The sequence below is a fragment of the Aquirufa sp. TARAVU-A1A genome (genome assembly GCF_054558675.1).
In genome coordinates this window covers 1-115,343 of sequence record NZ_JBPXKP010000006.1, presented here as the reverse complement: position 1 = coordinate 115,343, position 115,343 = coordinate 1, and the positions used below count along the sequence as shown (strand labels likewise).

Annotated in this window: 95 protein-coding genes and 1 riboswitch (1 of these 96 running past the window's edge); of the genes, 36 read left to right on the top strand and 59 right to left on the bottom strand. The window is 42.0% G+C overall.

What is annotated here, in order from left to right; all coding sequences use genetic code 11:
- On the top strand, positions 1-107 hold the 3' end of the coding sequence (locus V7S75_RS09490) for an APC family permease (protein WP_459513411.1). It extends 1,213 nt beyond the left edge of the window; only the last 107 of its 1,320 coding nucleotides appear in the window; its start codon lies off the left edge, out of view; its stop codon occupies positions 105-107.
- Here the strand turns inward: V7S75_RS09490 and V7S75_RS09485 are convergent.
- The gene (locus V7S75_RS09485; RefSeq protein ID WP_459513409.1) at positions 90-1,337 is read right to left on the bottom strand and encodes a D-alanyl-D-alanine carboxypeptidase; all 1,248 of its coding nucleotides are present in this window, start codon (positions 1,335-1,337) and stop codon (positions 90-92) included. The two genes, V7S75_RS09490 and V7S75_RS09485, sit on opposite strands and share 18 nt — an antisense overlap.
- A gap of 47 nt (positions 1,338-1,384) precedes the next feature.
- On the opposite strand from V7S75_RS09485, the gene V7S75_RS09480 reads away from it, so the two are divergent.
- Positions 1,385-2,773 (top strand): high affinity choline transporter 1, encoded by a 1,389-nt coding sequence (locus tag V7S75_RS09480; protein WP_459513407.1) that lies wholly within the window; start codon positions 1,385-1,387, stop codon positions 2,771-2,773.
- On the opposite strand, the gene V7S75_RS09475 is transcribed toward V7S75_RS09480, so the two are convergent.
- Positions 2,748-3,188 carry an NUDIX domain-containing protein gene (locus V7S75_RS09475; RefSeq protein ID WP_459513405.1) on the bottom strand — a complete coding sequence of 147 codons (441 nt, stop codon included), beginning with the start codon at positions 3,186-3,188 and terminating at the stop codon, positions 2,748-2,750. The two genes, V7S75_RS09480 and V7S75_RS09475, sit on opposite strands and share 26 nt — an antisense overlap.
- 75 nt (positions 3,189-3,263) lie before the next feature.
- On the opposite strand from V7S75_RS09475, the gene V7S75_RS09470 reads away from it, so the two are divergent.
- Both V7S75_RS09470 and V7S75_RS09465 read left to right on the top strand, forming a co-directional pair.
- Positions 3,264-4,358, top strand: a complete 1,095-nt coding sequence (locus V7S75_RS09470; RefSeq protein ID WP_459513403.1) for a Nif3-like dinuclear metal center hexameric protein — start codon at positions 3,264-3,266, stop codon at positions 4,356-4,358.
- Between the two features lie 38 nt (positions 4,359-4,396).
- A complete protein-coding gene (locus tag V7S75_RS09465) occupies positions 4,397-5,218 on the top strand; it encodes a zinc ribbon domain-containing protein (protein ID WP_459513402.1) in 822 nt (273 codons plus the stop codon).
- 118 nt (positions 5,219-5,336) lie between these two features.
- Here the strand turns inward: V7S75_RS09465 and accD are convergent, their stop codons facing one another.
- From accD to V7S75_RS09430, 7 genes are all read right to left on the bottom strand, one after another.
- Positions 5,337-6,182: an acetyl-CoA carboxylase, carboxyltransferase subunit beta gene (accD, locus tag V7S75_RS09460; protein WP_377976850.1), complete on the bottom strand. Its 846-nt coding sequence runs from the start codon at positions 6,180-6,182 to the stop codon at positions 5,337-5,339.
- Positions 6,183-6,231: 49 nt separating this feature from the next.
- Positions 6,232-8,838, bottom strand: coding sequence for a T9SS type A sorting domain-containing protein (locus V7S75_RS09455; protein ID WP_459513400.1), 2,607 nt, complete (start codon positions 8,836-8,838; stop codon positions 6,232-6,234).
- 18 nt (positions 8,839-8,856) lie between these two features.
- Entirely contained in the window at positions 8,857-9,504 is a 648-nt protein-coding gene (locus V7S75_RS09450; protein ID WP_459513398.1) for an HAD family hydrolase, read from the bottom strand.
- A gap of 2 nt (positions 9,505-9,506) precedes the next feature.
- Positions 9,507-10,268: an MBL fold metallo-hydrolase gene (locus tag V7S75_RS09445; RefSeq protein ID WP_459513562.1), complete on the bottom strand. Its 762-nt coding sequence runs from the start codon at positions 10,266-10,268 to the stop codon at positions 9,507-9,509.
- 13 nt (positions 10,269-10,281) lie between these two features.
- Positions 10,282-10,650: a response regulator gene (locus V7S75_RS09440; protein WP_315577041.1), complete on the bottom strand. Its 369-nt coding sequence runs from the start codon at positions 10,648-10,650 to the stop codon at positions 10,282-10,284.
- Positions 10,651-10,771: 121 nt separating this feature from the next.
- Entirely contained in the window at positions 10,772-11,281 is a 510-nt protein-coding gene (locus V7S75_RS09435) for a DUF2911 domain-containing protein (protein ID WP_459513396.1), read from the bottom strand.
- Between the two features lie 21 nt (positions 11,282-11,302).
- Positions 11,303-13,537, bottom strand: a complete 2,235-nt coding sequence (locus V7S75_RS09430) for a DUF5916 domain-containing protein (RefSeq protein ID WP_459513394.1) — start codon at positions 13,535-13,537, stop codon at positions 11,303-11,305.
- Between the two features lie 107 nt (positions 13,538-13,644).
- Here V7S75_RS09430 and V7S75_RS09425 point away from each other — a divergent pair, with 107 nt between their 5' ends.
- On the top strand, positions 13,645-14,361 hold the full coding sequence (locus tag V7S75_RS09425) for a YebC/PmpR family DNA-binding transcriptional regulator (RefSeq protein ID WP_459513392.1): 717 nt from the start codon (positions 13,645-13,647) through the stop codon (positions 14,359-14,361).
- 136 nt (positions 14,362-14,497) lie between these two features.
- On the opposite strand, the gene V7S75_RS09420 is transcribed toward V7S75_RS09425, so the two are convergent.
- From V7S75_RS09420 to V7S75_RS09390, 7 genes are read right to left on the bottom strand one after another with little or no spacing between them, the layout of a single operon-like run.
- On the bottom strand, positions 14,498-15,199 hold the full coding sequence (locus V7S75_RS09420; RefSeq protein WP_459513390.1) for an NUDIX hydrolase: 702 nt from the start codon (positions 15,197-15,199) through the stop codon (positions 14,498-14,500).
- Entirely contained in the window at positions 15,200-15,841 is a 642-nt protein-coding gene (locus tag V7S75_RS09415; RefSeq protein WP_459513388.1) for a GDSL-type esterase/lipase family protein, read from the bottom strand.
- Positions 15,834-16,829, bottom strand: a complete 996-nt coding sequence (locus V7S75_RS09410) for a Gfo/Idh/MocA family protein (RefSeq protein ID WP_459513386.1) — start codon at positions 16,827-16,829, stop codon at positions 15,834-15,836. The genes V7S75_RS09415 and V7S75_RS09410 overlap by 8 nt, the downstream gene beginning before the upstream one ends.
- 18 nt (positions 16,830-16,847) lie before the next feature.
- Positions 16,848-17,924: an aminotransferase class V-fold PLP-dependent enzyme gene (locus tag V7S75_RS09405; RefSeq protein ID WP_459513384.1), complete on the bottom strand. Its 1,077-nt coding sequence runs from the start codon at positions 17,922-17,924 to the stop codon at positions 16,848-16,850.
- A 2-nt stretch (positions 17,925-17,926) separates the two neighbouring features.
- Positions 17,927-19,837: a phosphoglycerate dehydrogenase gene (serA, locus tag V7S75_RS09400; RefSeq protein WP_459513382.1), complete on the bottom strand. Its 1,911-nt coding sequence runs from the start codon at positions 19,835-19,837 to the stop codon at positions 17,927-17,929.
- A 12-nt stretch (positions 19,838-19,849) separates the two neighbouring features.
- On the bottom strand, positions 19,850-20,797 hold the full coding sequence (locus tag V7S75_RS09395) for a YheT family hydrolase (RefSeq protein WP_459513380.1): 948 nt from the start codon (positions 20,795-20,797) through the stop codon (positions 19,850-19,852).
- The gene (locus V7S75_RS09390) at positions 20,797-21,621 is read right to left on the bottom strand and encodes an SDR family oxidoreductase (protein WP_459513378.1); all 825 of its coding nucleotides are present in this window, start codon (positions 21,619-21,621) and stop codon (positions 20,797-20,799) included. The genes V7S75_RS09395 and V7S75_RS09390 overlap by 1 nt, the downstream gene beginning before the upstream one ends.
- Before the next feature lie 106 nt (positions 21,622-21,727).
- On the opposite strand from V7S75_RS09390, the gene hemA reads away from it, so the two are divergent.
- The 4 genes from hemA (at position 21,728) to V7S75_RS09370 (ending at position 25,646) form a co-directional block, all read left to right on the top strand.
- Positions 21,728-22,999 (top strand): glutamyl-tRNA reductase, encoded by a 1,272-nt coding sequence (hemA, locus tag V7S75_RS09385; RefSeq protein WP_459513376.1) that lies wholly within the window; start codon positions 21,728-21,730, stop codon positions 22,997-22,999.
- A gap of 3 nt (positions 23,000-23,002) precedes the next feature.
- Positions 23,003-23,464 (top strand): regulatory protein RecX, encoded by a 462-nt coding sequence (locus V7S75_RS09380; RefSeq protein WP_459513374.1) that lies wholly within the window; start codon positions 23,003-23,005, stop codon positions 23,462-23,464.
- 156 nt (positions 23,465-23,620) lie between these two features.
- The gene (locus V7S75_RS09375) at positions 23,621-24,796 is read left to right on the top strand and encodes a pyridoxal phosphate-dependent aminotransferase (protein ID WP_459513372.1); all 1,176 of its coding nucleotides are present in this window, start codon (positions 23,621-23,623) and stop codon (positions 24,794-24,796) included.
- A complete protein-coding gene (locus V7S75_RS09370) occupies positions 24,786-25,646 on the top strand; it encodes a prephenate dehydrogenase (RefSeq protein WP_459513370.1) in 861 nt (286 codons plus the stop codon). Before V7S75_RS09375 ends, V7S75_RS09370 begins: the two co-directional genes overlap by 11 nt.
- 33 nt (positions 25,647-25,679) lie before the next feature.
- On the opposite strand, the gene V7S75_RS09365 is transcribed toward V7S75_RS09370, so the two are convergent.
- The 10 genes from V7S75_RS09365 to yidD all read right to left on the bottom strand — a co-directional run bounded on the left by V7S75_RS09365 (position 25,680) and on the right by yidD (position 46,498).
- Complete coding sequence (locus tag V7S75_RS09365) at positions 25,680-27,623, bottom strand: M1 family metallopeptidase (RefSeq protein WP_459513368.1); 1,944 nt, start codon at positions 27,621-27,623, stop codon at positions 25,680-25,682.
- A gap of 24 nt (positions 27,624-27,647) precedes the next feature.
- Positions 27,648-29,408 carry an acyl-CoA dehydrogenase gene (locus tag V7S75_RS09360; protein ID WP_459513366.1) on the bottom strand — a complete coding sequence of 587 codons (1,761 nt, stop codon included), beginning with the start codon at positions 29,406-29,408 and terminating at the stop codon, positions 27,648-27,650.
- A 159-nt stretch (positions 29,409-29,567) separates the two neighbouring features.
- Complete coding sequence (locus V7S75_RS09355; RefSeq protein ID WP_459513364.1) at positions 29,568-30,626, bottom strand: DUF4249 domain-containing protein; 1,059 nt, start codon at positions 30,624-30,626, stop codon at positions 29,568-29,570.
- A complete protein-coding gene (locus V7S75_RS09350) occupies positions 30,626-33,130 on the bottom strand; it encodes a TonB-dependent receptor (RefSeq protein WP_459513362.1) in 2,505 nt (834 codons plus the stop codon). The genes V7S75_RS09355 and V7S75_RS09350 overlap by 1 nt, the downstream gene beginning before the upstream one ends.
- Positions 33,127-34,605 carry an FG-GAP repeat domain-containing protein gene (locus tag V7S75_RS09345; protein ID WP_459513360.1) on the bottom strand — a complete coding sequence of 493 codons (1,479 nt, stop codon included), beginning with the start codon at positions 34,603-34,605 and terminating at the stop codon, positions 33,127-33,129. Before V7S75_RS09345 ends, V7S75_RS09350 begins: the two co-directional genes overlap by 4 nt.
- Positions 34,605-37,898 carry a VCBS repeat-containing protein gene (locus tag V7S75_RS09340; RefSeq protein WP_459513358.1) on the bottom strand — a complete coding sequence of 1,098 codons (3,294 nt, stop codon included), beginning with the start codon at positions 37,896-37,898 and terminating at the stop codon, positions 34,605-34,607. Before V7S75_RS09340 ends, V7S75_RS09345 begins: the two co-directional genes overlap by 1 nt.
- A gap of 10 nt (positions 37,899-37,908) precedes the next feature.
- Positions 37,909-41,208, bottom strand: coding sequence for a VCBS repeat-containing protein (locus tag V7S75_RS09335; RefSeq protein ID WP_459513356.1), 3,300 nt, complete (start codon positions 41,206-41,208; stop codon positions 37,909-37,911).
- Positions 41,209-41,311: 103 nt separating this feature from the next.
- Positions 41,312-42,781, bottom strand: a complete 1,470-nt coding sequence (locus V7S75_RS09330) for a RagB/SusD family nutrient uptake outer membrane protein (RefSeq protein WP_459513354.1) — start codon at positions 42,779-42,781, stop codon at positions 41,312-41,314.
- Positions 42,782-42,837: 56 nt separating this feature from the next.
- Positions 42,838-45,837, bottom strand: a complete 3,000-nt coding sequence (locus tag V7S75_RS09325) for a SusC/RagA family TonB-linked outer membrane protein (protein ID WP_459513352.1) — start codon at positions 45,835-45,837, stop codon at positions 42,838-42,840.
- A 451-nt stretch (positions 45,838-46,288) separates the two neighbouring features.
- The gene (gene yidD / locus V7S75_RS09320) at positions 46,289-46,498 is read right to left on the bottom strand and encodes a membrane protein insertion efficiency factor YidD (protein ID WP_459513350.1); all 210 of its coding nucleotides are present in this window, start codon (positions 46,496-46,498) and stop codon (positions 46,289-46,291) included.
- A gap of 98 nt (positions 46,499-46,596) precedes the next feature.
- On the opposite strand from yidD, the gene V7S75_RS09315 reads away from it, so the two are divergent.
- Positions 46,597-47,856 carry a serine hydrolase domain-containing protein gene (locus V7S75_RS09315; protein ID WP_459513348.1) on the top strand — a complete coding sequence of 420 codons (1,260 nt, stop codon included), beginning with the start codon at positions 46,597-46,599 and terminating at the stop codon, positions 47,854-47,856.
- Positions 47,857-47,867: 11 nt separating this feature from the next.
- On the top strand, positions 47,868-48,386 hold the full coding sequence (locus V7S75_RS09310) for a nuclear transport factor 2 family protein (protein WP_459513346.1): 519 nt from the start codon (positions 47,868-47,870) through the stop codon (positions 48,384-48,386).
- A 169-nt stretch (positions 48,387-48,555) separates the two neighbouring features.
- Here the strand turns inward: V7S75_RS09310 and V7S75_RS09305 are convergent, their stop codons facing one another.
- Entirely contained in the window at positions 48,556-49,026 is a 471-nt protein-coding gene (locus V7S75_RS09305) for a DUF3592 domain-containing protein (RefSeq protein WP_459513344.1), read from the bottom strand.
- A gap of 306 nt (positions 49,027-49,332) precedes the next feature.
- Here V7S75_RS09305 and V7S75_RS09300 point away from each other — a divergent pair, with 306 nt between their 5' ends.
- Positions 49,333-50,520, top strand: a complete 1,188-nt coding sequence (locus tag V7S75_RS09300; protein WP_459513343.1) for a nucleoside permease — start codon at positions 49,333-49,335, stop codon at positions 50,518-50,520.
- Here V7S75_RS09300 and V7S75_RS09295 read toward each other — a convergent pair.
- Entirely contained in the window at positions 50,517-51,314 is a 798-nt protein-coding gene (locus tag V7S75_RS09295) for an SDR family oxidoreductase (RefSeq protein ID WP_459513341.1), read from the bottom strand. The genes V7S75_RS09300 and V7S75_RS09295 overlap by 4 nt on opposite strands.
- A 72-nt stretch (positions 51,315-51,386) precedes the next feature.
- Positions 51,387-52,463 (bottom strand): homoserine O-acetyltransferase family protein, encoded by a 1,077-nt coding sequence (locus V7S75_RS09290; protein ID WP_459513561.1) that lies wholly within the window; start codon positions 52,461-52,463, stop codon positions 51,387-51,389.
- A gap of 7 nt (positions 52,464-52,470) precedes the next feature.
- Positions 52,471-52,586: riboswitch (SAM riboswitch) on the bottom strand.
- An 80-nt stretch (positions 52,587-52,666) separates the two neighbouring features.
- On the opposite strand from V7S75_RS09290, the gene V7S75_RS09285 reads away from it, so the two are divergent.
- The 6 genes from V7S75_RS09285 (at position 52,667) to V7S75_RS09260 (ending at position 56,102) form a co-directional block, all read left to right on the top strand.
- The gene (locus V7S75_RS09285) at positions 52,667-53,026 is read left to right on the top strand and encodes a hypothetical protein (RefSeq protein ID WP_377976818.1); all 360 of its coding nucleotides are present in this window, start codon (positions 52,667-52,669) and stop codon (positions 53,024-53,026) included.
- A gap of 157 nt (positions 53,027-53,183) precedes the next feature.
- A complete protein-coding gene (gene atpB, locus V7S75_RS09280) occupies positions 53,184-54,230 on the top strand; it encodes a F0F1 ATP synthase subunit A (RefSeq protein WP_459513340.1) in 1,047 nt (348 codons plus the stop codon).
- Between the two features lie 39 nt (positions 54,231-54,269).
- Complete coding sequence (atpE, locus tag V7S75_RS09275) at positions 54,270-54,515, top strand: ATP synthase F0 subunit C (protein ID WP_130894949.1); 246 nt, start codon at positions 54,270-54,272, stop codon at positions 54,513-54,515.
- A 130-nt stretch (positions 54,516-54,645) separates the two neighbouring features.
- Entirely contained in the window at positions 54,646-55,140 is a 495-nt protein-coding gene (gene atpF, locus V7S75_RS09270) for a F0F1 ATP synthase subunit B (RefSeq protein WP_377976816.1), read from the top strand.
- Between the two features lie 11 nt (positions 55,141-55,151).
- Positions 55,152-55,688, top strand: coding sequence for an ATP synthase F1 subunit delta (gene atpH / locus V7S75_RS09265; RefSeq protein ID WP_459513337.1), 537 nt, complete (start codon positions 55,152-55,154; stop codon positions 55,686-55,688).
- 42 nt (positions 55,689-55,730) lie between these two features.
- Positions 55,731-56,102 carry a DUF423 domain-containing protein gene (locus tag V7S75_RS09260; RefSeq protein WP_459513335.1) on the top strand — a complete coding sequence of 124 codons (372 nt, stop codon included), beginning with the start codon at positions 55,731-55,733 and terminating at the stop codon, positions 56,100-56,102.
- Here the strand turns inward: V7S75_RS09260 and V7S75_RS09255 are convergent, their stop codons facing one another.
- The 5 genes from V7S75_RS09255 to V7S75_RS09235 form a co-directional block, all read right to left on the bottom strand.
- Entirely contained in the window at positions 56,103-57,125 is a 1,023-nt protein-coding gene (locus V7S75_RS09255; RefSeq protein WP_459513334.1) for a hypothetical protein, read from the bottom strand.
- Positions 57,125-58,342, bottom strand: a complete 1,218-nt coding sequence (locus tag V7S75_RS09250) for an MFS transporter (protein ID WP_459513332.1) — start codon at positions 58,340-58,342, stop codon at positions 57,125-57,127. Before V7S75_RS09250 ends, V7S75_RS09255 begins: the two co-directional genes overlap by 1 nt.
- Before the next feature lies 1 nt (position 58,343).
- Positions 58,344-59,615, bottom strand: a complete 1,272-nt coding sequence (rodA, locus tag V7S75_RS09245; RefSeq protein ID WP_459513330.1) for a rod shape-determining protein RodA — start codon at positions 59,613-59,615, stop codon at positions 58,344-58,346.
- Between the two features lie 17 nt (positions 59,616-59,632).
- On the bottom strand, positions 59,633-61,459 hold the full coding sequence (locus V7S75_RS09240) for a penicillin-binding transpeptidase domain-containing protein (protein ID WP_459513329.1): 1,827 nt from the start codon (positions 61,457-61,459) through the stop codon (positions 59,633-59,635).
- 93 nt (positions 61,460-61,552) lie between these two features.
- Complete coding sequence (locus V7S75_RS09235) at positions 61,553-61,738, bottom strand: AtpZ/AtpI family protein (RefSeq protein ID WP_459513328.1); 186 nt, start codon at positions 61,736-61,738, stop codon at positions 61,553-61,555.
- Positions 61,739-61,830: 92 nt separating this feature from the next.
- Between V7S75_RS09235 and porW the strand changes: the two genes are divergently transcribed.
- The 3 genes from porW to V7S75_RS09220 are packed head-to-tail and all read left to right on the top strand — an operon-like array spanning position 61,831 to position 67,702.
- Positions 61,831-63,918 (top strand): type IX secretion system periplasmic lipoprotein PorW/SprE, encoded by a 2,088-nt coding sequence (gene porW / locus V7S75_RS09230; RefSeq protein WP_459513326.1) that lies wholly within the window; start codon positions 61,831-61,833, stop codon positions 63,916-63,918.
- Positions 63,919-63,920: 2 nt separating this feature from the next.
- Positions 63,921-66,218, top strand: coding sequence for a penicillin-binding protein 1A (locus V7S75_RS09225; RefSeq protein ID WP_459513325.1), 2,298 nt, complete (start codon positions 63,921-63,923; stop codon positions 66,216-66,218).
- Positions 66,219-66,226: 8 nt separating this feature from the next.
- Positions 66,227-67,702: an FG-GAP repeat domain-containing protein gene (locus tag V7S75_RS09220; RefSeq protein WP_459513323.1), complete on the top strand. Its 1,476-nt coding sequence runs from the start codon at positions 66,227-66,229 to the stop codon at positions 67,700-67,702.
- On the opposite strand, the gene V7S75_RS09215 is transcribed toward V7S75_RS09220, so the two are convergent.
- The 3 genes from V7S75_RS09215 to V7S75_RS09205 form a co-directional block, all read right to left on the bottom strand.
- Complete coding sequence (locus V7S75_RS09215; protein ID WP_459513322.1) at positions 67,691-71,176, bottom strand: VCBS repeat-containing protein; 3,486 nt, start codon at positions 71,174-71,176, stop codon at positions 67,691-67,693. The genes V7S75_RS09220 and V7S75_RS09215 overlap by 12 nt on opposite strands.
- 79 nt (positions 71,177-71,255) lie before the next feature.
- Positions 71,256-73,016 (bottom strand): RagB/SusD family nutrient uptake outer membrane protein, encoded by a 1,761-nt coding sequence (locus V7S75_RS09210; protein ID WP_459513320.1) that lies wholly within the window; start codon positions 73,014-73,016, stop codon positions 71,256-71,258.
- 32 nt (positions 73,017-73,048) lie between these two features.
- Entirely contained in the window at positions 73,049-76,285 is a 3,237-nt protein-coding gene (locus V7S75_RS09205) for a SusC/RagA family TonB-linked outer membrane protein (protein ID WP_459513319.1), read from the bottom strand.
- 518 nt (positions 76,286-76,803) lie between these two features.
- On the opposite strand from V7S75_RS09205, the gene uvrC reads away from it, so the two are divergent.
- Positions 76,804-78,621 (top strand): excinuclease ABC subunit UvrC, encoded by a 1,818-nt coding sequence (uvrC, locus tag V7S75_RS09200; protein WP_459513317.1) that lies wholly within the window; start codon positions 76,804-76,806, stop codon positions 78,619-78,621.
- Here uvrC and nuoK read toward each other — a convergent pair.
- Genes nuoK through V7S75_RS09180 form a run of 4 tightly spaced genes read right to left on the bottom strand, consistent with a single transcriptional unit; the run spans position 78,618 to position 83,121 of the window.
- Positions 78,618-78,926: an NADH-quinone oxidoreductase subunit NuoK gene (gene nuoK, locus V7S75_RS09195; RefSeq protein WP_459513315.1), complete on the bottom strand. Its 309-nt coding sequence runs from the start codon at positions 78,924-78,926 to the stop codon at positions 78,618-78,620. The genes uvrC and nuoK overlap by 4 nt on opposite strands.
- Positions 78,919-79,428 (bottom strand): NADH-quinone oxidoreductase subunit J family protein, encoded by a 510-nt coding sequence (locus V7S75_RS09190; protein WP_459513313.1) that lies wholly within the window; start codon positions 79,426-79,428, stop codon positions 78,919-78,921. The genes nuoK and V7S75_RS09190 overlap by 8 nt, the downstream gene beginning before the upstream one ends.
- Entirely contained in the window at positions 79,425-80,711 is a 1,287-nt protein-coding gene (locus V7S75_RS09185; RefSeq protein WP_459513311.1) for a 4Fe-4S binding protein, read from the bottom strand. Before V7S75_RS09185 ends, V7S75_RS09190 begins: the two co-directional genes overlap by 4 nt.
- 1 nt (position 80,712) lies before the next feature.
- Positions 80,713-83,121, bottom strand: a complete 2,409-nt coding sequence (locus V7S75_RS09180; RefSeq protein WP_459513309.1) for an alpha-ketoacid dehydrogenase subunit alpha/beta — start codon at positions 83,119-83,121, stop codon at positions 80,713-80,715.
- 162 nt (positions 83,122-83,283) lie between these two features.
- On the opposite strand from V7S75_RS09180, the gene V7S75_RS09175 reads away from it, so the two are divergent.
- Positions 83,284-83,661 carry a DUF1573 domain-containing protein gene (locus V7S75_RS09175; RefSeq protein ID WP_377976797.1) on the top strand — a complete coding sequence of 126 codons (378 nt, stop codon included), beginning with the start codon at positions 83,284-83,286 and terminating at the stop codon, positions 83,659-83,661.
- A gap of 51 nt (positions 83,662-83,712) precedes the next feature.
- Here V7S75_RS09175 and V7S75_RS09170 read toward each other — a convergent pair whose 3' ends face one another.
- Positions 83,713-85,563, bottom strand: a complete 1,851-nt coding sequence (locus tag V7S75_RS09170; protein ID WP_459513308.1) for a hypothetical protein — start codon at positions 85,561-85,563, stop codon at positions 83,713-83,715.
- 4 nt (positions 85,564-85,567) lie between these two features.
- Positions 85,568-87,367: a family 16 glycoside hydrolase gene (locus tag V7S75_RS09165; protein ID WP_459513306.1), complete on the bottom strand. Its 1,800-nt coding sequence runs from the start codon at positions 87,365-87,367 to the stop codon at positions 85,568-85,570.
- Between the two features lie 139 nt (positions 87,368-87,506).
- Here V7S75_RS09165 and V7S75_RS09160 point away from each other — a divergent pair, with 139 nt between their 5' ends.
- Positions 87,507-88,568: a sensor histidine kinase gene (locus V7S75_RS09160; protein ID WP_459513305.1), complete on the top strand. Its 1,062-nt coding sequence runs from the start codon at positions 87,507-87,509 to the stop codon at positions 88,566-88,568.
- A gap of 4 nt (positions 88,569-88,572) precedes the next feature.
- Positions 88,573-89,334: a LytR/AlgR family response regulator transcription factor gene (locus tag V7S75_RS09155; RefSeq protein ID WP_459513304.1), complete on the top strand. Its 762-nt coding sequence runs from the start codon at positions 88,573-88,575 to the stop codon at positions 89,332-89,334.
- Here the strand turns inward: V7S75_RS09155 and V7S75_RS09150 are convergent, their stop codons facing one another.
- Positions 89,335-89,790, bottom strand: coding sequence for a hypothetical protein (locus tag V7S75_RS09150; protein WP_459513303.1), 456 nt, complete (start codon positions 89,788-89,790; stop codon positions 89,335-89,337).
- A gap of 86 nt (positions 89,791-89,876) precedes the next feature.
- On the opposite strand from V7S75_RS09150, the gene V7S75_RS09145 reads away from it, so the two are divergent.
- From V7S75_RS09145 to V7S75_RS09125, 5 genes are all read left to right on the top strand, one after another.
- Positions 89,877-91,379 (top strand): lipopolysaccharide biosynthesis protein, encoded by a 1,503-nt coding sequence (locus V7S75_RS09145; RefSeq protein ID WP_459513302.1) that lies wholly within the window; start codon positions 89,877-89,879, stop codon positions 91,377-91,379.
- A gap of 1 nt (position 91,380) precedes the next feature.
- The gene (locus tag V7S75_RS09140) at positions 91,381-91,710 is read left to right on the top strand and encodes a hypothetical protein (RefSeq protein ID WP_459513300.1); all 330 of its coding nucleotides are present in this window, start codon (positions 91,381-91,383) and stop codon (positions 91,708-91,710) included.
- Complete coding sequence (locus tag V7S75_RS09135) at positions 91,707-91,997, top strand: cell division protein ZapA (RefSeq protein WP_459513298.1); 291 nt, start codon at positions 91,707-91,709, stop codon at positions 91,995-91,997. The genes V7S75_RS09140 and V7S75_RS09135 overlap by 4 nt, the downstream gene beginning before the upstream one ends.
- A 54-nt stretch (positions 91,998-92,051) precedes the next feature.
- Positions 92,052-93,632 (top strand): ribonuclease Y, encoded by a 1,581-nt coding sequence (gene rny, locus V7S75_RS09130; protein ID WP_459513297.1) that lies wholly within the window; start codon positions 92,052-92,054, stop codon positions 93,630-93,632.
- Positions 93,633-93,730: 98 nt separating this feature from the next.
- Positions 93,731-94,174, top strand: a complete 444-nt coding sequence (locus V7S75_RS09125) for a GNAT family N-acetyltransferase (protein ID WP_459513295.1) — start codon at positions 93,731-93,733, stop codon at positions 94,172-94,174.
- A gap of 10 nt (positions 94,175-94,184) precedes the next feature.
- Here the strand turns inward: V7S75_RS09125 and bioB are convergent, their stop codons facing one another.
- From bioB to V7S75_RS09110, 3 genes are all read right to left on the bottom strand, one after another.
- Complete coding sequence (bioB, locus tag V7S75_RS09120) at positions 94,185-95,207, bottom strand: biotin synthase BioB (protein WP_459513292.1); 1,023 nt, start codon at positions 95,205-95,207, stop codon at positions 94,185-94,187.
- Between the two features lie 12 nt (positions 95,208-95,219).
- Positions 95,220-96,995: a signal peptide peptidase SppA gene (gene sppA, locus V7S75_RS09115; protein ID WP_459513291.1), complete on the bottom strand. Its 1,776-nt coding sequence runs from the start codon at positions 96,993-96,995 to the stop codon at positions 95,220-95,222.
- Positions 96,996-97,071: 76 nt separating this feature from the next.
- The gene (locus tag V7S75_RS09110) at positions 97,072-97,689 is read right to left on the bottom strand and encodes an inorganic pyrophosphatase (protein WP_315576969.1); all 618 of its coding nucleotides are present in this window, start codon (positions 97,687-97,689) and stop codon (positions 97,072-97,074) included.
- 148 nt (positions 97,690-97,837) lie between these two features.
- Here V7S75_RS09110 and def point away from each other — a divergent pair, with 148 nt between their 5' ends.
- Positions 97,838-98,410, top strand: coding sequence for a peptide deformylase (gene def, locus V7S75_RS09105; protein WP_459513289.1), 573 nt, complete (start codon positions 97,838-97,840; stop codon positions 98,408-98,410).
- Between the two features lie 9 nt (positions 98,411-98,419).
- Positions 98,420-100,855, top strand: a complete 2,436-nt coding sequence (pheT, locus tag V7S75_RS09100; RefSeq protein ID WP_459513288.1) for a phenylalanine--tRNA ligase subunit beta — start codon at positions 98,420-98,422, stop codon at positions 100,853-100,855.
- Between the two features lie 20 nt (positions 100,856-100,875).
- Here the strand turns inward: pheT and ffh are convergent, their stop codons facing one another.
- Both ffh and purU read right to left on the bottom strand, forming a co-directional pair.
- Positions 100,876-102,210, bottom strand: a complete 1,335-nt coding sequence (gene ffh / locus V7S75_RS09095; RefSeq protein WP_459513286.1) for a signal recognition particle protein — start codon at positions 102,208-102,210, stop codon at positions 100,876-100,878.
- Between the two features lie 46 nt (positions 102,211-102,256).
- Positions 102,257-103,090 (bottom strand): formyltetrahydrofolate deformylase, encoded by an 834-nt coding sequence (gene purU / locus V7S75_RS09090; RefSeq protein WP_459513284.1) that lies wholly within the window; start codon positions 103,088-103,090, stop codon positions 102,257-102,259.
- 130 nt (positions 103,091-103,220) lie between these two features.
- Between purU and V7S75_RS09085 the strand changes: the two genes are divergently transcribed.
- Positions 103,221-104,450, top strand: a complete 1,230-nt coding sequence (locus V7S75_RS09085) for an isocitrate dehydrogenase (NADP(+)) (protein ID WP_459513282.1) — start codon at positions 103,221-103,223, stop codon at positions 104,448-104,450.
- A 55-nt stretch (positions 104,451-104,505) separates the two neighbouring features.
- Here the strand turns inward: V7S75_RS09085 and V7S75_RS09080 are convergent, their stop codons facing one another.
- From V7S75_RS09080 to V7S75_RS09060, 5 genes are all read right to left on the bottom strand, one after another.
- Positions 104,506-106,656, bottom strand: a complete 2,151-nt coding sequence (locus V7S75_RS09080) for a sialate O-acetylesterase (protein ID WP_459513281.1) — start codon at positions 106,654-106,656, stop codon at positions 104,506-104,508.
- Between the two features lie 85 nt (positions 106,657-106,741).
- Positions 106,742-107,185 carry a 50S ribosomal protein L9 gene (gene rplI, locus V7S75_RS09075; protein WP_459513280.1) on the bottom strand — a complete coding sequence of 148 codons (444 nt, stop codon included), beginning with the start codon at positions 107,183-107,185 and terminating at the stop codon, positions 106,742-106,744.
- A 38-nt stretch (positions 107,186-107,223) separates the two neighbouring features.
- Entirely contained in the window at positions 107,224-107,475 is a 252-nt protein-coding gene (gene rpsR, locus V7S75_RS09070; protein ID WP_377976776.1) for a 30S ribosomal protein S18, read from the bottom strand.
- 1 nt (position 107,476) lies between these two features.
- On the bottom strand, positions 107,477-107,839 hold the full coding sequence (gene rpsF / locus V7S75_RS09065; protein WP_377976775.1) for a 30S ribosomal protein S6: 363 nt from the start codon (positions 107,837-107,839) through the stop codon (positions 107,477-107,479).
- 94 nt (positions 107,840-107,933) lie between these two features.
- A complete protein-coding gene (locus V7S75_RS09060) occupies positions 107,934-108,917 on the bottom strand; it encodes a hypothetical protein (protein WP_459513279.1) in 984 nt (327 codons plus the stop codon).
- 91 nt (positions 108,918-109,008) lie between these two features.
- On the opposite strand from V7S75_RS09060, the gene V7S75_RS09055 reads away from it, so the two are divergent.
- Entirely contained in the window at positions 109,009-109,686 is a 678-nt protein-coding gene (locus tag V7S75_RS09055) for a YggS family pyridoxal phosphate-dependent enzyme (protein ID WP_459513277.1), read from the top strand.
- A gap of 44 nt (positions 109,687-109,730) precedes the next feature.
- On the opposite strand, the gene greA is transcribed toward V7S75_RS09055, so the two are convergent.
- Positions 109,731-110,204 carry a transcription elongation factor GreA gene (gene greA / locus V7S75_RS09050; RefSeq protein WP_459513275.1) on the bottom strand — a complete coding sequence of 158 codons (474 nt, stop codon included), beginning with the start codon at positions 110,202-110,204 and terminating at the stop codon, positions 109,731-109,733.
- 206 nt (positions 110,205-110,410) lie between these two features.
- On the opposite strand from greA, the gene fmt reads away from it, so the two are divergent.
- Complete coding sequence (gene fmt / locus V7S75_RS09045) at positions 110,411-111,328, top strand: methionyl-tRNA formyltransferase (RefSeq protein ID WP_459513273.1); 918 nt, start codon at positions 110,411-110,413, stop codon at positions 111,326-111,328.
- Here fmt and V7S75_RS09040 read toward each other — a convergent pair.
- From V7S75_RS09040 to V7S75_RS09025, 4 genes are read right to left on the bottom strand one after another with little or no spacing between them, the layout of a single operon-like run.
- Positions 111,318-112,256: a M15 family metallopeptidase gene (locus V7S75_RS09040; protein WP_459513271.1), complete on the bottom strand. Its 939-nt coding sequence runs from the start codon at positions 112,254-112,256 to the stop codon at positions 111,318-111,320. The genes fmt and V7S75_RS09040 overlap by 11 nt on opposite strands.
- Positions 112,256-112,870, bottom strand: coding sequence for a LysM peptidoglycan-binding domain-containing protein (locus V7S75_RS09035; RefSeq protein ID WP_459513269.1), 615 nt, complete (start codon positions 112,868-112,870; stop codon positions 112,256-112,258). Before V7S75_RS09035 ends, V7S75_RS09040 begins: the two co-directional genes overlap by 1 nt.
- A gap of 2 nt (positions 112,871-112,872) precedes the next feature.
- The gene (gene purE, locus V7S75_RS09030; protein WP_459513267.1) at positions 112,873-113,361 is read right to left on the bottom strand and encodes a 5-(carboxyamino)imidazole ribonucleotide mutase; all 489 of its coding nucleotides are present in this window, start codon (positions 113,359-113,361) and stop codon (positions 112,873-112,875) included.
- A gap of 10 nt (positions 113,362-113,371) precedes the next feature.
- Entirely contained in the window at positions 113,372-114,505 is a 1,134-nt protein-coding gene (locus tag V7S75_RS09025) for a 5-(carboxyamino)imidazole ribonucleotide synthase (RefSeq protein ID WP_459513265.1), read from the bottom strand.
- An 81-nt stretch (positions 114,506-114,586) separates the two neighbouring features.
- Between V7S75_RS09025 and V7S75_RS09020 the strand changes: the two genes are divergently transcribed.
- A complete protein-coding gene (locus tag V7S75_RS09020) occupies positions 114,587-115,162 on the top strand; it encodes a DUF6580 family putative transport protein (protein ID WP_459513263.1) in 576 nt (191 codons plus the stop codon).
- The last annotated feature ends 181 nt before the right edge of the window (positions 115,163-115,343 follow it).

Below are 115,343 nucleotides of genomic sequence, written 5' to 3'. Positions count from 1 at the left end.
TTTTGGCAGGGACGCTGATTCAAAATACGTCGAGCATTCCTTTTGTGATTGGGTTTATGGGCATCAGCTACCTCGTGTATCGCTTTGGCTTATCGAAGCGCGTTTAACAGACCTAATATATCCTGCTTCATCGCAGCTATAGACCGATTTCCCAAATTCGACATGATGGAAAACACGAACATTTTACCCTGTGCATTCCGATAATAACCCGCTAAATTATAAGTATTCCCAAAGGAACCCGATTTCGCATAAAAGCGAGAATTATTTGTGGCAGGCACCATTTTTCGAACTGTTCCTGTCCGACCCGATTCCGGCAAAAGCTTGAATAAACGAGCTTCACTAACCTCTGCTTTCAATTTCAATAAAACAGCAACTAAATCTTTGGGGCGCATCAAATTATAGCGCGAGAGTCCCGAACCATCCACCCATTTCAAGGGAGCCAATAATGAATCTTCCTTTTTTAATTTCTCAATGATTTTGCTGGTCGGCCCAACCCAATTTTTCTGAGCTGCGATCAAGTAAAGTAATTGCTCGGCAATCTGATTATCACTGAAATGTAACATCGGAAGATAAAGACTGTCCGTTTTGCCTGCATAGGCCAATACCGACCGAGCATCAAAAGCTTGGGGATAAGCCAAAACAGGCTTGCCCAACTGAGCGGTCAATAAGGCGGCAGATTGCTTAGCCGAAGTGATAAATGGTACTGCTACGGTTGGCATTTTTTGAACGGTTGGAACTTCGAATGCATTTGAAGTTCGATCTCTTTGCACAAATTGACTTTTCCCTGATTTAACCTGCGGCTCAAAATAAGGAGGAAAAACTTGTACGACGCCTGAATTGATAGAAAAACGGACTTGATTATTATACATTGGAATGGATGATATTTCAGCAGAATAATCATCAGCATAATCATCCCAGGCCCACCCTTCACCTAAGGGCTTACTATGTTCATCGGAGTCAGCTAATACCAATACCTTGTTCGTTACGCTTAACTTCTTCAACAAAGCATCCCCCTTTAAATCTGGATGCAATAAACTCGGATCTCCCGTTCCCCAGAAATAAAGCGTATCCTGAGTTTCTAAATAACGATAAGTTGGAATGGAATCAGGCAAGATCCGCGTTGCCTCCAAAAATGTGACCAATTTGGCGTTCGATGCCGGCATGAAATAATGGTCGGCATGGTGCTGAAAAACGACTTTCCCACTCTCCAACGCTTGAATCAAAACACCTGATGCTTGTTCATCCAGATGACCAGTTTTAAATGCTTTCGAAATTCGAGTGCTTGTACATGATACGGCCATCAAGCCAATCAACACGAGGGATGCCAGTAGTTTCATAGCTTAAAGGTAAAAAAAATCTGTATTTTCGTGCTCAAATAATAAGAATGCTTGTAGCTTTTGTCATCTTTTATTTAGTCTTAAACCTGTTGGTCGGTTGGTTTGCTAGCACCAAAGTGCGCACCACAACCGACTTCGTTTTAGCGGGTCGTACCTTGTCATTGGGTTTAGCGACGATGGTAACATTTGCAACATGGTTCGGTTCGGAAAGTTTAATGGGTGCTCCCCGTGAATTTGTCCATGGAGGACTGTATGCCGTGATTGAAGAACCTTTCGGCGCTGCATTAGGCTTATTCATTGTGGGTGCGATTTATGCCCGAAAACTTTATCCATTACCCGTATTAACCTTCAGTGATTTTTTTCGCATTCGCTTCGGTGGCCTATCCGAAAAAGTATCTGCCTTGGTGATGATACCCTCGTATTTCGGCTGGATTTCTGCTCAATTAGTCGCTTTAGGACTCACCCTGCATCTATTACTCCCCATCAGCACGGAAATGGGCATCGTTATCGGAGCATTATTGGTGATGACCTACACGCTGATGGGAGGTATGTGGTCCATCTCCATCACCGACTTCCTTCATAACATTATCCTAATCGTGGGCTTATTAATTCTGGCCTATTTATTGTTAGATAAAATTCCGGATTTGGGGGTATTTATACGCCAACAACCCAAAGGATTTTTCCGTTTTACGCCACTTTCCTCCGACCCCGTCGAATGGTTGAAATACTTAGGTGCTTGGATGGTGATTGGGCTGGGAAGCATTCCGCAGCAGGATATTTTCCAACGGGTCATGTCGGCAAAAAGCAGCCCCATTGCTGCCAAAGCGAGCATCGCGGCTGGAACGATGTATCTAAGCATTGCGATGCTACCCTTATTGATTGGATTAATAGGCGTTCGATTATACCCAAGTTTATTGGCTGATGATACGTTATTAATTCCAAATTTGGTCATGCGTTTTATGCCCTATGGAATTCAAATCTTGTTTTTAGGTGCTTTGCTATCGGCCTTATTGAGTACGACGAGTGGGGCGATCTTAGCCCCAGCATCTGTGTTGGGCGAAAATTTGCTGAAACCGATGATGAAGCATCCTTCCGACAAAAAAGTATTGGCCATTATCCGCCTCTCGGTGGTATTGGTGACAACAGCTTGTATTGGAATGGCCGTCAGTAGGCAGAATATTTTTGAACTCGTGGGAGAGGCTTCAGCGTTTAGTTTGGTTTCCTTATTTATTCCACTGAATGCGGGATTGTGGTGGAAAAAAGCTAGTGCGATGGGTAGCCATCTGAGTATGATTTTGGGCCTATTTGTGTGGGCCTATTTTCACTTCATGCATCCTACGGAGATACCTGCCATTTGGTTTGGACTTGTAGCCAGTATGTTGGGATTGTTGGTAGGAACCTATGGATTTCCTAAGCCAACCAAGGCTGTTGAATAGTTCCGATGTATTTTCCTTTTTGCTGGGTCAAAATTAGGTCCAATAAATTCTCGCCCACATTGGGATACATAATAACCTGTGCAATTTGTTCAATAGGCATCCATAAAACCTCCATGGCACTTGTTTCATCTGCTTGCAATTCTGGAATACCGGCGAGTAATTCGCCCTCAAAAAGAATATGCAATACGTCATCGCGTTTTTCGCTGCCACCCACTTGGCCCATGACAAGCATTTCGCCAACTTCCACATCGATGCCTAATTCCTCCATGCACTCGCGCACGATGGTTTCACTCAACAATTCGCCCGGATCTGGATTTCCACCGGGAAGGTTATAGATAAATTGTTCCCCGTACTGATACTTCATGACGAGTAAATGATTGTTTTCAATTAGGACTAGAGCTGGTCTGCAACGCATAAATTAGGGTAATACATCTTTAAATTAACATTATTTTTCGAATTGTCCTACCTTTGCAATGCTAAAACCTGCCAAATGACCGTTCAAGACGTTTGCAATTCCATGGAAACATGGGCGCCATTAAGTTGGCAAGAATCCTATGACAACGCAGGACTTCTCTGCGGAAGTCGAACACAAACCGTATCCGGTGTACTCATCAGTTTAGACTGTACCGAAGCCGTCGTTCAAGAAGCCATCTCTAAAGGCTGCAACATGATTGTGGCCCACCATCCTATCGTGTTTAAAGGATTGAAATCCTTAACGGGCAAAGATTATGTGGAGCGGACAATGATTTTGGCCATCAAAAACGATGTGGCGATTTACGCGAGTCATACCAATTTGGATCATGCACCCAAGGGCGTTAGTTACCAATTAGCCCAAACACTAGGCTTGGTCAATGGACAAGTATTACGCCCATTTAAACAAGCCTTAAAGCAATTAACCTACTTCGTCCCAAGCGATGCCGCTGAAATGACTCGGACAGCTCTACACGCAGCCGGAGCGGGTAACATTGGCAATTATTCCGACTGCAGTTTTAGTCAAATGGGGACGGGCCGATTTACACCGAATGAAATAGCTAATCCAACGATTGGGACAAATAATCAAGCGGAGGCAGTTCAAGAAGATCAGGTACAAATGATTTTTCCGGCGCATTTGGAAAATAGAATTATTCAAGCGTTGAAATCCTCACATCCTTACGAAGAAGTGGCCTATTTTATTCAAGCCTTAGATAATACGTGGGATGAAGTGGGATCTGGCTACATCGCTGAATTACCTACTTCAATGGATTCAAACACATTCAGTACGTATTTAAAAGCGAAATTGGGCTTGAATCATTTCCGATATACGGCCTGGCTCGGTAAACCTATTAAACGCATTGCAGTATGCGGAGGCGCTGGAAGTTTTTTACTCAAGGATGCGATAAAAGCCGGTGCGGATGTTTTTATCAGTGGCGATTTCAAATATCATGAATTCTTTGATGCGGAAAATCATTGCACCATTTGCGATATAGGCCATTATGAATCGGAAGTCATGATAAAGGATGCAATCCATGCTTATTTATCAAATAATTTTAGTACTTTTGCCGTTCTGAAAAGTATGACCAACAGCAATCCTGTGAGTTATGCATAATTTTAGAGCGAATTAATAATTCAAACGCAACAAGAAGAATGGCTACAGTTACCGAAACTACAATTGCCCAAAAGTTAGAAGGCTTATTAAAGCTTCAAACCATTGATTCAGCCTTAGACAATATCAAGAAAGTACGAGGTGATTTACCTGAAGAGGTTCGTGATTTAGAGGATGAAATCGCTGGTTTAGAAACTCGTTTAACGAAATTCCAATCTGAAATCAGTTCATTCGAAGAGCAAATCTCGAATTACAAAATTTCTAAAAAGGACTCTGAGAAGCTTATTGTTAAATACAAAGAGCAACAAATGAATGTCCGCAATAACCGTGAATTCGATGCTATTTCGAAAGAAATCGAATTACAAGGTTTAGAGATGGAGATTGCTGACAAGCGCATTAAAGAAATCGATTTCAAAGTTTTGAACAAAAACGACGAAATCGCTAGCGTAGAATCTAATTTACACGAGCGCAAAAAAGATCTTGAAATCAAACAAAAAGAATTAGAGGTGATCATCGGCGAAAGCGAAGAAGATGAGCAAAAATTCTTAAAAGATCGCGATAAAGCATTGAAAAGTGTAGAAGAGCGCTTATTGAAATCTTACACAAAATTACGTGACAACGCAATCAACGGCTTAGCTGTTGTTATGGTGAAGCGTGGTGCTTGTGGCGGTTGTTTCAGCTCAGTACCTCCACAACGTCAAACAGATATCAAAGACAAGAAGAAATTGATCGTTTGTGAGCATTGCGGACGTATTTTGGCAGGTGTTGAGGATCCAATCCCAGCGCCGGAAAAAGAGAAAAAACCACGTGGAAAAGCAGCAACTGCAGCAGCAGCAGCAGCGGCGGCAACAGCGGCTGAATAGCTTCCTCCTGTAACATAAAAAAAAGCCTGACGTAATCGTTAGGCTTTTTTTATGTTCATATAACGGGCATAAAAAAAGCTCAGCCTTCCGACTGAGCTCTTCATACATATCGAGTTTCTTATTTCTTCAACATCCCTAACAGGGCGCTTAATTTATCCTTCATATCCTTGCGATCAACGATGAAATCTAAGAAGCCATGATCCAAAACGAAATCAGCGCTTTGGAAACCTTTTGGCAAATCTTTACCTATCGTTTCTTTGATAACACGAGGTCCGGCAAAACCAATTAAAGCACCCGGTTCCGCGATGTTAAAATCGCCCAACATCGCAAAGGATGCGGTCACACCACCGGTTGTGGGGTCTGTCAACAAAGAGATATACGGAATTTTTGCTTCTGCTAATAGCGCTAAACGAGCTGAGGTTTTTGCCATTTGCATCAAGGAGAAACCTGCCTCCATCATACGCGCACCACCAGAACGAGAAATCATCAAGAATGGCGTTCCTGTTTTCAAGGAATGATCGATAGCACGAGAAATCTTCTCACCTACCACGGAACCCATGGAACCTCCAATGAAACTAAAGTCCATGGCAGCAATCGTAATAGGCATTCCGTTCATGTCGCCATATGCTGCACGGACAGCATCTTTCAATCCCGTTTTGTGCTCCGTGGCTTTTACACGATCCGTATATTTTTTTGTATCTGTAAAGTTCAAAGGATCTCCTGAACTCAACATCGGGTCTAATTCTGTATAACGTGATTGGTCAAAAAGCAATTCGAAATATTCCTGTGAACCAATTTTTTCGTGGTAATTACAGCTTGAACAAGTGAATGCGAACAAGCGGTGTTCCCGTGTATGTAATGCTTTTTTGCAAGATGGGCATTGATACCAAAGTCCATCGGGTGCTTCACGTTTAAATTCGGTGGGAGTCTGAATCCCTTTATCTTTTCTTGTAAACCAAGACATAATGCTAAATTAAATGTTTGCAAAGATAATTAAAAAGGCATTAGCTTCTCTATTTGACCAAGACAAATCGCTTCAAAACCACTTGATTTTCTACCTGTAATTGCAAGGCATAAGTTCCAGAAGCCAAATAGGATAAGTCAATCTGACGTTCAAATCGATTGCCTTGCGTCGGATAATTTTGATTAAATACAGATCTTCCCTGCAAGTCAATCACGCGTAGAGCCATTCCATTCAAATCACTCGCCTGCTCATACACAACCTGCAAAAGGCCCGAACTTGGATTTGGGGAAATTTGAAGGCCCTTAACAATAGATGATGGTTCGATGGCCAAAATAGGATCCACTTTGGGTGCTTGAATCTTTAAATTATCTACGGCCCAACCCCAGCCATGCGCACCCACATCCGCATGCAAGCGGAAGCGAACGATTACTTGATCATTCACACTGAATTTTCCGGAGGCCAACATATCTATTTCATGGCTTTTCACCATGGTACTTGTTGCAATGGCCGTTGAATTTCCATCCGCATCGCTAGCGCTATTCCATTTGGATAACCAAGTAGAATAAAGGTTCGAATCCCAACCATTGGCAAAATTATACCAGGTCTTCCCTTGATCATTTGAGCCTTGAACAATCACATAATCAAAGAAACTACGATTCACCGTACCATCCGCATTTAAGAAAGATTCTCCCGCTTCACCTGGTTCCACCAACACAATTTCATCGAAGGTAATTTTCGGGTTATCGGCAGAAATTTTAATGGGCTTCAACAAAATCGCATCGGAATTCGTGAATTTATCCGTACCGCCAACCCCATCATAAGACTCCTCATTTCCATCCGCATAAGGGTGTACGGAATGTAAGGCTCCACTCGAAAAGCCTGCTGCTTGCGTTAAATTAAATCCTTTCAAGAAGAAATCTGCCGAAGGCGTCGTATCAAAATTTTGCACATAAGATGCCACAGGATCTGCTAAAGCCAAGACTTTAAAGTCGTAGTATCCCGAAGCTGGACTATAAACAATGTTGGAAATCTTAGCCGCATCAGCCACAACCACCCGATAACGGATGACATCCCCTGCCTTCAACTGTCCTGAGGTAAAATTAAAATTATTACTATACTTAAACGTTTCACCAGTGATTTTGGTAAAATCTTTCCGAACAAATGCTGCACCATTGATTGAATATTCCATGTAAACCGCAGAAATGCCAATATTGTCCGAGGTCAGCAACGTTGGCAAGACAACAGTCGTCTGCGAATTAAAGATATACTTCAATGGGTTGGCATAAATAACCACAGGCTTCACGGTATCCGCACCCACGGTAAAGTCAAAATAACTCCCAAAGTTCGTTCCCGCGATCACTGGCGCCTCTGCAGGCGTGGTAAATTTCTTCCCGCCCGCATCATTCGCCGTCCAATAATAATTAATCTTGCGCGTTGCGGAAGATTTTGGCAAGGTGTATGTGTAGGTATTTCCCGACTTGACTAAAGGCATGGAAGTCGCAGACAAAATACTTTTATCAATCGCCATCATTAATTTAACGGACGATTCATTAATCAAGGTATCCGAATAGACTTTGGCGGTAAAAACTATGTCCTTTGAAACATCCTCGGTATCATTATAATTATCAGCGATGATGTTTGAGGATGACCACCCAAAATCACTGAATGCTCCCAAAACGATTGGCCCAATATCACGAGTTACCTCACCGCGTGCAATTTGCGGTGTCATGAGGGCATTCGGGTCGCCAACTTTATATTTCGCTTGGTCAACGTGGTATATACTTGAGCCATCCGAAAAATTCGTCGGCGCATATAATTTCCCTTTTTCACCATTCATTCGAACGATATTCGGAGAACTGATAAAAAGGCTATTCGAAGACACTTGCGTTTTCAAAGTGGCTGACGGATTATCAAACTTAGTTGTATCCATCAGGGCCGCACCGGCCGAATTAATCATAAACTGGTCAAAAATACCTGGATACCCGTAGGCCGCTTGTGATTTATCAGAGGTCAATCCAACCTGCCCGATAAAGCCTAGCCCATGCCCAAATTCGTGCAAAACTACCGAATACAAATCGATTTGATTGATTTTAGGAACACCATCCGTTCCTGTATACCAATCTGTAAAGTCGGAATTAAAGGTTGCCACAATATCCGGATTCGTACCATTCAAATTCTTATGGGCCATTTTCTCGGCTAATGCTACAGGGTACCAGGTATTCAGACGATTAGACCCAACAAAATTCCGAACATTGGTTGATGCCCCCGCACTTCCCAAAACCCCTGTCGCCAAGGATTTCCATTGCACATAAATATTGATGGTAACGTCTGAATTTAGGGATGTAGCCCAAAGGTTCGCCGCTCGTTCAAAAATTGTCTTGATATCTGCAGGCGGAACGGTTTCATAGGTTACAACAACCTGTGTTCCGGCCTTCACACTTTGTTGAGCTTGCGAGGCACGTGCATTTCGATTTTGGATTTCCTCTAACATGCGTTGAGAATACCCTTCCGGAAGTTCCCGGTGAATGCCTGATTTTTCGGGTGTATATTCCTCGACGATTAAGCCGGGCTTAAACTCCATTTTAATTTTTTGCGCCAAGAGATTACTCGTGCTTCCAACTAAAACCAACAACAAATAGTAGTAAAACTTCTTCATAGCACGAATTTAAATGGATTAGGAATTCAATTGTTGTAGCTTTTCAAACAAGTCGACGAAATCAGCTGCGACCCAATGTGTATGTGCCAACTCAGTCGCCGTATGTGAGGTCGTAATTCCCACAACCTGCATCCCAGCGTTTAAGCCCGCCGAAATACCTTGTAGCGAATCTTCGATCACCCAACAATCAGCAGGTGCTACGCCTACCATTGCTGCAGCTTTCAAATATATTTCTGGATCCGGTTTTCCTTTTCGCACTTCCGCCCCACCGATAATCGCATCGAACTGATCCCGAATACCTAAACCATCCACAATAAAATCAATATTGCCAGGACCGGCTGATGTGGCCAACGCTGTCTTTATTCCATGAGCACGTAAAGCCTTTAAAAACACCAACAATCCAGGCGCTGGTTTCATGTGCGCTTGGTAAAATCCCCGATATAAAATCTCTTTTTCTTCTTCGAGCACTTCGACTTCCGCACGGGTCATTTCCTTTTTGTAAAACCACTCAAAAGTGTCTTTGGAATTCATGCCATTTAATTCCTTGTAAAACACCTCACGTGTCAACGGAATGTTGTGGCGTTCGCAAAACAATAGCCAGGCATCTACGTGATAAGGTAAATTATCAACGACCACTCCATCCATGTCAAAAAGTACTGCTTTCATGATTAAATACTTAGGCTCAGACCATCATAGGCCAAAAACACGTTGGGAGGTAATTCTTGTTGGACCGCGTCATGCAAGCCCATCATATGACTGATATGGGTAATATAAGCCTGCTCGGGCTGTATTTTAGCAATAACTTCCAATGCCTCATCCAAGGTAAAATGGGAGACGTGCTTCGTCTTGCGCAAAGCATTGATGACGAGCACTTTGGAACCTTTAATCTTTTCCAATTCTTCGTCGGCAATGAAATTCGCATCCGTGATGTAGGTAAAATCCCCGAACCGAAAACCTAGGACATCCAAGAAATAATGCTTGACGAAGATAGGGATAACCTGCACGCCCTCAATGGAAAATGGTTGGCCATCGATTTCATACACATCAATTTCAGGAACACCTGGGTATTTTTGTTCATCAAAAGCGTAGGCAAATTCGCGTTTCAGTTGATCAATGACCTGCGCTCTTGCATACAAGGGAATAGATGCTTGTTGGGCAAAATTAAACCCTCGAATATCGTCTAAACCAGCGGTATGATCTTTGTGTTCATGCGTAAAAAGTACGGCATCCACATGCTTGATTCCTGCCCGCAAAATTTGTTGGCGGAAATCTGGACCCGTATCAATGATGAAACTTTTCCCCTGCACCTGAATGTGCATAGAAACGCGCAAGCGCTGATCTCGCGTGTCTTGCGAGGCACATACCTCGCAGGAACATGCGATCATGGGAATCCCCTGTGATGTTCCAGTCCCTAAAAAGCGTACCTGGATTGGGGACATAAAATTATTCGGTTAATGCTTTCACTTGAGAAACCAAAGCATCAAAATTCAAAGGCTTTGCTAAGAAATCGTCGAAACCCACGGCCTTGAAATCTTCCATCGTATAGTTTCTTGCATTGCCTGTAATGGCAATCATCGGAATCGCCGCTTTTTTAGCATCAGACAAAGCACGAACCGCTTTTGCGCAATCCATTCCGTCCATTACTGGCATATTAATGTCCAATAAAAGAATATCAAAATCAGCTTTTGCTAATTCATCCAATACTTGTTGGCCATTTTTTACCGCATGAATTTCAAAATTTTGAAATTCTAAAATCTTACGAGCTAAATTTTGAATGACAGAACTGTCCTCGGCGATTAATACTTTTTTCATAAAATTCGATTTGATATTTTGAGGCTAAACCTCATATTCAAGTAAAAATAGAGAAACAAATGAAATTACGCAATAAAAAAAGCGACTCAATTGAGCCGCTTTTAAAATGAATTCAATTTCCTTATTTCACGTAAATCGAAACAGATGTTTTATCCCAATCGAAGGTGATTTGGCCTGTAGGCGAAACTCCTATCGTGAATTTCTCTGTCATTGCATGCTCGCTCACTTTTCCAGTTACGCGTAACACATCTTTTTCAGCCTTGTACGTGTAAGCGCCCCATTGTTTGGCGTCGCTATTGAAAATCACCGTCCATTCTGTCGGGCCTGGAATTGTAAACAAAGAATAAACCCCTTTAGCCAAAGGCTTTCCTTGAACGGTCACGTCCGCAGAAAACTCAATCGTTGTTGCTTCATTCGCACCTGTACGCCAAACTTCCCCGAAAGGAGCCAATGCTTTGGCATCTTTCGCACCAAATACCAAACGACCTTTCACCGAAGGTTGCGCATACTTAATCATCACTTCTGTCGTACCTACTTTTTGAATAACCACGGCTGGTGGCGATGCTGGTGCTTTTTGAGCAAATGCTCCGAAAGTCATCACGCTGAATAAAATTGCTAAATACTTTTTCATAATTATTTTGTTGTTTTGAGATTACAAATTAAGCCAATAATTCAATTTTAACACGATAGCCCGGTTACGAATTTGCATAATCTCCGGGAAATAGTTGTCAGTATACACCAAAAACAAATCCGATGCCGGCTTATACCGCCATTGCAAACGCGCATTTAAATTAACATTTTTCGTTTGTTGGTTCAACTGGAAAAACGTAGCAAAAAACAATTTATTCGTAAAGGTAATGTCGATTTTAGGTCGGATAATCCAAAACTGCGAAGACACTTTTTTCGCAAGCATTTTATCTGTACCCGGAATTTCCACATCTTGAATATCGTTGTAATCGACGGCCAAGGAGACACTACCGTAGGGTTGGAATCGATAACCAATATCAGCTGTTAAGCCCGTGCGCCAACCATTTCCAAAATACCCACCAAAACGGGAGGTTAATGCATACGTAAAAAGCTTGATGGGCGATGACCCATAACGTGCATTCACTGCATACCAATCGTGCTCGGTTCCTCTTTTTAATGGTGTATTCCCCATCCTTGTCGCATCAAAATCGTATAATAATTTGACAAAATCATAGGAAAGGTACAAACCAAATGTTGACCGATCCTTCATAGTTCCGTCATAAGCAACATAGCTCGTATTATCTGTATATGTCCCTTGATTATTCCAATAAGACATCGTCATCAACTTTAAACTCGTATAAAACAAATTGGTATTCTTATTTTTAGGATAGAATATTTTTGCCGCCTCGGGTTGAATTTGGAGATAATTTAACCGAGGTACATAACCCACTTCAGGGTTGTAATGCTCACCTACCCATTGTTGCTTAATGGAAAAAGCCCAGTTATTGTCTGCATAAGCCAATGAGGCTGCTTGCGAAAAATCATTTCCTTCGTTTAACGGACTAATCGTTTTCGAATAAAATAGCGAACCTGTCCAAAAATTATCTTTTGAGGCTAGGTTATATTCAAATCCAACATCACGATTATAGGGTTGATAACCATTCGATTTTTGCAAATCGGTATCAATAAACGATTCCTTGTTCACCATGTATGCGCCGATATTCGACCGAGCAAATAATTTACGTTGTAAAGCAATCATCGAATAATTCTGCGTAGGAACTCCCTTGGCATCAATGCGCTGCGACTGCACATTCAAGGCTCCAATCCGCCAATCCGGATTTAATTTACCACTGACACGCGCTCCGTAGGTAATGGGTGTTTGCTCATAAATTCCGGTTTTCGGATTCAATGCCAAACCTATCCTACGCGAGAAAAAGGGGCGAATATTATCCGTTCCAAAGCCATCAAACAAATCCGAGTTCTCAATAAAAAACTGGCGTTTTTCGGGGTAAAATAATTCAAAGCGATCCAAGTTGGTTTGTTGGCGATCCACATCCACTTGCGAAAAATCTGGATTCAAGGTCATGTCCAAGTTCAATCCCGAATTAATCGCAACTTTTATATCACCACCTATTTGATTGCGTATAGCAGCTGGATCCTTCGACTCATAATTCGCCGTAAGCCCTGAAAGTCCGTAAGGAATAATGGAAATATTCTTTTTAGGTGCAGGCGGTGAGGTTTCCCAAACCAAAACACCCGCATAGGCTAAGGAAGCCGTGGGGAATTGCCGGGGAACGGGTGCCCAGGCCGACTTCTCTTTGGCCTTCAAATCGTATCGAGAGAAGTTGATACCCCAGCGTTTGATATTGTCCTTATAGCGAATGGATTTAAAAGGAATAGCCGCTTCAAAGATCCAAGAATCGCGTTTATAGGTCGTTGCAGACTCCCACTTATTGTCCCAGTTGAGGTTAACTTTGGCACCTTCCGACATTTGTCCGTCCCATTGCGCACCAGCAGCATTCGCGCCAAATGCAAACCCCGTTGTTTTGTCTTCGAAGGTATCGATGAAAACCAAAAAATTATCATTCACCCCAAAGGAGAAATCGCGTTTCATGGATTCCACAACAAAGGCGCCGGGTTCCTTTAAAAAACACTCAGCAGAAATGTAGATGAATTTATCGTCGTAAGACATTTTCACATCTGTACGCACTTGGGCACACAAAGAATCGAAAGGATTACACATCATAAAATCGCTGACCGCCGCGGCGTCAAACCAGGCTTGCTCATTTAAAACACCGTCAATCACGACCTTACCCGTCGTTTTTTGAATGTGCATCTGAAATTTGTCATTGATTTTCTGTGCTTGAATTGTTGGAATCAAACAATTCAGGAAACACAGGATGAGAAAAATTCTTTTCATGCTCGATTAAATAGGTTAACAAACAAAGGTAAGTTATTTTTACCTGGGACTTGTGGGTCTTATAGGGCTTGATTATTTTTGCATCAAAATTTAAAAACCGTTAACGCATGGGAAGAGCATTTGAATTCCGAAAAGCACGTAAATTCAAGAGATGGGGGCAAATGGCCAAGACCTTTACTAAAATTGGTAAAGATATTGTCATTGCTGTAAAAGCAGGAGGTGGAGACCCTTCATCGAATTCACGTTTAAGAGCCATCATTCAGAATGCGAAGGCGGTGAATATGCCAAAGGAAAACGTGGAACGTGCGATTAAACGGGCTACGTCCAAAGATCAAGAGGATTACAAAGAGATTGTTTACGAAGGATATGCCCAACATGGCATCGCCATTTTGGTTGAGACGACAACTGATAATATTAATCGTACAGTTGCCAATATCCGTTCATCATTCACGAAATGTGGTGGTTCTTTGGGTACAACGGGGATGTTGGATTTCATCTTTACCCGTAAATCCGTTTTCAAAATCGCGGCTAAACCGGAAATCGATTTAGAAGAATTGGAATTTGAATTGATCGATTTAGGTGTTGACGAAGTATTCTTGGATGAAGAAACGAACCAAATTAATATTTATGGGGAATTCACGGCTTTTGGTGGAATTCAAAAATATTTAGAGGGTCAAGGATATGAGTTGTTGGGTGCCGACTTTGAGCGTATTCCAGATGAAACAAAAGAGTTGACGGACGCACAAGTGGCGGATGTAGAAAAACTCATCGAGCGACTGGAAGAAGACGACGATGTACAGAACGTCTACCATAACATGGGATAATAAAAAAAGGCCAGTTTCCTGGCCTTTTTTTATGTATTCTAATTGCGAATAGGAAAACGAATATTCCCCGCGTAGCTTTGGCAAACCTCAAAGGATTGCCAAAGCTAAGGCCCCGCTTAGAAGCCTGAATCCGAGTCTACGATTTTAGGCGATATAAATAGGGTGCCTTATGCGCCCCACCTGTATATTTCTTCTCGATTCGCTCCAAAATATCCAAGCTCAAAATTTTCCGCTGAAAGTTTGTCCGAACCAAGCGTTTGCCCAAGATCGTTTCGTAAACAACTTGCAATTCCGACATCGTGAACGTGTCACCTAGTAACTCAAAAGCAACTAATTTTTCATCTAAACTACGTCGCAAAGACTCAAGCGCCTTGAGAACAATTCGATTATGATCTAGGAATAATTTGGGTAAAGCGGTAACATCCATCCATTCGGATGCATCTGAAACCCCTGATGGATTAACCACCACTTTCGAATAGTCCACCAAGGCGTAATACCCAATCGTTACAAATCGCTGGTCAACCCATGCTAATTTATCTGATGATTCGCCCATCGCATTATTCACGTCGCGATGTTCATCAACTGCCCGGTAATTCCTTGCCAAATCCCCAAACGTATAAAATTGCTCCAAATAAATTTCGGTCAAGCCTGTGCGCTCTTCCAAAATACGTGCAGCCGCTTGATCAACATCTTCTTCCAAACCCACAAAACCTCCTGCCAAAGCCCAAACAGGGCTCTTTTTAAATTTCAATAAGAGAACTTTCAGTTGGTTTTCATGAAATCCAAAAATCACACAATCCACTGAAATTCCCGGCAACCATTGTGCTTCTACTCCCATTTATTTAATGTGTTTAAGCATAAAATCCTGAATCTGCTTCGCAAAAATCACGTAGCCTTTTTCATTTAAATGCAGTTTATCCGCCACAAAAATATCTTGCATTAAAGTCCCATCCGATAAATAAAATGGACTATGCATATCAATAAAATAATCCCCTTTAGCCTTAATTAAGGCATTTAATTCCTTTTGCTTGTCCACGATGGAAACACGCGCTAAGCTTGGCCGTGCAGCTACGAAAACCAATTTCGCCCCCGGAACCTGCTTCGCCAAACGAGCCTTGAATTCAACGTATTCAGCCGCAATCGCCTGAGGCAATTTACCCTTCGCCAAATCATTATCTCCCTCGTACATAATCACCCATTTCGGTTGGTATTTCACGACCATCCGATCAAAATAATACAAGGCATCCGCTAAAGTCGACCCACCAAATCCCCGATTAAACGCAGCGGGCATGCCCTTCATGTCGGCATCAAATGACTTCCACAAACGGAAACTTGAACTCCCAATAAACAACACCTGGCCTTTGGCTGGCATCGCTAAAGAATCTTGTTTTTCGTAGCCCAAAATCTCTTTTTCAAAAGGATTTTGCGCCAACAAATTCGTGCTTACGAAAAGCAATAAAGCAATGATGATCTTATTCATTTGGATATTTTAAACCGATTTGAGCACGTATTTCATCTAATAATCCCATCAATTCTTGACTGAACTGGTGTGACATCCAAGCATTTTCGGTCCGACCGGCCCACAAATCCTCCTGCACCGCATCCGCCTCATAACTATACCCCCAACCCTTGCGTTCCGTTTCAAAGACCGTTTCCTCTCCATCGTAAATGGTCAGCGTCATCCCCTTCGTTTCATGGAAACGAGGATGCATGTAAATCTTCCCTAATGTTCCGTAAACCGTACAAGTCGTATCCGTTTGCGCCGCAAATGTCGAGAACAAACTCGCCGTCGCACCTGAGGCATATTTCGTCGCAATCGAACAATTCATATCCACACCCGAAGGCGCCATCACGCCCGTCGCCTTCATTTCCAGCGGTTGGCCCAACAATAATTTCGAAATAAACAAAGGATAGATACCAATGTCCAACAAAGATCCTCCCGTCAAATGCGGATTAAACCAACGAGCCTCCTCATCGTATTCAGCCTTGAATCCAAAGTCAGCTACTACATGCTTAATTTCCCCGATGACACCCGAAGCAATGATTTCTTGTAATTTCGCCACCGAAGGATGAAAACGCGTCCACAAGGCCTCCATTAAAAAGAGTTTCTTTTCGCGCGCTTTGGCAATCATGGCATTAACCTGCTTGCTATTAATCGCAAAAGCCTTTTCACATAAAACCGGGACGCCAGCTTCCAAACATAACATCGTATGATCATAATGCAATCCATGCGGCGAGGCTATATAAACGACATCAATTTGACCACTAGCCAACATTGCCTCGTAAGAGCCATAGGCTTTCACATCAGCGCCGTATTGCGCCGCAAACGCCTCCGCCCGACCTAAATCGCGCGATGAGACTGCCGCTAAGTAACCGAGTTTCGCATGGACGAGATCATCCGCAAATTTTGTTGCGATGCCGCCGCACGCCAATATACCCCAACGAATGGGCTTTCCAGGTTGAATCATAGGTTTAGACTATTGTACTTATAAAGACCCTAATGTAGCAATTAATGCTTGTACTTGCTCCTCATTCACGGCAGGAAAATTCGCAATTCGAATCTGCGTCTCTTTCATCTTGCCATAACCCGAGCCCAAAATCATATCCGATTTTGCCTGCACTTGCTTAATGACATCTCCCGCCAATCCTTTGCAATTCAAGACCACGACTGTCGCTGAACGATGGTTCGGGTTCTCAACAAAGATTTCAAAATTCGCTGATTTCGAGGCAAAATCGTATAGCGCTTTCGCTTTGCGATCCGTTTCCTTGCGCATCAAATCCACACCTATCTTATTGAAATCTTCCGCAACTTTCCCCAGCACATAAATCCCCATCACGTTCGGCGTTTCAGGCGTTTCAAATTTCTTGTAATTTTCCCAAAGACTTGGCAAGGAATGATATGTCCCCACGATTCCTTCGTGCAATTTCATTCGCTCAGATTTCTCAAGCATCTTTTCATTGGCCAACCAAACGCCTAAACCAGCAGGCATCCCAAAGGCTTTTTGTACCGAAAACATCGCCGAGTCAACTAAGTTGAAATCCAAATTCGTATACGGCGCAGATGACACCATATCCACAATCATCAACTTATCTTTATTGGCCTTCTTGATTTTATGAATCTCGGCCGCCTTCATTTGAACACCCGAACTTGTTTCGTTCGCTGTGCAGCAAATCAATTCTGCATATTCTGGAACCTCCACTTCTGCAGCGTCGAAACCCTCGCCAAAAGGCTTGTGCATCGCATGCGCAAACTTGTGAAGTTCTTTAGAGAAATCGTAAAACTTCTTGGAGAATGAACCATTCACTAAGTGAAAACTTTCATGCTCCACGGTATTCATAATCGCACGCTCCCAGATTTCCGTCGCAGAACCTGTGAACAAAACTGCAGTTTCTTTTGGCAAAGAAAACAAAACACGCAATTGCTCATCGGCATGCTGGTAAATCTTACGAAAAGCCGCCGAACGATGGGAAATGGAACCGATGTTTTGGCGAAACGCCTCCGCATAATGTGCCTCCACCGTAGGAAATAAAGCTGCCGGACCTGGGGTAAAAAATGTGCTCATAATTAATATAACATTCTAAATTTGATCGTATTGTCGATCAATTTCAATTCATTCACGATATCCTCCGCGTATTCCTTCGCCACATCCGTAATCACATAACCCGTTTTCTCCGTCGTTTTTAAATACTGACCGATGATGTTAACATGGTATTTCGCAAACACATTATTAATCTGCGCCAAAATTCCTGGAACATTGTGGTGAATGTGCAATAAACGGTGTGCATTTTCCAAAGGAGGCAATTGCAATTCTGGGAAATTCACCGAACCATAGGTGCTACCATTGTTTATGAATTGCAACAACTTATTCGGCACAAATTCGCCAATATTCGCTTGTGCTTCTTCTGTACTTCCACCAATATGCGGCGTCAAAATGACATTCGGCAAGCCACGTAATTCATTGATAAATTCCTCATCGTTCGTTTTTGGCTCATAAGGGAATACATCGACTGCTGTTCCCCAAACCTTACCCGATTTAATGGCGTCCACCAAAGCTGGAATTTCAACTACGTGACCACGCGAAAGATTCAAGAAAATTACATTGTCCTTCATCCAAGAGAACTCTTCCTTCCCGATGATGTTGGTATTCGATTTACGACCATCTACGTGTAAGCTCACAAAATCAACGGTCGACAATAATTCTTTCATCGAATTACATTTCTTCGCATTACCTAACGCTAATTTATCGACGATGTCATAGAAATACACTTCCATACCCAGCGCCTCAGCGATCACGGAAATCTGGGTACCAATGTTTCCATAACCTACCAAACCGATTTTCTTACCGCGAATTTCAAATGAATTCGTAGCCGATTTATCCCAAACACCTGCGTGCATTTTGGTTGATTTCTCGAAAATGTTACGCGTTAGCATCACCATCAAACCGATAGACAATTCTACTACACTTCGCGTATTAGAATAAGGTGCATTGAAAACAGCGATACCGCGATTCTCACATTCTGCCAAATCGATTTGGTTCGTCCCAATACAAAATGCCCCCACACACATCAAACGCGCGGCATTCGGATGTTCCAATACTTTCTTCGTCAAGTTTGTTTTCGAGCGTAAACCGATGATCGACACATCCTTGATTTTTTCAATCAATTCATCCTCGTCCAAGGCCCCTTTTAACAATTCCACTTGGAAGCCTTCTTTGGTAAACAAAGCAACGGCTGCCGGATGTACGTTTTCTAATAACAAAACTTTGATACGCGATTTAGGATACGATTGCGCCCGACTTAAGCCATTGATGTACAAAAATTCATCCAACGATGGTACGACGAAATCCGCCTTATCCGTCACCGCTTTGCGCGATACGTTTTCCGTAAAGGCAAAGAATTTATTCGCTAAACCCGCCTCACGTAATTCATAATCAGTATAGCCATCCCCAATCACAAAAACCTCCCCTTCTAATGCCAAGGACTGCAACAAACGAACCTTACCTTTATCTTGAGACAATAAATTCGTATGATCATAGCCCGTAATATTTCCTTCGCCATCATAGGTAAAAGTATTCGCATGTACGTTTTCAGCGGCGATTCCCATGTCCGCAACAACCGGAACGATAAAGTCCTTAAATCCACTCGAAACAATCAAAATACGATCCGCATGCTCACGAATGAAAGCTTTATTTCGTTTGAAAGATTCTGATATTTTTCCTTTTAAAAAGGCGATTAATTGATCTACATGTAATTGATTCGCAGGCAATAAAGCCACACGCTCCCGAAGCGAGTCCGCAAATGAATATTCACCCGTCATTCCCTTATCGGTGATTTCGCGAATTTTGCCAACAATCTCTGCTTGTTTGGGATTTCCTTCTAAGGCGATGCGCGCAAGCTCATCCAATCCTTCAACTTTCGTAAATGTGCTGTCAAAATCAATGACAATGGTTAATTGCTCAAGCTCTTTGTTAGACATGTTATTCAATTTTCAATTTCCGTTAAACCATGCAGCGGCTCTTTGCTCAGCCCAAGTTTGTCCCCGATAATTCCTCGGATAAAACCCGCAATGCCCTCCTGAATCGGGTAATTCGATTTGGACAAAATCCAAATCAATTTGCTCAGGCAAGCACTCCTGCGATAAAAATGGATCATTCTTAGCGTTCACAATCAAAGTTGGCACCTGAATGTCCGCTAAAAAATACAAAGAACTATTACGTTCATAATAATCCTCCGCATCCTTAAATCCATGCAAGGGACCCGTAATCACATTGTCAAAATCGTACAAACTGCGAATAGAGGTTAACATAGACGGCGTAATATCCATAGGATATCGAGCCGACTTTTCGGTAACTTTTTCTAATAGCGTTTGTAAGAAGCGATGTGTGTAGAGTCTGTTTTCCCGGCGAGTCAATTGCTGACTACTGCTGGAAAGATGCAAAGGTACAGAAAATGCTACAGCTTTTCGAACGAATTGCGATGCTTTTTTGCCATTTTCTCCCAACCATTTTAGGCTTAAGTTGCCGCCTAAACTAAAGCCGGCCAAGTAGATATCTTTCACGCCCCGAGCAACAGCCTGTTGGATCACAAAGTCCAAATCTTCCGTTGCCCCGCTGTGATAAAATCGCAAATTCCGATTCGGATCTCCTGAACAGCTTCGGTAATTCCATGCCAAGGCATTAACCTCCGGCATCGCACGTATGAGTCCAGTGACATAATGTCGCCGACTACTCCCCTCTAAACCATGAGATACAATTAACAAAGGCTTTTCATGCAAAGCCTCTGAACGCATGTGCCAGTCGACATCCAAAAAATCGCCATCAGGCAATTCCATGCGTTCACTCTGCGAATGCGTTAGTGGTATTTTTCGAAATAAAGCCGGATAAATGCTTTGGGTATGTCCATCCGGCAACCAAAGTGGTGCGCGATAAGCTTGCATTAAATAAAGAAATCTGGGATTAATGATTTGGGATCAACGGTCGGATCTACTTGATAGGGAGCAAAATCTGCTACTCCCGCCTCCGCCAGCACAACATCATCAATAAAATAATTTCCCGTGCAAACCTTGGCATCACGCTTTAATATCTCAAAACAGGCATCCGCCATAATATCTGGTTTTCGGGCTAATTTCAACATCTCCGCGCTACCTACCGCAAATTCAATTGCCGCCGTCGCGATAATCGTACGAGGCCACAAGGAATTAAAAGCTACTTTCCCCTCAAACTCTGCAGACATACCTAACGTAACCAATGACATCCCGAATTTGGCCATCGAATACGCCACGTGGTGCTTGAACCAGCGCGCCTCAAAATTCAAGGGCGGAGATAATGTCAATACATGTGGATTATTTGACTTCAGTAAATGAGGAAGACATGCGCGAGAAACCAAATAGGTGCCGCGGGCATTTACCCCATGCATTAAATCGAAGCGCTTCATTTCGGTTTCGAGGGTACCCGTCAACTGAATGGCAGAGGCATTATTAATCAAAACATCGATTCCTCCGAAGGTCTCAACCGCTTTATTCACTGCTTCTAAAACCTGATTTTCGTCACGAATGTCGACAACACAGGGCAGAACGCGCCCGCCTAATGCTTCAATTTCCGTAGCAGCTGAGTAAATCGTGCCCTGTAATTTGGGATGCGGCTCAGCAGTTTTTGCTGCAATTACAACGTTTGCACCCTCTAAGGCAAGTTTTTTAGCAATCGCCAAACCAATTCCACGGGAAGCACCCGTGATGAAAACCGTTTTGTTTTTGAAGTCCATGTCGCTCTAATTAAACTTTATCTAAATTACGATTTTATTACAAAGACTTGTCAAATTTTAATTTTTGCGTTGTACTTTTGTAAACTAGTTTAGTCCAAAATTATTAATGATCACACCGTTTAAGTCAGTCAGTATTTCTCATCGCAGTGCTCCACTCACCATTCGTGAGATGGTTGCCCTTAATGAGGATGAAAGCAAAGCTTTTACACTCAAATGCAAAGACCTTTTCGGCTTGCAAGAACTGTTGATCGTCTCTACCTGTAATAGAACTGAACTCTATTTCACCACCCAAGAAGATATTTCAGAAGCTTTGATTAAGGCTTTGTTGATCGAAAAAGGGTTAACAATTACGACTGAATTTGTAAATTATTTCATCCAACGCGATGAAACCAATGAGTCATTGCAACATCTGTTTGAAGTGGCTACGGGCTTACAATCCAAAGTAGTAGGTGATTTACAGATCCCGAATCAGATTAAAAAAGCGTATCAATTAGCGGCAGACCACAACATGGCTGGCCCCTATTTGCATCGTTTAATGCATACCATTTTTTATTCCAATAAACGTGTTGCCCAAGAGACTTCGTTCCGTGATGGAGCGGCGTCAGTTTCTTATGCAACCGTAGCTTTGGCGGAAGAATTATCCCAAGCTTTAGCCGCGCCGAAAGTACTTATCTTAGGTCTAGGTGAAATTGGTATCGATGTTTGTAAAAACTTCGAGGACAAAGATTTCGCAGAGGTAACAGTCATGAATCGTACGCTGGAAAAGGCTGAACGGATCGCTCAAGGAAAAAATTTCCGGGTAGCTCCGTTTGAAGATATGTGCAAGGAAGTTGAGGCTGCTGATATTATCATCTCCTCGGTTCGAACAGATTCCCCTATTATCACCCAAGAAAAATTAAAGGCTATGCAATTGCTGTCCTTTAAGTATTTCATTGACCTTTCCGTTCCTCGGAGTGTTGAGGATGGTGTAGAAAAAGTATCTGGTGTCTTGTTATATAACATCGATTCCTTGAAAGAACGTGCGGATGAGGCTTTGGCTTTGCGCATGGCTTCGATTCCCGATGTAAAGAATATCATTACGGAATCCATTGATAGCTTTAATGATTGGTCGAAGGAAATGGAAGTTTCGCCAACCATCCACAAGTTAAAAGGTGCTTTGGAACAAATCCGTAAGGAGGAAATCAATCGCCACCTAAAAGGACTGAGTGCAGAGGAAGTTGAGAAATTAGAAAAAATCACGGCTTCTTTGGTACAAAAAATCATCAAACAACCGATCATTCATTTGAAAGCTGCTTGTAAACGTGGGGATTCAGATGCGATGGTGGATGTATTGAATGATTTATTCAACCTCGAGCAATTCGAAGAGCAAGAATCCTAATCCATGGACAGCGCATTACTGAATAAATTGGCCCGCTACTGCGCCTATCAGGAACGCTGCATCTCAGAAATCAAACAGAAAATTCACGACTTAGATCCTTTGGCTGATTCGGATATTTATATTCAGTGGCTGCAAGAAAATAATTACCTGAATGAAAGTCGGTTCGTAGGACTATTCATCCGATCAAAATTCAACCAGAAGAAATGGGGACGCAGCAAAATCCAGTTCGAACTACGCAAGAAGGGTATTTCGGACTCCGAAATTCAAGCGCATTGGGATGAAATTGAGGAAGATGACTATTCGGAAGCATTGAAAACCTTATTGAGCAAAAAAGCGGAATCCTTGAAAACTGGGACTTCTACTGAAAAATACCAAAAGTGTTACCGCACTGGTTTATCCAAAGGTTTCGAACCTGGACTTGTTTCCCAAGTATTAAAGGGACTTTTCCCGAAGGGATTTGCATAAAATCATTTTTTTCATACCTTTGGGACATGAATTTCAAATCAGCTACTTATTACGCAGGTTATTATTACGCAGGATATTACGTCTGCGCGTAACCGGTTTGATAGGTTTTTGATGTTAACTTATTTTCGCCGGCCTGTGAGTCGGCATTTTTATTTTATGAGCTTTTCCATTTCACCCGCGTCTCGTTTACAGTCTGTAGAGGAATATTATTTCTCCACAAAACTGAAGCAAATAGCTGCCTTACGCGCCGCTGGCATTCCCGTAATCAACTTGGGCATTGGTAGTCCAGACCTCGCTCCTTCCATGGAGACCATTGAGGCCTTGACTTTATCCGCAGCAAATCCTGCGAATCATGCCTACCAAGGTTATCAAGGAATTCCTGCGTTACGAGAGGCTTTTGCTGCATTTTATGCGAAGCACTACGGAGTGACATTGGATCCTGCGCATGAAATATTACCCCTGATTGGTTCCAAAGAGGGCATCATGCACATTGCCATGGCATATTTAGAAGCGGGCGATGTGACTTTGATTCCAAACCCAGGCTACCCAACTTACCAAGCAGCCTGTTCGCTGACAGGAGCAACGGTACAAGCTTATGAATTAACAGAAGCAAACGGATGGTTACCCGATTTAGATGCTTTAGAGAAACAAGATTTATCGAAAGTGAAAATCATGTGGGTTAATTACCCACATATGCCAACGGGTGCGAAGGCCGATTTGGCATTCTTTACCAAACTACGGGATTTCGCCATTCGCCATTCAATTCTATTGGTGAATGACAATCCTTACAGTTTCATATTGAACGAAAACCCGATCAGCATGTTGGCCGTTCCGGGCATGAAGGAGGTAGCCATCGAATTGAATTCATTGTCCAAATCCCACAACATGGCTGGTTGGCGCATCGGTGCGGCATTCGGCCGGAAGGAATTATTAGATCCTGTGTTGAAATTCAAGTCCAACATGGATTCTGGGATGTTTTTACCTTTGCAAGAAGCAGCGGTTAAGGCATTATCGGCAGACGGTCACTGGTTTGCCCAACAAAATAAAATCTATCAATCCCGCCAGAAAAAGGTTTTCGAATTATTGGACCTATTGGATTGCGTGTACGATCCGGCACAAACCGGCATGTTTGTCTGGGCACGCATACCGGCAGATTATGAGTCGGGCTATGCGCTTTCCGACAAAATTTTAGACGAGAATGCGGTATTTATCACGCCGGGGGGAATTTTTGGAACACAAGGAAACGGCTATGTGCGGATTTCGTTATGTGCGAAAGAAGGCGTATTTCAAACGGCGATAGATCGCATCAAAAATCACAGCAATGGAATCTAAGAAGGTAGGCATTATAGGTATCGGTTTAATTGGAGGCTCCATTGCCAAAGCATTGCGCAGCTCTGCTTGGGCATCTGAACTCATTGGAATTGAAGCGAATCCTGCTCACGCAGCGAAGGCTCTTTCCTTGCGTTTGGTAGATGAAATATTACCCTTGGAAGAAGCCATCGAACGCGTGGATGTGTTTGTATGCGCAACGCCAGTGGATATTTTGGTTCAAATTATTCCGAATGTATTAGACCGATTAAAACCCGGTCAAATTGTCATTGAGGTAGGTTCTACCAAAACACCGGTCTACGAGGCGCTTAAAAATCACCCGAAACGGAATCAATTTGTATCAACCCACCCGATGGCTGGAACCGAATTTTCGGGACCGGAAGCGGCTGTTGAAGGCTTGTTTCAAGGAAAGCGTGGCGTGATTTGCGATAAGGAATTGAGTGCTCCGGAAGCCGTTGCGACCATTGAAAGTTTGTACCGGGATGGTTTGGGCATGAATCTGATTTATATGGATTCGATTGACCATGATGTGCACACGGCGTATATTTCGCACATTTCACATATTTGTTCGTTTGCTTTGGCGAATACGGTGTTGGAAAAAGAGAAAAACGAGGAACGGATTTTCGAATTAGCCTCCACGGGTTTTGAATCAACCGTACGTTTGGCCAAATCATCGCCAGAAACTTGGTCACAGATTTTCCATCAAAATCAAGATAACTTGATGGACGTTTTGGACGAATACATCAATACGCTATTGAAATATAAAGGCCTGATGTTGTCGGGAAGTTATGATAAACTGAAAGAGGAATTAGCGAAGGCGAACGACATCGGTCGGATCCTGAATAAACATTAAAAAAAGCCCCGACTTTCATCGGGGCATTTTTTATTAGTTGCCTTTCGGTGCCTTGTAGGCAATCGGCTTCCAGGTATTATTTTTTCCATTGATGTCTGGGAAGACATGGTCTGGATCGATCGTCACTGATTTAATTGGTAAGTTAGTCGAAGTCTTGAATGTCCAAGAACCTCCACGTTGCCAAATCTCCACTGGGAAGTTGAAACGCTCTTTGGCTCCACCGGCAAGCTCTACTTCCACAATGGCAGGCATGGCCATTTTATCCAAGTTTTCGATCGTGATCAACGCACCTTTGGCAGGATCTTGATCGATGTAATCCACATCTTTGACTGATTGATCCAACTTCCATAATTCGTAGAACCAGGCTTTCCAGAACCAACCTAAATCCTCACCGGCACCATCTTCCATCGCACGGAAGAAATCACGTGGCGTCGGATGTTTGAATGCCCAGTTTTTGATGTAATGACGGAAGGCATAATCGAAACGATCAGCACCTAAAATGTTCTCACGCAAGATGCGCAAACCAAACCCTGGTTTGTTGTAAGCTTCCCAACCTAAGTTACGAGCTTGAATAACATCCGGAATAGACATGATCGGATCAGCCTCCGCACGGAACATGCGTGGAGCGAGTTGATGCATATCATACTTTTGATTCTTGTATTCGCCTTTATTGAAAGCATCTGTCGAATAGAAATTGATGAACGTATTAAATCCTTCATCCATCCAAGCGAATTTGCGCTCGTTATTTCCAACAATCATTGGGAACCAGTTATGGCCAAATTCGTGATCTGTCACGCCCCATAACGAAGCAGTTTGATCGCGGAATCCACAGAAAATGATCCCAGGGTATTCCATTCCAGATACGATACCTGCCACATTGGTTGCCACAGGATAGCTATATTCGTATAACCAGTTTGAATAATGTTCAATAGATGCTTTCACATATTCTGTGGAACGAGCCCAAGCTTTTTCTCCATCTGATTCAATCGGATAAACGGAAACAGCAGTTGCTTTTTTGCCGCTAGGCAAATTGATCATCGCCGCATCTTGAATGAAGGCTTTCGACGTAGCAAAGGCTACATCGCGCGCATTTTTACAAGCAAATTTCCATGTCAAACGATCTTTAGCTGGTCGAGACGCCGCATCCGTCACCTCAGCCGCCGAGCGGATAATGACTGTTTTTTCGGACGTTTTAGCTGCAGCCCAACGCTTCATTTGCTCAGCCGTGTACACTTCAGAAGGATTCAACAATTCACCCGAACCTACGACAATGTGTGAAGCAGGAACGTTGATGGAATATTCGAAATTTCCATATTCCAAATAGAACTCACCTGCACCTAAATATGGTAACACGTTCCATCCCTCGATGTCGTCATAAACACACATGCGTGGAAACCACTGAGCCACTGTGTAGATATCCCCGTTCTTCGTTTCTTGGATACCCATGCGGTCAGAACCGTTTTTAGGAGAAGTGAACGAATAAACGATTTTGATTTTTGCGATACCGGCTTTCTCAGCTAGCGGAGAAGCCAAGCGAATCTGCATCCGTGTGTCTTCTACAATAAAGTTGGCCGGCTTTCCATCCACCGAAACACTTTCAATTTTATAACCTCCATCAAAAGCCACATTCCCAAAACGTCCGCCTAATACAGGTGTTGTTTTACCGCCACGCGATTGCGTATTGAAGGAGTTTTGATCTAATTGTAACCAAAGGAAAGGTAATTTATCTGGGGAGTAATTCTTGTAAGTAATTTCAACATCGCCAGAAATCTTGCGATTCGTATCGTCCAACGAGGCTGATATTTTATAATCAGCAACATTTTGCCAATAGTTGGGACCCGGCACCCCGGCCGCTGAACGTGCGGGTGAAACTGGACCATAATTCCATAAAGGATGAAATAATTCGTAGGCATTGTATTGGGCCATGGCTTGCAAAGAGCAAAACATAAATCCAATGGCGAAAAGCTTTTTAAGCATCGTGATGAAGGTTAAAGTCTATAATTATTCAAAAATGGTTAAAATCTCGTCATCAAGCAAACGTTTTGTTAATCCCAAAGCCTTTGGCACCTCGTAATGGTAGAAAAACTTCATCGTATGAATCTTGTCTTGGTAAAACGATTTCTCCGCCGAATCTATATTTTTAGCGGCCACATTTCCTTGTTTCAACCATTGCCACGCCACCACGATCAATCCGAACAATTCCATGTACAGCGTTGAATCGGCTAAGAATATGTCGGGCTGTCCAGCTTTGCTCAATTTATGCAGGGTTACTTTATTGAGGCTAGCTAATTCATTCGCCAATATCTCCGCATAGGGTTTCGTGATTTCATTCGTCATTCCTTGCGCAATATCCGCTTGAATCAATTTCACCAAAGCCTGAACCGCTTTTCCTTGTTCGCTTGGAATGCCACGACCCAACAAAGTTAATCCGTGGATACCTGTCGTACCTTCATAAATGGACATAATACGCACATCGCGTGCCATTTGTTCCAAAGGAAAATCTTCCGTGTACCCATAGCCTCCGAGTACTTGAAGTCCTTGATTGACCGCTAAGATTCCTTGTTCGGCCGGATAAGTTTTCGCAACGGGCGTCATCAAATCCAAGAGCATTTGAGCCTCTTTTTGGTCTTCGCCTGTCAGGCATTTGGATAAATCTTCCCAAAGAAAACATTGGAACAATAAACCCATAGCGCCTTCTACAATCGATTTTTGGTAATACAACATGCGTTGTACATCGGGGTGATTTTGAATGAGAGTCGGCGGAGTCTCCGGATCTTTATTGGTTAATTTTCTACCTTGGCTACGCTCAGACGCATATTGTTTGGAGAAATGATATGCAGCGGAAGCGATGTAGGCACCTCCCATGCCCACACCCAAACGGGCTTCATTCATCATTTGAAACATGTACATCAAACCCTTGTTGGGCTCACCCACCAAATAACCAATGGAATCGCCTTTATCCCCAAAAGAAAGATGTAAAGCTGGAGTCGCTTTTTGGCCCATTTTATGGTAAAGACCCATCGAGGTTACCTCGTTCGAAACCCATTGCCCGTTTTCTTGTCGGCGCTTAGGAACCACAAACAGTGAAATCCCTTTCGTCCCTTTGGGAGCGCCTTCCAAACGCGCCAAAACTAAGTGAATAATATTTTCTGAAAAGTGGTTATCGCCACCCGAAATGAAAACTTTTTGACCCTTAACCGAATAGGTCCCGTTGCCTAAATCCTTCGCGCTGGTGCTGACATCGTTCAAGGAACTACCTGCTTGAGGTTCCGTCAAACACATGGTGCCTGTCCATTTTCCGGCAAGCATGTTAGGAACAAATGCTTGCTTCAACTCTTCTGAACCAAAGCTGGCAATTAAATGTGCCGCACCATTACTCAATCCTGTAAACATGACGATGGAGTTATTGGCCGCACCACGAATGAATTCATGCGCGCCTCCTACGATGGAGGGTAATTGCTGGCCTCCTTTTTCATAGGAAAAAGTCGCTCCAATCATCCCTGACTCGCCCATTTCTTTTACATAGGCTTCTACCGAATGATGCACCTGAACAGTCCCATCTATTAATTCAGCTTGTTTGCGATCCGCATCCACAAAATGGGGGCGCAAATGGCGTTCGGCGATTTGTTCGGCTGAGTCCAGGACCATGTCAAACATGTCGGGCGCATAATCCGCATAACGGGGATATTGACACAAGGAACCATAATTGAAAACCTCTTTCAGAATGAAGTCGAGGTTGCGGCGGTCGTATTCTTTCGGCATAATTTTTCAGTTTAGATGGAAGCAAATTTGCAGAGAAAAAAACTATTATGCAAGCATACTATATTGTGTTCTATTGAAGCGCCTTAGACAAAGCCCCCTGCTACCTTTGGCAAACCTTGGAGGATTGCCAAAGGTAAGGGTTGAACACGAGATTTTTGATCAGTAAACTGGTAAATTCAAGCCCACATTGTAGGGAATCCAGGCGGCTTTCCGACAATCCCAAAGGGGATAGTTCTTGTAACGGATGTTGTTGAATTCGACGTAATTCACCAACTTATTATAGGTCTCATAGGGAATGCCATTGTAGCGATCAACCTTAAGACGCGTTTTCGATTTTCCAGCTACCATGAAATAACCCAAAACCTGTTGGTCCGGATTATTCAAGCATGTCAAGTTCCCTAGGATCTGTGCAGGAACCTTATCAAAAATTCCTCCCCCTAAAGTCCGTTGGTCTTCTTGGCGCTGCCAATAGGTATGCGTCGCCCGATCCACCGAATAAACTTCCAGTTGCACTACCCAATCCGTAAAATCCCGGAAATTAACCGACCCCAAGGGGAGTTTTATTTTCGAACCATCAACTAAAAAATCAGTCAATAAAATCGGTTGGGTATTTTGAGGAGCTTGCCAACATTTACAATCACATGCAGGAACAGGCTGTGGAGGTGGGGGTGGTTCCGGGCAGGTAGTCAAGAACTGAATGAAATCTTGGCGTTTGATGAAATAATAATTTTCAACTTGTTTCTGATCAGGTAAATAGCCCGATAAATCGAAGCGCATATTTTCAACCTTTTCCGCTGTAACGAATTGGGAATTCAAACCTTCAGGCGTTACAGGAGCCGACAAAGTTTGCCATGCCGATGCAATGTCCTGCCCGGCTTTGGTCATGATCTTCAACTGGTATTTTTTCCCCACAACTCCAATGAATGAGGCAGGTGTTTGGTAAACCCCTTTGGAAGTTTCCTTCATGGTCATGGCAGCCCCAGTTTCATCTACAATACGGACATCCGCGCCCTGAATCACTTGGCCCTGAAATTCCGTAACATCAAAAGGCGAATAGCCCGACGTATAATTCAAACGTACCGTATATGGCCCTGCCATGTTGGACATCTCCCCATAAACGACAATCGCATTGCTTAAATTTTGCGTCTTAAAATCCGTAATTTCTGTTTCACAGGCCATCAACAACAGCATCCATGAAAATAGTAAGAGTCTTTTCATTAGAATTTGAAGTTATAGGTGATGGATGGAATCGCAGCTCCCAAAACCGAAAGCTGATAGGTACGCGCCTGATTAATCAAACCCGTAGAAGAACGGAAGAAAATCGAATAGGCGTTTTGGCGAGACAGCAAATTGTAGATGGAGAAATTCCAACTACCCTGCCAGCGTTTTCCCTCTTTGGGTTCAATCGTAAAGCCTACGTCCAAACGCATGTAAAATGGAATTCGCTCTTCATTCCGCAAGGTAAAACTCGGAGAGGAATAGCCATCCAAAACGGGTGCAATCGTCGTCCCACTTAGATACGTAAAGGTTGAACCATTGTACTGATAGGTCGTAGGCAGATATCCAGCACGTGGATAAATTCCCGATGCATATTCAAAATCATATAAATCATTGTAGGCATATACCTTGTAACGGGCGTTCGGATAGGTAATCGGTCGGCCGGAGGTATATGTAAAATTCGCATTAAACGAAATTCGTTTTGTCAAGCGATTATTCAGCACAAACTTGAAATTATGTGGCATGTCAAAATTCGCTGGAAACTCTTTGCCAAAATTCGCGGCAATTTGATTTTCATTCGCTTCAATCAAACGGAATGAACGCGCATAGGTATAAGAAACCCAACCAGTCAAACGTGTTCCCCGCGCCTTTTTCAAGAAAAACTCAGCTCCATAGGCACGCCCCTTACCCACCAATAATTGCGTCTCCACCGTTGGATTCAAATAAAGCGCCGCCCCGTCAACGTAATCAATGACATTGGATAAACGCTTGTAATACAATTCCGCTGATGCCTCGAAAACGGCATTTTGCGCATTGGTAAAATTCTTAAATAAACCGATCGAAAATTGATCCGCCACCTGCTGCGGCAAATAAGGATTTGAATTCTTCCAAATGTCCACCGGTGATACAGCCATCGTATTCGACAACAAATGCATGAACTGCTGCATGCGATTGAAGCCTAATTTTATGGAAGTATTGGTATCCAATTTCACCGCCAAAGACAAGCGGGGTTCAAAACCGCCATAGTACTGAATCACATCACCTGCTTGGTATTGCAAAGTATCCATGATCGTATTGAATGCACGCGGAATACCGGGTTTGTATTGATAAAACGTTTGGGCGCCCACCAACTGATAATAGGCGTAGCGAAGGCCATAGTCTAAACTAACACGCTTCCCAAGGGGCAAACTATGACCCACATAAACCGACATTTCGCGTGAATTTTCTGCTTGCATGGGGAACGTATTCACGACTGAATTTTCCGAACTTGGCTTAAACGTTCCCGCATCATTCCGATAGGCATTAAACTCAACACCCATGTCCAAACGACCACGTGTTTTTAGGTCAAAACTCAAGTCTTCGCGGATTGATTTTTGCGTAATAGAAGGTTTCCACGCGAATTCATAGCCTGATTTTAAGCCATCAATGCCATAGGAATAATCACTCACAAAAGCGGTGAAATGATGTGACCAATTTCGCCACAAGGCATGATGTTGAATGTTCAAGGTCTTCGTCTGCCAAGAATACAAGGTATCTGAAGCAAATTTGAAGCCATCGTGGCTAACATAGCCCGATACTGAAATACGTTGGTTTTCGCTCAATTTATGTGTCAACTTGAAATTGACATCATAGAAATCCGCTTTACTTTTTTGAAGTGCGGGATTCGGGAAATAGCCCAAATAGAAATCGGACATCGAACCACGAGCCCCTAAAATCAACGATGTTTTTCCTTTAACCAAAGGACCATCGAATAAGAGTCGGCTAGATAATGGCCCCACCCCACCCTGAATCGACCACTTTTCAAAATTCCCTTCTTTCACGCGCACATCCAATACAGAGGAGGCTCTGCCGCCATACATACTCGGAATTCCGCCTTTGTACAAACTTAAGTCTTGAACCATGTCGGCATTAAAGCCCGTAAAAAACCCAAATAAATGGGAGGTATTAAACAAGGGAACTCCATCTAATAAGACTAAGTTTTGATCCACATTTCCACCCCGGACATTAAAACCAGAGGCACCTTCCCCTACCGTGGAGACACCCGGCAACAACATAATGCTACGAATGACATCGGCCTCCCCCATCAAATTGGGCAGCTTTTTCAGTGTCTTACTCGACATCTTTTCCACCCCCATGATCGTCCGATTAACATTGGCATCCGACTTCTCTGCCGAGATAACAACCTCATCCAAAATCTGTTCAGATTTCTCAAGAAGCACCGTCATGCTCGCATTGTCTTTTAAATCAATGCGACCTGTTTTAAACTTATAACCGAGACTCCGAAAAACCATTTGATAAGAACGAGCTGGCAATGTCACCGAAAAATGACCTGCAGAATCCGTACGTGCCCCGATCGACAATCCGGAAAATAATACGGATGCGCCTTCAATGGGAGCTTTCGTTTCTAGATCTTGAATGCTTCCTGAAAAAATAAAATAGCCTCGTTTTTGGCCTAGCGAAGCAAAGGACAAGAGCAAGCAACACATAAGCAATACCTGCCTCATCGTTTTTTGTTTCGTAAAATTAAAATTCCTTTCGCGGTCTTCCAGGCCGGGTCAAAACCTCCGGCAGGGAACTTCGCCACGGCATGACTACCTAACACCACATCTAAATCACCATCCCCCTCAATATCGGCAATGTCCATCACCGACCAGCGTCCCAAATGATTCACTGGAATGGTCATTTGATTAAAACCTTTGCCCGTATTTTTAAAATAAATCAAGCCTTCCGCGGGACGTTTGGCCACGTCGGGGAATAAAGCAATCGATAACATATCTTGATCACCATCCTGATCCAAATCCGCCAACATCACCTTGGTGGCACCATTTTGCGGATAAAATGCTTGTTGCTTGAACTTCATCTTGCCTTGATTCGTATAGACATAAACTCCGTGATAAGGCTTTAAAATCGTAGAGAAATCGGCATTATCGCCCGCCGAACAAACGATATCCAAATCGCCATCGCCATCCACATCCCCCATGTCAAAGGAACTCGTTCCATAAATGGAAGGAAAACGCAAGAGGCGGGTTTCTTCAAAATTCAAGCCTCCTTTATTCGTATAAAGCATAATTCGCTCATCCCCTTGCGCAAACAAAGCCACGATATCCAGTTGGCCGTCCCCATTAAAATCCCGCACATCCACATGCGTGGCACCGGTCTGAGGATTTAAAACTTTCTTAGTCCAACTTGTTCCATTTTTCTTCCAAACCGACATGCCGCCTTGCATGAATCCAAACTCACTACTGATTAATTCATCTTGACCATCACCATCTAAATCCCGCGCCTTCAATTCAATCGGGCGATTCAGGCTTTTAATCAGCGTACTTGGTGCACCTGAAGTATAGGTTTTAATCGAACCATTCACATCCGGATTGGCTTGAGTCGTTGTCCCAATAAATGTAAAAAGGTATTGCCCCTTCCAAGCTTCTATGTAGGTCAGCGCATCTTGATTTTCTAATTGCTGCTTCGGTTTTCCTGCAGCATCCAATACCCAGATAACCCGATTGGATTGATCCCCCGCAATAATCTGATGTTTCATCGGGTCGATTCGAACCGCCGTAAAATTTGGGATGGTCGCATTGGCTTTCGCAACCGATAAATCCTCAACCGCAAACAAGGTATTTTCTTCCGGCAATGCGGGATATTCTGCCGCAGCTAATTCCTTCGGTGCCTCGGTCAAGTAATATTCCTTGATTTTCTCCCAATCATCGTCGGGTATCATTTGCGAAGCCGGCCGCATGATGGCATAATCGGAAAGTGGTTTTTCCAATTGGTCGATCTCATGCGAAACGCCCAACATAATTCCCATGTAAGGCAGCGTTGAATATTTCCAAACATTCTGTGGCAACAAAGCGGGACTCGGCAACATGTGACAAGATTGGCAATATTGCTTCGCTAATTGCTCCCCTTCTTTCACATCCCGTTTACAGGAAGCAAAAGCAATGCCCAGAAACAATAGCAATCCGATTAGCCTCCGCATTAATTCAGCTTTTTAAAGATTTGCATCGTAGCTGAGTTGCGCGTCACGAAGTATAAAGGACCTTTGGGGGTATGTACAATCTTAATATCGCGGACATCTCCGTCTTGCAAGAAACCTGTTTCCGTTGGAATCATCGGACTAAATCCACCCTTGCCATTTCCTTTCAAAATTAGACCAAAGAAGGCATCGTAACGCGCTTGGTACATAGACGCTCCATTGAAATTACCCCCTAAAATCACATCTAAGTTTCCGTCTTTGTCTACATCCTCGGTACGTAATACCATCACCTTGGATACTTGCGCCAAAGCCGGCAAGAAATGCATTTCGAATTTCCCTTTGCCTTTGTTTTCTACATACACCGACTCAAATGTATTCACCATGCGTTCCGTCGCTCCTTTCAATTCATTGTCACCAAACAAATCCTCAATCGTATTGCCCGCAAACTCATTGTATTTCGTGTATTTCTTGCTGATGATACTTGGAATTTGTTTACCCATTTCATCTTTGCTATTGATTGGATACCAATCATCCCCACGGTTATAAGAAATTATGTGCTCTTCCGTGTCATTCTTATCAATATCCTTGATCAGCATGCGCAATTTCCCATCCACCTGCTTCCGCAATTTGGTGTTTGTACCCAAATTACCCACGACAAAATCCATGTCGCCATCTTTATCAAAATCGCCAGCTGTTAAACCTCCCCAAAAACCGGTAAATTCTTCTAAGCCATTTTCAATAAGGCTTAATTTTCCGCCACGGTTTTCGAAAGATTTAATCGGCATCCAATCACCCACGACCGTTAAATCTTGATCTCCATCCCGGTCGAAATCCGCCCAAATCGCTTCAGTCAGCATCCCCACTTCACGAAGATCTGGCGCTAAAGCCTGTGTGCGATCTGCAAATTGTCCATGGCCATTATTGACCAATAAATAAGATTTCGGCGAATAGCCATAATGATAGCCTACCACACGACCACCTACAAACAAATCGATATCTCCATCGCGATCAAAGTCACAAGGGCGAACCACCGATTTATTGTCATACATCGCTGGCAATGCTTTGGCATCACGTGTGAAGTTACCCTTTCCATCGTTTTTATAAAGTCGGTCAAATTGCTCTGGCATTTTATCATAAAACTCATTCCCGCCTGAGACCACATATAAATCCAAATCCTTGTCACCATCCGCATCAAAGAACAAGGCATCTACATCCTCATATAGACTATCTGCTTTAAAAGATTGCTGTGGAGAGAACGCAAAGCCATTTGGCTTCTGCAGGTACAATTGTCCCGCTTGGTATTTGGCACCTCCAACGTAAAAGTCTTCTAAACCATCTCCATTCACATCCCCCACGGCCATTTTAGGCCCTTCGATGGATACTTTAAACGGTACCAAAAGCTCACGATTGAAGTCGAAATAGGTATTTTCTTGATGTAAATAAGGAATATTAAACGTACCTGTCACTTCCTCGAAAAGAGGTTTAGTTTGCGTAAAAAATTGGAAATTCTTCACTAGCATCTGCGCATTCTTCTGATCAAGCGTCAACAATTCATTGATCTTCGGATGCTTAATGATCTGCATTTTCTCATTCTCCCAAATGACAATCAAAGAATCCACATCGCTCAATTGGCCGATACCGAATAGCAACGTTGGTTCCACCGAACTCATAAACCCGCGCGTCGGCATCATTTGTTGTAGCTGTTGGCCTTCCTTCGTCTTTAAAATCACCTTTGCCCCAATCCCGAAGGTATTCATGCCTTCGCCCTTGAATTTCACTTTCACAAAATTGTTCTTCAACAACTCACGCGAATGATTTTCATAGATTCCTGCAGGTTCGTTCAAGTTATTGGAAATCAAATCTAAGTCACCATCATTATCCAAATCCGCATAAGAACTACCATTTGAAATCCCTGCTTCTTCAAATCCCCAAACCTTCGATTTATCCTTGAAACGTAGATCTTTGGAACCTTGAAACAAGTAATTATGCACCTTGCCGCTTGGCATTAAATCAATCGCTTCCTGATCCAATTTATGAGACGTAGGCAAACCATAATGTAGCGAATCGCCAATCACGAATTTCAAATAGTCCAAATCATTCGGTCGGCGCAGGATTCCATTCGAAATAAATATATCTTTCAGGCCATCTCCATCGTAATCCGCCATCAAGGTACTCCAACTCCAATCCGTGGCCGCAACGCCAGAAGACGCAGCGATGTCTGCAAACTTTTGGCCACTCATATTTAACTGCAAGCAGTTCCGACTGTACTGATTGAAATAGCCAAACTGTAATTTATACATGTAGATATCCAAAGGATCTTCCCCCACAGATGATTTTTCGACCTTCTCATCTTCCGGGTACATATCCAAAGTCATCACGTCTTGGTAACCGTCGTTATTGATATCCGCAATATCTGACCCCATTGAGAAGCGGCTCAAATGCTTAAAGTGCTCTTTGATACCCTCTTTATAGGTCCCGTCTTTTTGGTTGATGTAGTAATAATCGTCTTCGTGAAAGTCATTGCTGACATAGATGTCGAGCCAACCGTCATTGTTCAAATCTGCGACTGAAATACCCAATCCATAGCCCATGGCAGCTTGGTAAATCCCTGATTCGGCAGAAATGTCCTTGAATTTGCCACCATCGTTCCGGTATAAATAATCACCGGCTTCGTTATCCTTCAACATCCGAGTATTTACACGATCGTAGGAACGCGTATTATGCACCGCATGATTCAACAAATAGCAATCCAAATCGCCATCCTTGTCATAATCAAAAAAGGCTGCCTGTGTAGAGAAACCCGTAAAGTCTAATCCATATTCATTGGCCTTCTCCGTGAAGGTATTGTCTCCATTATTGATGTACAATTCGTTTGAACCCTCCATCCCTTTGAAATTACTTACGGCACAAACGTAAATATCCAACAAGCCATCTCCATTCACATCAGCCATCGTCACTCCCGTTTTCCAGTCGGAGAAACCTGCCACTCCCGCCTTTTCTGTGATGTCTTCAAACTCCATGTTGCCCTTATTCAGGTACAATTTATTTTTTCCTTGATTGGATGTGAAGAATAAATCGACGAGCCCATCATTGTTGATATCGCCAGAAGCTACCCCACCACCATTGTAGAAATAGAGGTAATCGAGGATGTTAAAATCGGGCGTTTCTTTGATTTGATTGGTAAAATCAATGTGTGTTTTCGAGGCAGGCAATTTCTCAAACAATTGCACATCATCACCTGATTTACATGCGAGAAAACCAACCGATAAAATGAAAAATGCGAGATACTTATTCATAAACTACTTATTATTTAACTTGAAACACTTGTGCTTTGTCATTGTTTTTAGCGAGGACAACAAAATTCCCTCCTTTTCCTTTTGCAATAGCCATTTTGCGAACTTGACCCCGGGTTTGGAAACCCGTGTCTTTCGAGCGCTTCGCCACAAATTTTCCTTGACCTAATCCCTTCAGCATCAAACCATACATGGCGTCAAAACGACCCCACTCAGGCAATGAATCAAAGAAATTACCTGCTAATAGGATATCCACTTTCCCGTCATGATCAAAGTCTGAAACTTCAATACCGCGGATTGGAGAGAATTGCGCTTCATACGGCAAGGCTTGCAGATTGAAGTTTCCTTTGCCATCGTTGATTAAAAATGCAGATTCTGTTGTGGTGATTTGGCGAAGCACCATGCCATCACGCTGCTCATCAGAATACAATTCTTCCACCGTCTTATTCGCATAATCCTTGTACTTGATAAATTTCTGTTTGATCACAGGTGTAGCACGCTGCAATTCCGCTTTTAACACCATTGGATAGGTATTCCCATCTTCCGTTACACAGGAAATGATTTGTTCCACCGTTCCATTTTTATCAAAATCATTCACCGATAAAGTTGCAGGGAATTCCGCAGACGCTTTGATTTTTGAATTTAGGCCAAAGTTTCCAGCCACAAAATCCATATCTCCATCGCCATCAATATCAGCAGGTTTTAAACAGCCCCAAAGGCCTTCTGAACCAGGAACCATTTCTTGCTTCACTAATTTCCGACCGCGTTCATTCTTAAATACAACGATTCCGCCCCAATCTTGCGCCACAACCAAATCAGCATAACCATCTTTGTTCACATCAGCCCATTCCGCATCAGTCACCATGCCCAATTCGCCAATTTCCGGCATAAAACGTTTCGAATAGTTTTTGAAACCACCTGTTCCATCATTGATGTAAAGGTTACTACTTGGACTCATGCCATATTTAGTCGATAACATACGGGATCCCACAAATAAATCTAAATCGCCATCATGATCCATGTCGGCGGCCGTAGCACAAGAACCATTTTCAAAGATAGTTGGGAAACGCAAATCACGCTTAAAATTCCCTTTCCCGTCATTTAAATACAATAAATCATGTAATTCAGGGGCATTGATATCAAACTCATTACTTCCGGTTACGACGAATAAATCCAAATCCTTGTCGCCATCCGCATCAAAGAAAAGGGCATCCGTATTTTCCGTTGTTTGATCTAAACTGAAATCTGCTTGGGTACTTTCCTTGAATTGTCCGGAAGCCTGCTGAATGAATAATTGCTTTTTCTGTCCAGCGGCACCCCCTAAATACAAATCATCTAAGCCATCGCCATTCACGTCGCCAACGGCCATCGCTGGCCCCTGGGTAGATAATTTTTGTTTCAATAAAACATCGCGATCCCAGTCATTGAATAGGCTTTCTTGATGCGTGTAATTCAATTTAGTCGCCGTTACATCTGCGAATAATTGCTTGGCAACAAACGGAGTAAATTTGAATTGCTGTGTCGCTTTTGCATAATCCAATGTCAATACCTGATCCGACTTCACCGACTTCACGGTTTGCATTTTATCATCTGGCCAAATGATTTGTAAAGAATCTATTTTACCATTTTGACCTAAACCAAAGACCATTTGATGGTCACTTGAGGATTGAAAACCACGGTTTGGCATTTGTTGTAAGACCTTGATTTTCCCTTGCTGGAATAAAGTAACCTTCGACCCAATCCCATTCAAGTTCCGTCCGGTTCCTTTCAAATGAACAGTTAGATAATGATTCTTCAGCTTCTCATTCGTCTTGTTTTTGAAGACGGAAAGTGGCGCATTGACGTTATTCACAACTAAATCCAAATCACCGTCATTATCAAGGTCGCCATACGCTGAACCGTTCGAGAATCCCGGGCCTTCTAATCCCCAAGCCTTCGCTTGATTTGCAAACTTTAAATTCCCTTCATTTTTATATGCGTAGTTGGGAATAGGAACCGAAGATATTTTATCTGTAAATTCTTTGTAGTCGAACTTCTTTCCGTTCAACATCTGTTGCATCGTATTGCGATCACCTAGGAAATCGACAAAGTCTTGATCTGTTAAATCTTTCGCGATACCATTTGCGACAAAAATGTCCTTTTGTCCATCATTGTCCATGTCGAAAATCAAAGCTCCCCAAGACCAGTCGGTGGCATGCACCCCCGCCAATTGACCCACCTCACTAAACGTTCCGTCGCCATTGTTTAATTGCAAGTTATTACGCATGTATTGATGCCAAAAACCTCGTTTCAATTTCAAATCAACTAAGTTATAGCCTTCAAAAATAGACGTAGTTTTTAGGCGACGGTCATCGCCCGGAAGCATGTCGGTCACGAAAATATCGAGGTTACCGTCGTCATTAATATCCGCGATATCCGCTCCCATCGAGCTTAGGGAGATATGCGGCATTTGATTCTCTAAATCTTCTTTAAACGTTCCATCGTGTTGATTGATGTACAAATAATCACGCTCGTAGAAATCGTTTGATATGTAAATATCGGGCCAGTTGTCATTGTTCACATCCCCGATTGTAATTCCTAAACCAAAACCGATTAAGCTGCCATAGATGCCTGCTTTTTCGGATACATCCGTAAATCTGATGTTCTTATCTTGACTGTCATTGCGGAACAATTTGTCCCCGCCTAATTTATCGCGCACATCGCGCAGATTCGTATATCCTAATTTATCGATGGGTGTAAAGCTGTTGTTCAGCAAATACATATCGAGATCCCCATCGCGATCATAATCAAAAAAGGCAGCATGCGTAGATAGGCCGCCATCCTCTAAACCGGCTTCTTTGGCCATTTCCTTGAAAGTAGGAACGCCGCTCTTGATTCCTTGATTGATGTATAATTGGTTTCCACGCGCATCGCGTGAACCTGAATTACACACATAAATATCCATTAATCCGTCGCCATTAACATCCGCAAAAGTTACGCCCGTCGACCAGAATTTCTTACCCACAATTCCTGACTTCGCGGTAATGTCTTCGAAATGCATTCCACCTTTATTTAGGTAGAGTTTATTGTCTTCAAAATTTGAGGTAACAAATAGATCAGATAGCCCATCATTATTTACGTCACCGATAGCTACCCCCCCACCGTTATAGAAATTACGGTAGTTGAAAATATTGAATTCCTTTTTCTCTAAACTTCGATTAACGAAGTCAATGCCAGTTTCAGATGCAGGCAATTCTTCGAAGAGGGTGTCTTCTTTGGTGGAACAAGCAAAGGTTAATAATGCGGCGCTACAAAGGAGTACAAATTGCTTCATGGAAGGTTCAAATATTGGACTGCAAAAATACAAAAAAAGGGCTTGTTTATAAAATAAAAAGGCAGAACCAATGGCTCTGCCTTTTTACTAAATTCAGTACGAATTAATACCCAGGGTTTTGTTTCAACAATGGGTTAGCATCGATACGTGGTTGTGGAATTGGGAACAACTCACGAGTCTTATCTAATTTCTTCATGAACTTACGCTCTAAAGAGAATGTACCGAAACGAATCATATCATTACGTCTCCATCCTTCCCAAGCAAACTCACGACCACGCTCAGCTAAGATATCAGCTGCAGTCAAAGTTGTCAATGGATCTACTCCAGAACGCTTACGGATAGTGTTCACGTCAGCTAAAGCTTCAGCAGTTTTTCCTAAACGGAAAGCAGCTTCAGCACGCATCATGATCGCATCAGCCAAACGGAATACTACGTAGTCGTTTGATTGATCCCCGTTCGGGTTGTTCTTTTGGATCTCATATTTTTGAGAACGGATACCAGCAACTTGGAATTCTGGATCTGCATCCGTCATTTGATCCTTGTTGAAGTCAGCGATAAACGCTAATGGAGCACCTTTAGCATCTGTTAACGCAGCACCAGAAGCAGCATATTGCTGACCTTTGATCCACATTGCATTACGCAAATCTTTCGCCTCGAATGAGTTGTAGAAATCCGCTAATGTACAGAAACCGTTCCATGGAGAGTTACCCAAACCATATGTTTGTTGGTTTGCATAGTGTAACGTTCTCATTTGGAAGTTCATACCACCTGCTTTGAAGCTATCGAAAGGAATAGTCCAGATGTTCTCTCCTGATCCTTCGTTCGCAACGATGAAGTTAGAAACAGTAGAAGAAGATAAAGACCAACCGTTTTTCGAGTTGATTACTGCGTTAGCAGCATCATAAGCACCTTGCCAATCAGCAGTACCTGAATAAACTGCAGCGTTCAACTTCAATTTAGCTAACAACATACGTGCAGCATCTTGCGTCATACGAGAATAAGCTTTACCAGCTACCAAGTTAGGAATAGCTGACTCTAACTCAGACTTAATGAAAGCATAAACTTCAGCACGAGTTTTTGTTCCACCTACAGAAGCATTATCTGTTACGATAGGGACGTTTCCAAACGCGTCAATTGCCATGAAGTAATAGAAAGCACGTACAGCACGTAACTCATCTACAGCTTTTTGGTTTGATTTAACCACTGGGATCAATTGGTTCACCTGAGAGATGTTACCAAAGATGAATCCCCACATTCCGTTGATAGGACCGTGTTGTGGAGTCCAAGTGTGGCGAGAATAAGCCAACCAGTCACCACCATCATACCAGTCACCACCACGTGTAGGAACGATCAACTCATCCGAAGATGCTTCACTTGGATTGAACCAATCCCATGTGATACCACGAAGACCACCGTAAGCAGGTCCCAATGCAGCAGCAATCTGAGCATCCGTTTTCAAGAATTGATCAGCTGGGATCGCATCGTAAACTGGCTCAGTTAAATCTGTACAAGACGATAGGGCTAACGAAGCGAAAACACCTACTGAAAGTACTTTATAGATATATTTTTTCATTTTATTAATAATTTATTTATTCGATTATCTAACTAATTGAATACGATTTTGTTGGATTAGAACGAAAGATTTACACCCGCAGTAATCGCACGAGTTTTGTAGTAAGTCTCACGAACGTCAATACCTGGAGCAGCAGAACCAATTGCTAAGTTTTGGCTAATCTCTGGATCAACACCTGTGTATTTAGTAAATACAGCTAAGTTGTTACCTGCTACGTAGATACGAGCACGCTTGAACACGCCTTTAACTGGCAATGTATAACCAAACGATGCGTTGTTGATACGTAAGAAGTCACCTGACTCAACATAGTAATCCATTGGGATTGTACGCTCATCGTTGATGATTGAAGTCAATGCAGATTTCAATGCACCAGATTCAGCTAAACGACCATCTTGACGACCTAACAACAAGTTGTTTGTGTTAACAATCTTAGCACCTAATTGGCTTGTCAATTGGAATTGCAAGTCAAATGCTTTGTAACGGATGTTTGTAGTCAAACCACCAACGAAAGTTGGGTTCGGATTTCCAATATACGTACGGTCAGCAGCGTTAGGATCAACAGTACCATCACCATTCAAATCTTGGAATACATATTTTCCGTTTGAGATAGAAGCGATTTTAGCACCATAGAATTCACCTACTGGGTGACCTGCTTGTAATACTGAGAAGTTAACAGCAGATGTACCACGGATGAATGAACCTAAAGAAGTAGACAAGAATACTTGGTCTGGAGCAGCGAATGAATCATTTTTCAATGAAACGATTTCGTTTTTGTTGAATGAAGCAGCTAACGTTGTAGCGATGTTCCAATCTTTGTTCTCCAAGATTTGGTAAGTTAATGATAACTCAACCCCTTGGTTTTTCATCGATCCGATGTTAGCCAACATAGTTGGGTATACATAACCTTTCTCTTGTGGTACGTTTACTGTGTATAACAAATCTTTTGTTGTACGCGTGTAAACATCCAAGTTACCAGTCAATTTACCTTTGAATAATGAGAAGTCGATACCACCACCGTAGTTTTCGTTAATCTCCCATTTCAAGTTAGGGTTCGGGTTAGATTGGATTGAGTATGCAGGCAAGAAATCGTTTGCAGCACCATCAAAGTAAGAACCTGAAGCTCCGTAGAACGATTTAGATAACAACGGACGGATACCTTCCGAGTTACCAGTTTGTCCCCAGCTAACACGCAATTTCAAGTTATCGATTGTTGAATTACCTTTCAAGAATGCTTCTTCAGATAAAGCCCAACCCACTGAAACTGATGGGAAAATACCCCATTTGTTGTTATCACCGAATTTCGTAGAACCGTCACGACGAACGTTAACTGTTGCGAAATATTTGTTCAATAATGAATATTGAGCACGTGCTAAGAATGAAACCAATTTGTACTCATTCTTGTATGAACCTAATAAGCTAGGGTTAGTACGAATACCTAAACCAGAACCTAAGTTGTTCGCTTCGAAAGCATCTGTCAAGAAGTTATTGTTACCTGCAAAGAAACCATCAGCAACAACATCTTGGTATGTGTAACCAGCTAAAACGTTCAATGTAGAAACATCATTCAATTTCTTTGAGTAGTTCAAAGTAGTTTCTAATTGCTTATCAGTAACTGAGTTCAATTGACGGTTAGCAGCGTTACCACCTACAGTAGCTAATAAGTTACCTGGAGTAGATTTTGCGAAGTAAGAACCATCAGCCGTTTGCGTACGCAAAGTACCTGATACGTTGAATACCAAACCATCTAAGATAGTATAACCAGCAGAAGCATTGAATAAGAAATCATGCAAACGTTGTTTGTTAGACTTGCTTTCAATTGTAGCCAATGGGTTAAAGTTGGCAAATGTACCTGGGATTTGGAAATAAGTTCCGTCCGCGTTGTACACTGGATCTGTTGGACGCATGTTCATGGCGAAACCTACAGCACGGTTATCAGTAAATTGGTTGTTTGTTTGCGAAGCAGACATGTTAACCTTCATCGCTAATTTACCATCTAATGCTTTCGCATCTAAGTTCAAACGACCTGTTAAACGATCTTTACCTGAACCTTTCAAAGTACCTGTTTGATCTAAGTAACCAATAGATGCACGGTAAGATACATTTTCAGAACCACCTGACACACCCACGTTATGGTTTTGTGACATTGCAGTTTGTGTAATTACACCTAACCAATCAGTATTAGCTCCTAAGTCATCAAATTTTTGACCATATTTAGCAGCAGCAGCACGGAATTCAGCACCGTTCAACAATTGTGGACGTTGAGAGATAGACTCAGAACCAACATATGCTGAATAATCAACTGAAGGAGTACCTGATTTACCACGTTTCGTGTTGATCAAGATAACACCATTCGCTCCACGAGAACCGTAGATTGCAGCAGAAGATGCATCACGTAACACGTCCATGGATAAGATATCTTCTGGAGCAATGTTTTCGATAGGAGCACCAATCACACCGTCAATTACGTATAATGGCTCAGAACCTGCGTTCAATGAACCTGTACCACGTAAACGAACTGTTGGACGAGCATTTGGATCACCAGAAGCCTGCGTGATAACCAAACCTGCAACTTTACCTTGAGCAGCAGCTAATGGGTTTGTTACAACACCGGCGTTGAAATCACGAGAACCTAAGCTAGTTACAGTTCCTGAAATCTCTTTACGCTTTTGTGTACCGTAACCAACAACCACAACTTCTTCCAAAGATTTGTTGTCAGCAGCCAAAGAAACGTTAACAACAGACTTAGAACCTACTGCAACTTCTTTAGAAGCATAACCTACAAAAGAGAATACCAAAGTCGCGTTCGACCCAGCATTAACTTTATAAGTACCGTTTGCATCTGTTTGAGCACCACGAGTAGTACCTTTTACAGCTACAGAAACACCTGGGATACCTGAGCCATCAGCAGCGTCAGTTACTTTTCCCGTTACCACATCTTGAGCAAAAGCACCCAAGGAAATTAACAGTGCAACAGCAACACTAAAAGCTTGTTTGAAGCCTAGGTTACTTACACTTGATCGCACAAGGCGACCCACTCTTTTGTAAGAATGAATCATAAGTGAAAAATTAAGGGTTAAAAATGATTAATGATTCTTTGTGATTTTGTTTCAACCAAAAACAGCTATGTAAACGTTTAGAGTCTATGGCTAATTTCAAAACCAAGGCAAAAAAAGTAATAATAAATTGAATAAAAAAATGATTTTAATTAATGAATCAAGGATTACGCCTTAGTAAATTGTACATAATATAGAATTTCTTGAAAAGTAGCACAGTGTAGGACAGGTTCACGAAATAATCTAATTTATACCTATATATATACTGTTCGATATATTTAAGACCTAAATGTGCTCAAAACAGCCCAAAAGCGATTGTATTTTTTCAATAGAATTTTTTTTCAAAAAAAATCAAATTATTTATCGGTAAGGAATTACCTGTAACTAAATTAACTCAAAACGGAATAATCCAATTAATTGTATATTTTGGACAGTGCTATGCTGTATGTCAAAATCACGGTAACGGATCATAACCACTACCGCCCCATGGATGACAGGATGAAATCCGCTTAATAGTCAAACGAAATCCCTTCAAAAATCCGTATTTGATAAAGGCTTGTTTGGCATATTCGGAACAGGTGGGCTGGTACCGACAAGCATTTGGCAAAAAGGGAGAGATGAGACCTTGGTACAAACGTATTAAGAAAATGAAGATGTATTTCATAGGGATTTCCAATTCAATGTCCGAAAGTAATCAAACAAGCTAAATAAAGATGAATGCCCACTTGATTAAAAACACGAATTGCATTAAATTGCTTTGAAATGAACCGCTTAATCGAATACATGTTGAAATTACCCAAAGGCCCTAAGATTATTGGTGCACTGTCCATTTGCACACTCATTGGATTATTAATCTCTTCGCATCCCACGAAAAGTTTTTTTCATGTTAAAACGAACATCGAGAAACGCAATGACAGTTTAGCCAATTTATTCAACCCGGAAATTGCCAAACAAAAATCGATCAAGCTCGACACCTTCTTCTCCAAGCTACAAGCTAAATCCGGATTCAATGGGGCTGTGCTCGTTGCTCAATACGGTAAAATTATTTACAAGAAAGGGTTTGGCTATGCCAATTACTTTACCAAAAGCAATATTAATACGCATACCCACTTTCAATTAGCCTCAGTCTCCAAACAATTTACCGCTGTTGCCATCATGCAATTACATGAAAAGGGGTTATTGAATTACGATGATGCGATCTACAAACATATTCCCGGTTTTCCATACGATTCTAGCTTAACCATCCGCAGCTTATTGACACACCGCTCGGGCTTGTCGGACTACGCCTACAACATGGACAAGGTTTACGACAAGAAAATCCCTTTGACGAATCAAAAGGTCGTAGAAATGATGATTCGCCTAAAGCCGCATATCGACTACCGACCTAATGCAAAATTTAGCTACAACAATACCAATTATATGTTGCTGGCTTACATCGTCGAAAAGTTAAGCGGCATGAATTTCAGAGAATATGCCAAAAAGAATCTCTTTGAACCCGCAGGCATGTCGGAATCTTTCATTTACGATCCCATGCATCCTGAAATGCTCAGAACCGCTGCAACCGGTTATGTTCCTCGTCGGGGAGGACCTGTCGTTTCCGAATTCAACCATTTGGATGGCGTAACGGGTGACAAAGGAATTTATTCGACAGTAGAAGACCTTTACCATTGGGATGTCGCACTGAATGAAGAGAAGTTGGTGAAATTTGCGACTCTAGAAGAAGCGTTCACGCCCCAACACACCACCCCGAAAGTATTAGCTAAAAACTATGGTTTCGGCTGGCGCCTCGCTCAACTCGATAATGGAGAATGGCTTACCTATCACACGGGTTGGTGGCACGGATTCAAAAACTATTACCTGCATAACCACAAAGACAATTCTGCCATTATCATTTTAGGCAACATGGCAAACCATGCTCTAGGGCGCGTGAATATTGTCCAATCCATTTTATATCCTGAAAAGGCAAACTTGTTCATGAAGGGAGAACCTTTACCCACTGAATTTGTCCTTGGAGGCAACTAAATAAAAAGCACATGAAAAGATCAATCACATTAAGCTTTTGCCTAGTATTAATTAGCCTATTTGCATTTGGACAAAGTCCGGATGAGGCGATAAAAGCAACGGTCAACAATTATTTCGAAGGCTTAACAACCGGTGACACAGCCAAATTAGGCAAGGCCTTTCATTCATCGGCCATTTTGCGCACAGTCAACGAAAGCACAGGTAAGATTCAAGATTTTCCTATCAAAACCTTTATTTCAAAAACTCCAGCCGGCGGTGTGAAAGCAACGGCAAAACTGATCAGCTATTCGTATGCAGGCATTTCAGGTTTGGCTGCTGCAGAATTGCAATTCGCCGACTTCAAATACATCGACTTATTAAGCTTATTACAGGTCAATGGGGAGTGGAAAATCGTAACCCGCGTTTTCAGTCGGGTAGATTTAGATGTAAATCTCAAGGGCAACGGATCTTCAAGCCCCAAAGCTTCAGCTCCTACTCCAGCGAAAAAAAGTCCAGCAAATATCAAGCCTAAAAAGGATGATGGTTGGTAGACATTGGACTTTGGACGTTTGACGTCGGAAGAATATAGAGTGGGGACTTGGCGACTAAATCCCCAGACTGAAGTCTGGGGTTAATAATTTATAACCCCAGGTTTTAACCAGGAGAAAAAGACGCAAAAGCGTCTCTAACGTCCAAAGTCTAACGACCAACGTCTAATGTCTATCTGTGCAACACCGATAGTGCAATCGAACTAAGCAACATCAATATCCCCAACACAAAAAACACCGTTGGATTCAACACCGGAATAGAGGATTCATTCAAAGATGCTTCATAAGGGTTTTCCGTCAAATAACGCACAGGTATCTCCTGCCCCACTTCACAATTTTTCGCTAAACCTTTATCAGCTTCCCGACGAAATTCACTTCCGTTCACATAATAAGATACGATGGGGAAATAAATAGGGAACCGACCTGAATGATCATCCCTAGCATAACGCTTCGATATTTCAACAATCTTGCCATAGGTCATCTTCGAGTGTGCGATCCACTCCTTACGTTTTTGGTAAAGAATAACACCAACCCCAATTAATGCCAAAGCAATAAATGAAAATAACACCAAGAACAAGGTCATGGAACCTTGAAATGTACCCGTAGGTCTTCCCGAAATCAACAAAACTCCAACTAAATTCATACCAAATATAAATGCAGAAGGCTACCTCCCCTTCAAATTTTCATCAAAAAACGCACAAAAAATACTGAAAATCAAATACTTACACCTTAGGCAAAAAAGCCTAATAAGTTCCATTTACAAGCCCAGAATTAACAATTTTGCAAAATCCAATAAAACAGGATACCAATTTGACCCATTCTCGGAAAAAATAGGAGAATTTTCGGAAAATAGCATTCCAAAATCAAGCCCATAAGCTCAAAAATATATTTTCTTAAAATTTGATATTTCTTTCAAATTTGTATTTTTGACCCGCAAGAAACCTATAAAATGAAAAATTCGACTAAAATTCAACTCACGACAATGATGTTCCTCATGTTCTTTGGATGGGGAGCCTGGTACGGCCAAATGAGTAAATATTTATTAAGTACGCTACATGCCACAGGAGATCAAGTTGGCAATGCTTACCTAACCTTTGCCCTCGCTTCTTTAGTCGCACCTTTTTTCGTTGGATTAATTGCCGACCGCTTTTTTGCCGCACAAAAAGTGATGGGTGTTTTAAACATCATTGGAGGAGGAATCCTCTATCTGTTAAGCCAAACGACTGACCCTGAAATATTCTTTTGGTATATCTTAGCCTATACACTTTGCTTCGCTCCCAATCTTGCACTTTCTAACTCGATTGCGATGAAACAAATGCAAAATCCAGAAAAGGAATTTGCCAACATCCGAGTAACCGGAACCATTGCATGGATTGTTGTAACGAACATTATTGGATTTTATGCATTAGGAGACAATGTGGCTATTTTCCATATAGCGATGTATAGTTCTTTTGCCCTTGGTATTTATGCGTTTTTCTTACCCGATACGCCACCAAAGGCTGACAAAAATGCTTCTGTCGCACAGATTGTAGGTTTGGACGCACTCCAACTATTCAAAGATCGATCTTTTCTCATCTTCTTTATCTCTTCGATTCTCATCTGCATCCCACTTTCATTCTACTATGCGATGGCAAATCCATCCTTGACAGACGCTCACATGAGCAATGTGGAGAATAAAATGTCCTTGGGTCAAGTATCGGAAGTGGTTTTCATGTTACTGATACCTATTGCATTCCTGCGCTTAGGCGTGAAAAAGATGTTGATTGTGGGCCTAATTGCTTGGATCATCCGTTTTCTATGTTTCGGCTACGGAGATGGTATTTCGAGCGAATGGATTCTCTTTATTGGTATAATTTTACACGGCGTTTGCTACGATTTCTTCTTTGTGACGGGTCAAATTTATACCGACCAAAAAGCAGGTCCTCATATCAAAAATTCTGCGCAAGGTTTAATAACCCTGGCGACCTATGGAATCGGAATGGGAATCGGATCGAAACTTTCAGGAATCGTGTTGGACATGTACACCGCGAATGGAATCCACGATTGGAAGTCCGTTTGGATGGTTCCTGCAGGGATTGCGCTATTAGTTTTAGTCTTATTTATCTTATTCTTTCAAGACAAAAAACAAGCCGCCTAAGTATTCCTAATTTTGCGAAGCATCCAAGGCATGATTTGTGGAGCAATTTGCTTCACGATTAGGCCAAAGCGTTCCAAGGCACCGCCAACGAAAAATTCATTTTTGCCAACGGCGACAGCAGCGACAATTTTAGAAGCTGCCACCGCGGGATCAAGTCCTTTGGCTTGATTCGGATCCATTTTGCCATATTTTTCTCCATGCTCATTCATCGCATGTAGCGAAATTTCAGTCCGAATATAGCCAGGCAAAATCGTACTAACTTGAATCCCAAATTCATGTAATTCTGCACGAACGGAATCAAAAAAACCAATTAACGCATGCTTGGAGGCACCATAAGCTGCCCGACGAGGTGTAGAGATTCGCCCTGCAACGGAAGCAATGGGCACAAATACACCCGAATGTTGTTTTTGAAAAACCGGAATAACTTGTTGGACCAAATGCACAATCGAAAAGAAATTGATTTCAAACAGTCGGCGATATACATCAAACTGCGTATCCAACACAAAGGACCTTTGGCTTACACCTGCATTCAACACTAATACATCGATCCGACCATACGTTTTCATTACCGCTTCTACTTGTTCAACATGCACCGCAGTGTCAACCATATCAAATGGCAAAACCAATACACTTCCACCATGCACTTCACAAGCTCTTGCCACCCGCTGCAATTCTGCTTCCCTACGTGCTGATAAGACTAAATGTGAACCTTTAGATGCAAATTCATAGGCTAATGCCTCCCCGATTCCAGATGACGCTCCAGTGATCCAGACAATTTTGTTTTTGAAATCCATGGGTTAAATATAAAGAATGTAGAGACGCGATACCTCGCGTCTACAAATAAAAAGACGCGAGGTATCGCGTCTCTACAAGCGTTCTAGCTCCCGAAAGAACTCCGCCATCGGATTCACCTCAAGCAATTGCAATTTCTGCCAAAGGCGAATCGCCTTCGTCATCAAACCGCTTTCGATTAAGAATCCATCGTGTCCATACAAGGAATCAATTACTTGAAAGGAAGCACCCGGAATATGTTTGGCTAAAAATTCTTGCTCAACAATCGGGAATAAGGCATCCGATTTAATTCCAATCACTAACGTATTGGACTTTATTTGCTTTAGGGCAGGAATAATTCCACCACGATTCCGACCTACATCCTGGGAATCCATCATTTTGGAAAGGATATAATAAGAATAGGCATTGAAGCGCTGAGCTAATTTTTCGCCTTGATAACGCTGGTAAGAAACGGCGCGCAAGGTTTTTTCCAAAGAATGATCCTGTCGAGCCTGGGTAATTTGGTAGGTTTCGTAATTCCGATAAGAAATTAAGGCCGTAGCACGAGCTGCTTTCATGCCATCGATACCCGCTTTCGGATGTGACTCACCCCAGGTTTTATCGAGTTCAATCGCCATTCGTTGGGACTCATTAAAAGCCACTCCCCAAGGCGAATGCACCGCATTGGTTGCCACCAAGATCAAATTCTGAATTAAATCGGGATTGATAATCCCCCATTCAACGGCTTGCTGGCCACCCATCGATCCACCAATGCAAGTCTTAATGCGATGAATTCCTAACTCTTGACGAAGCAATTCAAAAGCATTGACTACATCACGGATTGTTACATCAGGAAAGGTATGAAAATAAGGTTCTCCAGTTTGAGGATTCGTGGATAAAGGCCCTGTAGACCCATAATGCGAACCTAAAATATTGGCACAAACGATAAAATTATTCTCGGGATTAAACAACTTACCAGGCCCCACTAGTCCTTGCCACCAGTCGGCGACATCCTGACTACCCGTAAACGCATGGCAAATCCAAATCACATTATCGCCTGCCGCATTCATTTGGCCCCAAGTTTGGTATGCCAAATCAATTTCAGGAAGCGACACGCCGCTTTCTAATACAAAAGTATGGGGATAGTGATATTGTCTAAATTCTGCTTGCATCATCAAAGCTTTATATTTCCCTAAACAGGCAAACGCCTGGGGTAGGAATTAGCACCGGGGTCAAATTTTGACGGGTTGCCAGAAGATCAATGAGCCTAGTCTCTCCCTTCTTCTTTATAATTCAATGCTTCACAGCGACTGAATGAGGGCACAAAGTAAATCAGGAAATCAGGATTTTCCAAAATTCTCTTGATATTTGCCACATGAAACAGCTCATTCTATTTTATGCAGGCTTCGCGGCAATACTTTACGCCATTCACTTGAGCCCCTGGTCACAGCTCCTGCACCCGAATGTGTCTTTCATTTTTGTATTTTTAGCATTTCAGTCCTATTTGACTTTTAGCATTGCCCAAATTGGTTTGAAAGATGGAAAAGAAAAATTCATCCAATTTCAGATGATTAATCTAACCATACGCTTCATTTTAAGCCTTTCATTCATCGGTTTCTTCGCCTATTCCGGTACCCCAGAAATATTCTTATTCGTAATCAACTTTTTTGTACTCTATTTATGTAGCGCAAATTTTGAAATAATTGGCTTGCTTCGTAACTTGCGACGTTTTTAGAAAAGCCTGAAGAATTTTTTCTTTTTTTTCTGCCCAAAACACCGCTAATCAACGAATTAGCAAATCATTTGAAAACAAAATAGTAAAAGCTAGAATTACGATGCCGATTAAGACTTTTTTCAAGAAAATGTATTTTTCAAATATAATCCTCGGATTATTGTTCAGTTTTTCAAGCTTTTCGCTGCTGGCTAATGAAGAGGCTGTTGCTCACGATACAACGCAAGCGCATGCAGATACAGCGGCACACGCGGCAGCTCCTGCAGCACACGAAGCAGAATCAACCAAATTTGATCCAGGTAAATTAATCTTGCACCACATCGCGGATGAGCATGATTGGCATTTCTTCACGATTGGCCATTTCCACGCGACCTTGCCATTGCCTTGCATCGTTTATACAGCATCTCAAGGGGTACAAGTATTTTCATCTTCCAACTTCAAAAACGAACACCACGAGGAAATCCCTTACAATGGATTCGTTTTAGAGCACGGTAAAATCCATGCTGAGAATGGCGAAAAAGTATATGATTTCTCAATCACGAAAAACGTAGCTTCGCTTTTAGTATCGGCCGTTTTATTATTGACAATCTTCATCGGAATCGGGAAACGGTATAAAGAAAACCCACACCGTGCACCCAAAGGTATCCAATCGATGTTTGAGCCAATTATCATTTTCGTACGTGATGAGATTGCAAAAAACAACATTGGCGAAAAACACTACCGTCGTTTTATGCCATATTTATTGACCGTTTTCTTCTTTATCTGGTTCAACAACATGTTGGGCTTAGTTCCAGGAGGGGCCAACTTAACTGGTAACATCGCGGTAACTTTAGTCTTGGCAATTATTGCATTCTTCGTGACGAACTTCAATGGTCGTTCGACGTATTGGACGCACATCTTCGCGATGCCAGGTGTACCTAAATGGATGTTGGTTATTTTAACTCCTGTAGAGATTGTAGGTATTTTCATGAAGCCTTTCTCTTTAATGGTTCGTTTGTTCGCAAACATCACAGCGGGTCACATTATTTTATTGAGTTTAGTTTCCTTGATTTTCATTTTTGAGAACGCGGCATTGGGTCTAGCAGTAGTTCCATTCTCGCTTTTCATGAACGTAATTGAGCTGATTGTTGCGTTTATTCAAGCGTTTATCTTTACGATGTTAGTTTCTACGTACATCGGAGCGGCGGTTGAAGAGCATCATCATTAATAATTTGTATTTTTTTTAATTTATATAAACCCAAATCGTATGTCTATTTTATCGATTTTATTAGAAGTTTCTGTAGGTCTTGGTCTTGCAGGTATTGGTGCTGGTTTAGCTGCTTTAGGAGCTGGAATGGGTATCGGTCGTATCGGTGGTTCTGCAATGGAAGCTATCGCTCGTCAACCAGAAGCTTCTGGAAAAATTCAGGGTGCGATGTTGATCGTTGCTGCCTTCGTTGAGGCGGTTGCGTTATTCGCTGCTGTAATTTGTCTATTGGTAACTTTGAAATAAGATACCAATCGAATAAGCCCAAGGGTTAGCCTTGGAATCCTTATTCAAAACATTTGAAACGCAATTTGGAATGCACTAGGCGCCAAATTGCGTTTTCTAAAAAACGAAATACTGTAAATATTGATATATTATGGAGTTAATTACCCCAGACTTTGGACTTATCTTCTGGCAATTACTTGTCTTTGGAATCTTATTTTTCCTTTTAGCCAAATTTGCTTGGAAACCCATCATTCAATCGTTAGCTGAGCGTGAGCAATCCATCGACGAAGCGATCAAATTATCAGAAACAACGCGTGCTGAAATGGCCGAATTGAAAGCTGGTAATGAGCAATTAATCGCATCTGCACGTGCAGAACGTGATGCATTAATCAAACAAGCGAAAGAAGCATCGGATGCAATGATCGCTCAAGCGAAATTAGATGCACAAACTGCCTCTAATCAAGAAATCGAAAAAGCACGCGTAGCTTTCGAACAAGAAAAAGCGAGTGCTGTAGCAGCTATTCGTAAAGAAGCAGCGACTCTTTCGTTAGACTTAGCAGAGAAAGTGTTAAAAAGCCAATTAAAAGACAAAGCAGCTCAGGAAAAATTAGTGACTGAGTGGATGGCTGACGTTAAATTATCTTAATCGAATAGACCATGTCAGAATTAATTGTAGCTCACCGTTACGCTAAATCCTTACTTGACTTCGCCGTTGAAAAAAATGCGGTAGAGGCAGTAGCGAAAGACATGATTGATTTCGCAGAGACTTGCGAAGGAAGTCATGACCTTGTATTAGCGCTTAAGAGCCCAATCATCAAGCATTACACGAAATTAGCTATCTTAGCGAAGCTATTTAAGGATAAATTCAATCCTGTTACTTACGGTATCTTCGTAATTATCACGAACAAGAACCGCGAGAAAATTCTTCCTGCTGTGGCAAAAGAATTCATCTCGATGTACACAGATTACAAAGGAATCCAAAAAGCGACTGTGACAACGGCTTCTAGCTTAACAGCAGATCAAAAAGCAACGGTGTCCAAAATCGTGAAAGATTACACAGGTAAAGAAGTCGAATTGATCGAAAAGATTGATGAGAGCCTAATCGGCGGATTCATTTTGAAAGTAGGCGACCAGCAAATCGACGACTCGATTAAGCGGAAGCTGAACGATCTGAAAGTTTCTTTAGCATCTTAATCAAAAGGCCTTGGAAACAAGGCCTTTTTTTATCCCCCCTCCATGAAAAAATTCTCACTCTTTACAGGTTCACTCATTGCAGGCCTTTCAGTAGCATTAGGCGCTTTTGGCGCACATGCATGGAAAGATTATTTACGCGACATTAACCGTTTAGAGACATTTGAAACCGCAGCGCGCTACCAAATGTATGGGGGAATTATCTTATTGATTCTTGGGGTTTGGCAAATGCAAATTTCCAATAAATACCTAAAGACAGCGGGCTACATCATATTCGCTGGCGCCATCATTTTCCCAGGATCATTATACCTGATTTGCATCACACAAAATGTACTTTGGGGAGCCGTTGCACCTATTGGAGGCTTGGCCTATATGACTGGGCTTGGATTGATGGCCTACGCCACCCTGAAACAATAATTAGTGGCGCATCACGAGCTCTAAGCTGTTCCAAACGATTTCTCCCATGGTTTTACAAGCCAAAAAACGCGCGTCGTTATAATGCTTCGCTAACTCGGTTTTAAGCTGTACGATGTTTTCTTCCGGTGCAATGTCATCTTTGGACATAACCGTCATCAAATCAGAAACCCGCTGGCTCTCACTCTTCAATCGGCTCGCAATCATCGAGCGCTCCTCGATTTGGTATTGCCAAACCGATTCAGGCGTCATGTACTTCATCCCCAACTCAATCAGGGAATTGTTTTGCTTGAAATATTGGGGCATGTACACCGACTTCTTTCCTTCGTAACATTGTTGGTCAAAGTCTATCGGGCGAATCCGGTAATAAATTTCCTCAAAATCCGGATTGGTTATAATCACAAAATTGGCGCTGTGCATGTCGCCTAATAATTGAACTAAGCAACGCTCATTGAATTTCACGAACTCTTTGGCCAAACGAATGGGCGACTCCAAATCTTTCTCTAAATCCTGCTTCAAGAACGCATCGCCTGGAATTCCAGCAATATGTTCCTCTACCAGTGTATTGTCGTAAGTGACATAATTGATCCGATTGGGGGATAAAATGTGCTCCAATTCCAGCCCATACACCCGAGAGGCATCTGCAATTTTGATGTAGAAATAATCAAAATTATCATTCACCCGATTCACAATTCGAATACGGAATGGATGTGTATTTCCATAGGTGCAATAATCCACGCGGTCAATCACCAAGTGCTTAATTACCTCCTCATTCCCATCCGTTTTTAAATCGGCATATATCTGTTTCAGCGACTCATAAACCTCCTCCTGATCCGAAGGTGAATAAAATACTGTCTCCCAAAGCGTATCTTGTCCATTCTTGTCATACAAGACGATCGCATTCTCATAGCGCAACAAATCCTGGTAGGAAATATTCATCGCATGCTCCCGATTGTATTTGTGCAAATAACGGCGCAGCTGATTATTAATCCGGAAAGGGGCTTTTTTCTTTGAGATGAGCGCCATTATTCGGTATAGTCTAGGGATTTACCAAAGGTTTCTTTCAATTGAGAAACCGCAAAAATGGCTAAAGCAAAACACAAAATTCCCACATAGGCCGCCGATTGAATCAAGCCAACCGAAGGAATTAGGAATTTAAAGAGCAAGGAAATGGGAATCAAAGCTCCCCGCACAAAGTTGGGCACCGTCGTCGTCACCGTCATACGCACATTTGTCCCAAATTGCTCCGAAGAATAGGTTAAAAATACGGCCCAATAACCTCCAAAGAATCCCAATAAGGTGATCATGATATTTGCTTGTAGCTTAGAAATTTCAGCCATCCCAAATAAATAATAGGCACAAAGCAATACCGCGATGAACAAATAAGTGAGAACCGCTTTTCCTCGACTCTTCAGCCATTGGCTCAAAGCCCCGGATGCAAAGTCTCCAAGGGCTAGTCCGAGGTAACAATACATAATCGCGTCACCCGCCGTTATTTTCCCTTTGAAGATTTCAGGTGCTGAGAAGACCAAAATCCCAATGATATACCAAATAGGCAAGCCCATAAGAATGCAATACAAATACTTTTTAAACGTTGGCCCCGACGAAAACAATTGGAAGAAATTCCCTTTTTGAACTCCGGCATCCATGTGTGAATACATGGAAGATTCAAAGGTTCCTAAACGAAGCAGTAACAAAGCTAAGCCCATACCACCACCTATAAAGTAGCACGTTCTCCACCATTCTGGATCCGAACTCAAACTCGCAATAATGGGAGCAAAAACAGCACCCGCGGCACCTACTCCTGCAATAATCAAGGTCCCAATTCCTCGCTTGGATGGAGGCAAGGTTTCGTTTACCAACGTAATTCCCGCACCTAATTCTCCAGCTAAACCAATGCCCGCAATGAAACGCAAAATGGCATAGGTATTCAAATCCGTAACCCAACCATTTAAGGCATTTGCCAAAGAATACAACAAAATCGATCCAAACAACACAGATTTACGGCCTTTTTTGTCGCCATAAATTCCCCATAAAATACCACCCAAAAGCATACCGCCCATTTGGACATTCATCAAGTTTAAACCTTGATTCAGCAGCTCGGAACCTTGTAAACCCAAACTCTTTAAACTCGGGTTGCGCACAACAGAAAATAAGATTAAGTCATACACATCAACAAAATAACCCAGTGCCGCTACGGCAATTAACATTTTGGCTTTGGAAGAAATTTTTTCGTTTTCCATACTAGCGAGAAAGCATATCCGACCGGTGAGAGTCTAGTTTTAAAAAGATAAACAGTAATATCGTAAAGGACCATAAAGATGAGCCTCCATAACTAAAAAAGGGCAAGGGAATTCCCATGATAGGCATCAAACCGATCGTCATTCCAATATTCACCAAAAAGTGAAAGAATAAAATTCCCACAACACCAAATCCATAGGCTCTGGCAAAGCGGGAACGCTGCAAATCAGCCAAATACATCAAACGCCACAAAAAGACCATAAATAAAATAATAATCCCAGCTACTCCGATGAATCCAAACTCTTCCCCAATGGTGCAAAAGATAAAATCCGTACTCTGCTCGGGTACAAAATCAAATTTGGTCTGCGTACCTCCTAAATAACCTTTCCCCCAAAATCCACCAGAACCAATTGCAATTTTCGACTGAGTTACTTGATACCCCAAGCCCCGTGGATCAAAATCAGGATCTAACAAAACTTTAATCCGATTCCGTTGGTGTTCCTTCAACACATTATTTACAACCCATTCCACCAACATGGCCAGTGACATAATCACGGAAATTCCCAAAGCCATTTTTACATAAGTTTGGTACATGCGTTGCAAATAAATAGGCATAAGCAAGACCAAAATCCCGGCCATCACGACCAACAAAATAAAAATGGTAAGGGGTTTTAAGATAAGGGCACTGACAAACAAGAAGATTCCACCGAGCAATAACCCTGGATATTCACCAGGCAAACCTTCGCGATAGAGTAAAATAATAAATGAAACATAAACTAGTGCTGACCCTGTTTCATTGGAAGCAATGATCAACAAAATAGGAACCCCGATAATCAAGGCCGCTTTCCATTGATCGCGAAAACGCGACAAACTCACTTGCGGATCATTTAAGTATTTGGCTAGCAATAAGGCAGTCGCCGTTTTAGCAAATTCTGCCGGCTGAATGGTTGCTGTCCCTATTTTAAACCAGGAGTGTGATCCATTAATCGTCACCCCAAGAAAGGGCACGAGAATCAACAACAGCAAGAAAAAACCATAGATGACCGGAGCAAAAGACTCAAAAAAACGAAAATCAAGCGCAAAAATAAACATGATCAAGACCATACTCGCCCCAATCCAAATCAACTGTTTCCCGGCATTTGAGGTATAAAAAGCCGCATCAAATATTCCCAAAGGAGCCTCCGGATTATATACCGCAGAATAGATACTCATCCATCCCAGAAGGACAAAAAGCGCATACAAACCTACGCTCCACCAGTCTAAACGACTTGCCATATATCCGGATGATTGGCTCATTTTCGTAAACTATCACTTGTGACTTTTTTGACAGGACGATTATACGTCACATTTGCCAAATAACTCATGTTCATAAACTTGGTCTCCACCGCCTTACGGTCCACGCGTCCTTTTAAATATTTTTCAATGATCAAAGAAGCAATCGGTGCTGCGGCAAATCCACCAAAACCAGCATTTTCTACAAACACCGCTATGGCAATTTTGGGATTATCTTTCGGGGCAAAAGCAATAAAAATTGAATGATCTTTCCCTTTTTTATTCTGTGATGTCCCTGTTTTTCCGCACATCGTAATATCCGGAATCCGACCATCAGCTCCCACCGTGCCATGCAAAACCGCATCCTGCATCCCTTGAATAACCACTGGGAAATATTTGGCATCTACGCCTACGGAAACCGGATTCTTATAAAATGGATCGATTGTTCGCTTCTCCCCTACGCCTTTCACTAAATGCGGCGGAATGTACCAACCCCGATTCGCAATGATCGCAGCAAAATTCGCCATCTTCAAAGGACTTACCACCAATTCACCTTCCCCAATACTCAAAGAGTAGATATTCGAAAACTTCCAGGTATTTTCTCCTTTGTAAACCTTGTTGTAGTAATCCACTGTAGGTAAATTCCCCTTTTTCTCATTACTGACATCTACGCCTAATTTCCGACCAAAACCGAAATTTGCCACTAGTTCCGACCAGCGCTGCAAGCCTTGTGCAGACCGCTCAAAGGTATTCCCCGTAGTGCCATCATACAAAATCTTTCGAAATGCATGATAAAAATAGGGGTTACAAGACCACTGAATCGCATTATGTAAATCGTTGTGCGACGTATTGTGCGAGTGACATTTAACGGGAGCTCCCGCATGACCGAAAACAGAACCCGCTGAAATGATACCTAATTGTTGGCCTACTAATGCTTGCACCAACTTAAACGTAGAACCCGGGCGGTAATATGCAGATGGCGGCCGATTAATCAAAGGCTTCAATGGATCTAACGCTAATTTCTGGTAATACTTAGAGAAATTCCGTCCTGCTAACAAACTAGGGTCATAGGATGGTGCCGAAACCATCGTTAAAATCTCACCTGTAGAAGGTTCAATCGCAACCACACTTCCCACCTTGTGCATCATCAGGCTATCCGCATACTCTTGTAATCGTATATCGATACTCGTGTAGAGGTTTTTCCCGGCAACCGGATTAACATCCAGTTTTCCTTTTTTGTAATCTCCTTTTTCAACCCCATTGCTATTCACCATGCGGTATTTTACCCCCCTTTGGCCACGTAAAACATCTTCATAATAGGACTCAATACCTGAAATACCTACATAATCCCCTTGTCGGTAATAATCATCCCGCTGATCTTTGAGTGAATTCGGATTGATCTCCGCAACATATCCCAAGGCATTCGAAAACGCGATGGACTGATAGGTCCTAAAAGCTGTTGTTGTAATCGAAAAGCCCGGGTAATCGACCATGGCATCTTGAATTCGAGCAAAGTCCTCTTTGGTCAAATGCTTTAAAAACAGAGAAGGCTTCACGCGAGAATAAGCGCGTGCTTGTTTCGTCACCGTATCAAAATAGCCTCTTGTTACACCAAATAGCTTACAAAATCGGTTCGTGTCTTGCACCACCGCCTTGCGAGGCGTTATATACACATCATAAACAGGCGTATTATAAACGATCAATTTGCCATGGCGGTCGTAGACTTCACCTCGAAAAGGAACTTGGATGATTTTTCGAATTGCATTATTATCCGCCGCCTTTTCATAGGTATCATCGAGCAATTGCAGATAAAACAGCTTCCCGATGAACACCAGTCCAATGCTCACAAAAACAAGAAATAAAATTAATCGGCGACCTTCGAACACGCTAATGCGAGTTTAACGTAAAAAATAACAGCAATTTACGGAATATTTTGCGAATTATTTGGGGAGACTTTTGATCAACGCAAGCATTGCAAATGCAATGGATCCCAACGAAAATCCCAGCGTAAACCAAGGTGTATGCGTGTGGAAATAGGCATCTAAATAGCGACCTAGATAGACCCCTCCCAAAATTGTCACCAACATTTGAAATGCTGCTCCAATAAATCGCTGATATGATTGCATATTTTTAAAAATAATCCTTCGACCACACACTAAATTTATGGCTTTTTCATTTATATATATTGTAAATTTGAAAATTGTATGCGTCACATTTCATGATTCGGATTCTTGCCTTTGTTTTGGTATTATTAGTTACCTGGAGCTGTTCTCAGCACAGCAGCAAACCTGCTGCCGTAACCTTCCATAATATCAATGCCAAATACAATGCCATATGGCAGGCTGACCGACTACTGATCACCTTACACAAGCAATTAGCCGACGAACGCACAGAAAACTACGCGAGCGAATTACCCATCATTGCTCCTGTGGATTCTGCTTTTGGTATCGCACATAAATTAGAAATAGGTAATTTAATTCGGAAGGCCTCTTTGGTCATCGACCGGCATCAAAACTCTGCCTATGTAGACGATGCTTACCTACTCATTGCGGAAGGCCGTATCCTGCAAAAAGACTTTAAAAATGCGGTCGAGACGCTAAAATACATTAACACGTTAGAGCCCGATATTCAAACACAAAAAAGAGCCCTAACCTTATTGTATCAACTATATTTAATTCAAAACGATTTCGAATCTGCTGAAAAGGCGGAGACTTTTTTAATCGAAAATGAATTAATTGAGACAGATTATTACTTGGCAAAGGCTTATGAACACCAACAAAAAGGTGAAATCAATGCGAGCATTAATTCCTTAAATCAAATTGCAGGCAAAGTTAAAAATAGATCAGATCGCAGTCGCTTGTATTTTATTTTAGGGCAACTCAATGAACGAATCAATCAGCGCGCGCAGGCCAAAGAGGCTTATCAAACAAGTATGCGACAAAAGTCAAATTACGAATTGACACTTCGCGCTAATATTGCCTATAAATCGCTAGACCAATCCATTCCCGCCCTGGAAAAAATGTTGGCTGACCCCAAAAATGAAGATCAGAAATCGGAAATATATGTTGCCATGGGTCGAATTTACATGGAACAAAAAGATTTAAAACAGGCTAAAAATGCCTGGGAAAAAGCGACGCAAAATAATCCCAACAAAGGAGAATTGTATTTTCAATTAGCCAATTTGTTTGCGTATCAAATCAAAGACTATCCCAAGGCATCAGCATATTTTGACTCCGCTGCAATTAGTTTATCAAATACTCATCCGTCCTTTTCAAAGGCTCAAAAACTAAAAAAAGATTGGAATAAATATGTTGAATTAGCGAATATAATCCAACAAGAAGACTCCCTGCAACACTTGGCAAAAATGCCTTTAGGAGACCTTAAAGCACTTTATAAGCAGTCGCAAATAAACAAGAACAAACAAAGTGATTCCCTACAGAAACGTCAAGCACAACCACAAAAAACCTTGGCAACATTTACTCGAAGGCCTCCCAGCCCAGACCAACAAAGCTTCTATTTTTATAATGAACAGGCGCGTATTAAGGGCGAACAAGAATTCAGTATGAAATGGGGTATTCGAAATTTGGAAGATTATTGGAATCGAAAAAACAAACAAAGTGCCCCATTGATTCAAAACACAAATCAGGCAATTGGAATTATAGAAGGAAGTAAAATAGAGGACAGGCAGATGCGTGCAGACTCTATGGAAATTTGGTTAAATACTCTTCCTACGACAGATTCAAAGCTGCTTGCATCCAATAAAATCAAAGAGCAAGCCTTATTCGAACTGGGGAAATATGGAAAAACTCAAATGGAAGACAATGCCCTAGCTCGTGTTCCACTGAAACGACTTTTGACGGAATTCCCTTACACGAGTTATGAGGCGGAAGCGCTTTATTTGAGCTACCTAAGTGCCGAAAACAAACAAGCGAAATCCAATTTTCGGACACAACTATTTGACCGCTTCCCTGATTCGATTTATAAGTTGACCATTCTCAAATTAGAGACGGGAGCACTAACTGACAGCAAAGAGCAACAAGCAGAAAAAGCTTATGAAGCAGCCTATCTCTTATTCAAGTCCAATGGATTTTCAGAGGCATTATTCGCTTGCCAACAAATGCGCATCAATTTTCCCGGTAGTAAATCGGAAGATAAAATCGTATTTTTAAGTGCTTTATGCCAAGCCGGCTTGAAAAACACGCTTGACTACGAAAAAACATTAAAACAATTTGTTCAGCTATTCCCGTTAAGTCCATTAAAACCGGAAGCAGAAGCACGAATCAAAGCCATCCCTAAAAATAAATAAGTATGTTTGAAACTGGGAAATACGAAAAAATCATTCGATTCTTGTATCGATTCTTTATAGGGTCCACGCTAGGAATCATCTTATTAATCGTCGCTGTCAACTTCAATTTCCTCTGGTTGTTTGGGGGGATGCCAAGTCTATATGAATTAGAAAATCCAAAAAGCCAGGTCGCATCGCTTATTATTTCAGAGGATGGTCAGGAAATAGGGAAATATTTCCGTGAAAACCGCAATCCCTTGGAGTTTGAGGAATTGCCAGATAACATCGTTCATACGCTTATTTCAACGGAGGATGCCCGATTTACAGCACACTCCGGGATTGATATTCGTTCCATGTTTCGCGTGGTATTTACCTTAGGAACTTCTGGCGGGGGAAGTACCATTTCTCAGCAATTGGCGAAAAACCTATTTCATACGCGTTCGATGGAATTTGGCGAAGATGATCCGGTGTATATGGGATTATTGATGAAAATCGATGGTGTGCGAACGGTTGTTGCCAAAGTAAAAGAATGGATTTTAGCCATCCGCTTGGAACGTCGCTATACGAAACAAGAAATCATGGCGATGTATTTGAACGAAGTGAGTTTTGGTAACAATGCCTACGGAATTCAAGTTGCTTGTCGGACCTATTTCCAAAAAGACCTTAAAGATGTAAGCTTAACGGAAGCAGCAACGCTGATTGGTTTACTTCAAAACCCTTCCTTGTATGATCCGCGTGTTCGGCCCGAGCGCACGCTGGAACGTCGGAATGTTGTTTTAGGCCAATTAGCCAAATACGAATTCATCACAGAAGAGGATTTGCCCAAACTTCAAGCGGAAGACCTGAACTTACATTATCGCGTGGAGAATCAAAACACCGGGGCAGCTCCCTATTTCAGAGAAGCAATACGCCAACAAGTATTAGCGGCGATCAAAGAATTGAATCAAGATCGGCCAGAAGACCAACAATTAAATCTCTACACAAGTGGATTGCGCATTTACACGAGTATAGATTCTCGGATGCAAAAATATGCAGAGGAATCTGTCAAAGAGCATATGCGCGCGGAGCAGAAGCTTTTTTATGATCATTGGCGAGGAAGAAATCCTTGGGTCAATGAGGAAATGAAAGAGATTAAAGGTTTCTTGAAAGATGCCATGAGGCGTACGCAACGCTATCGAGATTTGATGAGCGCTTATAATAACGATGAGTTTAAAGTTTGGGAAGAATTAAGACGCCCGATCAAAATGACAGTATTCACTTGGGATGGCGACAAGGATACGACCTTGAGTCCGATGGATTCGCTAAACTATTATAAACGCATTTTGAATTGCGGAATGATGGCGATGGATCCGATGAATGGCCACGTGAAAGCTTGGATTGGAGGAATTAATTACAAATACTTTAAATTCGACCATATTTCGCAGAGTAAACGCCAGCCCGGTTCGACCTTCAAACCTTTCGTTTATGGCGCGGCTATTGAAAATGAAATCGTGACACCTTGCGATGAATTGGTGGATGAGCCTGTGACATTTGGAGAGGAAGATGGTTTGAGTGGCGGAACGTGGACACCGCAAAACTCGGACGGCAAATACAGCTATCAAAACATGAAAATGCGTAGGGCAATGGGATTATCCATCAACTCCATTTCGGCGAAATTGATGAAACAATTAGGCCCCGACAAGATTGCGGAATTTGCCCATAAATGCGGGATTGAAAGTCCTCTGCATGAGGTTCCCTCATTATGTTTGGGCGCGTCGGAAGTGTCGCTTTTCGAGCAAGTTTCGGGATATAGTACTTTGGCCAATGGTGGGGAAAAAATTGATCCTATTTTAGTATTGCGAATTACCGACAAAGTGGGAAATGTATTGCGAGAATACTCTCCCCCGGTGAAGGCAGCAATCAAGCCGGAAACGGCATATTTGATGACCTACATGTTGCAAGGTGCCGTACAAGAACCAGGTGGAACCGCGGAAGGTTTGAAACGAACTTCCATTGTCGCAGGAAATGAAATCGGTGCCAAAACGGGAACCACATCAAACTACTCGGATGGCTGGTTCATGGGGGTTACCCAAAAATTGGTTGCTGGTGTATGGGTAGGTGGTGACGACCGAAGCATTCACTTCCGCAGTTTGGCTTTAGGACAAGGAGCCAAAATGGCCATGCCTGCCTACGCTAAATTCATGGAAAAAGTCTACGCAGATCAGTCCCTGGCGATTGAAGGTTATCGAAAAATGCCCTTCATCAAACCAGAGAACTTTGCCTTCGACTTCAGTTGCAATGGCAGAGTGGCCGTTGACTCTACAGCCGTCATAGCTCCTTAATATTTGAGATGAAAGCCTATTTATACATTTGCCTACTTAGTATACTTTTAATCAGTTGCCAACAAACCCAAGAGGAAAAGGAAGAAGCAATTGCTAAGAAAACCTGTGGTTCATGCCATAAATTTCCTGACCCAAGTCTATTAGATAAAAAAACCTGGGAGACAGGGGTTTTACCTGAGATGTCCTATCGTTTGGGATTAGGGAACCGCTTTGAATTAATGACACGCATTTCGGAGGAGCAATTTCAGAGCGCGATGCAGTTGAATACCTACCCCGAAACTCCAAGCATCACGCAGGAAGAATGGCAGTCCATTGTTAATTATTATACACGCAATGCACCAGCAAAAGCTATTCCTCAGAAGAAAAAAGAACTTATTTCAGTCGAACCTTTTCATTTTGAGGTCGCTGAATACATTACCCCAAATGATCTCATAGCAGGTGTCACCTCCATTAAAATACACCCCTCAAAACCTGAAGTTTGGGTAGGTATGCGAACGCATCAGACTGTTATTTTAGATAAAAACTTAAAAGCGGGCAAACAAATTGCGACCCGAAGCGCAAACGTCTCGACTCAGTTTGTTGGCGCCCGCACCTTCCTCACTGGCATTGGAAAAATGTATCCCAATGATCAAAAGCTAGGAACCCTACACGAATTAAGAGGCAATCAAGCACAGGTAATTCTGGATTCACTCAAGCGTCCGGTGGATTTACAAGTGGCCGATTTAAACGAAGATGGTGTACAGGATTATGTGCTTTGTGAATATGGTTTTGAACAAGGCCAATTAATTTGGGTAGACGGAAAGAATAAAAATATTCATCCCTTGAAAATACAAGCAGGAGCACGCAATGTTGTCATTCGTGATTTTACGGGAGAAGGCAAACCCGATCTCATAGTATTAACGGCACAAGCTCGAGAAGGCGTCTCGCTGTTTATCAATAAGGGAAAAGGCTTGTTTATTGAAAAACCGCTCCTGCAATTCGATGCCGTATTTGGTAGTAGTTACATGGAAATCGCCGACATGAACAAGGACGGGCATGCTGATATCATCGTTTCAAATGGAGATAATGCTGATTATTCATTCTCAAAAAAAGCGTTTCATGGTGTTCACATTTACTTAAATGATGGTCGGAATAATTTCAAAGAATCGTACTTTTTCCCAGCTTATGGCGCTTCCAAAACTGTCGCACGCGACTTTGATCAAGATGGCGATCTAGACTTGGCAATGATTGCCTTTTTTGCGGAAAATGACAAAGGTAAAAATGAAGGATTTCTTTATTTCCAAAATACGGGAAACATGACTTTCAAAGTTAGTAACCTAGGTGTTCCTGAAGGAGCGCATTACATTGTGATGGATGCTGGCGATGTGGACAAGGATGGAGATTTGGATATTCTTTTGGGAAATTATCAATTTGGCAAAAGAAAACCAGGAGATAAAATACCTCCTGGCCTTCAAATGCATTACATCAAAAATCTATTGAATTAATTTGGCTCCCGCTGGAATGAATGCTTGAGACTGACTGCTTTGGCTCAAATATGATGAGCCAAAAGTCCACGCAATCTTTTGTTTATGTCCTTTTAAACTATAGGTATAATCGGATCCTGATTTAATAGCAGTCTTCACATAAGACCCTTTGGGTTTAAAAACCTTCATGGATCCTCTATTTTGTAAAGCTACAAAGGCTAAATCATTACCAATTTGAATACCAACTAATGCTTTGGCATCCCCAGGAACTAATATACCTGAGTTTACTACGTATTGAAATCCTTTAGGACCACCGAGTAAAACACCTCCATTGGAGGCATCATAGCGCCCCATGGCGACTTCATTTCCATAATTGTTACCTATATACACAATGTCCAAATATCCATCTTGATTAACATCCAAGACTTGCATTCCATTCATGGCTGAAACCTGTGCCATCATAGGTAATTCATGTAATTCGAACTTGCCAGCACCCTTATTCTCGATATACACAGAGGCATTCTCGGTCATTGCTAATTTCTTTGCTTTTTTCTTTTCAGAATCATTCAAAAAGGTTTCTTGCGTTACCTTACCAAAATCCTTGTAATAAACGAAACGAGGACGCGTTGAATTCATTTGTTTATGTGTATCGTCTTTCCCAAATAAGGGAGCAGATATAGGTGTTCCTTCAGCATTTTGGAAATAGACAAAAGGGAATACATCATAAACACCATTGCCATCTAAATCCCCATGCAATACCTCCACAGGTTGTTTCGCATTCGCACGAAGTAGGGTGTTTTTACCCATATTTCCCGCCACAAAATCCATGTCGCCATCTTGGTCAAAATCGGCCGAAATAATCGAACCCCATAAACCTGTTGCCTGCTCCAAACCTGTATCTGTCAACTTCTTCAAATGCCCTTTTGTGTTTTGAAAAATTTGAATAGGCATAAACTCCCCAGCCACCACTAAATCTTGCCAACCGTCTTGATTGTAATCCGTCCAAACCGCATCACAAAGCATTGCTTCTTGTAATAGTTCAGGTGCCAATGATTTCGTCACGTCAACGAAATGGATAGCTCCGGGCTTTGAATCATTCCGCAACAAGCGTGATACAGTCCCTTTCGGATATTGAAATGGTACATTCCGACCGCTGACAAATAAATCTAAATCCCCATCACGGTCTACATCAGCCGCACGAACGGCAGAATTACTTTCTGTGAATACAGGCAAGGCCGTCAATTGTAAACTAAAATTGCCTTTTCCATCGTTCATGTAGATGACATCCTGAGAACTATTTGAACCAATTTTCTCCTCAGTTCCTCCGCGCGCGACATAAAGGTCTAAATCTCCATCTTGATCCATATCCACTAATAAGCTTCCAAGGTCCTCCCCTAATTTCTTAGGCGCATCATACGCACCCTCTAAATATTTACGCGTAAAGGTCCCATTTGCTTGTTGGAGATAGAATATCCCCGAATAAAATTTGGACCCGCCTACAAATAAATCTTCCCGACCATCGCCGTTAACATCACCGACCGATGCCCCAGGTCCTAATTGGGACATTTTGTGTGGCGTTGTACTTTGGAAATTAAAATCGATAAAATCCATTTCCTTGTGAATGTCGGTCAATTGAACGCGATCACTTACATCACTAAACAAGCTTGGATCTTGGGAAAACAAAGATTGGTATGGCAAATTAGCTTTTGCGATGGAGGCCTTAATAAATTGGTTATTCCCTGGATTCGTAATGACTTGCATAGAATCATTTGGCCAAATAATCCGTAACTCTTTAATTTTCTGTTTGGCGCCAAGCCCGATGTGCGCAACAGGTTCAACACTTGACAAATAACCCCGATAAGGGTTATTCTCATAATAGAAATGAGTCCCATCCACAAAAACACCTTCGATTCGTGCCCCTAGTCCACTTTTATTCAATCCTTTTCCTTCAAAACCTACACGCAAATACCGACCCTTTTCAGGCGTTTCTTCCATCGTGTTATTTTTATAGACAAAAGCTTCATCATTGATATTATTCACGACATAATCGAGGTCACCATCATTATCCAAGTCGCCGTAGGCGGCACCATTAGAGAATGAAGGAACGGTAATCCCCCAAGCCGAACTAACATCTTCGAATTTTAATCCACCTTTATTTTTGAAGGCATAATTTTTGACCTTGATGACAGGCATTTGCTCGAGTAAAACGGCATCGGAGGCTAACTGCTGCGCATCTGCCCGATAAGACATAAAATCTCGATCCGTGACATCGCGCGGAAAACCATTGGTAATTAATAAATCGCGGTATCCATCATTATCGAAATCTGCCAAAGAAGGACACCAACTCCACTCCGTTTCGGAAACACCCGCCAAAAGACTAACTTCTTGAAATGGTAACGCCTGACCTGCGTCGTTTTTCCCGGCATTAATTTGTAGTGTATTTCGCATGTATTGATACGTATATCCGTACAAATCTGAATTCTGATATGCTTGATAGCTATTAGGTGGAGCTAATTGCTTCTTTCGCTCATTATCTTTAGGTAACATGTCGAGGGCTACAATATCTTGCAAGCCGTCATTGTTGATGTCGGCTACGTCATTCCCCATGGCGCTTAAGCTCGTATGCTTAAAATAGGTTTTAGCTTGGTCGGTAAAAGTGCCATCATGGTTATTGATGTATAAAATATCATCTGAAACATAATCATTCGTAATATAAATATCTGGCCAATTATCTTGGTTGATATCGCAAATGTTGATCCCTAAACCATAACCCTCAATCGTAATTCCTGCTTCTTTTGAAACATTCGTATACACGGGATGTCCTTTTTCTTTAGACCAATCATTGCGGTATAGTCGGTCTGTATTTGGATAAGATCCATCCGTAACTTTGGCACGGTATAAAGATGGGAATTGATCGATCACATCCGTCAGCACATACATATCCAAATCGCCGTCTCGATCATAATCAAAGAAAGCAGTATGTTCGCTATGCCCCGCGTCATTCACACCATACTCTGCACCCATTTCTTTAAAGGAAGGCATGCCATTTTTAACGCCTTGGTTGACGAAAAGCATATTTTCACGATCGTGAATCGACATTTTCATGGTGGCAGAAACGTAGATGTCCAACAAGCCATCGCCGTTGATATCGACAACCGATACGCCAGAGCACCAACGATTCTTCGTATCGATTCCCGCGGATTTCGAAATATCTTCGAACTTCATTTGGCCTTTATTGAGGTATAAAGTACCATTGGATTGGCTGCCAGAAAAGAACAAATCGAGTAAGCCGTCTTGATTAAAATCACCCATACCTACCCCACTTCCATTGTATAGGTATTCATACTTCAAAATATTCAGGGTATCGTTTTCAGCGATCGTATTTGAAAAATGAATACCGGTATCATCACCGGAAAGTTGTTCAAAAGTAGTTTTGTTCTTGCAGGCAGCAAAAAGGCATAAAATAATGAAGGCAGATAGAAAACGCTTGTACATATTGATCTTAAACTTTGAACTACTAAAATAAAAAAAGGTGGGGACTTCTCCCCACCTTTTTTAAACTAAAATCAAACGATTAATAACCAGGGTTTTGCTTCAAAATTGAAGTACCTTGAATATCAATTTGTGCTTGAGGAATTGGCAATAATGCATCAGTATCTTGGTAAGAAGCACCACCAAATTTCGTTACTAACCACTTAGCTTCGTATTTCAAGTATGCATTCAAAGATTTGTTTGCAACACCCCAACGAACTAAGTCGAAGAAACGGTGACCTTCAGTCGCTAATTCTAATAAACGCTCCATACGAACGATCTTACGAGCGCTTGCTTGGTCGCCTAAAGAAGAATACGTAGAGATTACGTAGTTAGCTTCGTTAGCACCCGTTTTCGCGTTTTTAACAAATCCAGCTGGATTTGCAGCACGAGAACGAACTTGGTTGATGTAACCTAAAGCAGTAGACAAGCTACCTGCTTCGATTTCAGCCTCAGCAGCCATCAACAATACGTCCGCAAAACGGATAATGTTGAAGTTCATTGTCGCATATCCACGAGTCCAAGAAGAACCATCTGTCAAAGTATTCTCTTGACGTTTGTAGTAGATGTATTTCTTAGGTGAATAAGGACCAGCATAAGGCTGAGAACGAATCCAGTTAGCACCTGGATGCTCGATCCAGTCTAAGTATTGGATACCACGACGACCGATAGTGTGGTCAATACGTGGATCTAATGGATCAGCATCTTCTGTGAATGAAGCTGAAGAAGCAACACCATAGTCATTCTTAACAGCGTTAGCAGCTAAGTTATAATCTGGTGTACCATCAGCTTGCTCTCCCAATAAAGGAAGACCATCAGCAGAAACACGGTATGCATTCGCCATCGAGAATGATGGTTGGAAGAATCCGCAGCAGTTACCTGGACCATCAGAACCCGTGTTATATGGGTAGTTCAAGTCATCGAAACCATTCGCGTTATTCACGTTACCTGTATTCATGGATGATTGAATAGCAAATACCGCCTCTTCGTTGTTGTCATTCTCCGCATTGAAGATTTCAGCAAACTTAGATACTAAACCGTATTTCTTACCATTCGTAGTTTTACCATTCGCAATTACAGTTGTAAAGATTGCTTTAGCATCAGCATATTTAGCTTGATACAAATAAACCTTTCCTAAGTAAGAACCAGCAGCCCACTTGTTTGCACGACCTGCAGAAGACGAAGTCTCAGGCAAGTTGTCATAAGCAAACTTCATGTCAGCTTCGATCTTAGGGTATAAGTCAGCAGTTGCAACTACCTTCTCAATACCTTTACCGTAATCAATAGTCTCATCTACATAAGGAGCAGAACCAAATAAACGCTTCAACTCAAAATAGAAATGACCACGCAAGAAACGAGCCTCAGCTACGATACGTGTTTTATCTGAAGCAGATAATTGCGTAGAACCATTCGCTAAGTTAATCGTTGCATTTGCACGCGCAATACCTTCGTATTTCGCTTGCCATGTAGAGTTCAAGTCACCGTCAGTAGGAGAAACCTCGTAACGTTGCATTACGTTGATGTTTGAGTAATCACCTGGGTCAGTACCCTTGTTACTCTCTCCACCACGAATAGAACCCCATACCCAGTTGTTAGGTGCTGCTAAACGAGAGAACCCTTTAGCAGCTAACTGTGCATAAGTACCAATCAAGGCACCTTCAACACCAGCTTTAGAAGATAACTGCGCCTGAGCCAATGAAGCTGTTGGCGGCACTTCTAAAAACTGATCCTTACAAGCGAATGTCAACATAAACGCTGACGCACTAACTAAACTTAATCGCTTTAAAATCTGATATTTTTTCATGTTCTTAATTTTAAAAATTGGCTTTCGCTAAATTAGAAATTCAAGTTGATCGAAGCATTGAATGAACGAGTAACTGGGTAGTTACCTACGTCAATACCAAAGCTTGTATCAGCAGCTCCACCAACACCTGGATCTAAGCCCTTGTACTTAGTTAAAGTAAACAAGTTGTTAGCCGATAGTGTCAACTTAGCACTCTTTACACCGATTTTAGAAATAATATTCTTCGGTAATTTATAACCTAAAGAGATATTTTGTAAACGGATGTAATCACCATCTTCTACATACCAAGAGTTTTCAGCAGCAGAAGTAGAGATGTTCGATGCAGATTCCCAAATTGGAGCCTCAGCAGCGTTTCCTAAAGCTGGTGTCCAAGATTTTTTCGCACGCTCTCCTTTTCCTGATCCTTCAAATGTTCCGTAGAAATCAGTAAACCACTTCGATTGGTTCCAAATTTTGTTCCCAGCTGAAGCATATAAGTACATATTCAAATCAAAATCTTTGTATGTCAAACCTACGTTCACACCACCTGTATAAGTTGGTACCGGAGAACCTAAATATGTACGGTCAGATGGATCAATTTTACCATCACCATTCATATCCGCATAACGGAAACGACCTACACCTGCGCCTGATTGAGCTGGAGCAGATTTAACTTCAGCATCTGAAGCAAAGTATCCAATCACTTGGTATCCGTAGAATGAAGACAATGAACGACCTACTTCCATACGAATTGGCGTAATTCCACGGAATGCACCACCAACTAAGTTAGTAATACCTGGCGCGAAAGCAACGATTTCGTTTTTCAAGAATGAGTTATTAAATGTCAATTCATACTTGATGTCAGAAGTTAAATTACCACGGTTGATAATTTGCATATCAATACCTTGGTTACGCATTTTTGCAACGTTAACAGAAGGTGCAGAAGCTGCAGCTCCAACAACCGCTGGAAGCGGTACGTTGAATAACAAATCCTCTGTATCTTTTCTCCAGATATCAAATACTACTTCCCACTTACCGTTTAACAACGTAGCATCGATACCGACGTTAGATGTTACAGCAGTTTCCCATTTCGCAGCCGGGTTACCGATACGAGAACGGTAGTATCCTTCGTTTGCTCCTGATGATTGACCATCAATTGCATAGAATGAGTTTCCTCGGTTAGCAGCATATAAAGAATACTGGTTAGCTGGGTCTACGTTGTTTGAGTTACCCATTGTACCCCAACCACCACGGATTTTCAAATCTGTGATTGCAGGAAGATCCTTCATGAATTCTTCTGAAGTCACACGCCATGCTGCAGAGAATGCAGGGAAAATACCATAACGATTCTCAGAACCGAAACGAGATGAACCGTCACGACGAACAACTCCAGTGAAGTAATACTTCTCATTGAAGTTATAATCTAACTTTCCAAATACTGAATAGAAATTCACACCTGAGAATAAGTTCGAGTTAACTACAGGAGACTGTACTGAGTTCATCGTTACGAAATCCAAGTCCATTGAGAATGGGTTGATACCATTACCACGGATTGAACGACCATATCCTGTGTTCAAGGCCTCTAAACCAGCCAATACTTTAAATCCGTGCTTTCTCCAGTTAAACTTGTAGTTAGCGGTATTCGTCATAACCCATGCAAATGAGTAACCTTGACCTTCAGAGAATGAGTTAGACGCTTCTGGCTCCGAATCCCCTAAATAACGGTAGTTATAGTCCTTGTATGCTGATGCATTATACTGACCACCAATACTTGTACGTAAAGTCAAATCTTTGATTGGCTCATAATCAACATAGATATTACCTACAGCATTTGCATTGTAGTTATTATCGTTTGAGTTATTCATCACAATCTGACGAACTGGGTTACGAGGGTTGTTAAAACCTGCAGCTTTCGTAGATGCATAAGCACCAAACTCATCATATACTGGAATAACAGTAGGCATACGGTAAGCAGATAAGATTACTGACTCATCACCAGCAACACCTAATCCATTATTACCACCTGCTTGACCACGTACCGAACGGTAAGTGAATTGCAAGTTCTCTCCAACCTTCACTTTTTTACCCAAGTTAAATTCTGAGTTAAAACGTGCAGAATAACGAGCAAAATCATTTTGAATCAAGATACCATCTTGTTGTTGGCCTGACAATCCTAAATAGAAACGTCCTGTCTCAGTACCACCTGAGATACCTAATGAGTGACGTTGAGTTGCTCCTAAACGAGTAATCTCATCGTACCAATTAGTACCTGCCATGTTAGACTTAATCAAAAATACGTTCTCTGGGTTAGCAGCACGAGCAGCAGTAATAGCTGCTAAATCAACGTTATTTACACCGTTCGCCCCATTTGCATGCAAATAAGTAGGAATAACTGCCTGAGCTTGGTTTCCGTATTGTGGGTGCGTATAAGCAACCGCAGTTCCGTTAGCCGCGGCATTGTTACGATATGCAACGTGTGTCCAATCAGCTTGTTCTTGTGGAGTCAACATTTTTGGAGCACCTGCAACGTTTGGATCCGTAGCACCATACATACCATTGTAAGTAATATTCAAACCTTTCTTACCACGTGAACCTTGCTTAGTCGTATATACGATCACACCATTGGCAGCACGCGCACCATAGATAGAAGCCGCAGCCGCATCTTTCAATACAGTAGTCGACTCGATATCATCTGGAGATAAGAAATCAGTAGATCCTACCGGAACCCCATCTACTACATATAATGGCTCGTTACCACCAAAGGCACCAAAACCACGTACACGAATGATTGAGTTAGTTCCCGGCTGACCGTTTGTAATCAAAGTTACCCCTGATACACGACCTTGCAACATTTGCTCAACGTTACCCGTTGGCGCAATCTGCAAATCTGCCGCCTTAACAATCGAAGCTGCCGCTGTAGACTCTTTCTTGTTTGTTACTGAGTAACCTGTTACGATTACCTCACTCAATTGACTTACATCTTCATCCAATGAAACTGAGATAGAAGATTGAGATCCAACTGAAACAGATTTTGTTTTGTAACCTACTGCTGAAATGTTCAAGACAGCGTTACCCGATTTTACTGTAACCGTAAATGCACCATTAGCATCTGTAGTAGCTCCTGAGTTTGTTCCTTTAACGGCAACACTTACTCCCGGAATACCTTCAGAGTTCGCATCCGTAACTTTACCAGTTACCTTACGATCCTGCGCAAATGACGAAAAACTCCCTAGCATCACAATCGCGAGCAATAAGAAGCTTCGAAGACTTTGGTAAAAATTGTTTTTCATAATACGTTTTAATTAGTTTTCTAAATAAGATTTAATAGTTTTTAATCCAGTTTTTGCTTCAATAATGGGTCTCCTTTCTTTTTAAGTTAATCAATAGGTTTAGTTTATATAATTAAAATAGGTTTAAAAGTTCTTCTTTAAATAATACAATAAATAGGTTTAGAAGTTAATCTTTCATTTTATCGGAATCATACAATATCACAACTGTTCTATGCTGTTCCAATCTCTCAAATATGTATAAACCCAACTACTCTTGCAAATATTTCATTGATATTTTTTCACTTATTTAAGCAAAAATGTCATTTATCCATCAAAAGCTAGTTTTGAAGCCCCTATTTTATCATATAAATACATTAGAAAATTCAAAAACCAGAAAAACAGGGATGTAAACGATTACAATTTCTGCGACCAAATCGGCTAATAGTCCTACAAACAGTCTATTATCTGCGCTTTGTCTAAATTTTACAATTGTCCAAAAAATCCAAATTGATTTCCCGATTTATCCCTAATTTTGGTTTATGTCTCATTTCGATCCCAAAAGCATCTTACCTACACTCCCAGACCAACCGGGTGTGTATCGCTATTTCGACGAAAATGACACCATCATCTATATAGGTAAAGCTAAAAACCTGAAGAACCGCGTTAGTAGCTATTTTACTGGGATTCAAAATCACAATACCAAAACGCGGCGCCTAGTCCAGCAAATTCAGAAAATCGAATTCACCATCGTGCATTCGGAATTTGATGCACTACTATTAGAGAATACGCTTATCAAGCAGTTTCAGCCCAAATACAACATCTTACTGCGTGATGACAAAACCTATCCTTTTATCTGCTTGACCAATGAACATTTCCCCCGACTCATCACGATGCGGAGAATCGATCATGCTATCGGCACATTCTTCGGACCTTTCGCCAATCCGAAGGCCATGAACGGACTGCTCGAAATGATTCACCAGCTCTATCCGATTCGGACATGTTCGCTCGCATTGAAGCCGGGAAATATCGAACAAGGAAAATTCAAGGTCTGTCTCGAATACCACATCGGTAATTGCAAAGGTCCTTGTGAAGGACTTCAATCCGAAGCCGATTATCAGATTTATATCGAACAAATTACCAATATCCTGAAAGGGAATTACCAAAAGCCCAAAAGTCTGTTTTTCGAGCGCATGCAACAAGCTGCAGCCCGCATGGCTTTTGAAGAAGCCCAAGAATGGAAAGAAAAATGGGAATTGCTAGAAAACTTCCAAGCTAAATCAACGGTTGTGAATCCCGCCATCCATGATGTGGATGTGTTTACGATGGTTTCCGACGAAGCTTTGGCCTACATTAATTTCATGAAGGTAATCAATGGGACGATCCTGCAATCGCAAACCTGGGAGGTCAAGAAAAAATTGAATGAAGACGAGTCGGACCTATTAACCATGTTAATCTGGGAAAAACGCGAACAATTTCACAGCGAAGCCAAAGAAATCCTGACCAATATCCCCATGGCGATCGAATTTCAAGGAGCCAAAAATACAATTCCCCAAATGGGCGACAAGAAAAAGCTGTTGGACATGTCCCTCAAAAACGTCTTGTATTTCCGGAAAGAAAAGGCCGACCGCAAAGCAGCGGAGGAAAGTGGAGGCGATCGAAAAATGCGCGTGATGCTCAAGCTCAAAAATGATTTGCGCTTAACCCAATTACCCAAACGCATTGAATGTTTCGATAACTCCAACCTACAAGGAACGAATCCTGTTTCGGCCATGGTTTGTTTCATCCAAGCGCAAGCCGCTAAAAAGGAATACCGTTTGTTCACACCAAGAACTGTAGAAGGCCCCGATGACTTCGCAACTATGCACGAAGTAATCACGCGTCGGTACACACGCCTCCTCGAAGAAGAAGCCGAATTACCCGACCTCATTATTGTCGACGGAGGTAAAGGCCAATTAAGTTCTGCATGTGATGCGTTGAAAGCGATTGGACTTTATGGGAAAATCCCGATCATCGGTATCGCCAAAAGACTCGAAGAAATCTATTTCCCAGAGGACAGTCTACCTGTATATATAGATAAGAAATCGGAATCGTTGAAATTAATTCAACAATTACGGGATGAGGCGCACCGATTTGGTATCACGGCCCACCGCAACCGCCGAAGTAAAAACTTTTTGGTTAGTCAATTGGAAGAACTTGAGGGAATCGGAAAACTGACGGCGCAAAAACTCCTGAAACACTTTGGCACGATACGCCAAATGTATGATGCGCCCGTGGAAGAATTGGAAAAAGTGGCAGGCAAAGCCAAGACGCCAATGCTACGCAAACAAATTAAAATTTGGCTAGACGAAAAGGCTTAGTTTCTCGATTTGAAACGACCTAAATCAATGTGCTGAAATTGTCTGTATACCTGAATCACCAAAGCTAAAGCTACGGCCATTTCACAAACTCCTACCACCAACACGAAAATACCCAATAACAATCCTTGGTTTGCACTGTCCTGACGCGAAAAAGCAATCAAATTCAAGTTGGCCGCATTCAACATCAACTCAATCCCCATCAACACGAAAATAGCGTTCCGTTTTAGAATCAACATACTAAAACCGATGGCGAATAAACATGCCCCCGCCCAAAGAAATAACAATAAAGGGATTTCGTTATTCATGATGCTTCGCGATATAGGTTGAGCCAATCAAGGCAATCAATAAATAAATTCCTACCAATTCAAATGGCATGGCATATTCCGTCAATAAGGAAATCCCAACAAAACTCAATTTGGAATTAGGGTCTGCTATTTCAACCCCTCCAAAATTTCCACGCGCCAGAATAAAAACCAAGCCCGCAAAAATCGCAAGTCCCATCAACACAGGCCAAACGCGTGAGGATTCCTCTGTCACTAAATTGTTTTGATCCTTATCGCCCCGACTTGATTGATTCGTCAACATGATTCCAAAAAGTATCAAGATCAGCACACCACCCACGTAAATCATGAGGTGTGAAACAGCCATGACATCCGCATAAGCTAAAACATAAAGCCCTGCTAGACCAAGCATGGTCATAAACATCGCCAAGGCCGCATGCAAAATATTCTTCGTCCAAAGCATCACCAGGGCACTTCCACAGGTAATACCCACCAAAGCCAAGAAAGATAGCATCAATGGCGTCATGGGAGTTCGGGGTTGGAAGTTGGACTATTAGACGTTAGACTTTGGTCATTAGACGTTGGATCCACTGACTTCGGACTAACTTTCTTGAAACTCGGCTTAAAAGCAGGTTTAGGTTTAGACGCTGGATTATTAGACGTTAGACTTTGGTCGTTGGACGTTTGACCTTTGGACTCCGGACCATTGCCCTCCGGACTAACTACCCCTTCGGACTCCGGACTATTTCCCTCTGGACTAGCGACTAGCGACTCTTGACTAGCGACTTTCTTAAAACTCGGCTTAAAAGCAGGCTTGGGTTTAGACGCTGGATTATTAGACGTTGGACTTTGGACGTTGGACGTTTGACCTTCGGACTTCGGACTATTTGACTCCGGACTATTTCCCTCCGGACTAGCGTCTAGCGACTCTTGACTAGCGACTTTTTTGAAACTCGGCTTAAAAGCAGGCTTGGGTTTAGACGCTGGATTATTAGACGTTAGACTTTGGTCGTTGGACGTTGGAGCTTCGGACTTCGGACTATTTGACTCCGGACTATTTCCCTCTGGACTTCCTCCTTCGGACTTCGGACTACCTGACTCCGGACTAGCTTTCTTAAAACTTGGCTTAAAAGCAGGTTTAGGTTTAGACGCTGGATCGTCGGACTCCGGACTATTTCCCTCCGGACTAACTACCCCTTCGGACTTCGGACTACCTGACTCCTGACCACTGACAACCGCCTTCATCGCCGCCTTCTCCGCCACAAATTGCTCATATAATTTCCGCTTTTCCTCAGCCTCTTCCGACGTCAAATTCGCAAATGAAAAATTATGCTCCTTTACATCAAATACCGAAAAATCATACTCCGATGTCATCGTCAAACATTCCGTCGGGCAAACCGTCGTACATAATCCACAAAAGCAACATTTCGACATATCAATGTCGAATTCCGCAGCATACAAACGGATAGGCGACCCATCCGACGCATGACCCACCAAACCCGTTGCCTTGATCGGCTCAATATCGATACAATCCACTGGGCAAACCTTCACACATTTATCACAAACGATGCAATCGTCCATTTCATTGTGTAATTGATATCGCCCATTCACCGGTGTTGGAATTTGTAAACTCGGATATTCCAAAGTCACAATCCCTTCAGATTGCTGGAAATAACCTGCATCCTGAATCTGATGAACAGTCCGCTGCTTACGCGCATTCCAAGCATGTTTCCAAGTCAAAGCCATCCCCTTACGGGTGCTCTGAACCACCTCGAAAATCTCCTTGAAATAGCTTCCTAACGCTGACATCTTAAAAATAAATGGCTGGGAACGAAGACGGATCCGTCTCGCGCATCATCTCATAAACAGTATCCACAACATTTTCCACATTGGGCTTTGAGAAATAATCTCCATCCGAACTATAAGCTGGTCGGTGTGGACGTGCCGCCAAACAACGCGCCGGACTGTCCAACCACGTAAATGCTCCTTGTTTATCCAATACCTCCTGCATCATATACGCAGATGCTCCTCCCGGCATATCCTCATCCGCGAATAATACGCGATGTGTCTTTTGAATCGATGTCAAAATGTAGTGATAGCGATCAAATGGCAACAAGGTCTGCACATCAATCACCTCCACAGAAATTCCCATTTCTGCCAATGCCTCCGCAGCTTCCATCACAATCCGACACATCGAACCATAAGTCACAATCGTCAAATCATTCCCCTCGCGCAAGATTTCCGGAACACCTAACGGCACGACTAATTCCTCTAAATTCGTTGGCATCGGTTCCTTCAAACGATATCCATTCAAACATTCAACTACCAAACCGGGATCATCTCCGGCTAATAATGTCCGATACATCCCCGCAGCTTGGGTCATATTGCGCGGCACACAAAAATGTACCCCTCGCAATCCATTCAACAAAACGGCCATCGGGCTACCCGAATGCCAAATGCCTTCCAAACGATGCCCACGCGTCCTGACAATCATGGGTGCTTTTTGCCCGCCTGCCGTCCGATAATGTAAACATGCCCAATCGTCCGACAAAATCGCAAAAGGATAAAATATATAATCCAAATACTGTATCTCCACAATTGGCCGCAATCCACGCATGGATGCACCCAATCCCTGACCCACAATACTGATTTCTCGTATACCCGTATCCGTTACCTTTAATGGGCCGAACTTATCTTGTAAACCTGCTAAGGTTTGATTCACATCTCCAATCTTACCCACATCTTCTCCTAAGATAAACACACGCGGATCCTCCAAGAATTTGGCAAAACTCTTATTCAAAATCTCCCGTCCATCAACTAAAACAGGCTCTTTTTCGTAGGTGGCTTTCACTTCTTTTGCCAACAAAGGACTATCCTTCGATTCGCTCATCTGATGCGAACTAAATCGACGGTGATTGCGCGCTTCTAATTCGGCCAACCACTTACGTAATAACTTAACAGCAGGTCCCTGAAAAAACCGAAACTCCCTTAAGGCTTTACGTCCTGCGCGAACCAAATCACTGAAAATCGGATATTGCAATTCATTCAATTCAGCCAAAATGGGCTCCAATAATCCGGGCTCATTCGTTGAATCATATAGGTTTTTGGCAATCCGTAAAAATGACTTTTTATCTACATCAATCGCGGCCATATAGGCTGAAAAGGCTTCTTTTTGGTATTTACGTGCTAAGGCCGTTGATTCGTCATCAATGGCTTTTAATTCCTCCGCCGTCGCAATGCCTTGTGCGATAATCCAAGCTTGAAAATGCAGATTACAATCAGCTTCATGCTCGAATTGAAGACGATCTGCCGACTTATATCGTTCATGCGAACCGGAAGCCGAGTGGCCTTGCGGTTGCGTACATTCGATCACGTGTACCAAACACGGAACCATTTCCTCGCGGGCTAATTTGGCAGCTTTTTGATAAGCCGCAATTAAACCTGGATAATCCCATGCTTTGACCTGAATAATCTCCAAGCCTTTTTCCGTTTCTGTTCGCTGATATCCAGCTAATGCCTTCGAAATCGACGACTTAGTCGTTTGATATTCAATCGGAACCGAAATCCCATACCCATCATCCCAAACCGAAAAAACAATCGGGATTTGTAAAACCCCCGCGGCATTGATACATTCCAAATACATCCCTTCAGATGTGGAGGCATCACCAATGGTTGTAAAACAAACCTCTCTCCCTCCTTTTGAAAACAAAGCAGCATGCTCCTGTAAATCAGCACGTTCCCGATATAATTTAGAGGCATACGCAATCCCAAGTGCACGAGGTGCCTGAGCTGCGGTAGATGAAATTCCTGCAACAGAATTGTAGCGAGTCGTTTGATCCAACCATTCGCCAGAATCGTCCAACCAGCGCGTTGCGTGGTGATTATTCATTTGTCGGCCACCTGAATGTGGATCAAATTGAATATCAGGATGTCCGTATAATTGAGCAAAATATTGCGGCCATGTCAAATCGCCGATGGCAACTCCAATGGTTTGGTCGCGATAATAACCGGAAACATAATCCCCTGCTTGCATCGAATTCGCTAATGCGAGCTGACACAATTCCTTCCCATCTCCATAAATACCGAATTTGGCCCGCCCCGAGAAAACTTCCTTACGAACAAGCAAGCTGCAGGCCCTACTTAAGGCAGCCAAGCGATAATCATCTAACACCTTGGCAGGATCAAATGAAATGTCAGGATTAGAAAAGGTGTAATGCAAAGCCAACGGTTTCCTGGTAAATTTAACGTGTAAAAATACAACAAAATAAATTAGCCATATAAAAGCAGCGCTATTTATTTCATAAAAAACAGAAGCAATTCTTTTGCCGAATCTCCACATTGTTTTAGATTTGCTCAAGTAGTAAACAAAAAAATCATAACCATGAAGAAATTTTTAGGCGTGTTAGCGCTAATCATTGGATTCGCTTTCCAATCTAACGCTCAAGGTGCAATCAAATTCAAGTCGGAAAAACATGATTTCGGCAAAATCGTTGAAGGAACACAAGCTACTTACAGCTTCGAATTCACAAATACAGGAAAAACACCGGTAGTTATCTCAAATGTTCAACCATCTTGCGGTTGCACAACACCCGATTGGACTCGTGAACCGATCATGCCAGGAAAAACAGGTAAGGTAACCGCTTCATACAACTCAACAGGTCGTCCAGGTAACTTCAATAAATCCATTACGGTAGTTAATAACGGAGAAGTTCAACAAATCCAATTGTTCATCCAAGGAACCGTTGAACCGAAAAAATAAATCGATTTTATTATCAAAAAAGGGACGCTCGCAAGAACGTCCCTTTTTTATTTAGTCATGATTTAAAAGTGCTTTGTTTCGCAACCCATTAATCCACGAGGCAATTTTGAGCACATCCGCGGCAGGCACATGACTCATCGGAGCCATCTCGGTGGCATAGTCTGGCCAGTTCTGTGGATTCGGCTTATACACTAAAGCTAAAATCTGCTTATCCGTATAATTGCGTTTAGCAATGTCCTCGTAAGATGGTCCAACCACCTTTGACTCTTTGGCATGACAAGCTAAACAAGTATGCTTTTTCAACAAAGCCATCGCCTCCGCATCAGAAATAACCGTTGATTTTTTCGTTGGCTTAACTGCTGCTACCGCCTTCACTACAGCAGCCTCTTCCAAGCGATGTGTCGCTTGAACCGCCAATTTACCCCCCGAAGGAATTTGATTCAAGGTATAATAAGCTGTTTCGTGTAACAAAGGTTCTCCGGCTTCGTTACGGATACCCTCCAACTTAAATTCATGAATAAAATATTGACGAAGTCCATCAATCACTAAACGAACTTTACGTTTATCTCCCGACACCTCAACACCCGAAATTTTCAAATCTTTCAATTCGATAATCGGACTTCCATATTGATGTTGGTATTTGTAGATATACGACCTCAATGCATAAGAAGCTGCTTTTTTAACTGAATTCACATCCACGGCCTGTGTAAAGCTAAGCTCAAAACCATCCGGTTTGGCTTGGATATCCTGAATCTCAAAAGGCATTTGACCATTCCACATCAAACGTTGCAAGCCGAATTCATCTTTACCTGTTGAGCCCCAACCACGTGAAGTCATCCCTATAAACATCGATCCATCTAAGCCAAATCGCTCACGTAAAATACCCGATTGAAATCCTTCTCGGTAATTGATACAGAAGCCCTGATAAACGCCATTAACTTTCTCTAAGCCCATACGCATAATCTTCGATTGCCCTTGATCCGCCACATAATATTGTCCCGGAAAAGGGCTGAATTTACCACGCGTCGTATCTTGTAAAATATCGGAGGTTGAGATACCCATAATCGCATGTGGAAACCAAACTGCAGGCAATTTCAAGTTCTTCACCTTCGCCGCCGCCTCATACATCGGAGCTCCATTATCTTGTATTTCTTCTAAGGTCAATCGGAATGGACTATTCGGCTCTTTAGCCCATTTAAGACCTCCTGGATTACCCGCAAAATCGCCCTTCGCTAAATGCGTCACCCGACCAGAACCTACCCAATCTCCTTGATTTTCTCCATAAAAAATATCTCCGTCTTGGTTGATGCTATAGCCTGCAGGGGACCGTAAGCCGGCAGCAAAAGGCTCTAGGGTTCCATCGGGGTGGATTTTCACCAACCAGCCACGCCATTTGGCAAATTTTCCTTCTCCATATCCAACCCAAGCAAGATTCAAGGTCACCAACATATCGCCGTTCTTATCGAAAACGGGACCATAAGTATATTCATGGTAATTTCCCGAAAGTTCAAATTGGTAAATCGGCTCATACAAATCGGCCACCCCGTCACGATCGGTGTCGGTAATTTTAGTCAATTCGCCCCGTTGGGAACAATAAAAAGCACCATCACGATAGGCCAATCCCAACACCTCATGCATCCCCGAAGCAAAACGTTTGTAATGGACCTGGTGATTAGTCGTTTGATAAGGATTTTCGATGATCCAAATCTCCCCCCGACGGGTACTTACCGCCAAACGACCGTCCGGCATCGTAGCCAAACCACCCACTTCTAAATAGATCTCCTTGGGAATGGGAAGGGTTTTGATTTCATAATAATCTTGCTCCGTTTTGGAGTTCGTTTTTTGTGCAAATGTGGCGAAGGCCAACAGTATGCATGCGATTGTCATTTGTATATTTTTCATCAGCTTACCAGATCAATTGATACGAAACTTCATTTCCTTGCACCGGGATGCGTTGTTGTTTTAAGCCTTGTTTCGGATTTAAAACAGCACCTGGACGCCCATCCCATTGGACAAAATAGGATTGCCCTTGCAGGCCGATTAATGTAGTATTAATCGAAGAAATCCCGTGATAACTATTTCCTAAAACGAGCTCGGAAGCAGATTGCATGGCAGTTGCCGACTTAAACGACAACATTCTCTCCAAGCCTGTTTTCGCAGCATTGGGGCGAATAAAATCTTCCACCATCACATTCCCAGCAGGCCAATGATACATAAAAATCGGCCGGCCATCTTTTACTCGAAAACCCTTGTATACCAATTCCGTTGAATCTGCTTGCGCTTGATGATCCATCACCAAGGGAAATTTGCCATCCAAAGTAACCGTCACCCCCAAAGGTTCAGAAGTCTGCGGTTCTCCACGATTTTCCCACATTTGCGTCGCATTTAAGAATGGACCGCGCCAAACCTGAAGCAAAGCTCCTTGTTTTAAATCATACGAATAATGCATGCCGGAAGGATCTCCCACGTGAATAACATGCGTCTTTTTCTTTCCTTGGTGCATCGCAAATGAGCGCTGAAAAACCGGTTCCGCATTGGCTTTGACCTCAATCATGCCCACGGCTTCAGGGTCTAATAAAGAGGTCCGCTCATGCAAAGCAACGGGATGTGAACCAATTCGTTTGACATATAATCCCAAGGCCTGAGGTCCCCAAGGAAAATCCTTTACATGAATAACTTCTAATTTATGTTTGCCAGCTGTCAATTCCGTCTTCGAAGAAACCATTTCTGAATACCAGTGTGCCCCTTGATTCAATTCCTTTCCATCCACTTTCACAACACCTGAACCTGTCCAATACGACTGAAATTCATAGGTATCTGTTTCAGGTACGTCTAAATCTGCTTGATAATGTATCAGATAATCGTTTTTGGCCTTGATGACCTTATAGGTCAATTTGTCTAATTTACCAGACTCGACAGGTTTCGCTGTACCAATGATAGGCTCCGTGAATTTACCTGTATAATAATCATATTTAATAGGGCCCAAGCTGACACTTGGCTTATCGTAGGTCTCATATTGTATATTTTTGAAGGCCACTTGCGTATGATCCCCTTGAATCAAAATAGGTGCCGAAGCAACCTCTTGTAAGGAAACCGCTCCGCGCGTTACGCCTAGCATTTCTAGATTTTCATGAATTAAAATGCCGTTCAAAATAACTTTTTTGAAAACCGCATTTTGAATTTTCTTCCCGTTTGCATCGAATCGAGGAGCCTGAAAGTCGATTTCCATGTGTTGCCAAAGACCAGGTGCTTTTGAAGCGTTTTGCATGGGCGCATATCCTTCGTAGCCCTCTTTTCCCTTGCCGCGCGCGTCATCCCAGCGTTCATAAATTCCACCACAATCACCAAAATTCAATTGTTTTTTTGTCCAAGAATCGGCCAATTGCACTTCATAACGACCCTGCAGATAAACACCTGAATTTCCTTTTTTAGGCAACATGAAATCAAACATCAAGTGAATATCCCCATGCGAAAAAGCAAAGGTCAAATCATCTGAGCGCTTGTATTTGCCATTGCGAAGGGTGTTGACGAGGACACCTTGACCCGTGGCTAATTGTAAAGATGTGTCAGAATAGGCAGCCTGAACGGCACCTTCAATGGTCCAATTATTACTGGGATGCTGAAAAGCAGCCAAGTCTTTGAGATTCACGTGCTCTTGGGCTAAGCAAGTCCAAGACAATAACGTGAGCAAGAGTATGTTGCGCATAAGCTTTGTTAAATAGGTTCTTCAAGCAAATCTAGCAAAATATTATGAACAATTTCATCGGCACAAACAGGATACTCGTAGCATATTTCCCAAGAATATTTTGCAAATTGTTTACTTCGAATCCATTATTTGTGAATTCATGGCAAAAACTAAATTAATTTCGAAGCCCATATTACTCCACTTGCTATTTTGGGCTTGTCTTTTGGCATTACCCATTTTATTAGGCCCGAGCTCTCAATCGCAAAATCCGGAGGAGATTCAACGTCATTTCCAATGGAATTTATTTTTCTTCGTCTTTGGCCTTGCGAATATCCCCATCTTCTACATCAATACGGAGATCCTAATTCCTAAAGTTTTAAAACGGTATAATCTAGTTGCTTATTTGGCCTTACTCGTGATCGGATATTTCATCATGGTAGGCTTAAATGACCTCATTTTCGAGCTTTTATTTAGAGACTTACATGTGCCTATTCGTCCCAAAGGCGGTAGCGGCATGAAGCGATTCACCTACTTACGCATCATATTTCAATACCTGTTCATCATTGCAATCGGGATAAGTTATCGTTTTCTTTCCGACAACATGAAGGAACAAGAGGCCAAAAAAGAGGAGGAGAATGAACGCTTAAAATCCGAACTTTCCTTCTTGCGCTCACAAATCAGCCCTCATTTCATGTTCAATGTATTGAATAGCATCGTTTCCCTTTCTAGAAGAAAACCAGAAAGCGTAGAGCCCGTTGTGATCAAATTATCGGAATTGATGCGCTATATGATTTACGAAACAAGTGATTCTAAAGTTGCGATTAGCAAGGAAGCAAACTACTTGGAATCTTACATTGAACTACAGCGCTTGCGATTTGGAAATGACATCGATATCGAATTTAAATCCGAAATTTCAGGTACATCAGGCACAATTGAACCTATGCTACTGATTCCATTTGTTGAAAATGCCTTCAAACATGGTGTGGGGATGATCGAAAAACCCAGCATCAGCATTCAGCTAGTTGACAATCCGACCTATTTACATTTTGTTGTCAAAAACAAAACGAGCAATCAGCCTACCGAGAAAAAAGACGAAAGTTCTGGCATCGGATTAACCAACGTTCGAAGAAGGTTGGAATTGCTATACCCGGAAAATCACGAACTTAAGATTACAGAAAGTGCGAATACTTATAACGTGGATTTGAAAATCACACACAGTTAAAACGATGGAAACGAAAGAAACATTTTCGGAAATTCCGAACACGATTTTAAAATGTATCGCCATCGACGATGAAAGTTTAGCATTGGATTTGGTCGAAGATAATATTGCCAAAGTTCCCTTCTTAAAGCTTGAAGCACGCTGTCGCAATGCGTTTGAGGCGATCGAATATTTGCAAAACAACACCGTTGACCTCATTTTCCTCGACATTCAAATGCCGGGATTAACAGGGGTTCAGTTTTTGGAAGGATTGACACAAAAGCCGATGGTTATTTTTGTGACTGCATACCAACAATACGCGCTGGAAGGTTTCAATTTAGATGTGATTGACTATGTGTTGAAACCCATTTCCTTTGAACGTTTTTTGAAAGCAAGCCATAAGGCTCTTGATTATTTCAAAAGCAAGTTAGCCTTACAAGGCAATGTCGCGAAGGCTGACGCGAAGGTGGATTATATTTTCATTCATGCCGATTACTCTTTGATGAAAATCATGCTGGAGGACATTTTGTATATCGAAGGTCTGAAAGACTATATCAAGATACATGTGCGCAATCAAAAATACCCGATCGTTTGTCGGATGACCATGAAACTCATCAGCGAAAAATTACCTTCAGATGAATTTCTACGTATCCATAAATCCTTTATCGTATCCTTGAAGAAAATCGAATCGATACGAAATCAAAAAGTTAAAATTGGGGAAAATCACATTCCTTTGAGCGATAGCTATTCGGAACAATTTTACCAGACCATTGGCTATCAAAAAGAGTAATTACTTCAATTTGTTTTTACCGAAGTGATAATTAACGCCCAACCAAGCACGTAAAAGTCCTGTCTGCACTTTCGAATCTGTGTAGGGTGTAAATTCAAAATTTAAGCCCAAATGCGGTACGGATGTAAAAGGATAGGCACGTACGCCAAAGCTTCCATAATAGCCTTTTAGCAAAGAGGATTGATTGAACACGTTGGACATCCACCCGATGTTGACTCCACCACCTGTATAAAAAACAGCGTCTTTGGTTTTATAAACTGTGAGCATCGGACCAAACTCCGATGTGATGGCCGAAGTGGCCGAATTCATTTGCATACGCACCTCGGCCCAGGCCATATTGGTGGGATTGGAAGAGACGGCCAACTGCGAATTAAAAGGATAATAGGAGATTGACTGTGCGTTTGAAAGCTGCGTAATCGTTAAAAATAGGCCAAAAAAGGCGATGATATTTTTCATTTGAGGAGTTTTTGTTACAATTTTCGACAGGAAACCCAAGGGTCCTAACAAATTATGTAACTTTGAATTTTGGCAAAGATACAATTATGTCCATTCTGAAAAAATTAGCAGGAGAAACTCTTTCGTATGGTTTTAGTACCATCTTAGGCCGTTCCCTCAATTTTTTACTCGTTTTTGTGCACACTTGGGCATTTCTACCTGCAGAGTTAGGTGTCAATGTGAAGTTGTATGGCTATGTAGCTATTGCCAACATCATTTATACCTATGGCATGGAAACTGCCTATTTTCGTTTTGCCAAAGAGGCCCCAGAGAAATATTACCAGCTAATCATGACGGCGATCATCGTAACGTCGGGCGTTTTTACACTTTTCCTTTTTCTTTTTGCGGAACCCATCATGGTTCAATTAGGCTATCCAGGCAAAGGCCTATTCTTGAACTGGTTGGCGTTAATCTTAGCCATTGATGCGATTACGGCGATCCCATTTGCCAAATTGCGATTGGAGAATAAAATTAAAACGTTTGTCAAGGCAAAAATCGTTTCAATCTTGATTAATGTGGGTTTGAATCTCTTTTTCTTGATGCTATTAAAGCCGCTGCAAGCTGGAGAAATCCAAGTGGATGCACCGCAATTTTTGCGAGATCTATATAATCCTGGCATAGGAGCTGGCTATATCTTTTTAGCTAATTTAATTGCCAATGCAAGTTTGTTTTATTGGCTATCAGCCGAATTCAAAGCATACCGTTGGAGATGGGATTGGTCGGAGTTCAAAGCACTTTGGATTTATGCATATCCCATTATGTTCATGAGTTTAGCAGCCATGTTCAATTTGATGTTTGATCGTTTGCTTTTGGAGTCATATCTACCCGAAGGATTTTATCCAGGAAAAAGTTCGCAAGTCGCATTGGGAATATATGGCAACTGCTACAAACTTTCTGTATTCATGAGCTTGGCCATTCAAGCCTTCAAATATTCAGCAGAACCGTTCTTTTTAGGCAAAAAAACAACCGAAAACAGCAAAGAAAACTTAGCCTTAATCACGCATTGGTTTGTCATTGTCTGTACCTTTTTATGGGTAGGCGTTTCGTGCAATTTATTCTGGATCAAAACCCTGTTTTTACGTCGGGCGATTTACTGGGAAGGCATGGACATCGTCCCTGTGTTATTATTGGCAAATCTATTTTTAGGTATTTATTATACCCAATCGGTTTGGTTTAAGCAGACCAACAAAACCTATTATGGTACGGTTATTACCTTGATTGGATTAGCGGTCACCTTAGCAGGCAATATCCTTTTTATACCCATGTATGGTTACATGGCTTGTGCTTATGCATTTTTAGGATCGAGTATCGTGATGGCGGTGTTGTGTTATTTGGGAGGCCAAAAATATTCCCCAACCCCCTACCGCTGGAAAAGTGATTTATTTTATATCTTGTTGGGCGCTTTACTCATTTACGGAGCCAATGCCTTAGCGCAAGTAAGCCCACTGCCAATGTTAATAAACCAGAATGCAGCAATCGTTGCCTTGCTCGGGTATTTATTGGTTCGCGAATTTTCTTGGAAAACGGGTAAGCCCAAATTAATTGACTAGCATGAAGCAAGAATTGAAAACGCAATACCTACAACTCAAACTAAAAATTAGTTTGATGGTAGCGCGTTTACAAGAAAACGATGGAAAAATTGCTGAGCTAGAAAGATCAAACAAAGAATTACAAGAGAAACTCGAAGCCAAAACACGTGAATTACAAGAAGCATTGAGCCAATCAAAAGAATTGGAGAAAAGCTTTAAAAAATCAGATAAAATTGGTAAACTTGTAGTTAATACAGAAGATACAGAGGCAGCTAAAGCTGAACTGAAGAAAAAGTTAGACGAATATATAGTAAGTATAGATCATTGTATTGAGCAATTACGCAAACCATGAGTACTAAATTACCTTGTAATCTCCTTTTAGGCATACAAAATGTCGCGCTAAAGGTTAGTGAAGAGGAGGAGTCATGTGTGCGGAAAGCGGCAAATTTGGTTAACCGCCTCGTGAAATATTACGAGAAAGAGACAAATAGTTCAGATCCAAGTAAGATTATGGCCCTTGTGGCATTGGATTTAGCTATGTGTGGATTGAAATTCGAGACGGAAAAGAAATCATTTAACAACAATGTTCAATCTGAGAACGAGCAATTATTAGCGCTCGTGGATGAATTCCAACTATAAATCCCCTTTTCATTCAGTCGTTTTGGAGCCGATGTTCATAAACTAACAATTAATATGACCATTATATCCATTATTATTTCCATCGTTGCGGCAGCGGGTGGCTTGTTTATTGGGAAGTCCTTTTCTTCCAAATCAAACAAGAACCACGAGGAGGAAGCCCAACGAAAAGCAGCTGAAATCCTAAAAAATGCAGAATTTGCAGCGGAAAACTTGAAGAAAGACCGCATGCTGGAGGCGAAAGAAAACTTCTTGCGTTTGCGCGGAGAGTTTGAAGAAGAGACTCAAGCTAAGAAAGGAATCCTTTTAGAAAACGAACAAAAATTGCGCGAAAAAGAGCGCATGTTGACTCAGCAACAAGAGCAGCAACGTATTGCAGATCAAGAATTGCAATCCCAAAAACAAAGCATTCAATCCAAGGAAGAAAACTACCGCAAGAAATTCGAAGAGGTAGAAAAGAAACGCGAAGAGGCGGAAGCCATGCTTGCGACACAAATCAACCAATTAGAGAAAATTGCGAATCTTTCTGCGGATGAAGCACGCCAACAATTAATCGATGCCTTGAAGGCAGAGGCTGAGTCGAAGGCAAGTTCCATTGTGAAACAAGCCATCGAGGAAGCAAAATTAACAGCGACCAAAGAAGCGAAAAAAGTTGTGATTGAAACGATCCAACGTACCGCGGCAGAGAACGCGATCGAAAACTGTGTATCTGTTTTCAATATTGAGTCAGACGACATCAAGGGAAAGATTATCGGTCGGGAAGGTCGTAATATCCGTGCGCTGGAAGCAGCAACTGGCGTGGAATTCATCGTTGATGATACCCCTGAAGCCATCATCATTTCAGGTTTCGATCCGGTTCGTCGGGAAATCGCCCGTTTGTCATTACACCGTTTGGTACAAGATGGACGTATTCACCCTGCACGTATTGAGGAGGTGGTAAACAAAACGAAGAAGAACATCGATGACGAGATCATTGAGATCGGAGAAAAAACGGTTATCGACTTAGGTATTCACGGATTGCATCCGGAATTAATTAAGATGGTGGGTCGTATGCGTTTCCGTTCATCTTATGGACAAAACCTATTGCAACACTCCCGTGAAGTAGCCAAATTATGTGCGACCATGGCAGCTGAATTAGGCTTGAATGCAAAGCTTGCAAAACGTGCGGGTTTACTCCATGATATTGGTAAAGTTTGGCATGAAGAACCCGAATTGCCTCACGCATTGTTGGGTATGGAATTAGCTCAAAAATACAAAGAGCATCCAGAGGTTTGTAATGCAATCGGTGCTCACCACGATGAGTGCGAAATGACTTCCATGATTTCACCAATCATCCAAGTTTGTGATGCGATTTCAGGCTCACGCCCAGGCGCACGTCGCGAGATGATGGAATCTTACATGAAGCGTTTACGTGATTTAGAAGATTTAGCGACATCTTTCCAAGGCGTTCAAAAATGTTATGCCATCCAAGCAGGCCGCGAATTGCGTATCTTGGTAGATTCTGAGCATGTGAGCGATGACAAAGCATCAAAGCTATCATTTGATATCTCGCAAAAAATCGAGAAAGAAATGCAATATCCTGGCCAAATCAAAGTAACGGTTATCCGTGAAATGCGGGCAGTAAATTTTGCAAAATAAGTTTTATGATAATTCGTTGAACGGCAAATCACGTTCGACATTTTTACCTATTTTTGCTAACGCTGCCAGGGTCATGACCCTGGCAGCGTTTACTTTTTATGGAAATCAAAGCACCACATACAGAAGCTGAATGGAAGGCCTATTACGCCCTGCGCTACCACGTTTTGCGTGAACCTTGGAATCAACCGCATGGTTCTGAAGTTTTACAAGACGAAGCAACAGCCATTCATGTAATGGCCATCGATGAAGACGAAAAAGTACTCGGCGTGGCGCGTATGCATGAATCCGCCCCTTTACAGGGCCAAGTGAGGTGCGTCGCGGTGGCAACGGACCAACAAGGCAAAGGAATTGGAAAACTGATAATGAGTTACTTGGAAAAGGTAGCAGCGGAAAATGGCTGGCAAGAAATAGTTCTTGAAGCACGCGAAAATGCGGTGCCATTTTACAAGAGCTTAGGCTATCAAATTGAACAAGAATCGTATTTGCTCTTTGGGGAAATCCAACATTACCGCATGAAAAAAGCGCTACCCCTTTCGGAATAGCGCTTGCATTTTAATGTTTATGTTCAAGCCCCTGAGCACTCGGGATTTGATTGAACTCAATCCCCGCTTTCTGCTCATCCTTAAATGCCTCCTTCGGCTTGATGTTTAGGATTTGGAATAACTCCTTATCCGACTTCGCATCTGGATTCGGTGTAGTCAATAACACATCCCCTGAGAAAATGGAATTCGCACCAGCCATAAAGCAGAACGCTTGACCTTCATAATTCAATTCCAAACGACCTGCGGATAAACGAACTGCCGACTTAGGCATCATAATACGAGCCGTTGCAATCACGCGAACCAAATCCCAAACCGAAGCAGTTTGTTGGTTTTCAAAAGGTGTCCCTTCTACAGGAACCAAATTATTCACCGGCACTGAACCAGGATGTTCCGGCAAATTCGCCAAAGTCAACAACATTCCGATTCGGTCAGCAGTGCTTTCTCCCATGCCGATAATTCCTCCTGAACATACGGACAATTTCGCCTTACGTATATTCCCTAAGGTTTCTAAACGATCATCATAGGTACGCGTAGAGATGACATCATCGTAATATTCTTCGGATGTATCGATGTTATGGTTGTAGGCATAAAGGCCAGCATCTTTCAATTTTTGCGCTTGATCTTCAGATAGCATTCCCAAGGTACAACAAACCTCCATACCCAAAGAATTCACCCCTTTTACCATGTCCAAAACACGATCAAAGTCTTTGTTATCGCGCACTTCACGCCATGCAGCGCCCATACAGAAACGAGAACTTCCATTATCTTTCGCCCGAACGGCCGCTTGAATCACCTCCTCATATGGTAAAAGTTTTTGAACCTTAACGTTTGTATGGTAACGAGCTGCTTGAGAGCAGTACGAGCAATCCTCTGGACATCCACCTGTTTTGATGGATAATAACGTACTAATTTGTACTTCATTCGGATCATGATAGGCACGATGAACCGTCGCCGCTTGATATACTAAATCCAAAAAAGGTTGGTTGAAAATCCGCTCAACCTCTTCACGTGTCCAATTATTTCTAATCTCCATATTCTTAATTAACTATTCCAATTCCATCATAAACGGCATTAATGCCAAAAACCCTTCACGCTTTTTCATGCGATCTAATTCCCAAATCGACTTTGTCCAAGGCAAGTTACTTTGCACAAATCGAGCCTCCATCGAAGACTCAGAAAAGGCTGTAGATATCAATTCATCCAAGAAAGATTTTGCTTTCGGATAAACCGATACCTTATAGCTTGCAGGAGGTAATTTTGCTCGGTCGGCCGCAATTTCAATCGCCCGATCCAACCCTCCTAATTCATCTACTAATCCAATTTGTTTGGCTTGTACGCCCGTCCAAACACGCCCTCCTGCCAAGGATTGCAATTTCGCCAAGGACATTTTGCGACCTTGAGCAGCTTTGGAAGTAAAGGATAAATACCCTTGATTGACCATGTTTTGAACAACCGATTTCTCGAAATCCGTCAATGCACTTGCCGAAGTCATAAAATTCGAATGCGCATGCGTATTGACATGATCTTGCGTAATCCCCAGTTTGTTCTTGAAGAAATTATCCAAGTTCAACCATTGCGCAAAAATACCAATAGAACCCGTAATCGTTGTTGGCTGCGCCACAATCACATCCGTCCCCATCGCCATGTAGTAGCCACCGGAAGCCGCATAATCTGACATCGATGCAATGACCGGTTTCACTTTCTTAGTTAGCTCAATCTCACGCCACATGATATCCGAAGCCAATGATGAGCCACCCGGCGAATCGATACGCAATACGATCGCCTTGACCGATTTGTTTTCACGTAGTTTCTTTAATTCTTTGACAAAATCATCCGAGCCGATACTTCCATCTCCGCCTTTTGTCCCCACAATTTCACCTTCAGCAACCAGGACTGCAATCTTGTTATTTCCTTCAACCGTTGGAATCGGATTTTTGGCATGTAAATAATCCCCAAGCTTTACATATTTCAACTCCTCAGTAGCTTTTTTGCCAGTCAATGCCTTTAATTTCGCCTCAAATTCGTCCAAATAGCCCAATTTGACCATTCCCAACCGTTCCGCATTTTTCGGATCAAATGCCTGTAAACTATCTGCAATCGTATTCAGCTTCGCAGCTGAAATTCCCCGACTCTCCGATATTTTTTGGAAAACGTCTTTATTCACTGATTGAATGAAAGACAAGGTTTGCATCTTATTTTCAGGACTCATATCCTCCCGAATAAAAGGCTCAACGGCTGATTTGAACTGCCCCACGCGGAACACCAAGGGCTCAATCTCTAATTTATCAAAGGCTTTTTTGAAAAACATATATTGAACACTCACACCATTGAAGTCTAATAAACCCGCCGGATTCAGGTATACGACATCAGCAACCGAAGCCACAAAATAGCCCTTCTCGGAATAGGAATTCGCGTAAGCATAGACAAATTTCCCCGACTTTTTGAATTTCGCTAAAGCATTGCGAACCTCGGTCAATTTGGCATAACCCGCCATCGGAAAGCTTACATCTAAGTAAATTCCTTTGATATGGGAATCAACACGTGCTCGTTCCAAAGCAGATAGCACCTGAATTAATCCTAATTTATCCGTGCTTGCAAAGAAAGGATTGGGTAAATCATTTAATGGGCTATCTTCCGTAGAGGCATTTTCTACGAATGGTCGATTCAAATCTAAACGTAAAATCGACTGCTCTTTTACTTCAAACTCTTTTTCGCCACCTTCCATGGCAGCTCCTACCCCAACAATCAGGAGTAAAGCAAAAACAAAAAACAAGCAAATGCCTACCAGGGTAGCCAACGAATATTTAACAAATTGCCACATAGCTTTTAATTTAGTCGATACGAATATCGAAAGCTTTCATTCAATTTGGCTTTAATTATGACCAACGGTCAAATGTCTATCCAAAGTTTTTACGATAATCTTCACGCGATTGACGAATAACCTCATGAGCTACCTCACGACCATATACGTCATCAATATCCACTGCAGGAGAAGTTGTTTCACCTGGCAACATCTTATACGTCCAAAAATAGTGACGTAAACGTTGAACGATATCCTTCGGTGCGTCAGAAATATCACGCCATTTACCGTAAATCGGATCATCTTTCAATACCGCAATAATTTTATCATCCGCCTCTCCTTTGTCAATCATACGAATTCCTCCAATAGGAATCGCTTGACATAAAATATCACCATGCGTGATTGCACGCTCCGAAAGCACTAAAATATCCAATGGATCCCCATCCCCCTGCATAATATCCTTACCAGAATATTTACGCGCTAATTCCGCAATACCATCCGCACAATAGGTTTGTGGCAAAAAGCCATACAAAGCAGGAACAATGTTCGAGAATTTTTGAGGACGATCAATCTTCAAATATCCCGTTTGTTTATCAATTTCATATTTAACCGTATCCGTTGGTACGATTTCAATAAATGCAGTTACTTGTTCAGGCATTTGGTCACCAATCTGGATACCATGCCAAGGATGTGCTTTAAAAAAGTTACGATTCATATTTTTATCTTATATCAAAAAACAACTTAGGTTTCATAATCTTCGCAAATTACAAAAAAATAAGGAAACCAAAGGACTCCATTCGCTTTTAAAAATTCCACATTTTCCCGTTTTTTCGTTAAATTTGCCGTTTGATTTTTTATAGACAATGATATATCCCATCATCCCCTACGGCGACCCAGTCCTACGCAAAGTGGCAAAGCCTGTTGATTTCGGTTCCCTTGATTTAATCAAGCTTTCCGAGGACATGTTTGAAACCATGTATGCGGCTAGTGGCGTTGGTTTAGCTGCCCCGCAAATCGGCATGGACATACGCCTTTTCGTCGTGGACGGCAGACCTATGAACGAAGGAGAGGAAGAAGAGGACATTGACCCATCGTTAATCGATTTCAAAAAGGTTTTTGTGAACGCAACCATCTTAGATGAAACGGGCGAAGAATGGGGATTCGAGGAAGGATGCCTATCCATTCCAGGAATTCGAGGCGAAGTATTCCGGCCAGAATATGTCAAAATCCATTACTGGACGGAAAAAGGGGAAGAAAGAACAGACGTTTTTGAAGGCTTCGCCGCACGTATCATTCAGCATGAATACGATCATATTGAAGGGATTTTATTCACGGATCACCTGAATGTTGTCAAAAAACGTATGATCAAAAACAAATTAAGTGACATTACCCGCGGGAAAGTTTCTGTGGATTATAAAATGAAGTTATCCCGCTAATTCAGCAACATGAAGATTTCGATTAATTGGTTACGTGATTTTATTGATTTGGCTCGTTTGCCCCAACAAGGCCAAGCAGAGGAACTCGATGTATTATTAACAAACACAGGCTTAGAGGTAGAAGGCATCGAAGCTCACGAAAAAATCCCGGGAGGTTTACGTGGATTCGTAGTAGGTGAAGTATTGACCTGTGAAAAATTTGAGGTTAAAGAAAAAACGCTTAGCCTAACAACCGTTGACGCAGGACTCGATGAAATCCTAACAATCGTTTGTGGCGCGGCGAATGTTGCTGCAGGCCAAAAAGTAATTGTCGCAACGCCAGGCACGACTTTGTACGACAATACAGGAAAAGCACTTTTTACGATTGAAAAACGTAAAGTCTACGGTCAACCTTCTGAGGGCATGATTTGCGCTGAAGACGAAATTGGCATCGGCACATCGCATGATGGCATCTTGATTTTAGATACAACATTGCCTAACGGAACTCCGGCAGCGCAATACTTTCAAATCGACTCCGACCTTGTTTTGGAAATCGGCCTGACGCCAAACCGTGCAGACGCAGCATCGCACTGGGGTGTAGCGCGCGACATCAAAGCTGTCAGCGGAATCGAGGTAAAACTACCCGATGTATCTGCATTTAAGGTTGCCAATAATTCATTTCCTATCGAGGTAAAAATTCAAGACACAGGCTGTACCCGTTTTTGCGGACTGACGATAGATGGCGTTCAAGTAGGCCCATCACCTGCATGGTTACAAGAGCGTTTATCGGCTATTGGCTTACGTCCCATTAATAACATTGTCGATGTGACGAATTACATTTGCCATGGTTTAGGCCAACCGATGCACGCGTATGACTGGAATCAATTACGTGGCAGAAAGTTAATCGTAGACCAAGCAAAGGCAGGCACAAAATTCACCACGCTTGATGGCGCTGAGCGCACTTTATCAGGAGAAGAAATCATGATCTGTGATGCCGAAGGTCCGATTGGCTTGGCCGGTGTCATGGGAGGCGCGGATTCATCCATTCAAGATTCAACGACTCGTATCTATTTGGAAGTAGCCTACTTTAAACCTGAACGTATCCGTAAGGCAGCACAAATTCATAGCTTAAAAACAGATGCATCTTTCCGTTTCGAACGTGGAACAGACATCGAAGCAAAAGCTTTTGCGATTCAATATGCAGCCTTGTTAATCCAAGAAATCGCAGGTGGACAAATCAGCTCCGACTTGGTGGATTATTATCCAGAAAAACCGGTTTTGGCAGAAATTCAAATGACTTATGCGCGTATCAAACAGCTCATCGGCATTGAAATTGGCGCGGAACGCATCCAAGAAATTCTTGTTGCCTTGGATTTCGAATTAAAAAATAAATCGGCAGAAGGATTTATTGCTGTCGCTCCCGCATATCGTGTGGATGTTACACGTGAAGCAGATATCATCGAAGAAATTCTTCGCATCCATGGATTAGACAACATTCCATTATCGGAAAACCTAAGTGCTAAATTCATTTCAGAATTTCCGGCACTCGACAAGGAAAAAGTTCAATTGACGATCGGACAAAGTTTAGCTGCCAAAGGTTTCCAAGAAATCATCAGCAATTCTTTAACGAAAGGCGATTACCATGGCTTAATCGCCAAAGACCTTACGTTTGACACAGTCGAAATCTTAAACCGTTTATCGGAAGATTTAGGCGTCATGCGTCAGCATTTGGTATTCCATGGTTTGGAGGTTTTGGCGCATAATATTAACCGCCGACAAAAAGACTTGAAACTTTTCGAATTCGGAAAGACTTACCATAAAAAAGGTGAGAAGTTTATCGAAAAACGCCATTTGGCGCTTTATACAACGGGACTTTCGGAAGGGGAAACCTGGTCGCATGCGCCACAAAAAAGTCAATTGCACCAATTATATGCGCAAGTAATTGCGACGATGAAGCAATTGGGTGTAGCGCAATTTGACACGACGGTGATTGAACAATCGCAGGTGTTTGCCTATGGCTTAACGATTACGGTTAACAAAAAACCAGTCGTTTCGCTAGGATTAGTGCATCCAAAATTGGCTCAAAAATTCGACGTGAAACAGGAAGTTTTCATGGCAGATTTCGATTGGGATTTCTGGATGAAGCAAGAGAAAGGAAACTTTGTATATCAAGAAATTTCAAAGTTCCCGGAGGTGCGTCGCGACTTATCGCTCGTATTAGACCAAACGGTCAGTTTGCAAGCCATTCAACGTGTTGCGGAACAAACGGAAAAGAATTTATTGAAGAGCGTAGCTGTATTTGATGTGTATGTAGGCAAGAATTTAGGAGAAGGAAAGAAATCCTATTCCGTTTCATTCATCCTACAAGATGAAACTCAAACACTAACAGATAAGGTGATTGATGCGACGATGGATCGATTGATCACGCGCTTTGAGAAGGAATTGGGAGCCTTGATTCGTAAATAGAATCAAGGCTTTGCCAAATTTTATCGCTTGAACATGTTTCCCATGTTCGGCATTTTCATTTTACCATCTTGCACTTTGTTCATCATGCGCATCATTTTACGCATGTCTTCAAATTGCTTCAACAAGCCATTGACTTGTTGGATCGATGTCCCAGAACCAGCTGCAATGCGATTTTTACGCGCTGGATTTAAAATATCAGGATTTTGACGCTCTTTCAAGGTCATCGATTGGATAATTGCTTCGATTGGCTTGAACGAATCATTCGAAATATCCACATCCTTCACGGCTTGGCCCATACCCGGAACCATACCCATCAAATCTTTGATGTTACCCATCTTCTTGATTTGCTGCAATTGCGCATAGAAATCTTCGAATGAGAAGTTGTTTTGACGAATCTTCTTATTTAAGCGAGCAGCTTCCTCTTCATCAAAAGCTTGTTGCGCACGTTCAACCAAGGAAAGTACGTCACCCATGCCCAATATACGATTTGCCATCCGGTCTGGATAGAACAAATCCAAAGCCTCCATTTTCTCTCCAGTTGAGATAAACTTGATCGGCTTATCTACCACCTGACGAATAGAAAGTGCGGCACCCCCACGTGAATCACCATCTAATTTCGTTAGGACAACCCCATCAAAATTCAAACGATCGTTGAAAGTTTTGGCTGTATTCACCGCATCTTGTCCTGTCATGGAATCCACGACGAACAAAATTTCGGTTGGGCGAATGGCTTCTTTTACAGCTGCAATCTCATTCATCATGGCTTCATCAACAGCCAAACGACCAGCTGTATCGACAATCACGACTTTCTTACCCATTTTGCGGGCATAAGACAAGGCGTTTTGTGCGATGGAAACGGCGTCTTTGTTTTCGGGTTCAGCGTAAACTTCTACGCCAACTTGCTCTCCCAATACTTTCAATTGGTCAATCGCAGCGGGGCGATAAATATCACAAGCTACCAACAAGACATTTCTGCCTCCTTTTTTAATATGTTGGGCTAATTTACCCGAGAAAGTCGTTTTACCAGAACCTTGCAAACCTGCGATTAACACAACCGCGGGGTCACCTTTCAGGTTAATATCTTGCTTGGTCCCACCCATTAATTGGGTTAACTCCTCTTGAACGATTTTAACTAATAATTGGCCTGGTTCAACGGCGATCAAGATTTTCTGGCCCATGGCCTGATCCTTGATACGATCAGTGATTTCTTTGGCAACTTTATAGTTTACGTCGGCATCCATTAACGCCCGACGAATTTCTTTGACGGTCGCGGCAACGTTCACATCGGTGATGCGTCCGTTTCCTTTGAGGGTCCGCATCGCGGTACTTAACTTGGAACTTAAATTTTCAAACATAGTATGATAAAAAAGGAATGCAATTTACGCATTTTGGAGCAAATTCTTAATCAAAAATGATGGTCTTATTCTGATGCATGAAAACACGGTCTTCGAAAACCATCTTCAAGGCATTCGCTAAGACAATCTTCTCCACATCTTTACCCGCTTTAGCCATCTCTTTGGCAGAATAGCTATGATTGACCGCAACAACATCTTGGCAAATAATCGGACCTTCATCCAGGTCATCTGTCACGAAGTGGGCGGTGGCACCGATAATCTTAACGCCACGGTCAAAGGCTTGTTGGTAAGGCTTCGCCCCCACAAACGCGGGCAAAAACGAATGATGAATATTAATCATCCGACCCAAGTATTTCGCAGAAAAGCTCGGAGTCAAGATGCGCATATACTTCGCCAAAACAATATAGTCTGGCGAGTAAGCATCAATTTGGGCTTCAACAAGCTTTTCATGCGCTTCGCGCTCAAGTCCATCAGCGCTAATGAGATGAAAAGGCATTTGAAATTGCGAGCACAAGCCTTGTAAAATGGCATGATTCCCGATGACCGCTTCGATTTGGAATGGGAGATCTTGGAATTGTGAACGGATCAATAAGTCTCCCAGGCAGTGATGCTCTTTGGTTACTAATAAGACAACACGTTTTAATGCGGGCGGAATGATTTCAACCTGAGCATTTTGTGGCAAGACGGCCAAAAGTTCAGCTTGAAGCGCATGAATTTCACAATTCCCTACATAGGAAATGCGCATAAAAAACTGATTAAATGCCTCATCCACAAATTCATTTGTGCGTGTGACATTCAATAATTTTTCGAATAAAATGCCTGTGATTTTGTGCACGAGACCTTTTTCATCCTGACAGGCAATCTTAATAACCGTTTCCATAAAAAATATTGACTCAATCCTTCAAATTTACCTCAAAATCGTGAATAAAAAAGAATTCCTTATTTACCTTTGCAAGATTAATCGTGCCTAAGCCCGATTATTTGAAAGCTTATAAACAATCTGTATCAAAATGGAAAAAATTAAAGTGGCCAACCCGGTCGTTGAGCTTGATGGAGACGAAATGACTCGCATCATTTGGAAATTTATCAAAGACAAATTGATCTTGCCTTACGTCGATGTAGATATTAAATACTACGATTTAGGTGTAGAGTATCGTGATGAAACGAATGACCAAGTAACGATTGAGGCAGCTGAGGCTATCAAAAAATACGGTGTTGGAATCAAATGTGCGACAATCACTCCGGATGAAGCACGTGTGAAAGAATTCGATTTGAAGCAAATGTGGAAGTCGCCAAATGGTACGATTCGTAACATTTTGGATGGTACGGTTTTCCGTGAGCCAATCGTTTGTTCAAATGTTCCACGTTTAGTACCTAACTGGACTGCACCGATCATGATTGGTCGTCACGCATTTGGCGATCAATATAGAGCAACCGATTTCGTAACTAAGGGAAAAGGTAAATTAACAGTAACATTCACACCAGAAGAAGGTGGCGAAGCACAAACATTTGAAGTATACAACTTTAAAGGAGATGGTGTTGCGTTAACAATGTACAACACAGACGAATCAATCAAAGGCTTTGCGCACTCATGCTTTAACATGGCATTGAGCAAAGGATGGCCATTATATTTATCGACGAAGAATACGATCTTGAAGAAATACGATGGTCGTTTCAAAGATATTTTTGAGGAGATCTATCAATCAGATTACAAAGCGAAATTTGACGCTGCGGGTATCGTTTACGAGCACCGTTTGATCGATGACATGGTTGCTTCTGCCTTGAAGTGGAATGGTAACTTTGTTTGGGCTTGTAAAAACTATGACGGAGACGTTCAATCAGATACGGTTGCACAAGGTTTCGGTTCATTAGGCTTAATGACTTCTGTATTGATTACTCCAGACGGAAAGGTTATGGAAGCTGAAGCTGCGCACGGAACAGTTACACGTCACTACCGTGATCACCAAGCAGGAAAACCTACATCAACGAATCCAATTGCATCGATTTTTGCTTGGACACGTGGATTAGAATTCCGTGGTAAATTAGACAACAATGCAGCCTTGATTAACTTCTGCCAAACATTGGAAAAAGTATGTGTTGAGACAGTTGAGTCAGGTAAAATGACGAAAGACTTAGCGGTATGTATTCACGGAAACAAAGTGAATCATGGCGAGCACTATTTGTATACGGAAGAGTTCTTAGAAGCTTTGGATACGAACTTAAAAGCTGCGCTAGCGTAAGCTTTTAACAATAAGAGAAAAGCCATCTGTCAGTTGACGGATGGCTTTTTTTATGTTAGCGATAGTCGACAATGATGGTTTTGTACAACATCTCTGTGCCGTTCTTCGGCAGAATAGTCAACTTATAAATAGCGGGAGATAGTCCACTTACATTGATTACAAAGGCAATGGAATTATCAATCGTTCCCTGCAGCATTTCACGACCATCAAGACCGTAAAGTACATATTTGCCACCTACCAAGTCATATTTTGATTGAATAAATAATTCCTTAGAGGCGGGATTGGGATAAGCAACTAAGCCATTCCCAGCTGGTAACTCATAATTGATTTGATTTGAAAAATCAGATGTACAAGTTGGCCCTTTAGGATAAACATAGGCTATTTTGGCCTGGTAAAGCCCGGACTCTTTTACGTGTAAGTTAATGGCATCAGAAGCGACGGGCAACTTATTCCCATTTAAAAACCAAGAGTAACTAACACCTGCCATGCGTGGCCCTGTCGTTAAATAAAAAGGCGACATGGTGCTAATTTGTGGACTAGCAGGCAAAGGGAAAACTTGGGTTGAGATCGATTTGGATTCTGTAGAAATACAACCTAACTCATCATAAGTCCGAACTTTAAACAATCCAGTTTTAGAAACCGTAATGTCTTGACTCGTTGAACCATTATTCCAAACATAGGAAACCTTTCCACCGGTTGCCGTTAATTTAACAGAGGCATTTGAACAAAACAATGTATCTGCACTCGCTAATATGGAAGGGGCTTTCGGTAGTTTTAATTTTTTAAATTCGATGATTGGGATGCTAAATTCGCGTCCTAAAGAATCAAATAAAGTCGACTGATAAATCCCATAAGGGACATTATTATTATTCTTTGCATTGACACTCATAGCTCCATCCAACTCAGTCCAATCCCCGCGAACAAAATCCCCGGTGATTTTTTTGATTATCAATGAATTATCAGGACCGCACGCCACATCTATTTTGGGCATTTCTCGGTAAGTAATCGGTTTCATACCTTTAACAATAGCATCATCAATACTTTTAAACCAAGCAGAACCAAGGAAAGGGAAACCCGCAGGAGAAAAATGGACACAATCGTAATAGGGCAATGAAGGGTTTCGTGGAACTTCAATATCATCTGTATTAGGACCTGCATACACTTGAGTAAGCGAGGGCGTTTGCGTGACTTGCTTTTGTGCAGCGCGAATCTCTGGGCTCAAAATAACCGTAGCACTGTCACAACCTCCCCCTCTTGTGGCTTGCGCAACTATCCAAGGTAATTCTTGGTTAGCATCCTTACGGGAGATATTAATCAATTCAACCAGGTAATTATAATAGTCCTCTTTAGGCATTTTAAATCGGGCATCGGTTTCCCCTTGATGCCACAGTACAGCCCGAAAACCCATTTTTTGGCCAAAAATTTCAAGCGATCGACTAAAACTTTTGTATGGGAAATTAAGCTCATAATTCACGGCAAGATTCCAGGGGTTAGGAGAAGGAACTCCACGCGCACTTTCGACCCAATTTCGGATGGAAGAGCCACCCCAACCCGTATTAATAAAGCATACAGGCACATTATATTTTTTGACAAGCGTATCGCCAACAGCGGGCCAATAATGCAGCGAAAGACCATTGGGACCTATGGTGGAAAAAGAATTCATTTGACTGAATACACCTAAGGGATAGTTTAATCCAAAATTCCCAATATAAAAATGTGTTTGACTATTGTTGTATTCTGGGAAATGTGCATAAAAATTGGCACAGTTAACTCGATCATCTTCAGCACCAATCTCTAAAGGCATACGATAAGTTCCTTGCGCATTGGATTGACCGGCAATAAGAAAATTCTCTCCCACGCCTACACGATTTAATTCCGTTGAATCAATCAACTTATCGCCTTGGTAAGAACGGACCTTCATGCGATACCAACCACCTTTCACAACAACCTTTCCTTGATAAATACCTGCGTTGGGATTAGCATCTAGCAACATCCAATCAATTAACTTTCCTTGGCCGGCTTTTGCAGGGATAAATGAAACTTGTACTTTATCTGCTACTTCCGAACAATTCCCAAGAATTGAAATAGTAGCTTCATTATTTTCGTTACGCTGAAAAATTTGACGATTACGCGGAAATGCAACAAACATTTGAGCATCCGCCAAATGAGCTATCAAAATTCCAAAACATAAAATCAGTACGCGCATATCATGAATAATTGAGGACAAATTTACGAAAAAAGTCGTATCGGAAAACCAATACGACTTCAATACTTATTGAACGCAAATCAAATTACTCTCCTACTACTGAAAATGTAATTTTGTGTTTCACATCCTTGTGTAAATCCAACGTTGCTGTGTAATCACCAGTCGTTTTAACTTCTGAATCAAACGAAATTTTCTTACGATCTACATCGAATCCTTTTTCCTTTAACATCTCAGAAATTTGTAAACTAGTTACACGTCCAAAGATTTTACCGCTATCACCTGCTTTCGCAGCAATAGTCAATGACAATTCGCCGATAGAAGCAGCTAAATCAAACGCATCTTGACGGATTTTCTCCACTTTGTGCGCTGCTTGCTTGATGTTCTCAGCTAATACTTTACGATTGGATGGAGTTGCCATCACAGCAAATCCTTGTGGAATTAAGTAATTACGACCGTAACCAGCTTTCACCGCTACGACGTCGTTCTTATAACCTAACCCAGCAATATCCGTTTTTAATATAATTTCCATCTTATTTTACAATCAAATGTTTATCAGGTTACCCCAGTTTATTTCAAACCATCTGCCACATATGGCATCAAGGCTAAGTGACGTGAACGCTTAATTGCTTGCGCCACACGACGTTGGAATTTCAAAGAAGTTCCTGTAATACGACGAGGTAAAATTTTACCTTGTTCGTTTACCAACTTCAATAAATAGTCTGGGTTTTTGTAATCAATGTATTGGATGCCAGCTTTCTTAAAACGGCAATACTTCTTGCGATTACTATTTTTATCTACAGGTTCGTTAACTAATGTCATCTTATGCTTCTGTTTTTTCTGGTTTTCTACCTACTAAACCTTTTCTCTTTTTCTCATTGTACAATACCGCGTGCTTATCAAGCGCAGTAGTCAAGAAACGAATTACACGCTCATCACGCTTGTACTCAAGCTCTAATTTCGCGATTAACTGAGGATCCGCTGCAAATTCAAAGATTTGATAGAATCCTGTGTGCTTGTTTTGGATTGGGTAAGCCAACTTACGTAAGCCCCAAGCATCGTCATGAACGATTTGAGCACCATTATCTACCAATAATTTTTTGAATTTTTCAACGGCGTCCTTTGTCTGTTGCTCAGACAAAACGGGAGTTAAAATGAACACCGTCTCGTAGTTTTTTAATTGCATACAAAATTGTTGTTTAAAAACTTAAAAAAAATTTGGATTGCAAAAGTATGAATAATACTTAACAATCAAAAACTTAGCTAAAAATAAATTGAAATTATCGAACCTCGAATGTACCAAGTCCAATCAGAAATCCTTCTGAATACAACTCGATTTCATGTTTCCCCTCTCGATAGGGTGTTGAACGGGCGTAAATAAATTCCACCGACTGGTCATTATTCTCGTAAAAGATACGTTGCTTGGCCGTATATACTAACTCTTTCCCCTTAAACATCACCGTCCCCGAGCCTAGGGCATAATCAGACAGCGTATTCCCCGTAGGTTCAATGATGCGCAAATAAATCGTCTTAATCTCGCGTGTAGCTAGCGGATTATTTTGCAAATGAAAAATCACACGGATTTTATCAATGCGTTTCGCCCGCTGACCTTGCATCCCCGTTTCCTTCCCACGCGACGAAATAGCATATACGTTCACCCCTTCAGCTCGCAATGCTGCTGCCACAGAAACCTTCTCTGCCAATTCTTGATTACGAACTTCCAACACGCGCGAACGCTCACTCAACTCCTTCTTCTCAATCCCAAAAGTTGCGCTCGAGTCTCTCAAGGCTTTTTGAACATTCGTCAACCCGTCTTGAAGTAATTTTGCCTCCCGACTTAATGAATCATTCCGGGCGATTAAGAAAACATTTTCCCGACGAAGTTTTTTAATCTCTTGATCCTTAATTCCAAGCAAGCGAAGGTAATAGGCTAATTTCTTTTGTAATTCTGCTTGGCCGATTTCAGGATGCTCAGCTAATTCTTTTTGATCCCCTTCAATTTGTAAACGCGCCTTTTCTAATTCATTCACCCGACCTCCCAAGCGTTTAATTTGTACCATACGCACCTGCAATTGCTTCGAAATGGAATCTAAGCGCTCCTTAGCATCTTCTACAAAATTTTCTTGCTTTTGCTGCAATGCCCAAAAATCAGGCTGATATTTTTCAATGTAAAGCATCCCAGCCAATAGCATCACCAAAAAGGCCAATAGATAGACCAGGCGCACCAATCGCTTTTCACGGGAACTCATTGAATCTGATTGCATTGTCGTATTAAAATTTGATGCAGACTTTCGTACCGCACCGCAGAATCAAAAATAATAAATTAATTTTACATCACAATTTTTTTCCGAACTGATGTCCATAGCGCAAGAAATCGCCAAAATTCAAGCTGAATTAGCTCCCTATTCAAGCAAACTCATTGTCGTTACTAAAACGCGATCAATCGATGAATTATTGTCGGTGCACGCCTGTGGAATACTCGACTTTGGTGAAAACCGAGTACAGGAAATGGTGGATAAACAAGCGCAAATGCCCCAAGATATTCGTTGGCACCAAATCGGCCACCTGCAAACCAATAAAGTAAAATACATCGCCCCTTTCATTCACCTGATTCATTCCGTTGATTCCTTCGCTTTATTAAAAGAAATCAACAAACAGGCCGCAAAAAACAATCGCGTCATTCCATGCTTATTGCAAATGTACATTGCGCAAGAAGAAAGCAAATTTGGGCTCGACAAACAAGAAGCGATTGAAATACTTGAACACCCCGAACTAGCGAGCTTGAGTAACATTGAAATTGTGGGGTTAATGGGCATGGCAACATTCACAGAGAATACCAACCAAATTCAAGCTGAATTCAAAGAATTAAAGTCGATTTTCGAGACATTTAAATCTCAGCAAACGGGCATTGCGTCTAATCGAGTACATTGGCAAGAAATCTCGATGGGGATGTCCGGAGACTATTTACTTGCTGCGCAGGAAGGCTCCACGATGGTGCGCGTGGGCTCTGCCATCTTTGGACCTAGGGCATAAAAAAAGCCTCCGGTCGGGAGGCTTCAGAAGTCATCTACTAATTACTAACGAGACAAGGACATAATCTCAAATTCCAAATGCCCCGCAGGTGCTTGGATTTGCGCTAACTCACCTACTTTTTTCCCTAATAATCCTTTGCCAAACGGAGATGAGACTGAAATCTTTCCAGCACGCAAATCAGCCTCTTCCTCAGAAACAATTGTATATTTTACCGTTGCGTTGTTTTTTGTATTACGAATTTCAACAATCGAGTAAATCGAAACCTTCGTCAAATCGATCGTTGATTCATCTAATACACGTGCATTGGAAACAACTTCCTCCAATTTGGAAATTTTAAGTTCCAAAAGGCCCTGTGCATCTTTCGCAGCGTCATATTCAGCATTTTCACTTAAATCGCCTTTATCGCGAGCTTCTGCGATTTGCTTGGCCATATCCGAACGTCCTTGAATCTTCAAGTGATGTAATTCAGCTTTTAATTTGTCGAGCGCCTCAGCGGTATAATATTGAAACTTTGCCATAAGCTATGAAATTTAATGCCTGTGTTAAAAAACAAAATAGAACGGCCTCCGACCGTTCTACTTAAATTATTTGTAGTTTTGTTTCGGATTCGGAACTAAAATAAATGTTGCTTTGCTAACACAAAATCAGTTTTGGTAAGCCACAAAGGTAAACAAAAAATGTTTTACAACAACCATAAAACATTTTCACCCAGCCCCCTACATCTATGCGTATTGTTTTTTTTGGCACCCCAGATTTTGCTGTTGCAAGCCTTGAAGCGCTGATTCAAGCGAATTTTGATGTCGTTGCCGTCGTTACGGCTCCCGACAAGCCAGCAGGAAGAGGCCAGCAACTACAGTCTTCAGCCGTAAAACAATATGCGGAAACGCAGGGACTTCCTGTTCTTCAGCCGTTAAAACTTAAAGATCCTGCTTTCGTCGAGGAGTTAATATTATACAAACCTGACCTTCAAGTTATTGTTGCGTTTCGAATGCTTCCGGAAGTTGTTTGGAACCTTCCTCCTTTGGGAACCTTTAATTTGCATGGTTCCTTATTACCAAATTACCGCGGAGCAGCTCCGATTCATTGGGCAGTCATCAATGGAGAAACTGAAACGGGCGTGACAACCTTTTTTTTGCAACATGAAATAGATACAGGGGATTTACTATTTCAAGAAACGGAACCGATACACCCAGATGATACGACGGGAGATGTTTACGACCGACTGATGAAACGAGGAGCCAAACTAGTTGTCAAAACAGCGCAAGCTATCCAAGCAGGGAACACAAACCCAATTCCCCAAGATGAAACGGTGGCCATGAAACCAGCTCCTAAGTTGACACGCGCAACGGGCGAAGTACATTGGTCCAAAACGGGAGCTGAAATTCACAATTTGGTTCGTGGCATGTATCCTTTCCCAGGATCACATACCACCTTTCAAGGCAAAAATTGCAAACTCATTCAGATTAAATTTCATCCAGAAACGATCCCCGACTTAGGGATTGGCATTTGGGATACGGACCAAAAAACCTTTTTACGCGTAGGTTGCCAAGACGGCTACATCGAAATCTTGGAATGGCAAATGGAAGGTAAGAAGCGAATGAAAATCGATGAATTTCTACGGGGGTACAACTTTAATTTTTAGTCTCGAAAGCCCAGCGACCTAAGGAGTAAAAATACCCATTGCTTTGATATGGCTTAATGAAAACCCAGTTTTGATCTGTATTGACTTCGATGCGAGCTGCAGTATCAGCTGAATGATTCACGGGAGGTAAGATCGCTTTTTGGCAAGCACAAACCTTCCCTACTTTTAAGCGATTTAACATAATCAATAAAGCCTCTGTATCTAGGACTTTATCAATATTATCTACATTTCTACGATAAATCGCTTCGTAATGATCCCGATACTTTTCAAATTCAAAAGCTAAGACAGGGTATTGACTTACGAGCGCAGCACTATTTTTAAATCGTTGCAAATGCCCCGGATCCGGGAAACCCACAAAATCCCCACCCCAAAACATGCCTAACGACTTGGCCATTTGGCCCATGCGAAGATAGCGCGGAGATCTACGTAAATATCGTCTGTGGGAATACAACCCGACATCAGCAGCTAAATTAAAATTATGGAAAGAGAGGAGCACTTGCGATCGACCTGAACGATTCAACTGTTGTTGGCGCTGTAAATTCCGAACGGCTTGCAAATAGCGCATGGACCAACCAAGGGCAGAAACTTGCGCGCGCAAACTGTCTTTTTGTAAAGCAAAAGCCATTGTTTCAGCTTGCAAAAGGGAAGCATAAATGGAATCTAAGGCAGGATAATTCGCCTGCAAACTCGCTAAATACCTTAAACTTGTTGAATCGTGCAATGAAATCTGCTGACCGTTTATAGATACCTGTAGATTTGTCGCGGCCCCATGATGACGCAGGGTGTCTCGTTGGCGATACATCCACAATAAGTCTTGTGGGTCAACATGGTTTACCGTTGTAGGCTTACAAACTAAGCGCAACGAATCTACTTGTGCATGAATCGAAAAACACCCAAGAAAAAAAACGATACTGATTAGACAACGCATTATTGCAATGGAATCACGAGTTCTTCGCCGCGCATCGTGACATCTTCTTTTTTATGATTAGCATCCATCAAGGCTTTCTTGGAAATATGGTACTTTTCGGCCACTACGCGTAAAACGTCTCCTTTCCCTACGATATGAATCGCTTGAACTTTAACTTTCACTTTTGAGCCTCCTTTTACACCGGAAGGATTCATGGCTTTTAGTTGATCAACAGTTAGCCCAAAATGTTTCGCGATGGTTTCAGCTGATTCTCCCGCTTCTGCTTGATAGGTAAACGATTTACCCGCAGGTTCTTCCACGGCAACTTCAGGCACCTTTTCCGCCTCAGCTTCTTTCTTTTGTTGGTCTAAATCAACAGCCTCCTGATCAACCGAAGCCGTATCACTCGAAGTCGTATCGCGAATAACGGTAGATGAAACAATATCTTCCATGGGTAATTCATCCTCGTCGACCTGAACTTTTTCAGCTTTGGCAAGGCTGCTTGTTTCGGGTCCTAGAAAATGTTCATAGCCAACAAACAACAAGGCTACAACTGTCGCAATCAATACGAACAAGGTAACCAAAGGCAGATTAGATGATTCGCTTTCTTTCATAAATGAGAAAGGATTTTTCATAATTACTTAATTAAATCATTCGTTTTTTGACTCATTTCAGCTACTTTATCAATCAATTCCGCTTTGTATTGATCTAATTTTGCTGATAAACCAGCGTCGCTTATGGCAATCATTTGAACTGCCAAAAGGCCCGCATTTTTTGAGGCATTTAAGGCTACTGTTGCAACAGGAACGCCATTCGGCATTTGTAAAATGGATAGAATGGAATCCCAACCATCAATTGAATTAGATGATTTCACGGGTACGCCGATGACAGGCAAAATTGTTGCAGAGGCAACCATACCAGGTAAGTGTGCTGCTCCGCCAGCGCCCGCAATAATCACTTGAATGCCACGAGATTTGGCGCTTTGCGCATATTCTAGCATTTTGACAGGAGTACGATGAGCAGAAACAATATCCACTTCGTACGGTATGCCAAAATCTTTACACACTTGAATTGCATCTTGCATAACAGGCAGATCAGAGCTGCTTCCCATGATGATTCCTACCATAATTTTCTATTTAACTAATCACACGGATTAGACTTTTTACTTTTTCCGACTTTTCAATAATTTCTTCTTTCGTATTGCCCAATATCGTGACATGGCCCATTTTACGAAATGGCTTCGTTATTTTTTTGCCATATAAAAATGGATATACTCCGGGTATAGCTAATGCTTCATGCAAACCTTCGTATTTTGCCAAACCACTAAAACCCGCTTCTCCCAGCAAATTCAACATACCCGATACACCTTTAGCTTTCGTACTTCCTAAAGGCAATCCAGCAATCGCACGCAAATGTTGTTCGTACTGGGACGTTTCATTCCCACGAATTGTCTGATGTCCAGAATTGTGTGGTCGAGGCGCAACTTCGTTGATCAAAATTTCGCCCTCAGGTGTTAAAAACATTTCGACTGCTAATACGCCAACAAGCCCCATTTTTTCGATTAAATCGACCGCAATCTTTTCAGCTTTTGCTTCAATTTCCTTGGAAATGGCCGCTGGAGAAAAAAGGAAATCGACTAAATTATGTTCTGGATGAAAGACCATTTCAACGGCAGGGAAGGCAGAAATTTGCCCTTGTTCGTTTCGAGCGACAATAACAGCAAGTTCCTTTTCAAAATCAACTGATTTCTCCAATAAACCAGGGGCATTAAATCCTTTGGCCTGATCTGCTAAAGAGGCGATCCGCTGCACACCTTTCCCATCGTAACCTCCTTTGCCTAGTTTATGAAAAGCAGGCAAGAAATCCGCATGCTTAGCAATATCTGCCTGATTTTCAGTCAATACAAATGCTGCTGTGGGGAATCCGTAATCTTGGAAAAATTGTTTTTGAAGACGCTTATCTTGAATCATCCGCAAAATATGCGGCTGAGGAAATACTTGTTTCCCTTCTTTTTCCAATTGTTCAAGCGCTTCAATATTCACATGTTCAATTTCGATGCTGATCACATCGAAATGTTGACCAAACTGATACACCGCATCATAATCTTGAAAAGAGCCCTCCTTAAAAAAGTGAGCAAGTTCATGGCAAGGTGCTTCAGCATCTGGATCTAAACAAGATACCTTGATATCTAGATCGATGGCCGCTTGCAATAACATGCGTCCTAATTGACCACCACCCAAAAGCCCAATCGAAGGCAATGCTTTATACATAAATTGAAATAGAATGGATAAAATTACGGCTTTTGTTTTACCTTTGGAAATTATTTAGCTTCCCAAATCAAGAAATATCAAATGACAAAGCGCACAATGGTCCTGTTGGGATTTTTAATTCTCGCAGTAGCTAGCCGATTTTTAATTTTACTGAATCCGTCTTGGGCGAATTTTTCCCCGGTAAGTTCGATGGCATTATTTGCTGGAGCCTACGCATTAAACCAAAGACAAGCGATTGTATGGTCGATTCTTCCGATTTGGATTTCGAATTTGATTTTAAACAATATCATCTATCCACAATATTTTGATGGTTTTTCGTGGGGATTTGACTTCGTGCATTTAAGTCTTTTTGCTGGTATCGCTCTATTAGGGTCTCGCATTTCGAATCTAGGATCATTTGTTGGAGCTAACTTCATCAGTGTATTAGGCTTTTTTATTCTTTCAAATTTTGCTGTTTGGGCAAGTGATGCGATTGGCTATGGTTTTAAAGCGGGGAACGCGGTGGTATACGCTAAAGATTTAACAGGCCTTTTGACTTGTTACGCGGCTGCCTTGCCATTCTTAAAAAATGCAATTATTAGTCAGTTCTTATTTTCTAGCGTTTTATTTGGAGGATTTGAATTAGTCAAAAATAAAGTTCCAGCACTGCAGCGCTAGAACCTGTTTATATAAAAAAAGCCCGAACTCACATTCGGGCTTTTTTTGTTAGTCTGTCCCGTCCTAAAATAAGTTGACATAAAATCGACTTATGGAAAAGAATACATCAGAGGATCAAGTCAGACCTCAAAAGCGCAATCAGCGTGATTACAATTTAGGCTTTAAATTATCGGTAGTCGCC

Coding starts and splice junctions, on each gene's coding strand:
- V7S75_RS09485 (WP_459513409.1), bottom strand. CDS start 1,337: ATGAAACTACTGGCATCCCTCGTGTTGATTGGCTTGATGGCCGTATCA.
- V7S75_RS09480 (WP_459513407.1), top strand. CDS start 1,385: ATGCTTGTAGCTTTTGTCATCTTTTATTTAGTCTTAAACCTGTTGGTC.
- V7S75_RS09475 (WP_459513405.1), bottom strand. CDS start 3,188: ATGCGTTGCAGACCAGCTCTAGTCCTAATTGAAAACAATCATTTACTC.
- V7S75_RS09470 (WP_459513403.1), top strand. CDS start 3,264: ATGACCGTTCAAGACGTTTGCAATTCCATGGAAACATGGGCGCCATTA.
- V7S75_RS09465 (WP_459513402.1), top strand. CDS start 4,397: ATGGCTACAGTTACCGAAACTACAATTGCCCAAAAGTTAGAAGGCTTA.
- accD (WP_377976850.1), bottom strand. CDS start 6,182: ATGTCTTGGTTTACAAGAAAAGATAAAGGGATTCAGACTCCCACCGAA.
- V7S75_RS09455 (WP_459513400.1), bottom strand. CDS start 8,838: ATGAAGAAGTTTTACTACTATTTGTTGTTGGTTTTAGTTGGAAGCACG.
- V7S75_RS09450 (WP_459513398.1), bottom strand. CDS start 9,504: ATGAAAGCAGTACTTTTTGACATGGATGGAGTGGTCGTTGATAATTTA.
- V7S75_RS09440 (WP_315577041.1), bottom strand. CDS start 10,650: ATGAAAAAAGTATTAATCGCCGAGGACAGTTCTGTCATTCAAAATTTA.
- V7S75_RS09435 (WP_459513396.1), bottom strand. CDS start 11,281: ATGAAAAAGTATTTAGCAATTTTATTCAGCGTGATGACTTTCGGAGCA.
- V7S75_RS09430 (WP_459513394.1), bottom strand. CDS start 13,537: ATGAAAAGAATTTTTCTCATCCTGTGTTTCCTGAATTGTTTGATTCCA.
- V7S75_RS09425 (WP_459513392.1), top strand. CDS start 13,645: ATGGGAAGAGCATTTGAATTCCGAAAAGCACGTAAATTCAAGAGATGG.
- V7S75_RS09420 (WP_459513390.1), bottom strand. CDS start 15,199: ATGGGAGTAGAAGCACAATGGTTGCCGGGAATTTCAGTGGATTGTGTG.
- V7S75_RS09415 (WP_459513388.1), bottom strand. CDS start 15,841: ATGAATAAGATCATCATTGCTTTATTGCTTTTCGTAAGCACGAATTTG.
- V7S75_RS09410 (WP_459513386.1), bottom strand. CDS start 16,829: ATGATTCAACCTGGAAAGCCCATTCGTTGGGGTATATTGGCGTGCGGC.
- V7S75_RS09405 (WP_459513384.1), bottom strand. CDS start 17,924: ATGAGCACATTTTTTACCCCAGGTCCGGCAGCTTTATTTCCTACGGTG.
- serA (WP_459513382.1), bottom strand. CDS start 19,837: ATGTCTAACAAAGAGCTTGAGCAATTAACCATTGTCATTGATTTTGAC.
- V7S75_RS09395 (WP_459513380.1), bottom strand. CDS start 20,797: ATGCAAGCTTATCGCGCACCACTTTGGTTGCCGGATGGACATACCCAA.
- V7S75_RS09390 (WP_459513378.1), bottom strand. CDS start 21,621: ATGGACTTCAAAAACAAAACGGTTTTCATCACGGGTGCTTCCCGTGGA.
- hemA (WP_459513376.1), top strand. CDS start 21,728: ATGATCACACCGTTTAAGTCAGTCAGTATTTCTCATCGCAGTGCTCCA.
- V7S75_RS09380 (WP_459513374.1), top strand. CDS start 23,003: ATGGACAGCGCATTACTGAATAAATTGGCCCGCTACTGCGCCTATCAG.
- V7S75_RS09375 (WP_459513372.1), top strand. CDS start 23,621: ATGAGCTTTTCCATTTCACCCGCGTCTCGTTTACAGTCTGTAGAGGAA.
- V7S75_RS09370 (WP_459513370.1), top strand. CDS start 24,786: ATGGAATCTAAGAAGGTAGGCATTATAGGTATCGGTTTAATTGGAGGC.
- V7S75_RS09365 (WP_459513368.1), bottom strand. CDS start 27,623: ATGCTTAAAAAGCTTTTCGCCATTGGATTTATGTTTTGCTCTTTGCAA.
- V7S75_RS09360 (WP_459513366.1), bottom strand. CDS start 29,408: ATGCCGAAAGAATACGACCGCCGCAACCTCGACTTCATTCTGAAAGAG.
- V7S75_RS09355 (WP_459513364.1), bottom strand. CDS start 30,626: ATGAAAAGACTCTTACTATTTTCATGGATGCTGTTGTTGATGGCCTGT.
- V7S75_RS09350 (WP_459513362.1), bottom strand. CDS start 33,130: ATGAGGCAGGTATTGCTTATGTGTTGCTTGCTCTTGTCCTTTGCTTCG.
- V7S75_RS09345 (WP_459513360.1), bottom strand. CDS start 34,605: ATGCGGAGGCTAATCGGATTGCTATTGTTTCTGGGCATTGCTTTTGCT.
- V7S75_RS09340 (WP_459513358.1), bottom strand. CDS start 37,898: ATGAATAAGTATCTCGCATTTTTCATTTTATCGGTTGGTTTTCTCGCA.
- V7S75_RS09335 (WP_459513356.1), bottom strand. CDS start 41,208: ATGAAGCAATTTGTACTCCTTTGTAGCGCCGCATTATTAACCTTTGCT.
- V7S75_RS09330 (WP_459513354.1), bottom strand. CDS start 42,781: ATGAAAAAATATATCTATAAAGTACTTTCAGTAGGTGTTTTCGCTTCG.
- V7S75_RS09325 (WP_459513352.1), bottom strand. CDS start 45,837: ATGATTCATTCTTACAAAAGAGTGGGTCGCCTTGTGCGATCAAGTGTA.
- yidD (WP_459513350.1), bottom strand. CDS start 46,498: ATGAAATACATCTTCATTTTCTTAATACGTTTGTACCAAGGTCTCATC.
- V7S75_RS09315 (WP_459513348.1), top strand. CDS start 46,597: ATGAACCGCTTAATCGAATACATGTTGAAATTACCCAAAGGCCCTAAG.
- V7S75_RS09310 (WP_459513346.1), top strand. CDS start 47,868: ATGAAAAGATCAATCACATTAAGCTTTTGCCTAGTATTAATTAGCCTA.
- V7S75_RS09305 (WP_459513344.1), bottom strand. CDS start 49,026: ATGAATTTAGTTGGAGTTTTGTTGATTTCGGGAAGACCTACGGGTACA.
- V7S75_RS09300 (WP_459513343.1), top strand. CDS start 49,333: ATGAAAAATTCGACTAAAATTCAACTCACGACAATGATGTTCCTCATG.
- V7S75_RS09295 (WP_459513341.1), bottom strand. CDS start 51,314: ATGGATTTCAAAAACAAAATTGTCTGGATCACTGGAGCGTCATCTGGA.
- V7S75_RS09290 (WP_459513561.1), bottom strand. CDS start 52,463: ATGCAAGCAGAATTTAGACAATATCACTATCCCCATACTTTTGTATTA.
- V7S75_RS09285 (WP_377976818.1), top strand. CDS start 52,667: ATGAAACAGCTCATTCTATTTTATGCAGGCTTCGCGGCAATACTTTAC.
- atpE (WP_130894949.1), top strand. CDS start 54,270: ATGTCTATTTTATCGATTTTATTAGAAGTTTCTGTAGGTCTTGGTCTT.
- atpF (WP_377976816.1), top strand. CDS start 54,646: ATGGAGTTAATTACCCCAGACTTTGGACTTATCTTCTGGCAATTACTT.
- atpH (WP_459513337.1), top strand. CDS start 55,152: ATGTCAGAATTAATTGTAGCTCACCGTTACGCTAAATCCTTACTTGAC.
- V7S75_RS09260 (WP_459513335.1), top strand. CDS start 55,731: ATGAAAAAATTCTCACTCTTTACAGGTTCACTCATTGCAGGCCTTTCA.
- V7S75_RS09255 (WP_459513334.1), bottom strand. CDS start 57,125: ATGGCGCTCATCTCAAAGAAAAAAGCCCCTTTCCGGATTAATAATCAG.
- V7S75_RS09250 (WP_459513332.1), bottom strand. CDS start 58,342: ATGGAAAACGAAAAAATTTCTTCCAAAGCCAAAATGTTAATTGCCGTA.
- rodA (WP_459513330.1), bottom strand. CDS start 59,615: ATGGCAAGTCGTTTAGACTGGTGGAGCGTAGGTTTGTATGCGCTTTTT.
- V7S75_RS09235 (WP_459513328.1), bottom strand. CDS start 61,738: ATGCAATCATATCAGCGATTTATTGGAGCAGCATTTCAAATGTTGGTG.
- porW (WP_459513326.1), top strand. CDS start 61,831: ATGATTCGGATTCTTGCCTTTGTTTTGGTATTATTAGTTACCTGGAGC.
- V7S75_RS09225 (WP_459513325.1), top strand. CDS start 63,921: ATGTTTGAAACTGGGAAATACGAAAAAATCATTCGATTCTTGTATCGA.
- V7S75_RS09220 (WP_459513323.1), top strand. CDS start 66,227: ATGAAAGCCTATTTATACATTTGCCTACTTAGTATACTTTTAATCAGT.
- V7S75_RS09215 (WP_459513322.1), bottom strand. CDS start 71,176: ATGTACAAGCGTTTTCTATCTGCCTTCATTATTTTATGCCTTTTTGCT.
- V7S75_RS09210 (WP_459513320.1), bottom strand. CDS start 73,016: ATGAAAAAATATCAGATTTTAAAGCGATTAAGTTTAGTTAGTGCGTCA.
- V7S75_RS09205 (WP_459513319.1), bottom strand. CDS start 76,285: ATGAAAAACAATTTTTACCAAAGTCTTCGAAGCTTCTTATTGCTCGCG.
- uvrC (WP_459513317.1), top strand. CDS start 76,804: ATGTCTCATTTCGATCCCAAAAGCATCTTACCTACACTCCCAGACCAA.
- nuoK (WP_459513315.1), bottom strand. CDS start 78,926: ATGAATAACGAAATCCCTTTATTGTTATTTCTTTGGGCGGGGGCATGT.
- V7S75_RS09190 (WP_459513313.1), bottom strand. CDS start 79,428: ATGACGCCATTGATGCTATCTTTCTTGGCTTTGGTGGGTATTACCTGT.
- V7S75_RS09185 (WP_459513311.1), bottom strand. CDS start 80,711: ATGTCAGCGTTAGGAAGCTATTTCAAGGAGATTTTCGAGGTGGTTCAG.
- V7S75_RS09175 (WP_377976797.1), top strand. CDS start 83,284: ATGAAGAAATTTTTAGGCGTGTTAGCGCTAATCATTGGATTCGCTTTC.
- V7S75_RS09170 (WP_459513308.1), bottom strand. CDS start 85,563: ATGAAAAATATACAAATGACAATCGCATGCATACTGTTGGCCTTCGCC.
- V7S75_RS09165 (WP_459513306.1), bottom strand. CDS start 87,367: ATGCGCAACATACTCTTGCTCACGTTATTGTCTTGGACTTGCTTAGCC.
- V7S75_RS09160 (WP_459513305.1), top strand. CDS start 87,507: ATGGCAAAAACTAAATTAATTTCGAAGCCCATATTACTCCACTTGCTA.
- V7S75_RS09155 (WP_459513304.1), top strand. CDS start 88,573: ATGGAAACGAAAGAAACATTTTCGGAAATTCCGAACACGATTTTAAAA.
- V7S75_RS09150 (WP_459513303.1), bottom strand. CDS start 89,790: ATGAAAAATATCATCGCCTTTTTTGGCCTATTTTTAACGATTACGCAG.
- V7S75_RS09145 (WP_459513302.1), top strand. CDS start 89,877: ATGTCCATTCTGAAAAAATTAGCAGGAGAAACTCTTTCGTATGGTTTT.
- V7S75_RS09140 (WP_459513300.1), top strand. CDS start 91,381: ATGAAGCAAGAATTGAAAACGCAATACCTACAACTCAAACTAAAAATT.
- V7S75_RS09135 (WP_459513298.1), top strand. CDS start 91,707: ATGAGTACTAAATTACCTTGTAATCTCCTTTTAGGCATACAAAATGTC.
- rny (WP_459513297.1), top strand. CDS start 92,052: ATGACCATTATATCCATTATTATTTCCATCGTTGCGGCAGCGGGTGGC.
- V7S75_RS09125 (WP_459513295.1), top strand. CDS start 93,731: ATGGAAATCAAAGCACCACATACAGAAGCTGAATGGAAGGCCTATTAC.
- bioB (WP_459513292.1), bottom strand. CDS start 95,207: ATGGAGATTAGAAATAATTGGACACGTGAAGAGGTTGAGCGGATTTTC.
- sppA (WP_459513291.1), bottom strand. CDS start 96,995: ATGTGGCAATTTGTTAAATATTCGTTGGCTACCCTGGTAGGCATTTGC.
- V7S75_RS09110 (WP_315576969.1), bottom strand. CDS start 97,689: ATGAATCGTAACTTTTTTAAAGCACATCCTTGGCATGGTATCCAGATT.
- def (WP_459513289.1), top strand. CDS start 97,838: ATGATATATCCCATCATCCCCTACGGCGACCCAGTCCTACGCAAAGTG.
- pheT (WP_459513288.1), top strand. CDS start 98,420: ATGAAGATTTCGATTAATTGGTTACGTGATTTTATTGATTTGGCTCGT.
- ffh (WP_459513286.1), bottom strand. CDS start 102,210: ATGTTTGAAAATTTAAGTTCCAAGTTAAGTACCGCGATGCGGACCCTC.
- purU (WP_459513284.1), bottom strand. CDS start 103,090: ATGGAAACGGTTATTAAGATTGCCTGTCAGGATGAAAAAGGTCTCGTG.
- V7S75_RS09085 (WP_459513282.1), top strand. CDS start 103,221: ATGGAAAAAATTAAAGTGGCCAACCCGGTCGTTGAGCTTGATGGAGAC.
- V7S75_RS09080 (WP_459513281.1), bottom strand. CDS start 106,656: ATGCGCGTACTGATTTTATGTTTTGGAATTTTGATAGCTCATTTGGCG.
- rplI (WP_459513280.1), bottom strand. CDS start 107,185: ATGGAAATTATATTAAAAACGGATATTGCTGGGTTAGGTTATAAGAAC.
- rpsR (WP_377976776.1), bottom strand. CDS start 107,475: ATGACATTAGTTAACGAACCTGTAGATAAAAATAGTAATCGCAAGAAG.
- rpsF (WP_377976775.1), bottom strand. CDS start 107,839: ATGCAATTAAAAAACTACGAGACGGTGTTCATTTTAACTCCCGTTTTG.
- V7S75_RS09060 (WP_459513279.1), bottom strand. CDS start 108,917: ATGCAATCAGATTCAATGAGTTCCCGTGAAAAGCGATTGGTGCGCCTG.
- V7S75_RS09055 (WP_459513277.1), top strand. CDS start 109,009: ATGTCCATAGCGCAAGAAATCGCCAAAATTCAAGCTGAATTAGCTCCC.
- greA (WP_459513275.1), bottom strand. CDS start 110,204: ATGGCAAAGTTTCAATATTATACCGCTGAGGCGCTCGACAAATTAAAA.
- fmt (WP_459513273.1), top strand. CDS start 110,411: ATGCGTATTGTTTTTTTTGGCACCCCAGATTTTGCTGTTGCAAGCCTT.
- V7S75_RS09040 (WP_459513271.1), bottom strand. CDS start 112,256: ATGCGTTGTCTAATCAGTATCGTTTTTTTTCTTGGGTGTTTTTCGATT.
- V7S75_RS09035 (WP_459513269.1), bottom strand. CDS start 112,870: ATGAAAAATCCTTTCTCATTTATGAAAGAAAGCGAATCATCTAATCTG.
- purE (WP_459513267.1), bottom strand. CDS start 113,361: ATGGTAGGAATCATCATGGGAAGCAGCTCTGATCTGCCTGTTATGCAA.
- V7S75_RS09025 (WP_459513265.1), bottom strand. CDS start 114,505: ATGTATAAAGCATTGCCTTCGATTGGGCTTTTGGGTGGTGGTCAATTA.
- V7S75_RS09020 (WP_459513263.1), top strand. CDS start 114,587: ATGACAAAGCGCACAATGGTCCTGTTGGGATTTTTAATTCTCGCAGTA.